Origin of the sequence: Rhodococcus sp. SG20037, from assembly GCF_031763325.1 — a bacterium.
Lineage (GTDB): Bacteria > Actinomycetota > Actinomycetes > Mycobacteriales > Mycobacteriaceae > Rhodococcus_F > Rhodococcus_F qingshengii.
In genome coordinates, this window is the sequence record NZ_CP134497.1 from 1,939,063 (window position 1) to 2,054,405 (window position 115,343).

Annotated in this window: 42 protein-coding genes (2 of these 42 only partly in view); 29 read left to right on the forward strand and 13 right to left on the reverse strand. The window is 60.8% G+C overall.

Annotated features, from left to right (window positions below; genetic code table 11):
- The 13 genes from RHP72_RS09210 to RHP72_RS09270 all read left to right on the forward strand — a co-directional run.
- Positions 1 to 1,161 carry the 3' portion of a helix-turn-helix domain-containing protein gene (locus RHP72_RS09210; protein WP_047268928.1) on the forward strand. It extends 153 nt beyond the left edge of the window, so the window shows 1,161 of its 1,314 coding nt (coding positions 154-1,314); its start codon lies beyond the left edge, outside the window; its stop codon occupies positions 1,159 to 1,161.
- Between the two features lie 143 nt (positions 1,162 to 1,304).
- Positions 1,305 to 2,828 (forward strand): aldehyde dehydrogenase, encoded by a 1,524-nt coding sequence (adh, locus tag RHP72_RS09215; protein WP_007730158.1) that lies wholly within the window; start codon positions 1,305 to 1,307, stop codon positions 2,826 to 2,828.
- 91 nt (positions 2,829 to 2,919) lie between these two features.
- Complete coding sequence (locus RHP72_RS09220) at positions 2,920 to 3,480, forward strand: DUF779 domain-containing protein (RefSeq protein ID WP_003942021.1); 561 nt, start codon at positions 2,920 to 2,922, stop codon at positions 3,478 to 3,480.
- 165 nt (positions 3,481 to 3,645) lie between these two features.
- A complete protein-coding gene (eat, locus tag RHP72_RS09225; protein WP_003941913.1) occupies positions 3,646 to 5,118 on the forward strand; it encodes an ethanolamine permease in 1,473 nt (490 codons plus the stop codon).
- A complete protein-coding gene (locus tag RHP72_RS09230; protein WP_019744243.1) occupies positions 5,115 to 6,539 on the forward strand; it encodes an ethanolamine ammonia-lyase subunit EutB in 1,425 nt (474 codons plus the stop codon). Before eat ends, RHP72_RS09230 begins: the two co-directional genes overlap by 4 nt.
- On the forward strand, positions 6,536 to 7,309 hold the full coding sequence (eutC, locus tag RHP72_RS09235; RefSeq protein WP_311094589.1) for an ethanolamine ammonia-lyase subunit EutC: 774 nt from the start codon (positions 6,536 to 6,538) through the stop codon (positions 7,307 to 7,309). Before RHP72_RS09230 ends, eutC begins: the two co-directional genes overlap by 4 nt.
- An 82-nt stretch (positions 7,310 to 7,391) precedes the next feature.
- The gene (locus RHP72_RS09240) at positions 7,392 to 8,690 is read left to right on the forward strand and encodes an HAD-IB family phosphatase (protein ID WP_311094590.1); all 1,299 of its coding nucleotides are present in this window, start codon (positions 7,392 to 7,394) and stop codon (positions 8,688 to 8,690) included.
- A 142-nt stretch (positions 8,691 to 8,832) separates the two neighbouring features.
- Complete coding sequence (locus RHP72_RS09245) at positions 8,833 to 9,372, forward strand: hypothetical protein (RefSeq protein WP_311094591.1); 540 nt, start codon at positions 8,833 to 8,835, stop codon at positions 9,370 to 9,372.
- 331 nt (positions 9,373 to 9,703) lie between these two features.
- Positions 9,704 to 10,981 (forward strand): MFS transporter, encoded by a 1,278-nt coding sequence (locus RHP72_RS09250; protein WP_085998903.1) that lies wholly within the window; start codon positions 9,704 to 9,706, stop codon positions 10,979 to 10,981.
- A 207-nt stretch (positions 10,982 to 11,188) separates the two neighbouring features.
- A complete protein-coding gene (locus tag RHP72_RS09255; protein WP_039973143.1) occupies positions 11,189 to 12,826 on the forward strand; it encodes an AMP-binding protein in 1,638 nt (545 codons plus the stop codon).
- 4 nt (positions 12,827 to 12,830) lie between these two features.
- Positions 12,831 to 14,498, forward strand: a complete 1,668-nt coding sequence (locus tag RHP72_RS09260; protein ID WP_003942072.1) for a sigma-54-dependent Fis family transcriptional regulator — start codon at positions 12,831 to 12,833, stop codon at positions 14,496 to 14,498.
- Between the two features lie 108 nt (positions 14,499 to 14,606).
- Positions 14,607 to 16,106 (forward strand): aldehyde dehydrogenase family protein, encoded by a 1,500-nt coding sequence (locus tag RHP72_RS09265; protein WP_019744236.1) that lies wholly within the window; start codon positions 14,607 to 14,609, stop codon positions 16,104 to 16,106.
- A gap of 47 nt (positions 16,107 to 16,153) precedes the next feature.
- Entirely contained in the window at positions 16,154 to 17,266 is a 1,113-nt protein-coding gene (locus tag RHP72_RS09270; protein WP_003942086.1) for an NDMA-dependent alcohol dehydrogenase, read from the forward strand.
- 56 nt (positions 17,267 to 17,322) lie between these two features.
- Here the strand turns inward: RHP72_RS09270 and RHP72_RS09275 are convergent, their stop codons facing one another.
- A complete protein-coding gene (locus RHP72_RS09275; protein ID WP_311094593.1) occupies positions 17,323 to 18,771 on the reverse strand; it encodes a hypothetical protein in 1,449 nt (482 codons plus the stop codon).
- A 224-nt stretch (positions 18,772 to 18,995) separates the two neighbouring features.
- Between RHP72_RS09275 and RHP72_RS09280 the strand changes: the two genes are divergently transcribed.
- The 4 genes from RHP72_RS09280 (at position 18,996) to RHP72_RS09295 (ending at position 24,225) form a co-directional block, all read left to right on the forward strand.
- Entirely contained in the window at positions 18,996 to 21,242 is a 2,247-nt protein-coding gene (locus RHP72_RS09280) for an MMPL family transporter (protein ID WP_042453303.1), read from the forward strand.
- Between the two features lie 183 nt (positions 21,243 to 21,425).
- Complete coding sequence (locus RHP72_RS09285) at positions 21,426 to 22,865, forward strand: hypothetical protein (RefSeq protein WP_042453304.1); 1,440 nt, start codon at positions 21,426 to 21,428, stop codon at positions 22,863 to 22,865.
- Positions 22,862 to 23,518 carry a hypothetical protein gene (locus RHP72_RS09290; RefSeq protein WP_311094594.1) on the forward strand — a complete coding sequence of 219 codons (657 nt, stop codon included), beginning with the start codon at positions 22,862 to 22,864 and terminating at the stop codon, positions 23,516 to 23,518. The genes RHP72_RS09285 and RHP72_RS09290 overlap by 4 nt, the downstream gene beginning before the upstream one ends.
- Positions 23,519 to 23,523: 5 nt before the next feature.
- The gene (locus RHP72_RS09295; protein ID WP_311094595.1) at positions 23,524 to 24,225 is read left to right on the forward strand and encodes a PQQ-binding-like beta-propeller repeat protein; all 702 of its coding nucleotides are present in this window, start codon (positions 23,524 to 23,526) and stop codon (positions 24,223 to 24,225) included.
- Between the two features lie 45 nt (positions 24,226 to 24,270).
- On the opposite strand, the gene RHP72_RS09300 is transcribed toward RHP72_RS09295, so the two are convergent.
- Both RHP72_RS09300 and dctA read right to left on the reverse strand, forming a co-directional pair.
- Positions 24,271 to 25,143, reverse strand: coding sequence for a glycosyltransferase family 2 protein (locus RHP72_RS09300; RefSeq protein WP_047268954.1), 873 nt, complete (start codon positions 25,141 to 25,143; stop codon positions 24,271 to 24,273).
- A gap of 532 nt (positions 25,144 to 25,675) precedes the next feature.
- Positions 25,676 to 27,073, reverse strand: coding sequence for a C4-dicarboxylate transporter DctA (dctA, locus tag RHP72_RS09305; RefSeq protein WP_037129867.1), 1,398 nt, complete (start codon positions 27,071 to 27,073; stop codon positions 25,676 to 25,678).
- Positions 27,074 to 27,261: 188 nt separating this feature from the next.
- Here dctA and RHP72_RS09310 point away from each other — a divergent pair, with 188 nt between their 5' ends.
- Complete coding sequence (locus RHP72_RS09310) at positions 27,262 to 27,522, forward strand: GlsB/YeaQ/YmgE family stress response membrane protein (RefSeq protein WP_003942027.1); 261 nt, start codon at positions 27,262 to 27,264, stop codon at positions 27,520 to 27,522.
- 154 nt (positions 27,523 to 27,676) lie between these two features.
- Here RHP72_RS09310 and RHP72_RS09315 read toward each other — a convergent pair whose 3' ends face one another.
- Together RHP72_RS09315 and RHP72_RS09320 are read right to left on the reverse strand one after the other, a co-directional pair.
- Positions 27,677 to 28,423 carry a GTP pyrophosphokinase family protein gene (locus RHP72_RS09315; protein ID WP_019744227.1) on the reverse strand — a complete coding sequence of 249 codons (747 nt, stop codon included), beginning with the start codon at positions 28,421 to 28,423 and terminating at the stop codon, positions 27,677 to 27,679.
- Positions 28,424 to 28,471: 48 nt separating this feature from the next.
- A complete protein-coding gene (locus RHP72_RS09320; protein ID WP_003941968.1) occupies positions 28,472 to 29,071 on the reverse strand; it encodes a TetR/AcrR family transcriptional regulator in 600 nt (199 codons plus the stop codon).
- A gap of 98 nt (positions 29,072 to 29,169) precedes the next feature.
- Between RHP72_RS09320 and RHP72_RS09325 the strand changes: the two genes are divergently transcribed.
- From RHP72_RS09325 to RHP72_RS09375, 11 genes are all read left to right on the forward strand, one after another.
- Positions 29,170 to 30,759, forward strand: coding sequence for a carboxyl transferase domain-containing protein (locus RHP72_RS09325; RefSeq protein WP_007730188.1), 1,590 nt, complete (start codon positions 29,170 to 29,172; stop codon positions 30,757 to 30,759).
- Positions 30,760 to 30,764: 5 nt separating this feature from the next.
- Positions 30,765 to 32,804, forward strand: coding sequence for an acetyl/propionyl/methylcrotonyl-CoA carboxylase subunit alpha (locus RHP72_RS09330; protein WP_311094596.1), 2,040 nt, complete (start codon positions 30,765 to 30,767; stop codon positions 32,802 to 32,804).
- The gene (locus RHP72_RS09335; RefSeq protein WP_311094597.1) at positions 32,804 to 33,967 is read left to right on the forward strand and encodes an acyl-CoA dehydrogenase family protein; all 1,164 of its coding nucleotides are present in this window, start codon (positions 32,804 to 32,806) and stop codon (positions 33,965 to 33,967) included. The genes RHP72_RS09330 and RHP72_RS09335 overlap by 1 nt, the downstream gene beginning before the upstream one ends.
- Positions 33,964 to 34,452 carry a MaoC family dehydratase gene (locus RHP72_RS09340; RefSeq protein ID WP_003942078.1) on the forward strand — a complete coding sequence of 163 codons (489 nt, stop codon included), beginning with the start codon at positions 33,964 to 33,966 and terminating at the stop codon, positions 34,450 to 34,452. The genes RHP72_RS09335 and RHP72_RS09340 overlap by 4 nt, the downstream gene beginning before the upstream one ends.
- On the forward strand, positions 34,449 to 35,276 hold the full coding sequence (locus RHP72_RS09345; protein WP_003942031.1) for a CoA ester lyase: 828 nt from the start codon (positions 34,449 to 34,451) through the stop codon (positions 35,274 to 35,276). The genes RHP72_RS09340 and RHP72_RS09345 overlap by 4 nt, the downstream gene beginning before the upstream one ends.
- Before the next feature lie 3 nt (positions 35,277 to 35,279).
- A complete protein-coding gene (locus tag RHP72_RS09350; protein WP_007730192.1) occupies positions 35,280 to 36,035 on the forward strand; it encodes a CoA transferase subunit A in 756 nt (251 codons plus the stop codon).
- A 41-nt stretch (positions 36,036 to 36,076) separates the two neighbouring features.
- On the forward strand, positions 36,077 to 36,682 hold the full coding sequence (locus RHP72_RS09355) for a 3-oxoacid CoA-transferase subunit B (RefSeq protein WP_039973146.1): 606 nt from the start codon (positions 36,077 to 36,079) through the stop codon (positions 36,680 to 36,682).
- A gap of 457 nt (positions 36,683 to 37,139) precedes the next feature.
- The gene (locus tag RHP72_RS09360; protein ID WP_311094598.1) at positions 37,140 to 65,882 is read left to right on the forward strand and encodes a non-ribosomal peptide synthase/polyketide synthase; all 28,743 of its coding nucleotides are present in this window, start codon (positions 37,140 to 37,142) and stop codon (positions 65,880 to 65,882) included.
- A 93-nt stretch (positions 65,883 to 65,975) separates the two neighbouring features.
- The gene (locus RHP72_RS09365) at positions 65,976 to 79,796 is read left to right on the forward strand and encodes a non-ribosomal peptide synthetase (protein ID WP_311094599.1); all 13,821 of its coding nucleotides are present in this window, start codon (positions 65,976 to 65,978) and stop codon (positions 79,794 to 79,796) included.
- Positions 79,797 to 80,057: 261 nt separating this feature from the next.
- A complete protein-coding gene (locus RHP72_RS09370) occupies positions 80,058 to 104,975 on the forward strand; it encodes a non-ribosomal peptide synthase/polyketide synthase (protein WP_311094600.1) in 24,918 nt (8,305 codons plus the stop codon).
- Positions 104,976 to 105,518: 543 nt separating this feature from the next.
- Positions 105,519 to 106,382: a glycosyltransferase family 2 protein gene (locus tag RHP72_RS09375; protein ID WP_269614495.1), complete on the forward strand. Its 864-nt coding sequence runs from the start codon at positions 105,519 to 105,521 to the stop codon at positions 106,380 to 106,382.
- A gap of 309 nt (positions 106,383 to 106,691) precedes the next feature.
- Here the strand turns inward: RHP72_RS09375 and RHP72_RS09380 are convergent, their stop codons facing one another.
- From RHP72_RS09380 to pabB, 8 genes are all read right to left on the reverse strand, one after another.
- Complete coding sequence (locus RHP72_RS09380; protein WP_269614497.1) at positions 106,692 to 107,612, reverse strand: triacylglycerol lipase; 921 nt, start codon at positions 107,610 to 107,612, stop codon at positions 106,692 to 106,694.
- A 96-nt stretch (positions 107,613 to 107,708) separates the two neighbouring features.
- Complete coding sequence (locus RHP72_RS09385) at positions 107,709 to 108,758, reverse strand: alpha/beta hydrolase family protein (RefSeq protein WP_269614499.1); 1,050 nt, start codon at positions 108,756 to 108,758, stop codon at positions 107,709 to 107,711.
- Positions 108,759 to 108,913: 155 nt separating this feature from the next.
- Positions 108,914 to 109,774 (reverse strand): ABC transporter permease, encoded by an 861-nt coding sequence (locus RHP72_RS09390; protein WP_047270224.1) that lies wholly within the window; start codon positions 109,772 to 109,774, stop codon positions 108,914 to 108,916.
- The gene (locus RHP72_RS09395; RefSeq protein WP_269614502.1) at positions 109,771 to 110,634 is read right to left on the reverse strand and encodes an ABC transporter permease; all 864 of its coding nucleotides are present in this window, start codon (positions 110,632 to 110,634) and stop codon (positions 109,771 to 109,773) included. Before RHP72_RS09395 ends, RHP72_RS09390 begins: the two co-directional genes overlap by 4 nt.
- Positions 110,631 to 111,602, reverse strand: coding sequence for an ATP-binding cassette domain-containing protein (locus RHP72_RS09400; protein ID WP_042449854.1), 972 nt, complete (start codon positions 111,600 to 111,602; stop codon positions 110,631 to 110,633). The genes RHP72_RS09395 and RHP72_RS09400 overlap by 4 nt, the downstream gene beginning before the upstream one ends.
- A gap of 702 nt (positions 111,603 to 112,304) precedes the next feature.
- Positions 112,305 to 113,255 carry a diiron oxygenase gene (locus tag RHP72_RS09405; protein ID WP_269614505.1) on the reverse strand — a complete coding sequence of 317 codons (951 nt, stop codon included), beginning with the start codon at positions 113,253 to 113,255 and terminating at the stop codon, positions 112,305 to 112,307.
- Positions 113,256 to 113,261: 6 nt separating this feature from the next.
- Positions 113,262 to 114,161, reverse strand: a complete 900-nt coding sequence (locus RHP72_RS09410) for a prephenate dehydrogenase dimerization domain-containing protein (RefSeq protein ID WP_311094602.1) — start codon at positions 114,159 to 114,161, stop codon at positions 113,262 to 113,264.
- 8 nt (positions 114,162 to 114,169) lie between these two features.
- Positions 114,170 to 115,343, reverse strand: the 3' portion of a protein-coding gene (gene pabB, locus RHP72_RS09415) for an aminodeoxychorismate synthase component I (protein WP_065455190.1). 911 nt of this gene lie beyond the right edge of the window; the window shows 1,174 of its 2,085 coding nt (coding positions 912-2,085); its start codon lies beyond the right edge, outside the window; it ends in the stop codon at positions 114,170 to 114,172.

Here is a 115,343-nt window from a genome sequence, read left to right on the forward strand (position 1 = left end):
GTCCGCTCGGTCGTACTCGAGTCCTGGATGCGTAGCCGCAACAAGGGGGTAAATCCCGATGTGGTCGGCAACCCTGAGATGCTCGAAGGGTTGGAGCTCGAAAAATATCGCTCCGCGCATCCCATGTCACTGATCCGTCCGGTGATTCGGAAACTCCTGGTGGAAGATGCTGCCGAGACCGGACTACTGATCGCGATCAGTGACGCACACGGTCGATTGCTCTGGGTGGAGGGTGACAACTCGGCCAAGGACAAGGCGTTGTCCATGAACTTCGTCGAAGGCGCCGATTGGAGCGAAGATCGTGTCGGCACCAATGCGCCGGGAACGGCGCTTGCTCTCGATCACTCCGTACAGATTTTCGGATCCGAGCATTTCAACCGAACCGTGCACGACTGGAGTTGTTCGGCCGCACCCGTCCACGATCCCACCACTGGGCAAATCCTTGGTGCCATCGACATCACCGGTGGTCCCAGGGTTGCGGTTCCCGAAGTGCTGTCACTGATCCGTGCAACTGTCGCGGCCGCCGAATCGGAATTGCGATTCCATCTCTTGAACTCGCCCATCCCACTCAGTGCCACGGCTCCGCGCCTCGAAACATTCGGTGCCGGCCGGCCGACGCTGGTTCGCGGCGGTGACCGCATCCCGATTTCGCAGCGTCACGCCGAGATTCTCCTTCTGCTTTCCGAACACCCGGAGGGTCTCAGCTCCGACCACCTTGCGGTCCTGCTCGACGAGGGCGAACTCGACGCAGTGACCATTCGCGCGGAAATGTCGCGGCTTCGTAAGGTTTTCGGTGCCGACCGGCTGGCTTCGCGCCCCTATCGGATCATCACGGAGTTCACGACAGATGTCGGCGAGGTGCGGGCAGCGTTGGATCGAGGCGACGCAGCGACGGCGATGAAACTGTATTCGGGCCCGGTGCTGGCGGGCTCGGCGTCTCCCGGCATCGAAGAGGTGCGGGAAGAACTACGCACCAGGGTCCAGGCAGCTCTGCTGCGTGGAGGTGACGCCAACCTTCTGGCCCGGTGGACCACGTCGGTACACGGCCGCGAAGACTCAGTCGTGTGGGAGGCCTACCTGTCCACGTTGGATCCTCAATCTCCGCTGTATTCGCAGGTCCAGGCTAGAATTGATCTCCTCGACCGCCAATTGGGCATCTGAGAATCATCTGCGTTTCTCGCACGCAACGTACTTGCAACGTTGCAACTCCTAGTGTTGTGAATCACACCCCACCGGGGGGTGGGATTGCAGTCACCGATTTGGTGGGTGCGCCCAGGAAGATCACGTTTACATAGGAGCTTGCAATGACCGTGTACGCCCGCCCAGGTACCGCCGACGCGATCATGTCCTTCCAGTCTCGATACGACAACTGGATCGGCAACGAATGGGTTGCTCCGGTCAAGGGTCAGTACTTCGAGAACCCGACACCGGTGACCGGACAGAATTTCTGTGATGTGGCTCGTTCCACCGCAGAAGACATCGAACTCGCTCTCGACGCAGCGCACGCAGCAGCTCCGGCCTGGGGCAAGACCTCGGTCGCCGAGCGCGCGATCATCTTGAACAAGATCGCTGATCGTATGGAGGAGAACCTCGAATCCATCGCACTCGCCGAGTCGTGGGACAACGGCAAGCCGATCCGCGAGACCCTCAACGCCGACATTCCGCTCGCCATCGATCACTTCCGATACTTCGCGGGAGCTATTCGCGCACAGGAAGGTTCGCTCTCGGAGATCAACTCCGACACCGTGGCGTACCACTTCCACGAGCCGCTCGGCGTAGTCGGCCAGATCATTCCGTGGAACTTCCCGATCCTCATGGCCGTGTGGAAGCTTGCCCCCGCCCTCGCTGCCGGCAATGCCATCGTGCTCAAGCCTGCCGAGCAGACGCCAGTCTCGATCCTGCACCTCATCGGCATCATCGGTGACCTGCTGCCTGCCGGTGTTCTCAACATCGTCAACGGCTTCGGCGTCGAGGCCGGAAAGCCGCTCGCGTCCAGCCCGCGTATCAAGAAGATCGCGTTCACCGGTGAGACCACCACCGGTCGCCTGATCATGCAGTACGCGTCGCAGAACCTTATCCCCGTCACCCTCGAACTCGGTGGCAAGAGCCCCAACATCTTCTTCTCCGACGTTCTCGCCTCAAACGACGACTACCAGGACAAGGCACTCGAGGGCTTCACGATGTTCGCCCTCAACCAGGGCGAGGTCTGCACCTGCCCGTCACGTTCGCTGATCCAGGAAGACATCTTCGACGAGTTCCTCGCGATGGCAGCCATCCGCACCAAGGCTGTGCGCCAAGGGGATCCGCTCGACACCGACACCATGATCGGTGCCCAGGCCAGCAACGATCAGCTCGAGAAGATCCTCTCGTACATCGAGATCGGCAAGGCCGAAGGCGCCAAGGTCATCACCGGTGGTGAGCGAGCCGAACTTGGCGGAGACCTGTCCGGCGGCTACTACGTCCAGCCGACGGTGTTCACCGGCAACAACAAGATGCGCATCTTCCAGGAAGAGATCTTCGGACCCGTCGTCTCGGTCACCTCGTTCAAGGACTACGACGAGGCCATCGAAATCGCCAACGACACGCTCTACGGTTTGGGCGCCGGTGTCTGGTCCCGCGACGGCGGAGTTGCTTACCGCGCAGGCCGCGACATCCAAGCCGGTCGCGTCTGGACCAACACGTACCACCAGTACCCGGCACACGCAGCTTTCGGTGGATACAAGCAGTCCGGCATCGGCCGCGAGAACCACCTGATGATGCTCTCGCACTACCAGCAGACCAAGAACCTCCTGGTCAGCTACGCCCAGAAGGCTCAGGGCTTCTTCTGATCTACCCACCGGCACCCGTGAGCCCCTCGCTGCGGGTGCCGGTGAGCAAGACTGCAACACGCGAAACCTGCACAAACACACGGAGGTTGGAATGAGCGCCACGGACACACCCGATACCGGCGCCGTTCCACCCCGGTTGGTGACCACCGCTGGGGCGGCTGACCTCCTGCGCCGCCTCAGCGGGACTCACGGCGAACTGATGATGCATCAATCCGGCGGATGCTGCGACGGCTCGGCCCCGATGTGTTATCCCTCAGGCGAATTCATCGTCGGGGACCGTGACGTACTACTCGGAATCGTCGATCTCCGACTTGCTGTCGGAGAGACTCCCGAAGACCTTCCCACCGGAACCGACGCTGTACAGGTCTGGATTTCCGGATCACAGTTCGAAGCCTGGAAGCACACCCAGTTGGTACTGGACGTCGTGCCCGGCCGCGGCAGTGGATTCAGCCTGGAGTCTCCTGAAGGATTCAGATTCCTCAGTCGAGCAAGGGCATTCACACCGGACGAAAACGAAGCACTCGGCGCGTCGAGCATTCTCGTGGGCGCTGATTGGGAAGCGGGCGTGCGTCCTTTGCCCCCGACGGTTCCCCAGGTGGTCGCCGAGGCCGTCGACGCCTGCCCGGTGCCGGGCGCGGCCGCCCGATCCTGAGAACGGCAGCCTGAAGAAGATCTGAACAGACTCGGGGCCGCTCACATGACAGCCAGTTAACAGCACGGTCATCTCCAGGCGACCTTCTCCGTACATCGCCCACATACCGTTCATTTCACGCGACGCATCCACCGTGCGTCGTCTCATTCTTGACCGATTCAGAGGATGGACATGTCTCTTTCCGACCACGCAACCGGCAAAAACGCCGGTGCCGCGGGTGCACACCACGACGGCGCAGACTTCCATGCGGAAGACAATTCGTATCTGGAGAAACGAACACTCCGAAAGGGAACAGCAGGGTGGGTGCTGCTTGCGGGGTTGGGTGTCAGCTATGTGATTTCCGGTGACTACGCCGGTTGGAACAACGGTCTGGCCGAAGGTGGTTTCGGTGGCCTTCTCATCGCGGCCGTCGTCATCGCGGGTATGTACCTGGCGATGGTGCTCGGTATGGCCGAGATGTCGTCGGCACTTCCTGCCGCTGGTGGTGGATACACGTTTGCCAGACGTGCCATGGGGCCCTGGGGCGGATTTGCCACCGGCACAGCAATTCTCATCGAGTACTCGATAGCACCCGCAGCGATCGCGACCTTCATCGGTGCGTACGTCGAGTCCCTGAACCTGTTCGGGATCACCGACGGCTGGTGGGTGTACCTCGCGGTGTACGCGATCTTCATCGGCATTCACCTCACCGGCGCCGGTGAGGCACTCAAGGCGATGTTCATCATCACCGCCATTGCACTCGTCGGCCTGGTCGTGTTCGCGGTTTCGGCTGTCGGCCTTTTCGATTCGTCCAACCTCACCGATATCGCCGTCGACACCAGCGCAGTCGGATCGTCGTCGTTCCTGCCATTCGGTCTGCTCGGAATCTGGGCCGCCGTGCCCTTCGCGATCTGGTTCTTCCTTGCGGTCGAAGGTGTACCGCTGGCCGCCGAGGAAGCACGTGAGCCGGAGAAGAACGTCCCCCGCGGCATCATCATCAGCATGTTGATCCTGATCGTCACAGGCGCAACGGTTCTCTTCCTCGCCACCGGTGCGCTCGGCGCAGACGCCCTGTCCACCTCCGGAAATCCGCTCGTCGAGGCTCTGGGGGACAGCGGAGCGGCAAAGGCCGTCAACTACATCGGACTTGCCGGTCTGGTCGCGAGCTTCTTCTCGATCATGTACGCCTACTCACGCCAGACGTTTGCGCTCTCCCGCGCCGGCTATCTGCCGAAGAACCTGTCGGTGACCAACAAGCGCAAGGCCCCCACTCTCGCGCTCGTCGTACCCGGAATCATCGGCTTCGCGCTCTCACTCACCGGTGAAGGTGCAATGTTGCTCAACATGGCGGTGTTCGGCGCGGCAGTAAGCTACGTCCTGATGATGGTGAGTCACATCGTTCTTCGTAAGCGTGAGCCGAACATGCCGCGCCCGTACCGCACGCCCGGCGGTATCGCCACCACCTCGTTTGCGCTCGTGATCGCGGCAGTGTCGGTGGTGGCCACCTTCCTGGTCGATCCCGTTGCGGCATTGCTGACGTTGGTTGCCTTCGGAGTTCTGATGGCGTACTTCGGTCTCTACAGTCGTCACCACCTTGTTGCCAACTCGCCGGACGAGGAGTTTGCTGTACTTGCACAGGCGGAAGAAGAATTGGGATGAGTCGCGGGATGGCCAAGTATCACCAGCAGGTATCCGGAACCAACTACTCGTTCGACGGTCTCGTCGATCTGATGGCAAAAGCGACACCACTGCGGTCGGGTGACGAACTAGCCGGTTGCGCGGCAAGCTCCGACGCCGAACGTGCTGCTGCTCAATGGGTTCTGGCTGATCTTCCGTTGACGGTGTTCCTCGAAGATCTGTTGGTTCCGTACGAGGACGACGAGGTAACCAGGCTCATCATCGACAGCCACGATCGCCTGGCCTTTGCGCCGGTGGCCCACCTGACTGTTGGCGGACTACGAGACTGGTTGCTCGAGACCGCGTCGGCGCCGGAAGCTTCCGCACGGTTGTCCGCCGTAAGTCCCGGGCTCACCCCCGAGATGGTTGCGGCGGTCAGCAAGATCATGCGCAATCAGGACCTGATCGCCGTCGCGAAGGCCATCACCGTGACCGCGGGGTTCCGTACGACCATCGGACTGCCCGGCCGGCTGAGCACGCGACTCCAACCAAACCACCCGACAGACGATCCACGCGGCATCGCGGCGGCCACATTGGACGGTCTCCTGATGGGATGTGGCGACGCCGTCATCGGTATCAACCCCGCGACGGACTCACCCCAGGCCACCTCGGATCTGCTCCACCTGCTCGACGACATCCGTCAGCGATTCGAGATCCCGACTCAGTCGTGCGTGCTCTCGCACGTGACCACCACGATCGGACTGATCGAATCGGGGGTGCCGGTCGATCTTGTCTTCCAATCGATTGCCGGTACCGAAGGCGCCAATTCCGGTTTCGGAGTGAACATTCCGCTCCTGCGTGAGGGCAACGAGGCCGGGCGCTCCTTGAACCGCGGAACGGTCGGCAACAACGTCATGTACCTGGAGACGGGGCAGGGGTCCGCCCTCAGCTCAGGTGCCCACTACGGCACCGGCGGAGCCCCGGTCGATCAGCAGACACTCGAGACCAGGGCATACGCAGTGGCACGTGATCTCGAACCGCTGCTGGTCAACACCGTGGTCGGCTTCATCGGTCCCGAGTATCTCTACGACGGCAAGCAGATCATTCGCGCGGGCTTGGAGGATCACTTCTGCGGAAAACTCCTCGGGCTGCCGATGGGAGTGGACGTTTGCTACACCAACCACGCCGAAGCCGATCAAGACGACATGGACAACCTGCTCACCTTGCTGGGCGTCGCCGGCGCGGCGTTCGTGATCGCGGTGCCCGGCGCCGACGACGTGATGCTCGGCTATCAAAGTCTGGCGTTCCACGACGCGCTGTATGTGCGTAAGGTTCTCGGTTTGCAGCCCGCCCCGGAGTTCGAGACCTGGCTCCACAACTTGGGGATGACCGACGCAAACGGTCGGGTTCTTCCGATCGATGCCGAAATGTCGCCGTTGCGGGCTTTGACGGTGAACTCATGACCGAAGATCAGGCACCGATCCTCGATTTCTGGGGTCCACTGCGCAAGACCACACAATCGCGTATCGGGCTGGGGCGTGCCGGAGATTCGTTGCCCACCAAGCGGGTTCTCGAATTCAAGGCAGCTCACGCCGCAGCCCGCGACGCGGTCCACGAGCCTCTCGACTCCGAGACGCTTGCCATTCGGGTCGAAGGGGTGGGCATCGGGGCGCCGGTGGTGGTCGCGAGCAGCGTCTCCACCCGCAGTGAGTATCTCCGGAGACCCGACCTGGGGCGCCAACCGGCTGACCTGGGTGCGATCGCGAGTTCCGACAAGGAAATCGGGTTCATCCTCGCCGACGGACTCTCGCCGCGAGCACTGATGGACCACGGCGAGCAATTACTGTCTGCGTTGGTCACGGTGTTGGGGGAGCGGTACTCGATCGCGCCGCCCGTGATCGCCACGAATGCCCGTGTGGCACTGGGTGATCACATCGCTGCCGCGATGGGAGTGCAGACGGCGATCGTCCTGATCGGCGAACGTCCAGGGCTCTCCGTTGCGGACAGTGTCGGGATCTATCTGACTCACCTTCCCCGCGTCGGTCGTACCGACGCGGATCGAAACTGCATTTCCAATGTCCACCCACCCGAGGGACTCGGATACGAGCAGGCTGCTCGTGTCGTCCTGGGATTGGTGACGGGAGCGCGCCAGTTGGGCCGCTCCGGCGTCGACCTCAAGGACACCTCTCGCGCCGACGCCGTTGCGTCGGGAGAAGTGCTGACGCTCGATTAATTGACAACTGCACGGCATACCCGGGTCGATCGACACTCGGGTATGCCGTCGTACCCGAATCACGACGAAAACGAGGGAATCGATGTTCCGTTCGCTGCATTCTCGCGCCCTGTGCGCGTTGGCGGTAGGTAGTGTCCTGTTGAGTGCAACTGCATGTAGTTCGGCCGAGAGCGCCCCGAAAGAAGATGTGGCGCAGAGTGGTTCATCCTGCGCGGTGTTGGATCCCAGTCTTGCGTGGTACGGCGACAACCGTGTGACGTTGGATGCCATGATGACGGAGTTCGGAACGTGTGGAGCTGCAGGTGATGTCGATGACGGAGCTCCGTTGGCGCTCTTCGACTGGGACAACACAGTTGTCAAGAACGACATCGGAAGCGCCACCGCATTCTGGATGATCAAGAACAACAAGGTGTTACAGCCTGCCGGAGTGGACTGGGCAACCACCAGCCGCTTCATGACGCCAGCCGGCGCTGCCGCACTTTCCGCCGCGTGCGGCTCCGAGACCGCGCCGGGGCAACCGTTGGCAACCAGCACCGACTCGGACTGCGCGGACGAGATCGTTGCGGTACTCGAAGAGAAGACTCGCGACGGGCAGGCCGCATTCGACGGTTACGATCACCGCCGGACAAAAGCCGCATACGCGTGGGCCGTGCAGTTGATGGCAGGGCACACCGAGGACGAGATCACCGAGTACGCCCGCGCAGCGCGTGCCGAGAATCTCGCTGCTGCAGAAGGTTCCGATCAGACCGTCGGTACGACGGAAGTCGACGGCTCGGTGCGGTACTACGCGCAAATCGAAGATTTGATGAAATCCCTCGGCGCTCATGGATTCGACGTGCGGATCATTTCCGCGTCGGCCGAACCGGTTGTTCGAGTCTGGGCGGAACAGCTGGGATTGGACGCCGATCATGTGATGGGAGTTCGGCCCATCGTCGAGGGCGGGGTTCTCACCGGGCGCCTGCGTGGGTGTGGTGGCGTTGCGGACGGCGACGACTCGGTCATTCCGTACATCGACGGCAAGCGGTGCCAGGTCAACGAGGTTGTCTACGGGGTTCAAGGGCCTACGGCGTTCGAGCAGTTGGCCGCCGATCGACGTCAGGTATTTGCTGCCGGTGATTCTGTCACCGACGTGACGTTCCTCGGAGATGCGACCGGTGCGCGCCTGGTGATCAACCGCAACAATCCCGAACTGATGTGCAATGCCTACGACAACAGTGACGGGAAATGGCTGGTCAACCCCATGTTCATCGAACCGAAAGCACAGGCGGATGCTCCCTATCGCTGCTCGACCGATGCTTACACCGACGCGGCCGGGGAGAAAGGCGCCGTGACTCGTGCGGACGGCAGCGTGATCCCCGATCAGGCCGATACCGTCGCGTGACGGTCGACTTGTCGCGGTGACTTCACAACGATCGATCGGGGTGTGATCTGATTCTGTCGAGCCCTTTGTCGGGCTGCGGAAACCCACGGGTGTCCGCTGTGATGCTGGAGCCGCAGAGGCGGCACGTGAGTAGGAGAAATCGATGGCCTTCGCTGGCAATGTGGACGAGTTGGCACTGCTCCAAGCAGTACGTCTCAAGGAGCGGGTCGGAGCGGTCGTCCTGGCCGAGCACCTGGGCGTCAGCTCGGCTTCCGGTCAAGCTGCGTACGACGCACTTGTCGCGCAGGGCAAAGCGGTCGAAGCGGAAAACGCCATCAGCCTGACCGAGAACGGTTTGGCAGAACTCGAAGATCAGTTGGACGCCGAGCGCGTCTCGATCGACGAGGACTCCATCGGTGAGGTGTACGAGGCGTTCCTTCCCTTGGACGAGGAGTTCGCCGCGCTCATCGACGACGCAGATGCGGATTCCCTTGCAGAGTTGGATCGCCGGGCTGCAAACCTGTTCGACGATCTGTCGGCATTCGTTCCGCGGTTGTCTCGTTACCAGGATCTCTTCTCGGATGCTCTCGCGAAAGTGCAAGCGGGGGAGTTCAAGTGGATTTCCGAACCGATCATCGACTCCTACGCCACGGTGTGGGGCGAGATCCGTCAGGAACTGTTCGGGGCTGCCGGTAAGGCTTGATCCGTAGCGTTGCACCGTGACGCCGTTTCTCGAGGGCCGTCCGATTCGTGAGAACGAATCGGACGGCCTGCGGCATGTCGAGGGTCGTGAAACTCGTTACCATTGCATACAAGTCGTGACCTAGATCACTCGTACCCCCTTTCGGGGGTAGTGCGGGGGTGAGCCACATCACTACCTTTCCTCCTATCGACGGTGATGCCCACAGGGCGACACCACGGGACCACGGAGGAATCGAGTGACCACAGTCTCTCCCACAGGCGGCACCAGTGCCGCCGGCGCCGGGGGTGCGAGTGCCGCAGGTGCGACGCAGCCCCCGCAGAACACCACCAGTGTGCGGCGCGTCGCAATCGCGAGTTGTATCGGCACGACTATCGAGTTCTACGACTTCTTCATCTACGGAACCGCTGCGGCACTTGTCTTTCCGACGGTGTTCTTCCCCGCGCTCGGTGCCACTGCGGGAACTGTCGCATCGTTTGCGACTTTCGCAGTCGCATTCATCGCCCGGCCCGTCGGCGCAATGTTGTTCGGACACTTCGGTGATCGCATCGGTCGCAAGAAGACGCTGATCTCGACGCTCCTGCTCATGGGTATCTCGACGCTCCTGATCGGCTTGCTGCCGGGTGCTGCAACCATCGGTGTCGCGGCCCCGATCATCTTGGTGCTCTTGCGATTCGGCCAAGGTTTCGCGGTCGGTGGTGAGTGGGCAGGCGCAACCTTGCTCACGGCGGAATACGCTCCACCGGGCAAACGTGGTCTGTATGCGATGTTCCCGCAGCTCGGCCCTGCAATCGCCTTCGTTCTCTCGAGCAGTACCTTCCTCATCACCGGCGCAGTTCTCGGCGACACCAACCAGGCTTTCCTCGATTACGGCTGGCGTATCCCGTTCCTGTTCTCCATCGTGTTGGTCGGCATCGGCCTCTACATGCGACTCGCTATCGAGGAGACTCCCGTCTTCAAGGCGGAGCAGGCAGAGCGCGTCGCGGAGCAGAAGAACGAAGCACCGCGCACCCTTCCGTTCCTGGATGCCTGGCGGTTCCAGACCAAGGAGATCCTGCTCTCGGCAGGCGCCCTGGCTTGCCTGTTCGCGTTTTTCTACATGGGCACGGCTTTCCTGACGAGCTACGGAACAAAGACCCTCGGCTTCTCCCGTCCGTTCGTCCTGTCGGTCGGTATCGCTTCCGCGGTTGTCTTCGGTGCGGCGATCGTCGTTTCCGCTCTGTACTCGGACCGCATCGGGCGCCGCAAGGTCATCATGATCTCGTGTGGTCTGGCCGTCGTCTGGGCGCTGGTGCTGTTCCCGCTCCTCGACACGGGATCGCCGATCGCGTTCATCATCGGAATGTTCGGCACGCTCATGATCTTCGGAATCGCCTACGGCCCCTGCGGTGCGCTGCTTCCGGAAATGTTCCAGACCCGCTACCGCTACACCGGTGCCGGCCTCGGCTACAACCTCGCCGGAGTGCTCGGTGGGGCAGTGCCGCCGCTGATCGCCGCACCGCTGGCCTCGGCCTACGGGAGTATGGCCATCGGAGTCATGCTGGCGATCCTGGGTGTGTTGAGCCTGATCTGCACCTGGGCACTCGTCGAGACCAAGGACCACGCGCTGTAGCCATTGTGCGCCTTTATTAACCGCCGGCGGTTAATAAAGGCGCACAGCAGGCGGGTGGGGTGTCCGGACTCTGAACAGTTACGGCCACCCCGCACCGGGAAGTATGTCGTGCATCACACCGAATCGAGTAAATTCGTAGATGAGAGGGTCCGCTGCGGCGGCCCCTCTCATAGGTGCCTGAACAGGTAACCGGAGAGGACAGAACACATGAGTACGCCGCTGCCCAGCTATACGTCCGGAGTATGGGACGGTCCGATGCTGGGCGACACCATCGGAGACAACCTCGATCGCACGGTTGCCGCACACGGCGACCGCGATGCGTTGATCGACCACGCCAGCGGTCGACGATGGACGTACCGGGAGTTCGCCGAGCAGGTGAACGGGCTCGCTGCCGGACTACTTTCCCGTGGTGTGGGGAAGGGCGATCGGGTAGGAATCTGGGCTCCCAACTGTCCGGAATGGACGTTCACGCAATACGCGACGGCAAAGGTCGGCGCGATCCTGGTCAACATCAATCCGGCGTACCGCTCGCACGAGTTGCAGTACGTGCTCGAGCAGGCCGGGATCTCGACGCTGGTGTCTGCGGCCAGCTTCAAGACCTCGGACTACGCGTCGATGATCGAGACGGTGCGGCCGCAGTGCCCGGATCTGACGTCGGTGCTCCTGCTCGGTTCACCCGAGTGGGACGCGGTGCTTGCAGACGGCTTGGCGGCGCAGGCAAGCGATCCGGCTCCGCTCGCCGCAGCCCAGGCCGCGTTGTCGGCTGACGACGCGATCAACATCCAATACACCTCGGGTACTACCGGTTTCCCGAAGGGCGCGACGCTCAGTCACCACAACATCCTCAACAACGGCTATTTCGTCGGCGAGTTGTGCCACTACAGCGAGGTCGATCGGGTGTGCATCCCGGTGCCGTTCTACCACTGCTTCGGCATGGTGATGGGCAACCTTGCGTGCACCAGTCATGGTGCTGCCATGGTCATTCCGGGTCCGGCTTTCGATCCGCGTGCTTCGCTCGAAGCCGTTCAGGCCGAAAAGTGCACGTCCCTCTACGGCGTTCCGACGATGTTCATCGCGGAGTTGGCGTTGCCGGACTTCGACAGCTTCGATCTGTCGTCCCTTCGCACCGGCATCATGGCGGGCTCGCCCTGCCCGGTCGAGGTGATGAAGCAGGTCATCGATCGCATGGGCATGTCGGAGGTGTCCATCTGCTACGGCATGACGGAGACCTCGCCGGTGTCGTTGCAGACCCGCTCGGACGATTCGATCGAGCAGCGCACCGAAACGGTCGGACGGGTAGGGCCGCATCTCGAGATCAAGATCGTCGATCCGGCAACCGGATTGACGGTGCCCCGTGGCGAGCCGGGTGAACTGTGCACGCGTGGTTACTCGGTCATGCTCGGATACTGGGAGAACCCGGAGAAGACCGCCGAGGCGATCGACGCTGCCCGGTGGATGCACACCGGAGACATCGGAGTCATGGACGAGGCCGGATACGTCGCCATCACGGGACGCATCAAGGACATGGTCATCCGCGGTGGCGAGAACGTCTATCCGCGTGAGATCGAGGAGTTTCTCTACACCCACCCCGACATTCTCGATGCGCAGGTCATCGGTGTACCCGACGCAAAGTACGGCGAGGAATTGATGGTGTGGGTCCAGATGCGCGAAGGTGCAGACGATCTCGACGCCGATTCGGTCCGCGCGTTCTGCACCGGCAAGCTCGCGCACTACAAGATTCCGCGGTACGTCCATGTCGTCGACGAGTTCCCGATGACAGTCACGGGCAAGGTCCGCAAGATCGCGATGCGAGAACAGGCGATCGAATTGATCGGTCAGGCCTGAGAGTATGTCCGCGAACCCAGGGGAGCGTGAGCCGGTACGCCCCGAGATCGCGCTCTCCTGGAAGCGTTCTCGACTCAGTGGCCTCGACCCGTCGTCGGCCATCGCCGTGGACACCGAGGAGCAGGACGGTGAGTCTCGTCTGCTCCGGGCCGCCGCACCCGTGCTCGACGAAGTTTCGCAACAGATCGCGGGCACCGGTTTCTGCGTGCTGCTTGCTGATCGCGAATGCCGCGTGGTCGCTTCGGTGTACTCCGACAGTCGCGTCGAGCGAACGATCGAGCGGTTGGGTGTCGTCAACGGTTCACGCTTCGGTGAAGAGCACGCCGGCACCAACGCGCTTGGTACGCCCCTCGAGGTCGGACGAAGCGTGGTGATCCACGGTGACGAGCATTTCCTCGACAGCCTCAAGGGTTTGAGCTGCTACGGACAGCCGATCCTGCATCCCGTCACACGTCGTGTCGAAGGCATTCTCGACATGACCGGCGTTGTCTCGCAGGCCAACCCACTGTTCGCGCCCTTCCTTGCGCGTGCTGCAGCGGACATCGAGAAACGGCTGCTCGAAGGCTCGAAAGCATCGGAGCAGCGGCTGGTCGACGCATTCCAGCGAGTTTCACATCAGCGCCACATTGCCGTCGCGGCCATCGGCGACGACATCCTGCTGAGCAACCGAACCGCTTTGGATCTGCTCGACACCGCAGACCATGTATCGCTCCGTTCCTTGATTGCCGACCTGAATCCAGACCAATCACGATTGGTGACAGTCGAATTGGCGTCCGGCGCGCTGGCGCGAGTTCAAGCCGACCGGATTTCCGGGGCTGACGGTGGTGCGCTCTTCCTGGTCGAACCACTCCAACGGGAACGGGCACCGATCCGCAGAACGCACGAGCGGGCACCGTCTCCGGGCGAACGACTGCGGCGCGACCTGATGCGGGCGCGGGCAACCTCTGCCGCCGTGGCGATCTCGGGTGAAGCGGGATCCGGCCGAACCTCGGCAGCATCGGACGTAGTCGGCAGTGTCGATGCGAGTTGGCTCGATGCCACGCGAATCGCGTTCGACGGCCGTGAGCAGTGGGTCACCGATCTCGTGCGAGCAGCCCGTAAGCGTTCGGGCGTGGTCGTGATCGAACAGGTACAACTCCTTCCTGACTCGGTGTTGCCGCTGGTCGCAGACCTGATCGACGCCAGCGCCGAGGGGCCGAAAATCGTACTGACCAGCGGAGCGGCAGTTGATCTTCCGCCGACCATCGCCGCGCTGCTCTCACGATGCGCCTCCCGGGTTGTCATCACCCCACTGCGCGAGCGACAGGCTGAGATCGCCGAGTTGGCACAAGTCATGTTGGAGGGGATCTCACCAGAACTGAGATTGACCGCCAGCGCTGCCGAAGCACTCGCGGCGGCCAACTGGCCGGGCAACCTGGCCGAATTGCGCGTCGTGTTGAATCGCGCCTCGGATGAACGCTCGAGCAATCGCATCGACGTCGCTGATCTGCCCGAGGACTATCGCACCACGACCAAGGTGTCGCGGTTGGCAGGGCGGGAGAAAGCCGAGCGCCAGGCGATCATCGGAGCGTTGAAAGACTGCGGCGGCAACAAGGTTCACGCGTCGGCGCAACTCGGAATCAGCCGAAGCACTCTCTACACACGGATGCGGGCGCTCGACATCACTGTGTAGTTTGCTGTCCGACTTCAGTTGTACAAAGTTCGGACAGTTAGCACCCCCGGAAGCGCGGAAGTATGGCGTGCATCACATTCGCACCTCACTACTTCAGGGGAGTTTCCGATGACGGCAGTAGCCGAACACACCATCAGTTCCGCGGTACAGGGTTTCCTGAACGGACCGAAGAAGCTCTACATCGGCGGCGAATTCGTCGACGCCGCTTCGGGTCAGACCTTCGCGACGTACAACCCGGCTGACGGACAGAAGCTCGCAGACGTGGCACACGGTCAGGCCGAAGACATCGACCGCGCGGTACGTGCCGCTCGAACGGCTTTCGAGGACGGCCCCTGGTCACGTATGAAGGCAAACGAGCGCGAGCGGATGATCTGGCGCGTCGGCGACATTCTCAGTGCTCGTGCCGAGGAATTCGGTCAGCTCGAAGCTCTCGACAACGGCAAGTCCGTTGCCATCGCCACCGCCGTCGACGTGGCTTGGGCCGCAGACGTTTTCCGCTACTACGCGGGTTGGGCCACCAAGATCGAAGGCAGCACCGTCAACGTGTCGATGCCCTTCTCTCCGGGCGGCGAGTTCCACGCCTACACCCTGCGTGAGGCGATCGGCGTCTGTGGACTGATCGTGCCGTGGAACTTCCCGCTGCTGATGTCGTCGTGGAAGCTCGCCCCCGCGCTCGCCGCCGGCAACACGGTGATCCTCAAGCCCGCTGAGCAGACCCCGCTCACCGCACTGCTTCTCGCGGAGGTCTTCGAAGAAGCAGGCTTCCCGCCCGGCGTCGTCAACATCGTTCCCGGCTTCGGCGATGCAGGTGCTGCTCTGTCCGGCCACGACGACGTGGACAAGGTTGCGTTCACCGGTTCCACCGAGGTGGGTAAGAAGATCGTCGACGCCGCCAAGGGCAATCTGAAGAAGGTTACGCTCGAGCTCGGTGGCAAGAGCCCCAATATCGTGTTCGCCGACGCCGATTTCGATTCCGCGGTGGAGGGTTCGCTCAACGCGTGGCTGTTCAACCACGGACAGTGCTGCGTTGCGGGTACTCGTCTGTACGTCGAGGACACCATCTTCGAGAAGTTCACCGAGGCCGTCGCGCACGCAGCGAGCCAGGTCAAGATCGGACCCGGCCTCGATCCCACCACCCAGCTCGGACCGCTGGTCTCGCAGGAGCAGTTCGACAAGGTGACCGGCTACCTGCGTGAGGGAATCGCCGACGGCGCACGTGCACTGACGGGCGGCAACCGCTGGGGCGATCAGGGCTACTTCGTCGAGCCGACCGTCTTCGTTGACGTCAAGCCCGAATTCTCCATCGTTCAGGAGGAGATCTTCGGACCCGTCGTGGCGGCGCTGCCGTTCAACGCGGACGACGGACCGATCACTGCCGCAAACGATTCCATCTACGGCTTGGCCGCCGGCATCTGGACCCGGGACATTTCCAAGGCTCACCGCACGGCGAAGCGCTTGAAGGCCGGTTCGGTGTGGATCAACCAGTACAACGGCTTCGACACTGCAATGCCCTTCGGTGGATACAAGCAGTCCGGCTGGGGCCGCGAGCTCGGCGCTTCGGCTATCGATCTCTACACCCAGACCAAGGCCGTCAACATCGCTCTCTGACCGACCCCATCGCTCATTCTCTCGTCCGACAATCAAGGAGATCACCAGTGAAGACCAAAGCTGCTGTACTGCTCGAGCCCGGAAAGCCTTTCGAGATCATGGAACTCGACCTCGACGGCCCGGGTGTGGGTGAGGTACTGATCAAGTACACCGCTGCCGGACTGTGCCATTCGGATCTGCACCTGACCGACGGTGATCTCCCGCCGCGTTACCCGATCGTCGGCGGACACGAAGGCTCGGGCATCATCGAAGAGGTCGGCCCAGGCGTCACGAAGGTCAAGCCGGGCGACCATGTCGTGTGTAGCTTCATCCCCAACTGCGGCACCTGTCGCTACTGCTCGACCGGTCGCCAGAACCTCTGCGACATGGGTGCCACCATCCTCGAAGGCTCGATGCCCGACGGTTCCTTCCGTTTCCACGGCAACGGAATGGATTTCGGCGGAATGTGCATGTTGGGAACGTTCTCCGAGCGCGCCACCATTTCTCAGCACTCGGTAGTCAAGATCGACGACTGGCTTCCCTTGGAGACAGCGGTGGTCGTCGGCTGCGGCGTGCCTTCGGGTTGGGGAACGGCAGTAAATGCCGGTAACCTTCGCGCCGGTGACACCGCTGTGATCTACGGCATCGGTGGTCTCGGCATCAACGCCGTCCAGGGCGCCGTTTCGGCCGGCTGCAAGTACGTCGTTGTGGTCGATCCGGTTGCTCTCAAGCGTGAGACCGCACTGAAGTTCGGTGCAACCCATGCCTTTGCAGACGCCGAGAGCGCTGCTGCCAAGGTCAACGAGCTGACGTGGGGACAGGGTGCCGACGCTGCGCTCATCCTTGTCGGCACCGTCGACGAGGACGTGGTCAGTGCAGCGACGGCAGTGATCGGCAAGGGTGGCACCGTGGTGATCACGGGACTCGCCGACCCCGCCAAGCTGACCGTTCACGTGTCGGGTACCGACCTGACGCTGAACCAGAAGACGATCAAGGGCACGCTGTTCGGGTCCATGAATCCGCAGTACGACATCGTGCGACTGCTGCGTCTCTACGATGCCGGTCAGCTCAAGCTCGACGAACTGATCACCAACACCTACAGCCTCGAAGACGTCAACAAGGGCTACCAGGATCTACGTGACGGCAAGAACATCCGTGGCGTGATCATTCACGACAAGTAACCCCAAGTGCTGTGGCGCCTTTATTAACCGCCCGCGGTTAATAAAGGCGCACAGCACTATTTCTTGGCTTTCGACAAAATCTGCATCAACTGAAGTAGCGCCGAGAACTTCGCGAACACCGAGCGCGAGACCACCGGACCGAAAGCCGCGGTGTCGGTTGCGTCGAAGGCGTCGAGCAGATCGCGGAAACTTTCGACCTGTTTGACCATCGCGTCCAGGTCGACGTGCGTGACGGCGTCGGCTTCGCGCAGAGCGAGCAGGTACTGCGGCGCCGTCACCAAGGCGACCGCCGGGATCTTCCGCTCGAACAGTGGTTCGCCCTCACCGAAATGAATGACCGGTCCTGGCGCCACGATTCGGCGATCGCCCGCTCCAATGTCGCGCCACAGCGGTGCAACGATGTCGTGCACTTCCCGACTCGTCGCGTAGAGCAGTTCCGGTTCCGGAGTGGTCTCCAAGGCATAGCCGCCGGTCGAGTTGTCCTCGGTATCACCCAGTGCGCCGAGGTGCTCGATGGCGATCCCCGCTACGGCGCGCGCCTGACCGGCTTTGCCCTTCCACATCTCGGGGTGCGCTTCGAGCCAGGTGGACGTTGCCTGTCCGTGCTTGGACACCGCTGGAATACGAAGGTGGCCAGTCGTCAGGACAAAAACGTACGACCGTCGATGCGGCTGCGCCACGGCGTGCCGCGCCAACGCCAACATTCCCAGATGGCCGTTCTCCTCGACACCGTTGGTTCCGTCGCTGTGAGTGATGAGCAGAATCGTCTCTTCGGGTGAGGTTCCGGGGGACACCGCCCACACCGTGTCGGTCCGGGTGTCCGGATGCAGAGTCGCATCCAGTACCAGAGTCGCCAGCTGACCGGAGCGAGCTGCAGCGACAACCTTCGCGCCCTCGTCGCCGGCCACCCAGACGGCGGGGATGTCGTGATATGGCTGCGTGAACGGAAGATATTGTCCCAGTGCGTTGTCCGGAGCGATGTCACGCCACACCGCGATCACGCCGAGGACACCGGCCTTGCGGGCCTTGTCGAGCTTCGGGCCCAGAAGTGTTGCGGAGAGAACCGGATTTCGAAGTGTCTCGTCGGTGGCGATCGGGCCCCACTCGCTGACCAGTAGCTTGCGGGGGAGATCGATGTGCGGGACCTCGATCACTGCGATCGCGCCCTTTGCCGCCGACCACTTGGGGCGTCGCGCGCTGACGTAGACCAGGGGAGCGGAGATTCCCTGTGGCCCGGTCAATCCGGAGTAGGGGAATGCGGACGAAACTCTGATCGGTCCCGTCGGCAATTCGATGCGAAGTCCGTCAGGTGTCGCCGGCAGATCCCAGCGTTCGAAAGTGTGTGAATCACGCCGGACGTCGAGGCCCAGTTCGGTCAGTTCGTTCGCGACTTCTTCCACCACCTCGTGGTGTGCAGGAGAGCCCGTCAATCGTGGGCCCAGCGCGTCGAGTCGCTGTTGGCCGGCAAGGAGGAGATCGCGATCGACGGCCTGGCCGTGATTCATGGGATTGCCTTTCGTACTACGCGACGTCTGCTCTGGTGAGGCGCCTGCCCGTGTCGTGTCCACGGTACCGAGCGGTCTGAAAAGGAGACGGAGAGCGCGCCGGATATGCCGTTTTCGCAGATATACCAGGTGCCAACGAGCCGGTCGGTCCGTACCGTATGACCTTGGCACCGAAAGACTCCGTGTTCTTCGGACAGACCAGTCCACGGCGAGAGAGGCCTACGTTGGCTACGTATCTTTACAGGTTGGGGAAGTTCGCTTTCCGCCACAAGTATCTTGTGGTGGCCGCGTGGATTATCGTGATCGCGGTGGTGGGGGGCGCTATCAGCGCCACAAATCCGACGTTCTCCAAAGAATTCAACCTTCCGGGCACCGATTCACAGCGTGCGACCGAGTTGATGAACGAGAACTTTGCAGCTGCAGCGGAGCAGCAAACTCAGGCGTCGACCAGTATTCTCATCGCGGCAGACGACGGGCTTGCCGCGCACAGCGATCAGATCGATCAGTTGATCGCGCAGGCGAAGACGTTGCCGGACATCGTCGATCCCGAGAAGATCGTCAATCCGGTCACTCTCGCGGAGGCCAATCCAGCGGTGGCGTCGGCCGTTCTCGGCGACAACGGCAAGGTCGGGCTGATCCAGCTCAATCAGTCGATTCGCATCGAGGATCAGACGCAGGCCAACAAGACCGCGTTCCTCGACTTGATGGCAAAGTTCCGCACCGGCGGCTTGCAAGTCGAAGGAACCGGCTCGATGATGCAGGTGCAGGCCGCGGGCGGTCTGTCGGAGATGCTCGGCTTCGCGGTGGCGTTCATCGTGATGATCGTGGCGTTCGGTGCACTCATCGCGGCGTTCATCCCGTTGTTCACTGCAATTCTGGGAATTGCGCTGGCCACTCTGACTGTCACCCTCGGCTCGGGCTTCTTCGACATCAACGAAGGCGTCACGGGAATCGTCACGATGATCGGCATCGCAGTCTCGATCGACTACGCGTTGTTCATCGTGTCGCGCTACCGCAGTGAGCTCAACCTGGGCGGAACCAGGGAAGCCGCCGCCGGACGCGCAGTAGGTACTGCCGGTTCGTCTGTCGTATTCGCAGGCCTGACAGTGGTGGTTGCGCTGGCGGCCCTGGCGGTGGTCGGGGTTCCGATGATCACGCAGATGGGAATCTCGGCAGCGGTTGCCGTCATCATCGCTGTGCTCGGCGCAATCACATTGATCCCAGCGGTTCTGGGTATCTTCGGCCGATTCGCGTTCTCGCCTCGTATCCCCGGGCTGCGCCACGGTGACGAGCCCGAGACGATGGAATCCAACGGACATCGCTGGGCCAAGATAGTCACCAAGTACCCGTGGCCGATCGCGGGTGCTGCGCTGGTGCTTCTGGTGATCGCGGCTATTCCGATGACGAAGCTCGAACTCGGACTCTCGTTCACTCAGGACGAAGAGCGGCCGGCACTTGCCCTGCTGCAACGTGGGTTCGGTGAAGGCGTCAATGGCGAATTGTTCGTCGTGCTCGACGCGCCTGACGGCACCGACATCACCGCGATTGCCGAAGGCGCTGTCGCGCACATCAAGGGCCTCGACAACGTCGCAACTCCGGATCAGTTGATGTGGGTCGGAAACGGACCGGACGCAGCAAACCCGATGGCGGGCGCCAACTCTGCGCTCATCGCGGTCACCCCGCAGATGTCACCGAGCGGCCCCGAAACCCACGAGCTGATGAATCAGATCCGGGATTACGGATCGACGGTGAAATCGGAAGGCGCAGAACTCGGTGTAGCGGGGCAAACCGCGATCGTTGCCGACATGTCGTCGAAGCTCAGTTCCGCGCTCATCCCGTATCTCATCGTGGTTGTGGGGCTGGCGTTCATCATCATGATGGTCGTCTTCCGCTCGATCCTGGTGCCGCTGACCGCAACTCTCGGATTCCTGTTTTCCGTCTGTGCGACCTTCGGCGCCACGGTGGCCATCTTCCAGGAGGGCGACTTCGGGCTGATCGAGCACACACAACCCATCATCTCGTTCCTGCCGATCTTCATGATCGGTGTGGTCTTCGGGTTGGCGATGGACTATCAAGTGTTCCTCGTGACGCGAATGCGCGAGGAATACGTGCACGGATTGTCGGCCAAGGACGCCATCATCTCCGGCTACACCCATGGTGCTCGCGTGGTCGCGTCGGCGGCCATCATCATGATCTCCGTGTTCGGCGCATTCATGCTGTCCTCGGAGACGACAAGCAAGATGATGGGCTTCGGCCTCGCGGCGGCAGTCTTCTTCGACGCCTTCATCATCCGCATGATCGTGATACCTGCGGTCATGTCGATTCTCGGTGATTCAGCGTGGAAGTTGCCGGCGTGGCTCGACAAGATCCTGCCGAACGTCGACATCGAGGGTGAAGCGATTCGACGGATTCCGATCGAGCAGGATCCGGATTCCGATCCAGACCCGAATCAGGTGCCTGTGAGGGTGTAAGCACTCGGGTCGTTAGAACGGGGTGCCGGTTGCACAGCAACTGGCACCCCGTTCTTCTGTGTTCATACGGAGCCCGCGCGATAGGAAACCATCCGGTTGGTAACAGAAATTGCTGTGATCGCGACAGGAATTCCAGAGGCGACGCGCATCGGGGGCGAGCCGTGACGGTGACTGCGAGGGTACGTGTCGAAGGAGCAAACCGATTCGAATCGGGTGGAGAAGTGGACCTTCGCGCTGACGGTCGTCTCCCTGATCGCCGGTGGGACAGTGGTTGCCGGGCTGGTGGATCGGTGGAGCAGTTCGCCGTCCGATGACATCTCGGTAGCTGCGTCATCTTCGATCACCATGACATCCACACCGGACGAGATTCCGGCGGAAGACGTGCCTGAATTCTCGTACGTCACGCCGAGCGCGGTGTACCCGACAACGATTCCGGGTTGTGAAAGCGTCGAAGCGCCGGAGGAGGATTCGTTCTTCTCCTATATTCTCGACGGATCTGATACGTACGACGATCCACGCTTTCCGTGGTTCTCGAGTGCCAAGGCCGCCGCGATGTCGGAAGCGGTCAAGCAGGCGCTCCCGAAAGATGTCGAGCTGAAGTTCGCCAGCCCGGGTAATTCGCTGCAGTTCGGGCCGATCTCTGCACCTTCGAACACAGATGGGCTGCCCGAGGGTTTCTCGCTCGAGGAGTTGGCGTCCACCACTGCGTCCGGGACGCTGATTCGGGACGGGAAGATCGGCGCGCTCAGCCTGATGCTGCACTCGAGTTCTGATCCGATCCCATCGTGTGTTGCGGGGTCGCTCGTCGAACGTCGGGTGCTGGCTGACCAGTCGGTAGTGGATCTGCAGGATACGTGGAGCGAAACCAATGGTGTACGCACCCTTGGTCGGTCGGCGATGTTGTACGGAGTCGACGGGACCCGTATTCAGGCGTATGTCAACGACACTAACAACGACGGAGGTCGGAACGCCGAGAGTTCCGGCGTGGTGCCACTGACTCTCGACGACCTTGTAACCCTTGTCGAAATGCCACAGCTGCGAATCACTACTCCAGTTCCCCCGGGTACGGCACCCCTTTCGCCCGGGTGCCACGGGATCCCTCGAGACTCTAGCGACGTGGCTGAACTCGATCGCGCGACGATCGAACGTCTCAACGCGGTACTCGAGATCAGATGGCGCGCTGTATCTCCGGGTTTTCCGATTCTTGATACCGGACCGGGCACTCTGACGGTGGCGGAGAATGACAAGTCCACTGCATGTCAGAGACTTCTCACCCGGACGGGAGACAGCGAGTCGACGCTCAACATGACAATTACCGGCGGACAACCACTCCCTACGGAGCCCAACAAATACGACCCTTCCTACGACGGGCACCCCTTGGAGTTCGTGACGCGACCGGATGGATCCGTGATCGAGCGAGACGAACGGGATTACTCGACCGTACCCATGACAAATGACGGCTCGAAAGCAGAATCGACGCAGGAAACGAGCAGGTCGGTGGTGGTCACCCGACCGAATGGGACCCAAGTCTCGGTTTCGTCGTCGGCTGCGATCCCGAACGTGCCGATGACGTTCGAGCAGTTGGAGTTTCTCGCGACGACCGAAGGCCTGGAGATTCGATGACCACCAGATTCTCCCCGAAATCGCGACTTCGGATCGCGGCCGCCGCAGCCGTAGTCACCGTCACTGCCGCCATCGCCACGGTGGTCACGTCGACGAGTTCCGAACCGACAGCGATCTCGTCGCCGCTATGGAGCGTCGAGGCCTCCGAGATTCTCGGGCGCGAGTTCGCGATCTTCCGGAGCCCACTTGTTGGCACCGAATTCAACATGGACATGGGCGGATTCATCGACGCCGGATCACTCGTGGTCACGATGATCGGTATGCCGGATCGTCAGGCGTATTCGTTGGACGACGCAGAATTGGTCGGATTGGACGCCGAAGATGGCACAGTTCGTTGGCGCACGTCGGCGGTCGACATCGGTGGTTGCTCCGAGACTCTGCTCGGCAGTTCGGTGCTGTGTTTCTCCGGGCCGTACGTATCCGGTGGTTCGTACTCGCTGTTCGACATCGAGACGGGAGAGCGGCGAGACATCAAGACACCGTGGGCACCGATCATCGCGGTTGTCTCGGGTGACACGGTCCTCGCGCTCGAGGGTGATATCGAGAGCAACGACGTTCGCGTGCACAGCGGAACCGTCGACGATCCGGAGCGAACTGGTCCAAAGCGTTCGACGTCGGTGGATCGTGGGAAGCCGGATACGTCGATCCGGTGATGTCGGTGCACGGCGATCTGGGTGTGATCGCTCTCGACGAGTCTCTGGGATTCGACCTGAAGACCGGCGAACAGCGGTGGGTACACGGTTACTCCACCTGTTCGACCGCGCATACATCGTCGGACGGCGTGACATTGGTGTCGGATGGCGGTTGCGAAGGCAATGGCCGTCCGACAAGTGAGTACGCGCTCGATCAGAACGGGCGCGAGTTCGCCAGGACGGACGAACTCCCCTCGGAGTCCTCGTATTTCGGCGGCCGATACAGCCGAGATGAACCTGCCGGCGGATCGACTCCGATCATTCTGGGAGACAGCGGTTTCGACCGGACTTCCGGCGAGAAATTGTGGTCCAACAGTGAACTCTTCGACACCGCACAGTCGTTGGCGGTGATCGGCAACGTGGTTGCCGTGACCCGTTCCGGTTCCGAGCCCGAGGTCCAGTTCGTGGACCTCTTCACCGGTGAGGTCTTGTGGCGATCAAACGCCGAGCGCGCCGGGGAGGTTGTCTGGCACGGCGATGTCGTTATCGACGAGGGAAACGTCTACGGAACGGATGTCCGTACGGGCCAACGTAGTTGGGAGGTTCGGGTGGATCAGGACGGGGACGACGAGTTCACCCCCTGGGCGATGCCGCGGGAGCTGTGGGCGGGGGAGAAGGTGCTGTTGCGTTCCAGTGAAGACCGCGTCACGGCGTTGAAACTGTCGTGAAATTCGGTGGCTGCGAACCTTCGGTGATTAGCGAAATTCGATGGGTTACTGGTGAACTGGCATGATTCGACCTTTCGACATGCCGAACAAGCGCCTGAACTCCAGGCGCTCCTGCTCGAAGTTGTAGATGCGGTAGACGGGCCACACGAGCGCGTGGAGCATCGAGTCGCCCCAGATGGTCAGTTTGAGGCGCCAATTCATGATGTTGTGAAGGTGCAGAACCGATTCGGATGCTTGGTTGTACTTCAAGTACTCCAACGGAGGGGTTTCGCCGCGTCGGCCGGACGTTTCCGCTCGCATGTCCGCGATCTGTCCGATCGTCATTCCACCCTCCCGAAGGCACAGTGAAAGGTCGATATCTTCGTGGATGTCCGGCCGGTCACTGACTTGCTCGCGGACCGACAACCATGCGCTTTTTCTGATCGCCATGTTCGCTCCGGCGACAGCGAGTACTTGACGTTCGCAATCGAACTTCCCCTGCTTCACCTGCCTGTCCAGTGCGTAGCGGTGGATTCGAGCAAACGGCGATTCGAAGAGGTAGGTGAGTCCGGCAACTGCTGAGTGAGCGGTGCTGCGTTGGAAGAAACCCTTGACCGCATCTGCCCATCCCGGTTGTACCCGTGTGTCCGCGTCGATACGACCGATGATGTTGCCGGTCGAGGCGTCGAAGCCCGCGTTCCGGGCGTGTACGACGCCTTGGCGGGCCTCGAAGACATATCTGACTTTGTCGTACTTCTCGGCGAACTCCTGGATGATCGATGCAGTACCGTCCGTCGAGTTGTTGTCGACAATCAGAATCTCATCGATTTCCGACTCGGTCAGTAGACGCTCGATGCAGCCGGAAACCGCGTTCTCTTCGTTGAATACCGGAACAACCACCGAAAGTCGATTAGTGGACAAGTGTTCAATATCCTGCATGGATGCGGTCACTGTATTCCTTTGCTGGGCAATTGGGTCCAGTCCTTCCCAAAGGTTACGATAGCAATAGGTGACCATTCGGACAATTTGAACCGAGGGCCATATGATCAATCCCGCAACAGCTTATTGCGGGAAACTATCAGCATAAGTGCAGCTGGCACGGCATAAATGTATGCAGAATAAGGCTTTCGGAACTGATTGATTTTTACCCACTCGAGTCTATTCGTCGGTCGAACACCGGACTTTAGTCCTTCTAATTCCGGCAAATATAATGCTGCCCGTTCGCTGAATTGTGAATCGCCACTGCGGCAACCGTCGGGCAATATCTAGATGTCGCAAGTTGCTTTTCAGTGAAGTGGAGTCGGTGCAGCGCAAGTGCCATATTTGTAGATTCAACGGACCCTTGACGGCAAGGTTGCCGCCATCTGCAAATATTTGCTTTTGTAGCTGTCGGTCTGGATTTTCCAGTGAAGTCTGCCCCCGCGACTTTTCAGCACCGATTTCCGATGTGCAAACAGCAGCCGGCACCTACCTATCGGGTCAGGATGCCTTCGGTTTCGGGTGCCGGAACGGTTTTCCCCGTGATCGGATCGACTTCCTCGAGCGGTGGAACGTCTTCTCCGTCGAGCACTCGGCGCATGCGCTCCTTGTCGAGCTGCCCCTCCCAATTGGCGACCACGAAGGTTGCGACACAGTTCCCGAGCAGGTTCACCGACACCCGCATCGAATCCATGATTCGATCGGCGCCCAGTAGGAGAGCGACTGCGGCAACTGGAATTGCGCCGTGACCGATTGCGGCCACGGTGGCCGACAGCGCCAGGAATGACGATCCCGGCACGCCGGCCATTCCCTTCGAGGTGAGCATCAGAACCAGGACGGCAGTGATCTGTTCACCGAGTGTCAGGTCCACGCCGAGTGCCTGCGCCAGAAACAGCATGCAGATCGACAGGTACAGCGTCGCGCCGTCGAGATTGAACGAGTAGCCGGTAGGCACCACCAATCCTGTTGTAGTGCGCGAGCATCCGGCGTTGGTGAGCTTGACCATGATTCGGGGCAGAACTACTTCGGTCGACGCCGTTCCCAAAGCGAGGAAGAGTTCGTCCTTGATGTACTTGACGAACTTCCACAGGTTCACGCCCGCGAAGTACCTGACTATCGCGGCCAGGATGAGGATGAACAGGACGGCGGCGAGATAGCATGCGGCGATCAGCTTTCCGTAACTTCCGAGCGAAGCGATCCCGTACTGACCGACGATGTACGCCATCGCGCCCAAAGCGCCCAACGGCGCCAGTCTCATGATCCAGCCGATGATCGTGAAGAACAGATGGCTCAGACGATCGACGAGTTCGAACACGATCGGTGGTCCACTCTCGCCCGCCTTGGCCAATGCGAGCCCGAACAGTACGGCGAAGAAGAGGACTTGGAGGAGTGCGTTCTCGGCGAAGGCCGAAACTATCGACACCGGAATGATATTGAGCAGGAATTCGACGGTGTGGGGAAGTTCGCCACTTCCGGTCTTGGCGGCCACGGCGTCCGCACCGTTCGCCAGCGTCTCCGGATCGATGTCGAATCCCGCACCCGGCTTCATCAGATTTCCGATGAGCAGCCCGAACAACAGGGCGAAGGTGGTCACGACCTCGAAGTAGATGAGTGCTTTGACGCCGATACGCCCTACGGCCTTCAGATCCCCGACGTGGGCGATCCCGATCACAACGGTGCAGAAGATGATCGGCGCGATCAGCATTTTGATCAGCTTGATGAACCCGTCGGCGAGGGGCTTGAGGTTCGCGCCGAATTCCGGCCACAACCAGCCGATGAGAACACCGATGACGATAGCGGCGATCAATTGCACGAACAGTGATCGGTACCAGGGCGGCTTGTTGGCGAGTCGCGCGAGCTCGCTGTTCGGCAGTTTTACGGAAGTTGGCATGGATGGGAACGGTAGGTCCGCTTGATTGCGAAAAAATAACTCGCGAATGTCGTGGATGTAACGCGTCGAGGTTGCATCTCGGACAACAATTCGGTCAACAAGCGACAGTTGTGTGTGACTGTGGTTATTGTTTCCCTGAGCGGTGATCTTCCGTCCGCGTGCATGCACGACGTGTGAGAGGGGCTGTCATGGGGCAAATTATCGGAACCATCATTTTCGGCGCAGTCATCGGAATCCTGGCTCGTCTCGTACTGCCAGGTAAGCAGCAGTACGGCATGATCGTGACCGTCGTGCTGGGTATCGCCGGAGCGCTTATCGGGTACTGGGTCTGGGGAGCGATCTCGGATAAGGGCGACACGGGCGGAATCGACTGGATCCGCTGGATCATCAGCATCGCCGCGGCGGCCGTGCTCTCGATCGGCTACAGCGCCGTCACTGGCAAGAAATAGCAAGCCAACGCAATTCGCGAAGTGCGCCCTCCCGAAGTTCGGGAGGGCGCACTTTTGGTTTGCCCTAGTTGTCCGACCCCAGTTGTGAGCGAACGGCACTCTCGTCGCCTCAGATGCGCCGAAAGGCGCGTTCGCTCAGGGCAGGGGACCGAATTCAGAGCGCCCGTCGCTGAAGATGCAGCGCCTCGAGGAACTGCGCCGGCAGATCCTGCTCGAGGATTTCGTCGTCAGGATGCGGTAGCGCTTTGATTTTGGCGAACTCGTCGTTGAGTCGTTCCATCTTGACATCGAGACGGTGTGCCGCGGCAGCAGCCTCGGTGAGTTCGTCGAGGAGTTCGACGGGAACCTCGCGGTTGTACTTGTAGTAGATCTTGTGCTCGAGGCTCGCCCAGAAATCCATTGCGATCGTGCGGATCTGAAGTTCGATCGGTACGTGCCTGACGCGGTCACTCATGAAAACCGGGACCTCGACGATCAAGTGCAAGCTCTTGTAGCCGTTGGGTTTCGGATCGGCGATGTAGTCCTCGCGCTCGATCACCCGAAGGTCCGTCTGGCTGGTGAGCATCTCGGCGATTCGGTACGTGTCGGAAATGAAGCTGCAGGTGATACGTACTCCAGCGATGTCGAAGATGTTCTTCGAGATGTCGTCGATCGTGAGCGGGATGTTCAGGCGTTGAGCCTTACGCAGGATGCTGTCCGGCGACTTGACCCGTGACGTCACGTGTTCGATGGGGCTGTACTGATTGATGTGAGTGAACTCGTCCTTGAGGATGTTCACCTTGGTCATCAGTTCGGAGATTCCGAATTGGTACAACATCATGAAGCGGGAGAACTCGGTCCGCAGTTCGGCAAAATCGGCCCTGCTGACCCCACTGCTGTCTTCCACGTTCGGCACCCTCATCTGTTAGCTGGTGTAACCAGTCTGCCACCGATTGTGCCGTGTCCGGTTTCAGTGGGTGCGCAGTGCGGCGAGCGTCATATCCCGCAGGACTCGACGCGCGCGTGCCGGCGAAGCGGGGTTGGCGCTGTGAGGGGTCGAGTTGATCAGACCGAAGGTGGCATGCGCTTTGATTCGTGCGTCCGCCTGATCGAGTTGGGGATCGAGTTGCTCGAGCACCCCGACCCACACCTCGACGTACTTGCGCTGCGTCTGGCGTACCTGTCGACGCGCGTCGGCCGGCAGGCTTTCGAGGTCGCGGTCCTGGATGCGGATCAGGTCCGGCTCGCCGAGCGCGAAGTCGAGGTGGAACTCCACCAGTGCGTCGAGAGCAGCGCTCGGTGAGTCCGCTGCCTCCGCTGCCGCAGAACCTCCTTCGTGCAGGCGCGTGCTGATGCCGACGAGAAGTTCCACGAGGACGGCGTCCTTGTTCGGAAAGTGCCGGTACACGGCCGGGCCGCTGATACCGACGGCCGCGCCGAGGTCTTCGAGTCGCACACTCACGAATCCGCGTTCGGCGATCAACCGTGCGGCGGCGTCCAAGAGCTGACGTCGACGGTCGGCCTTCATCTGATCGCGTCGCGTCGGAGCTGCTACCTGCTCAGAGGTCATTCTCTCGATCTTTCTTCGCTTGTGTTCTGGACAACTCAGTTAATCATAGTTAATCTAGTTTCAGTTATCGAGCATTAACTCATGGCGAAGGCGGCGGGATGACTCCCAGTGGAATCACGCAAGGATCGGGCTACCGGTCCGATCACACCGTTCTGGTGGACGAACTGAAGAAGAAACTGGCGCAAGCAGCGCTGGGTGGCAACCAGCGCTCTCGCGAGCGTCACGTGAGCAGAGGGAAGTTGCTGCCGCGAGATCGCGTGGACTCGCTGCTCGACCAGGGCAGCCCGTTCCTCGAGCTGTCCCCACTGGCGGCCAACGGCCTGTACGACGACGAGTGCCCGGGCGCCGGCGTCATCACCGGTATCGGTCGTGTGTCGGGTCGCGAGTGCGTCATCGTTGCCAACGACGCGACGGTCAAGGGCGGCACCTACTACCCGATGACGGTGAAGAAACACCTGCGCGCGCAGGAAGTTGCGCTGCAGAACAACCTTCCCTGCATCTACCTCGTCGACTCCGGCGGCGCCTTCCTGCCGCGCCAGGACGAGGTCTTCCCGGACCGTGAGCACTTCGGCCGGATCTTCTACAACCAGGCGACCATGAGCGCCAAGGGGATTCCCCAGATCGCCGCGGTTCTCGGTTCGTGCACCGCGGGCGGCGCCTACGTGCCCGCGATGAGCGACGAAGCAGTGATCGTCCGCAACCAGGGCACCATCTTCCTCGGCGGCCCGCCGCTGGTGAAGGCAGCCACCGGCGAGATCGTGACGGCGGAAGAGCTCGGCGGCGGCGACCTGCACTCCAAGGTTTCCGGCGTCACCGACCACCTGGCCGAGGACGACCGCGACGCACTTCGGATCGTGCGCAACATCATTGCCACGCTCGGCCCCCGCTCCGAGCGCCCGTGGGACGTCATCTCCACGGTTCCGCCCGTCGCCGATCAGAGCGAGCTGTACGACGTCGTTCCGACTGATCCCCGTACTCCGTACGACGTGCACGAGGTCATCACCAAGCTCGTCGACGGTGGCGCGTTCCAGGAGTTCAAGGCTGAATACGGCAAGACGCTCGTCACCGGTTTCGCGCACATCGAGGGCCACCCGGTCGGCATCATCGCCAACAACGGCGTGCTCTTCGGCGAATCCGCCATGAAGGGAGCACATTTCATCGAACTGTGTGACAAGCGCAGTGTGCCGCTGCTGTTCCTGCAGAACATCGCGGGCTTCATGGTGGGACGCGACTACGAGGCCGGCGGCATCGCCAAGCACGGCGCCAAGATGGTCACGGCAGTCGCGTGTGCGCGGGTCCCCAAGCTGACAGTTGTCATCGGCGGCTCGTACGGCGCCGGCAACTACTCCATGTGTGGACGCGCGTATTCACCTCGCTTCCTGTGGATGTGGCCGAACGCGCGCATCTCGGTCATGGGCGGCGAGCAGGCAGCTTCGGTGCTCTCGACGGTTCGTAGCGAGCAGCTCGACAGCGCGGGTAATCCGTGGTCGGCCGAGGACGAAGAATCCTTCAAGGCGCCGATCCGCGAGCAGTACGAGGCTCAGGGCAATCCGTACTACTCCACTGCGCGGCTGTGGGATGACGGTGTCATCGATCCCGCAGATACCAGAACTGTTCTCGGCCTGGCCCTTTCGGTGTGCGCGAACGCGCCGATCGAGCCGGTCTCCTACGGCGTCTTCCGGATGTGAGCGAAATGACTGAGTTGCGCACTATCGATACTGTTCTCGTGGCCAACCGCGGTGAGATCGCGGTTCGCGTGATCCGCACGTTGCGTGAGTTGGGAATTCGCAGCGTCGCCGTCTACAGCGACGCCGACGCGAATGCTCGCCACGTCCGCGAGGCCGACACTGCCGTCAACATCGGACCGGCCGCGGCGCGTGAAAGCTACCTCGTCATCGACAAGGTCATCGACGCTGCCAAGTCCACCGGTGCTCAGGGTATTCACCCCGGTTACGGCTTCCTGTCGGAGAACTCGGCGTTCTCGGCTGCCTGTGCGGCTGCCGGAATCGCCTTCCTCGGTCCCTCTGAGCACGCCATCGAGGTGATGGGTGACAAGATCACCGCGAAGAACGCCGTTGCCGCGTTCGACGTACCGGTGGTCCCGGGTATCGCTCGCCCCAATCTGACCGACGAAGAACTGATCGCAGCGGCCGAGGACATCGGCTACCCGGTGTTGGTCAAGCCTTCGGCCGGCGGAGGCGGCAAGGGAATGCGTCTGGTCGAGGATCCGGCCAATCTGGCCGAGGCTCTTCGCAGTGCCCGCCGTGAGGCCGCGTCGTCGTTCGGCGACGACACCCTGTTCCTCGAGCGATTCGTCCTGCGGCCCCGGCACATCGAGGTCCAGGTTCTCGCCGACCAGCACGGCAACGTCATTCACCTCGGTGAGCGCGAATGCAGCCTGCAGCGGCGTCATCAGAAGGTCATCGAAGAGGCTCCCTCGCCGCTGCTCGATCAGGTGACCCGTGACCGGATCGGCGCGGCAGCGTGCAACACCGCTCGAAGCGTCGATTACACCGGCGCCGGCACCGTGGAGTTCATCGTCTCCGCCGACAAGCCGGACGAGTTCTTCTTCATGGAGATGAACACCCGCCTCCAGGTCGAGCATCCCGTCACCGAAATGGTGACCGGACTGGATCTGGTCGAATGGCAGGTCCGTGTGGCAGCAGGGGAGAAGTTGGCCTTCTCCCAGAGTGACATCACGCTGACCGGGCACGCCATCGAAGCTCGTGTGTACGCGGAGGATCCGGGCCGTGGATTCCTGCCGACCGGCGGCAGCGTCGTCGATCTGGTCGAGCCGTCAGGTTCCGGCGTGCGCGTCGATTCCGGACTGCTCGCGGGCACCGTCGTCGGCAGTGACTACGACCCGATGCTCAGCAAGGTCATCGCCCACGCTCCCGACCGCGCGGGCGCACTGCGCAAGCTCGATCGCGCACTCGGTGACACCGCAGTGCTCGGAGTCGTGACCAACATCGAATTCGCACGGTTCCTCCTCGCTGATCCGGATGTGATCGCGGGCAACCTCGACACCGGTCTGCTCGATCGTCGCGTCGAAGACTTTGTCGCAGCCGACGCCTCCGACGAGGTGCTCATTGCTGCCGCGGCGTATCGCTGGCTCTCGCGGTGGACAACTTCGGAATCCGTTGATCCCTGGGACGTCCCGAGTGGGTGGCGCGTCGGAACTCCCGCTCCGACCAGCATCAGGCTCTCCGCCGGCACCCGAACGGCGCACGTTGCGATCGTCGGCGTTCCCGCGGATGCAAAGGTCGAGGTCGAAGGTTCACAGCCTCGCGCATTCAGCGCGACCCTGACGGGATCCGAACTGGCGGTGGTGATCGACGGACGTCGACGCACGTTTGTCGTCGCCCAGACCGATGGCGGTCTGTGGCTGGCAGGCGGCGGAACCTGGCACGTGCGCGAGGTAGCCGAAGTCAGCGTTCGCGGTGAGGACAAGCATGCCGGTGACGCCGAAATCGCCAGCCCCATGCCCGGTGCCGTCATCGCAGTCAACGTCGAGAACGGCGCGGCAGTGAGCGCGGGACAACCACTCGTCGTGGTCGAGGCCATGAAGATGGAGCACTCCTTGACGTCCCCGATCGACGGGATCGTGGAAGTGCTTGTCCGTCAGGGCGATCAGGTGATGGTGGATCAGGTTCTGGCCCGCGTGGTACCTGTCGCGGACGAAGAGACTGCAGAAGTAAAGACCGAGAACACGACGCAGAAGGAAGACGCCTGATGTCCGATTACCTTGCCACCGGAGCGCTTCCGGACGAATACCAGCAGCTCGCCAAGACGGTTGCGGATTTCGCGAAGACCGTAGTGGCGCCGGTTGCTGCCGAGCACGACGCCAACCACACCTTCCCGTACGAGGTAGTGGCCGGGATGGCCGACATGGGACTGTTCGGCCTGCCGTTTCCCGAGGAGTACGGCGGAATGGGCGGCGACTACTTCGCACTCTGCCTGGCGCTCGAAGAGCTGGGCAAGGTCGACCAGAGCGTCGCGATCACTCTCGAAGCTGGTGTGTCCCTTGGTGCCATGCCGATCTACCGTTTCGGTAACGAGGCACAGAAGCAGGAGTGGCTTCCGCAGCTCACCAGCGGCAAGTCGTTGGCTGCCTTCGGCCTGACCGAACCCGGTGCGGGTAGCGACGCCGGCGGAACCAAGACCACCGCGAAGTTCGACAGCGGTGAGTGGATCATCAACGGCAACAAGCAGTTCATCACCAACTCGGGCACCGACATCACCAAGCTCGTGACGGTCACCGCGGTCACGGGTGTCAAGGACGGCGGCAAGAAGGAGATCTCGACGATCCTCGTGCCGACCACGACGCCCGGCTTCACGGCCGAACCGGCGTACAACAAAGTCGGTTGGAACGCATCCGACACCCATCCGCTCACGTTCGCCGATGTTCGTGTCCCCGAAGAGAATCTGCTCGGTGAGCGCGGCCGCGGCTACGCGAACTTCCTGCGCATCCTCGACGAAGGCCGCATCGCTATTTCCGCGTTGAGCGTCGGTGCCGCCCAGGGCTGCGTCGACGAGTCGATCAAGTACGTCAAGGAACGCGAGGCGTTCGGTCGCCCCATCGGACACAACCAGGCCATCGCGTTCAAGATCGCGCGTATGGAGGCTCGTGCCCACGTCGCACGTACCGCGTACTACGACGCGGCCGCACTCATGTTGTCGGGCAAGCCGTTCAAGAAGCAGGCGTCTATCGCCAAGCTGATTTCCTCCGAAGCTGCCATGGACAACGCCCGTGACGCCACGCAGATCCACGGCGGATACGGCTTCATGAACGAGTACGCCGTCGCGCGCCACTACCGTGACAGCAAGATCCTCGAAATTGGTGAGGGAACGACCGAGGTGCAGTTGATGCTCATCGCTCGTGAGGCAGGGCTGTGACGAACCCCAAGAAGATCACTCAGCGCGGGCTCTGGTTCGAGGAGTTCGAGGTCGGCGCGATCTACGAGCATCGCCCAGGCCGGACGGTGACCGAGGCTGACAACGTCCTGTTCACGACTTTGACCATGAACACGCAGGCGTTGCATCTCGATGCCGCGTACAGCGAGGACACTCAATTCGGTGTGCGGCTGGTCAATTCGATGTTCACCCTGTCGACCATCGTCGGCCTGTCCGTCGCGCAGTTGACGCAGGGCACCATCGTGGCGAACCTCGGTTTCTCCGAGATCAGCTTCCCGAAGCCGCTCTTTCACGGCGACACCTTGTATGCCGAGACGCTCATCGCGGACAAGCGCGAGTCGAAGAGCCGTCCAGGTGAAGGCATCGTGACGCTCGTGCACACCGGGCGTAACCAGCACGGTGACGTCGTCGCACTGGCCACGCGCAAGACACTGGTGCAACTGCGTCCGGCAGAGGTGTCCTCATGACGTGGACACCGCCGGGGCCGGCGTGGTTGTTCTGCCCGGCGGATCGTCCCGAGCGCTATGCGAAGGCCGCGGCTGTTGCCGACGTCGTGATCCTCGATCTCGAAGACGGTGTGGCTCCGGCCGACAAGGAAGCCGCACGTGCAGCCCTGATCGACACGCCTCTCGATCCGGAGCGGACGGTCGTGCGCGTCAATCCGGTCGGTACGCCTGATCACGAACTCGATCTGATCGCGCTGGACGGCACACACTATTCGCGTCTCATGCTGTCCAAGTGCGAATCGGCCGAGGACGTCCTCTCGCTCGCACCGGCGGACGTGGTTGCGCTCGTCGAGTCCCCGCGAGGAGCCCTCGCCGTGGCCGACATCGCGCTTGCTGCGAACGCCATCGGTGTCATGTGGGGAGCCGAGGATCTTGTTGCCGGTCTCGGCGGCAACTCGAGCAGGCACCCGAACGGTTCGTACCGCGACGTTGCCAAGCACGTCCGATCGACGTCTCTCCTGGCCGCGAAGAGCTACGGCCGGTTGGCTGTCGATTCCGTGTACCTCGACATCAAGGACCTCGTCGGCCTGGGCGTCGAGTCCGCTGATGCCGTCGCAGTCGGCTTCGACGTGAAGGTTGCGATCCATCCGAGTCAGGTCGAGGTCATCCGCGGGGCCTTCGCACCTTCGGAAAAAGAGATCGACTGGGCCACACGAGTGCTTGCCGCGGTGTCTACTGAACGTGGTGTGTTCGCGTTCGAGGGCAAGATGGTCGACGCTCCCGTTCTCCGTCACGCCGAGAAGCTTCTTCACCGAGCCGGAATCTTTCAGCAGAAGGAGAACTAACGGATGAGCAAAGTCGTGAATACGGCAGCTGAGGCAGTTGCCGACATCGCGAGCGGATCCAGGCTCGCAGTGGGCGGCTTCGGGCTGTGCGGTATTCCCGACGCACTGATCGCGGCGATCGCCGACGGCGACGCCACCGATCTCGAGGTGTTCTCCAACAACTGCGGTGTCGACGACTACGGTCTCGGCATTCTGCTCGGCGCGCACCGGATCGCCAGGGTGACGGCGTCGTACGTGGGGGAGAACAAGGAGTTCGCGCGCCAGTATCTCGCCGGTGAGCTCGAAGTGGAGTTGACGCCGCAGGGGACGCTGGCCGAGCGGCTGCGAGCAGGCGGTACCGGCATCCCGGCGTTCTACACTCCGGCCGGCGTCGGCACCCCGATCGCCGAGGGCGGCTTGCCGTGGCGATACAACCCGGACGGTTCGATCGCCGTGGCGTCGCCACCGAAGGCGACGGCAGTGTTCGGTGGCCGCACGTATGTATTGGAAGAGGCGATCACCGCTGACTTCGCGCTCGTGCACGCGGACTACGGCGACACCGAAGGAAATCTCGTCTTCAACAAGACGGCGATGAACTTCAACCCGCTTGCTGCCATGGCCGGCCGGATCACCATCGCGCAGGTGGAGAACCTCGTCGAGCCGGGCGACATCGACCCCGCGCACGTGCACCTACCTGGAGTGTTCGTCGCGCGCGTCGTACACACAGGCCCACAGGAGAAGCGGATCGAGAAGCGGACCGTCTCAGGAGGCACCAAGTGACCAGTGCAGAGGAAACCCGTATCGGTTGGACTCGCCACGAGATGGCCGCTCGCGCTGCCGCCGAGATGCGGCCGGGGGAGTACGTCAACCTCGGCATCGGCCTGCCGACGCTGATCCCCAGTTACCTGCCCGAGGGCGTCAAGGTGGTCCTCCACAGCGAGAACGGCATCCTCGGTACCGGACCGTATCCGACCGATGATCAGGTCGATGCTGACCTCATCAATGCCGGTAAAGAAACCGTCACCGTCAATTCAGGCGCCGCGTTCTTCGACTCGGCTCTCTCCTTCGGCATGATCCGCGGTGGTCACATCGACACCGCGGTGCTCGGCGGGATGCAGGTATCGAAGACCGGTGACCTTGCCAACTGGATGGTGCCGGGCAAGATGGTCAAGGGCATGGGCGGGGCGATGGACCTGGTCCACGGTGCCCGCCGCGTCATCGTCGTGATGGAGCACACCGACCGCGACGGCAATCCCAAGATCGTCGAGGCCTGCACGCTGCCGCTTACCGGTCAGAGCGTCGTCAACCGGATCATCACCGACCTGGCAGTGCTGGACGTCACCGCGGACGGGCTGCAGCTTGTGGAGCTGGCTCCAGGGGTCAGCAGCGAGCACCTGAAGAGTGTGACTGGTGTGGGCTTTTCCTGAAGCTTCGTACCGTAAATCGAAGAACGCGCCGACCGCTGGTCGGCGCGTTCTTTCGTCGGTCTGTCGGCGAGTACCGATAGTCTCGATCAGCGACTGTCGAATCTTGTTCGAGCTCAGACACCCAGTACCTGGCGGCCCTGTAAATTGTCCGAGGTGACTGATGTGGATTGGGGTGTAGATCGTCGGTTGCAATTGATTGTCCCAGGGGGAGAGGTGTCGCGCGCCGCGTCTGAACGGTGCGTTTCGGCAATGCGATCGGGGGGTAGATGAGCTGGGCGATTTGTAACGAATTGCAACAAAACCGTCGATACACCGGGGTATGGATTTCTCTTGTCACCTATGTATCGGAGACAATGGGTGGTTCTGGCTCGTCGAGGTTGGATGAGGTCGGTAGCTGCTGCGAATCGGACGTTCGGCTCGCACGGGTGCGCAATGGTGTGGAAGAGAGGCTGTGGGCGTGAATTCGCTGAATAACGGAGAACTGGGGAGCGGCAAGCCGGAGGTCGGCAGCTCGCCGGAGGACGTTCAGCGATCAGGCGCATTCCCACTCTCTGCGGCGCAACTCGGCATGTGGTTCGCTCAGCACCTCGACCCCTCTGTTCCGGTGAACATCGCCCAGTACGTAGAACTCCGTGGAGTGCTGGCGCTCGACGTGCTTCGTCAGGCGTGTGCCGACGCCGGCCGCGAAATCGGGTCGGCCTTCGTTCGGATCTTCGAGATCGACGCCCAGCCGTACCAGATCATCGACGCCACGCTCGATGATTCGGTTGGCTATGTGGACCTTCGGAGTGAGGACGATTCGCACGATGCGGCGATGCAGTGGATGCGTGCAGATCGCAGTCGGCCGATCGACATGCTTACGGACCGACTGATCTCTGCCACCATTCTGCGACTCGGCGAGAATCGCTACTACTGGTACACGCGGGTCCACCACACAATTCTCGACGGTTTCGGTGCCTCGACGTTCGTCACGCGCGTGGCGGAGTTGTACTCGGCACGCGTGGAGGGCCGGGATCCGGAGCCCAGCGAGGCGTCCGATCTCCGGAACGTCTACGAGGTAGACAACAAGTACCGCCAGTCGAGTCGTTTCGAAACCGACCGCAAGTACTGGGCCGACAAGATCGACAATCTTGACGAGATCTCGAGCCTCGCGGGTCGAAGTGCTGCGCCTGCTCCAGTCAGTCGGATCGACAGTGCTGCGCTGTCCAACCACGTCGAGGCTCTGCTCGGACGGTTCCTCGAGCGCGTGGAGAAGACCACGGTTGCTGGAACAGTCGTCGCGGCGTTTGCGGCGTACCTCGCTCAGATGACCGGGCGAGAGGACGTGTCGCTGAGTCTGCCCGTTTCCGGCCGAACGACAGCCGTGCTGCGTCGATCCGGCGGCATGGTCTCCAACGTCGTTCCGCTGCGACTGACCGTCACTGCCGATACCACCGTTCAGGAGCTTCTGGACGACGTCAGGAACGAAATGTCCGGCGCGCTGCGCCACCAGCGGTACCGACACGAGGACATGGTCCGCGGCGGGGACGGGCCGGGCCGGGGCGGATTCTTCGGCCCCTGGATCAACATCATGATGTTTTCCACCGAGTTGGCGTTCGGGCCCCTCGTCGGCGAACTTCACATCTTGTCCACGGGTTTGATCGAAGACCTCGGTGTCAACCTGTACCAGAGCGTCGGCGATACCCGCACACACATCGACTTCGAGTCGAATCCCAATCTGTACGCGCCCGCGGACGCCCAGCGAAATCACTCGCGGTTCGTAGAGTTTCTCGAGAAGTTCGTCTCGGCCGAAACGAGCCGCAAGGTCTGGGATCTTCCTGTCGCAACCGACGAGGAGCGAAACAAGGTTGCCTTGTGGAACCGCACCGGCTTCCACGTTGCCTCGCAGACCATCACCGAAGCATTCGAGCGTCAGGTCGAGAGAACTCCCGATGCCACCGCTGTCGTTTTCGAAGGCGCCAGCCTCACGTACGCCGAATTCGACTCTCGCGCAAATGGTTTGGCTCGTCAACTCATCGCCATGGGTGTTGGGCCCGAATCGCTTGTAGGACTGTCGATCCGCAGGTCTTTGGACTTGATGGTCGGTCTGTACGCGATTGCCAAGGCCGGCGGAGCCTGGGTACCGGTGGATCCCGACCACCCAGCCGACCGCACCGCCTACATTCTCGAGTCGGCGCAGCCCACGTGTGTTGTGACCACTGCGCGGGACGACGTGGATCTGCCCTCGGGCACACGGGTCATCGAGATCGACACACTGGACTATGGGCAGCTCGACAGCAGGCCGATCGTCAACGCGGATCGCCTGTCTCCCTTGCATTTCTCGAACACTGCGTACGTGATCTACACCTCGGGTTCGACCGGTCGACCCAAGGGTGTCGCGGTCACTCACGCGGCGATCAACAATCAGCTTCAGTGGATGAACGCCGAGTACGGGCTTTCAGCGTCGGACATCTACCTGCAGAAGACCGCTACGACATTCGACGTGTCGCTGTGGGGATTTTTCATGCCGTTGCAGGTCGGCGCCACGCTCGTCGTCGCGACTCCGGACGGTCATCGAGACCCGATCTACGTGGCGAACAAGATCGCGGAGCTCGGCGTCACGATCACCGACTTCGTGCCATCCATGCTCACGCTGTTCACTGCGAATGCACCTGCCGGATCTTGTGATTCGTTGCGCCACGTGTTTGTCATCGGCGAGGCGCTCCCGCCCGAGACGTCTTCCGCCTTCCGCGAACTCTGTGGAGCCGGACTGCACAACCTGTACGGTCCGACCGAAGCTGCGGTATCGGTCACGTACTACGAGGCCGTGGCCACGGATACTACTTCCGTGCCGATCGGTATGCCGCAGTGGAACACTCAGGCGCACGTACTGGACGGGCAACTTCGCCCGACCCCCATCGGGCAGCCGGGTGAGCTCTATCTCGCCGGCGTTCAACTCGCGCGCGGATACGTTGGTCGACCGGACCTGAGCTCGGATCGGTTCGTAGCCAATCCGTACGGCACGGCCGGTGAGCGTATGTACCGGACCGGCGACCTCGTTCGTCGCCGTGAGGACGGAAATCTCGACTACATTGGGCGTACAGACTTCCAGGTGAAGTTCCGCGGGCAGCGCATCGAACTCGGCGAGATCGAGACCGTCCTTCTGGCGCACCCCGACGTTTCGCAGGCTGTCGTTTTGGTGACCGTCACCCCGACCGGTGATCAATTGGTCGGCTACGTCGTGCCGGGTCCAGGCCGAAACATCGATGCTGCGGTGCTCAGTGAGTTCGCCGGCCGAAGCCTCCCGTCGTACATGGTTCCGGCCGCGTTGATGGTGCTCGATGCGTTGCCGCTCAACACGAGTGGCAAATTGGATCGTGCCGGGTTGCCCGAGCCGGTGTTCGCGAGTGCGAAGCAGTACCGCGAGCCCCGCACCGAAATCGAACGCATCGTGGCGGACGTGTTTGCCGACGTTCTCGGTGTCGAGCGCGTCGGTATCGATGACGACTTCTTCGAGCTCGGTGGAAACTCTCTGGTTGCAACACAATTAGTGACGCGAGTGGGTTCGGCATTGGGAGTGCAACTCGGCGTTCGAGAGCTCTTCGAATCCACCACGGTCGCCACCCTGGCGGCCCGCGCCGAGTCGGTGGCGGGCAACGCCAGGCAGCTCACCCCGCTGATCGCCAAGCCTCGTCCCGAGGTCGTCCCGCTCTCGCTTGCGCAGCAGCGCATGTGGTTCATCAACCGTCTCGATCCGTCGACGCCCGCCTACAATCTTCCGTTCACGGTCCGGCTCACCGGTTCGGTGGACCCGTCCGCCCTGCATGCCGCGGTGATGGATCTTCTCGAGCGACACGAGTCCTTGCGGACGATCTACCCTGATGTCGACGGAACCGCGCAACAGCTGGTTCTGCCGGTCGACCGGGCCGCGGTGGAGTTGAATCCGGTCAAGATTCGGAATTCGCATCTCGACGCGGCGCTGTTCGACGTGGCGTCTCGCGGCTTCGACGTGACGCTCGAAATCCCGGTACGGGTTGCCCTCTTCGAGGTGTCTCCGACGGACTACGTCCTGGTGATGGTTCTCCATCACATCGCTGCAGACGGACTGTCGTTCCGTCCGCTCGCACGTGACCTTCTCGTCGCCTACTCGGCGCGAAGTGAGAAGTCTGCGCCGGCGTGGACGCCGCTGCCAATTCAGTACGCCGACTACGCCCTGTGGCAGCGCGAAGCACTGGGATCCGACGAAGACCCGCGCTCGGAGTCGTCTCGCCAGATAAACTTCTGGCGCCGGGCACTTGCCGATCTGCCGGATCAGTTGGATCTGCCGACCGACCGACCTCGTCCTGCCATCGCGTCCAATCACGGCGCCAAGCACCATTTTCAGATCAGCGAACGCACGACGCGCAAGTTGAACGAGTTGGCGCGCTCGAGGAGCGTCTCTCTGTTCATGGTGTTGCAGGCGGCGTATGCAACGCTGTTGAGCCGGCTCAGTGGTACCTCCGACATCGCGATCGGTGCCCCGATCGGTGGGCGAGGCGATCAAGCGCTCAACGACGTGATCGGCATGTTCGTGAACACCCTGGTGCTTCGCACCGAGGTCGATCCTGATGAGCCATTCGCCAATCTGATTCAGCGAGTTCGTGATTCGGGCTTGTCTGCGTACGCACATGCGGATGTCCCATTCGAGCGTCTGGTAGAGGCTCTCAATCCGCCGCGCTCACGGGCTCGTCACCCTCTGTTCCAGGTTGCGTTGACCGCGGAGATCAGTGGACGGCGCGAGCTCGAGTTCTCTGGAGTGAAGGCCGTGGCGGCGGAACTCGAGGTGCCGATCGCGAAGTTCGACATCGAGCTGATGGTGTCCGAGGGGCAAGAGGGCGCAACGGACTTCGAAGGCCTGGAGGCGACGCTTACCTACGCGACCGATCTCTTCGATGCTTCGACAATGGTGGAGTTCGCCGAGCGTTTCATCCGCGTCCTGAATGCCGTCGTCGACGATCAAAACACGAAGGTCGGCGATATCGCCGTGTTCGGGAAAGACGAGTCGGCAAGAGTGCTCGACTGGTCGGCGGGAACGCGCTGTAGTGCTCCGGAGTTGTCGATCTTGTCGGCCTTCTACCGTGCTGCAGACGCTCAGCCGAACGCCGTCGCGGTGGCGGACGACGATCGAACACTGACCTACGAGGAATTGGACACACGGTCCAGTCTCCTCGCACTGGAACTGGCCGCGACCGGTGTATGTGCGGGCGACGTTGTGGCGTTGACCGTTGCCAGGTCGTGGCAATGGGTAGTGGCGATGCTGGCTGCATGGAAGGTAGGAGCCGCGTACGCACCCATCGACCCGAGCTTCCCGCATGAGCGCATCCAGTCGATTCTGGAAGATACCGATGCAGTGTGTGTCGTGACTGTCGACGTCATCGAACTCGACATCCCGATACTCGTTGTGAAGTCTGATCTTCCACCGGCGACCGCCGTTCAGCGCCAGGACGACCCCTGGCTTTCTGTCGGTGCGAAAGATCATCTCGGATATGTGATTTCGACGTCCGGCTCGACCGGGCGTCCCAAGCCGACGATGGTACCGATGCGAGGCATCGAGAACACCGTGGCGTGGTACCGCTCGGAACTGCCCGAAGCCGGGCCGATCCTTGTTGCGTCCTCACCGAGTTTCGACCTCACGCAGAAGAACATATGGGCAGCGCTCGGTAGTGGAGTGCCGCTTCATTTGAGCGGAGATGGTTTCGACCCGCATGCCATTCTCGGGATCGTCGAATCAGCTGGCATTCGTGTTGCGAACATGTCGCCGAGCGCCTTCGTCGCTCTTTCCGATGCAGATGCGGAGGGAGTGCTCACACAACTGGATGTAGTCTTCCTCGGCGGTGAGCCGATCCAACTCCCCAGGCTCTCGCACCTGATGCGGGCTGGAGTGCGAATCGTCAACAGCTATGGTCCCACTGAGGCTTCGGATGTTGTTTCGGCACTGTCCGCGACATCCGAGCACAGCGCCGGAGTGCCTATCGGTACGCCGATTCCGAACATCGACTTGTTTGTGCTCGATTCTCGTCTGCATCCGGTCCCAGCCGGCCTGATCGGCGAGCTGTACGTTGCGGGCGTTGGTGTCGGGCGAGGTTACGGTGCTCGGTTCGACGTGACGGCAGAACGGTTCGTCGCAAATCCGTTCGGCGACGGTGGTTCCAGGATGTACCGGACAGGCGATCTTGTCCGGTGGAACGATCTGGGACAGTTGGAGTATGTCGGCCGCAGCGACTTCCAGGTGAAACTGCGTGGGCTGCGGATCGAATTGGGCGAGATCGAAGCCGCGCTCGTGTCGCTCGAGTCAGTCGTGCAAGCCGTCGTCTTGATGCACAACGACGAACGGATCGGCGATCAACTTGTCGCGTACGTCGTCGCGGACGGTGACACGTCCCTCGAAACTGAGATGCTCACGACTGCCGTCGCGGAGAAGCTTCCCGAGTACATGATTCCTTCCGCGTTCATGATCGTGGAGGAAATCCCCCTGACGTCGAACGGCAAGTTGGATCGTCGCGCATTGCCAGTCCCCACGTTCGAGGTCCGCGAATTCCGTGCACCCACCACGCCGGTGGAAGAGATTGTCGCGCAGGTGATTGCGGATGTTCTCGGAGTGGAACGAGTCGGCCTCGACGACGACTTCTTTGAACTCGGTGGCAACTCCCTGGTGGCCACTCAGGTCACCTCCCGATTGGGGCGGGCGCTCGACACTACGGTGCCGGTGCGAACGCTGTTCGACGTTTCCACCGTCGAGGCGCTCGCCGCACACATCGAGTCGCACGTAGGTAGCGGCGGGCAGAAGGCGCTCGTCGCACAGGTGCGTCCCGCGGAAATTCCGTTGTCGCTGGCGCAGCAGCGCATGTGGTTCCTGAACCGCTTCGACACCGACTCAGCTGCTTACAACATCACTTTTGCTCTGCACCTGACTGGTCATCTCGATACTGCCGCGATGGAAATGGCGCTGGAGGACGTACTGGCCCGGCATGAGGTGCTCCGAACGGTATATCCGGACGGGGCTTCCGGACCGAAGCAGTCGATTCTGTCGCTCTCGGAGGCGTTCGGCGGGCTGACCGTGGAGTCGGTTTCGGATCAGGACGAGCTCGAAAGTCGAGTCGCTGCAATCGGATCCTCAGCGATCGACGTCACCGTCGACGTGCCGATCCGTGTCCGCCTGTTGACGGTCAGCGACACCGAGCACACCCTTGCGATCGTGGTTCATCACATCGCCGCTGACGGTTGGTCGATGGCGCCCCTGGCTCGCGATGTCATGATTGCCTACTCGGCACGCAAGGACGGGATCGCGCCGGCGTGGCAGCCGTTGACTGTGCAGTACGCCGACTATTCGTTGTGGCAGCGTGAGGTTCTGGGGTCGGAAGACGACTCGGAATCACTGATCTCGCAGCAGATCTCGTACTGGACCGAGACTCTGGCAGACCTACCGGATGTGATCGAGCTTCCGTCGGACCGGTCTCGGCCTGATGTGGCGTCGATGCGCGGCGAGCGATTCGCGTTCGAGATCTCCGGGGATGTGCACCGTCGATTGGACGCGCTGGCACGGGAGAACAACGCGACGCTCTTCATGGCGTTGCACTCGGCGCTTGCCGTTCTGATGGCCCGACTGAGCGGAACCTCGGACATCGCCGTGGGCACTCCCGTTGCCGGTCGTGGCGACGAGGCGCTCGACGATCTCGTCGGCATGTTCGTCAACACGCTTGTTCTGCGGACCGAGGTCGACCCGGCCCAGGCATTCACGGATCTGCTGGCTGCGGCGAGTGATTCTGCGCTCGGAGCGTTCGCTCACTCGGACGTGCCCTTCGAGCGGTTGGTGGACGTCTTGGCTCCCGCCCGGTCGCAGGCCAGACATCCGCTGTTCCAGGTCGTGCTGTCCTTGCAGAATCTCGCGCAAACGGCATTGGAACTGCCGGGACTGGCGATCAAGGCCGCCGAAATCGACACGACCACTGCCAAGTTCGACCTCGAACTCGCAGTGACAGAGTCGATCGGCGAAGACGGGATCCAGCAAGGGCTCTCGGCCGAATTCACGTTTGCTGCAGATCTGTTCGACGTTTCGACGGTCGAGGGGTTTGCTCGGCGTCTGGTTCGTATCCTCGAGACTGTCGTGTCGGTTCCTTCGATTGTCGTCGGTGACATCGATATTCTCGATGCGGCCGAGCGGGGTGTGCTGGCCGATGTTCATGGAGGTCAGTCGGTCTCGGGAACCCTGGTCGAGATCCTCACAGCGGCGGCCGCTTTGGATCCGTCGGCGGATGCGATTCGCTTCGACGGTCAGTCGATCAGCTACCGCGAACTCGACGAGCGGTCGTCGCGACTCGCTCGTGTTCTGATTGAGAAGGGCGTCGGGCCGGAGGATCGGGTCGCGATCGCGATTCCGCGTTCGGCCGATTCGGTTCTCGCTCTGTGGGCAGTGGTGAAAACGGGTGCTGCATTCGTGCCCGTCGACCCGACGTATCCGGTTGACCGTATCGCCCACATGATCTCCGATTCCGGTGCGGTGCTGGGTCTTGCGCTCAGTGACGTCGAGGCAGGATTGCCGTCGGCGTTGACGTGGGTTGTTCTCGACGACGAGAAGACAGTGGCGGCGTGCGCGGCAGAATCTTGCGCGCCGGTGAGTGATTCGGATCGACGCAGTGCGATCGACGAGCGGCAGCCTGCTTACGTCATCTACACCTCTGGCACCACGGGTCTGCCCAAGGGCGTTGTGGTCACCAATGCGGGTGTGGCGAACTTCTGCGCCGAGCAGGTCGAGCGCTATGCGCTGACCGCGGATGCTCGGACGCTGCATTTCGCCTCGCCGAGTTTCGATGCTTCTGTTCTCGAGTTGCTGATGGCATTCGGAGCAGCATCGACGATGGTGATTGCGCCGACGACGGTGTACGGCGGCGCGGAATTGGCCGAGATCTTGCGCTCGGAGGGCGTGACGCATGCGTTCGTGACGCCCGCTGCGCTGGCATCAGTGGATCCGAGCGGGCTCGACGCGTTGCGGGTGGTTGTCGTCGGTGGCGAAGCCAGTTCGCGGTCTCTCGTTGCCAAGTGGGCGGTGCCGCTTCCGGATGGCGGTGTGCGTGGATTCTTCAATGCGTACGGTCCGACGGAGTCGACAGTCGCCTCGAACATCAGCGATACGCTGACCGCGTTTGATCGTATGAACATCGGCGGCCCGATTCGGGGAATGGCCGCGCGGATCTTGGACGGCCGCTTGCAGCCCGTTCCGGTTGGTGTCGCAGGTGAGTTGTACGTGTCGGGTGTTCAGGTCGCTCGTGGATACCTGGGACAGCCGGCATTGACAGCGGGTCGTTTTGTCGCAGACCCGTTCGGGGCGCCGGGAGAGCGGTTGTACCGCACGGGTGACGTGGTCCGGTGGATCGACGGTGGCGCAGTGGAGTACGTGGGCCGCAGTGACTTCCAGGTCAAGATCCGTGGGTTCCGTATCGAACTCGGCGAGATCGAGGCCGCGCTGACCCGTTGCGCGGGCGTTGCGCAAGCTGTTGCTCTCGTTCGTTCCGACGATCACTTCGGAGATCGTCTCGTTGCATACGTCGTGCCGCAGGCCGGCGCCGAGGTGGATCCCGCACAGGTCATCGAGTCGGTGTCGACGTTCCTGACCGGCTACATGGTCCCCGACTCGGTACTGGTACTCGATTCGGTTCCGTTGACCACCGCGGGCAAGACGGACATCAAGGCTCTGCCCTCGCCCGTGTTCGAGTCCAAGGTGTACCAGGCGCCGATCACGACCGTCGAAGAGACTGTCGCGCAGGTGTTCTCCGAAGTTCTCGGAGTCGCACAGGTTGGCCGCGACGACGATTTCTTCGAACTCGGCGGCAACTCGTTGATCGCGACCCGTGTCGCCGCTCGGCTGGGAGAGGCGCTCGACACAAGCGTTCCGGTTCGTGCGCTCTTCGAAGCGTCGACCGTGCAGTCACTCGCCGTCCGGCTCGAGCTGCACGCCGGTTCGGGCGCCACCGCCCCACTGGTGCAGCAGCCCCGGCCAGCTCGGATCCCACTTTCGTTGGCGCAGCAGCGAATGTGGTTCCTGAACAGGTTCGAACCCGCGTCGGCAGTGAACAACGTCCCGGCGGCGATCAGGATTTCGGGCGCCCTCGATGTGGCAGCTCTTGACGCCGCCGTGATCGATGTCGTGGGCCGACACGAATCACTGCGAACTGTGTATCCAGACGTCGACGGCGTCGGCTATCAGGACGTCCTCGACGTCCAAGACGTTGTCGTCGACCTCAGCCCCGTGTCGATCACCGAAGATCGCCTGGCTGCGGGCGTCGCCGAGCTGGCGACAGTCGGCTTCGACGTGACGTCCGAAGTCCCGTTGCGCGCCAAGCTCTTCAAAGTCGGCGACAGCGAATACGTTCTGGTGTTCGTCGTGCATCACATCTCGACCGACGGTTTCTCGATGGGTCCGTTGACCCGTGACGTGATGGTTGCCTACGAAGCACGTACACGAGCGTCGGTGCCGGCTTGGACGCCGTTGCCGGTGCAGTACGCCGATTACTCGTTGTGGCAGCGTGAGGTTCTCGGGTCCGAGGACGATCCGCGGTCCGTGATCGCGAAGCAGATTGCGTTCTGGTCGGATGCGTTGGCTGATCTTCCGGAGCAGTTGGATCTGCCTGCCGATCGTCCTCGTCCCGAGGTCGCTTCAGGGCGCGGAGCCGAGGTCGAGTTCGATATCGACGCCACCCTGCACGAAGCTGTCAATTCGATTGCGCACAGCAGTAACTCGACACCATTCATGGTTGTTCACGCAGCGCTCGCCGTCGTACTTTCTCGTTTGTCCGCAACGACCGACATCGCGATCGGTACACCGATCGCGGGTCGCGGTGAGGCGCAGCTCGACGATCTGATCGGTATGTTCGTCAACACTTTGGTGTTGCGTACCGAGGTTGATCCGTCGATGTCGTTCACGGATCTGTTGGCGTCGGCGCGTGAAGTGGATCTACAGGCGTTCGCGCATGCGGATGTTCCGTTCGAGCGTGTGGTGGAGGTTCTCGATCCGGTTCGTTCGCAGGCTCGTCATCCGCTGTTCCAGGTGGCATTGACGTTCCAGAACCACGAACAGGCAACGCTCGAACTGGGCGACCTCGAAGTGTCGATCGAAAGTGCCGATCTTGCGCTGGCGAAATTCGACCTCCAGTTGACCCTGACCGAACGAACCGACGAGGCCGGCGCACCCGCCGGAATGTCCGCCTCTTTGACGTATGCGACGGATCTGTTCGACGAGTCGACCGTTGTGGAATTCGGTGATCGGCTGGTAAGGACCTTCCGTGCGGTGACTGCTGATCCCACCGTAGCGGTGGGTGACGTTGACATCTTGGTCGATGGAGAACGAAACCTGCTGTCCCGCTTCAGTGCCGGCCAGATCGATCGTGGTGTGGATTCGACGTTGTCGGCGTGGTTCGATGATGCTGCTGCGCGGTTTGGTGATCGGGTTGCGGTGCGGTTCGGTGGCGAGTCGTTGTCGTATGGTGAGTTGTCGGTGCGGGCTAATCGTTTGGCGCGCAGGTTGATTGCTCAGGGTTGTGGTCCGGAGTCGTTGGTGGCGGTGGCGTTGCCGCGGTCGGCGGATCTTGTGGTGGCGTTGTTGGCGGTGGTGAAGTCCGGTGCGGGGTATTTGCCGGTGGATCCGTCGTATCCGGCTGATCGTGTCGAGTTCATGTTGGCTGATGCTGCTCCGGTGGCTGCGATTTCGTGGTCCGGGCGTGAGTTGGTGTTGCCCGCTGGTTTGCCTGTGGTTGATATCGACGCGGTGGATGTGTCGGAGTTCGATGGTTCGGTGGTTTCGGATGCGGATCGTGTTGCGCCGTTGCGGTCGTCGAATGTTGCGTATGTGATTTACACGTCGGGTTCGACGGGTCGCCCGAAGGGTGTGCAGGTTCCGCACACGACGGTGGCGAAGTTGTTTGCGAATACCGAGGGTGTGTACGGGTTCGACGAATCCGATGTGTGGACGATGTTCCACAGTTATGCGTTCGACTTCTCGGTGTGGGAGTTGTGGGGTCCGCTGTTGTACGGCGGCACGTTGGTGGTTGTGGATTATGTGACGTCGCGGTCGCCGGAGCAGTTCTTGGAGTTGCTTGCTGCTGAGCGGGTGACGGTGCTCAATCAGACGCCGTCGGCGTTCTATCAGTTGGCCGAGGCTGATCGGTTGGCGTCGGAATCCGGTCGGGCCGCTGAGTTGTCGTTGCGGTGGGTTGTTTTCGGCGGCGAGGCGCTCGAGCTGCGTCGCTTGTCGGATTGGTACGGCCGCCGCGGTGACTTCGCGCCGACGTTGGTGAACATGTACGGCATCACGGAGACGACGGTGCATGTGAGCCATCGTGTGTTGGATGCTGCGTTGGCGGCGGATGCGTCGGCGAGTGTTGTGGGTCAGGCTATTTCGGGTCTGCAGGTGTTCGTGCTCGATACGCGTTTGGCTCCGGTGCCTGTTGGTGTCGCGGGTGAGATGTATGTCTCTGGTGTTCAGTTGGCTCGGGGTTATCTGGGTCAGGCGGGGTTGACGTCGACGCGGTTTGTGGCGAATCCGTTCAATGCCGGCGAGGTGTTGTACCGCACGGGTGACGTCGCGTCGTGGAACAGTGCTGGTGATTTGGAGTATCTGGGTCGCGCGGATGATCAGGTGAAGATCCGTGGTTTCCGGATCGAGATCGGTGAGATCGAGTCTGCGGTGTTGGCGGATGTGTCGGTGGCGCAGACGGCGGTGGTTGTTCGTGAGGATTCTCCGGGTGATCAGCGGTTGGTGGCGTATGTGGTTCCGGCTGCGGGTGTGAGCGTTTCGGTCGACGATCTTCGGGTGTCGGTGGGTTCGTTGTTGCCGGAGTACATGGTGCCGTCGGCGTTTGTGGTGTTGGATTCGATTCCGTTGACGGTGAACGGGAAGTTGGATCGTCGGGCGTTGCCGGTTCCGTCGTTGCAGGTTGCGGTGTTCCGTGCTCCGACGTCGGTGGTGGAAGAGGTTGTTGCGCAGACGTTTGCGGATGTTCTGGGCGTCGAGCGTGTTGGTTTGGATGATGATTTCTTCGCGCTCGGTGGTAATTCGCTGATTGCGACGCAGGTGACGTCTCGGTTGGGTCAGGCGTTGGATGCTTCGGTGTCGGTGCGGGAGTTGTTCGAGGCGTCGACGGTGGAGGCGTTGGCTGCTCGTTTGGGTTCTCATGTCGGTGGCGGTTCACGTGCGGCGTTGACTGCGCAGGTGCGTCCGGTTCGGGTTCCGTTGTCGTTGGCGCAGCAGCGCATGTGGTTCCTCAACCGATTCGACACCGATTCTGCTGTCAACAATGTCCCTGTTGCCGTTCGGCTCACGGGTGCGCTCGATCTGGCGGCCCTGAATTCGGCAGTTCACGACGTTATCGGCCGTCACGAGGTTCTGCGCACGGTCTACCCCGAGGTCGACGGCGTCGGCTACCAGAAGATCTGCTCGGTAGAAGATGTCTCGATCGATCTCGGCGCAGAACGCGTCACAGACGACCGAATCCAGGCGGAGCTGTATTCGTTCTTCGCCCAGGGCTTCGATGTCACTGTCGAGGTTCCGTTGCGCGCCAAGCTTTTTCAGGTCGCCGATGACGACTTCGTGTTGTCGTTCGTGATGCATCACATCTCGACCGACGGCTTCTCGATGGGCCCGTTGACCCGCGACGTCATGACCGCCTACTACGCCCGAACCAACGGCCAGGCTCCGACCTGGACGCCGTTGCCGGTGCAGTACGCCGACTATTCGTTGTGGCAGCGTGAGGTTCTCGGGTCCGAGGACGATCCGCAGTCCATGATCGCGAAGCAGATTGCGTTCTGGTCGGATGCGTTGGCTGATCTTCCGGAGCAGTTGGATCTGCCTGGTGATCGTCCGCGTCCCGAGATTGCTTCAGGGCGCGGCGCCAATCACAGTTTCACCATCGAACCGCAGCTGTGGTCTGAGCTGGACGAACTGGCCAAGGCAACGTACGCAACTCCGTTCATGGTTGTTCACTCGGCTCTGGCGGTGCTGTTGGCACGACTGTCCGCGACGACCGACATTGCGATCGGTGCCCCGATCGCGGGTCGTGGTGAAGCCGAGCTCGACGATCTGATCGGTATGTTCGTCAATACCTTGGTGCTGCGTACCGAGGTTGATCCGTCGATGTCGTTTGCCGAGTTGTTGGCGTCGGCGCGTGAGGTGGATTTGCAGGCGTTCGCGCATGCGGATGTTCCGTTCGAGCGTGTGGTGGAGGTTCTCGATCCGGTTCGTTCGCAGGCTCGTCATCCGTTGTTCCAGGTGGCGTTGACGTTCCAGAACCTTGGACAGAGTGCTCTCGAACTGCCCGGACTCACCGCCGCTGCTGTGGAATTCGACGCAGCACTGGCCAAGTTCGATCTGCAATTCACACTTGAAGACGCCGCTGACGCCGGTATGTCCGGCACCCTGACCTACGCGACGGATCTGTTCGACGCGTCGACAGCGGCCGAGTTCGCTGATCGGTTCGTGTCCGTCCTCCGTGGCGTTGTCGCGAATCCGGCCGCTGCCGTTGGCGACGCGGATGTTATGAGCGCCTGTGAGTTGGATCGCGTTCTGTCATGGAGCGACACGGGTGTCGACAGTGGTGTGGATTCGACGTTGTCGGCGTGGTTCGATGATGCTGCTGCGCGGTTTGGTGATCGGGTTGCGGTGCGGTTCGGTGGCGAGTCGTTGTCGTATGGTGAGTTGTCGGTGCGGGCTAATCGTTTGGCGCGCAGGTTGATTGCTCAGGGTTGTGGTCCGGAGTCGTTGGTGGCGGTGGCGTTGCCGCGGTCGGCGGATCTTGTGGTGGCGTTGTTGGCGGTGGTGAAGTCCGGTGCGGGGTATTTGCCGGTGGATCCGTCGTATCCGGCTGATCGTGTCGAGTTCATGTTGGCTGATGCTGCTCCGGTGGCTGCGATTTCGTGGTCCGGGCGTGAGTTGGTGTTGCCCGCTGGTTTGCCTGTGGTTGATATCGACGCGGTGGATGTGTCGGAGTTCGATGGTTCGGTGGTTTCGGATGCGGATCGTGTTGCGCCGTTGCGGTCGTCGAATGTTGCGTATGTGATTTACACGTCGGGTTCGACGGGTCGCCCGAAGGGTGTGCAGGTTCCGCACACGACGGTGGCGAAGTTGTTTGCGAATACCGAGGGTGTGTACGGGTTCGACGAATCCGATGTGTGGACGATGTTCCACAGTTATGCGTTCGACTTCTCGGTGTGGGAGTTGTGGGGTCCGCTGTTGTACGGCGGCACGTTGGTGGTTGTGGATTATGTGACGTCGCGGTCGCCGGAGCAGTTCTTGGAGTTGCTTGCTGCTGAGCGGGTGACGGTGCTCAATCAGACGCCGTCGGCGTTCTATCAGTTGGCCGAGGCTGATCGGTTGGCGTCGGAATCCGGTCGGGCCGCTGAGTTGTCGTTGCGGTGGGTTGTTTTCGGCGGCGAGGCGCTCGAGCTGCGTCGCTTGTCGGATTGGTACGGCCGCCGCGGTGACTTCGCGCCGACGTTGGTGAACATGTACGGCATCACGGAGACGACGGTGCATGTGAGCCATCGTGTGTTGGATGCTGCGTTGGCGGCGGATGCGTCGGCGAGTGTTGTGGGTCAGGCTATTTCGGGTCTGCAGGTGTTCGTGCTCGATACGCGTTTGGCTCCGGTGCCTGTTGGTGTCGCGGGTGAGATGTATGTCTCTGGTGTTCAGTTGGCTCGGGGTTATCTGGGTCAGGCGGGGTTGACGTCGACGCGGTTTGTGGCGAATCCGTTCAATGCCGGCGAGGTGTTGTACCGCACGGGTGACGTCGCGTCGTGGAACAGTGCTGGTGATTTGGAGTATCTGGGTCGCGCGGATGATCAGGTGAAGATCCGTGGTTTCCGGATCGAGATCGGTGAGATCGAGTCTGCGGTGTTGGCGGATGTGTCGGTGGCGCAGACGGCGGTGGTTGTTCGTGAGGATTCTCCGGGTGATCAGCGGTTGGTGGCGTATGTGGTTCCGGCTGCGGGTGTGAGCGTTTCGGTCGACGATCTTCGGGTGTCGGTGGGTTCGTTGTTGCCGGAGTACATGGTGCCGTCGGCGTTTGTGGTGTTGGATTCGATTCCGTTGACGGTGAACGGGAAGTTGGATCGTCGGGCGTTGCCGGTTCCGTCGTTGCAGGTTGCGGTGTTCCGTGCTCCGACGTCGGTGGTGGAAGAGGTTGTTGCGCAGACGTTTGCGGATGTTCTGGGCGTCGAGCGTGTTGGTTTGGATGATGATTTCTTCGCGCTCGGTGGTAATTCGCTGATTGCGACGCAGGTGACGTCTCGGTTGGGTCAGGCGTTGGATGCTTCGGTGTCGGTGCGGGAGTTGTTCGAGGCGTCGACGGTGGAGGCGTTGGCTGCTCGTTTGGGTTCTCATGTCGGTGGCGGTTCACGTGCGGCGTTGACTGCGCAGGTGCGTCCGGTTCGGGTTCCGTTGTCGTTGGCGCAGCAGCGCATGTGGTTCCTCAACCAGTTGGATACGAGCTCGGCAGGGAACAACGTCCCGGTTGCGATAACTCTCACCGGAGAACTGGACGTCTCGGGGCTGGAGCAAGCGGTCGCCGACGTTATCGGCCGTCACGAGGTTCTGCGCACGGTCTACCCCGAGGTCGACGGCGTCGGCTACCAGAAGATCGTTGCACCGGCTGATGTCGACGTGAACCTCGCTGCAACCTCGGTCTCGGATTCGGAGATCGTTTGCGAGGTAACGAACTTCGTAGCGGCAGGCTTCGACGTGACGGCCGAGGTGCCGTTGCGCGCCAAGCTTTTCCAGATCAAGGCCGACGAGCACGTTCTGGTATTCGTGGTGCATCACATCTCGACCGACGGTTTCTCGATGGGCCCGTTGACCCGCGACGTCATGACCGCCTACTACGCCCGAACCAACGGCCAGGCTCCGACCTGGACGCCGTTGCCGGTGCAGTATGCCGATTACTCGTTGTGGCAGCGTGAGGTTCTCGGGTCCGAGGACGATCCGCAGTCCGTCATCGCGCAACAGATCACTTACTGGGCGCAAGCACTGGACGGCGTGCCCGAACAGTTGAATCTTCCGGGGGATCGGGTTCGGCCGGCGGTATTCTCCGGTCAGGGAGCGACATTCGAATTCTCGATCGGTCAGGAATTGCATGAGCGGCTGATCAGCGTGGGCCGGGAACACAATGCGTCGATGTTCATGGTGGTCCATGCGGCTCTGGCGTCGCTTCTCGCTCGTCTGTCGGGAACAACGGACATCAACATCGGTGCACCGATGGCCGGGCGAGGTGAATCCGAACTCGACGATTTGATCGGAATGTTCGTCAACACCCTGGTTTTGCGTACCGAGGTTGATCCTTCGGCGGCGTTCACAACACTTCTGGCCTCGGCTCGGGAAACCGACCTTCAGGCGTTCGCGCACTCGGACCTTCCGTTCGAGCGGCTCGTGGAAGTGCTGGATCCCGTTCGGTCGAGGGCACATCACCCGCTGTTCCAGGTGGCATTGGCATTTCAGAACCTGGGGCAGAACTCGTTGGCTCTGCCCGGTCTGACGGCGGCCGAGTTCGAAATCGACGAGACCGTGGCCAAGTTCGACCTGCAGCTCACGATCAGTGAGGTATCAGAAGGGCTGTCGGCGACGTTCACGTACGCGACGGATCTGTTCGACGAATCGACCGTCCGCGGATTCGCCGCACGATTGATGCGCATTCTGAACGGAATTGCGACGGACCCCGCAACTTCAGTGGGTGACATCGAAATCCTCGACGCGTCCGAGCGTGAGGTTCTGACGAGTCAAAGGGCTTCGTCAGGAGTAGCGCAGGCGCCGTTGGCCGAGATTCTTGCCGACGCTGCTGCGCGCTACCCGGACAACGTCGCTTTGCGCTACCCCGGCACGGCGCAGGCCGCGGCCGGTAGGTCCATGACGTATCGAGAGGTCGACGAGTGGTCGTCGAAGCTGGCCCGCGTTTTGATCAACCGTGGTCTCGGGGCTGAAGATCTTGTGGCGGTGTCAATTCCGAGATCCGTCGAATCGGTACTCGCGGTCTGGGCAGTGTCGAAGACCGGGGCAGCGGTCGTTCCGATCGATCCGCACTATCCGGCAGACCGTATCGCGCACATGCTCAGCGACTCGGGTGCGAAGGTTGGCCTGACCCTCGACGTCGAACGTCCGAATCTCGCCGACGACGTCGAGTGGTTGGTCGTGGACGGACCGCTCGGCGAACAGATGATCGCCGGAGTGTCCGGAGCGCCAATAGATGCCGAGGAACGTGTCCGTCCACTGACGACTGCTCATCCGGCTTGGGTCATCTACACCTCCGGCACGACAGGACTGCCGAAGGGCGTTGTCGCGACCAACGCGGGACTGGCGAGCTTCAGTGTCACGCAGGCCGCGCACTACCTCGTGAAGCCCACCTCGCGGACATTGCACTTCGCGTCACCGAGTTTCGACGCGTCGATGCTCGAGTTGTTCCTCGCGGTGGCCACCGGCGCGACGATGGTCATCGTCCCGCCTGGCGTGTACGGCGGCGACGAACTGGCTGAGGTGTTCCGTAGCGAACGAGTCACGCATGCGTTCATCACACCCGCTGCCCTGGCGTCGATGGACCCGAGCGGCCTGGACGACCTGACGGTGGTAGGCGTGGGTGGCGAAGCGTATTCGCCGGAACTGATCAGCAAGTGGACGACAGGGGACGGATCGGCCGCGTCGGCTTCGGCTCCCAGGACATTCCTGAATGTCTACGGCCCGACCGAGACGACGATCGTGACGAACGTCAGCGTTCCGCTTCTGCCCGGTGACCGAATGGACATCGGCGCCACGATCGGTGACATGGCTGCATTCGTCCTGGACACACGACTCAATCCAGTTCCACTGGGAGTCTCGGGCGAGCTGTATCTGTCCGGTCCTCAGGTGACCCGCGGCTATCATCGTCGTCCAGGCTTGAGTGCCGATCGATTCGTGGCAAACCCGCACGGTAATCCGGGCGAGCGAATGTACCGAACCGGTGACGTGGTGCGCTGGGTCGCTGGAACGGCACCCTCCACCTACGCCGTGGAATACGTGGGCCGCAACGATTTCCAGGTCAAGATTCGCGGTTTCCGTATCGAACTGGGCGAAATCGATGCATCGCTGACGGCACACCCCGAGGTCGAGTTCGCTGCGACGATGGGTACGACCCTGCCGTCGGGTGCCCCGGCGCTGGTGTCGTACGTGTTCACCGGAAAGCACGCTTCGGTCACTTCGGCGGAATTGATCGAATTCGTCTCCAGAACCCTTCCGGCCCATATGGTTCCGGCTTCGGTTATGGTCTCCTCGGACATGCCGCTCAGTCCGGCAGGCAAGCTGGACCGAAAAGCGCTCCCAGCACCGGTTTTCGAGACCAAGGAATTCCGCGCCCCGGTCACCGAGATGGAACAAATCCTGAGCGAGATCTTCGCGGACGTTCTCGGCCTGGATCGCATCGGCACCGACGACTCGTTCTTCGCTCAGGGCGGCGACTCGATCATGTCCATCCAACTCGTCTCTCGTGCGAAGGCACGTGGGGTCGTATTCGCACCCAGTGACGTCTTCGAGAGCAAGACTGTCGCGGCGTTGGCCGAAGTGGCGAAGTATGCCGCCGACGTCGAGGCCGCGGTGGTGCTCGAGGAGTTGCCGGGCGGTGGAGTCGGCTGGATGCCGTTGACGCCGATCGAACGATTCATGGTCGAGCGCGGTGGCAGCTACAACCGATTCACGCAGACGATGACTCTCGAGCTTCCACTCGGAGTGCATCGAACCGACATCGTGCGAACACTCGCCGCAGTCGTCGACCACCACGACATGTTCCGCTCGCGGCTGATCTCCGACGGTCGCGGATGGGGGATGTCGGTCTCCGAGCCCGGAACCGTGGACGTCGAGGATCTGCTCAGCCGCGTCGATGTCGACGCGGCTGCGGACGAGTCGACAATTGTTCTCACGGCTTCCAAGGGCCTCGACGAGGCTCTCGGCCGGTTGAATCCGGCGGACGGCGTAATGGTTCAGTTCGTGTGGGTCGACTTCGGTCCCACTCGCACCGGGCGCTTGATCATCGCTGCACATCACCTGATCGTCGACGGGGTCTCCTGGCGAATCATCGTTCCGGATCTGGTGTCGGCTGCGGCTCAGATGGCCGGGGCGAGCGGAGCGACGGGGGATGTAGCCGGAACGACGGGGGATGTTGCTCTCGAGCCGACCGGTACGTCGATGCGACGCTGGGCTCATGCTTTGTCCGAAGAGGCCCATCGGGATTCGCGTGTGGCCGAGCTGGATACGTGGCGGAAGGTGTTGCAGACACCGGACCCGGTGCTGGGTAAGAGGGCGTACGACTCTGCCGTCGACGTTGCGGCAACGGTTCAGCGGATAAGCGTGACGGTCCCCACTCAGGTGACGGAGACTCTGTTGACCACGCTGCCGGAGGTTTTCAACGGCGGCGCCAACGACGGCCTGCTCGCTGGACTGGCACTCGCGCTGATCGAGTGGCGTCGCCGAGCCGGAATCGACTCGACGTCTGCCTTGCTGCAACTCGAGGGCCACGGTCGCGAAGAAGCCGTGATTCCTGGCGCGGATCTGTCAAGGACCGTTGGTTGGTTCACCGCTGCCTTCCCGATCAGTCTCGATCTTTCCGAGGTAGATCTGGGTGACGCTTTCGCCGGAGGTGATTCGGCGGGACGCGCGATCAAAGCAGTGAAGGAACAGCTTCTGGCGATCCCGGACAAGGGCGTCGGGTACGGACTGCTGCGCTACCTGAACGAAGACACGCGTGCAGTGCTTTCTCGCTTCGCCGGGGGACAGGTCAGCTTCAACTACCTGGGACGAGTTGTCGCCGAGGATCTTCCGGCAGGCGTCGAGGGACTCGGGTGGCTGCCGGCCGGCGATTTCGCCAACGTGTCGGCACCCGAAGACGTCGACATGCCCGCAAACAAGGTCGTCGACATCAATGCGATCGTCAACGACGGCGCAGACGGTGCTGTTCTGGAGGCCTCTTTCGCATACCCCGTCGGTGCCATCGACGGCGAGAGTGTCGAGACATTTGCACAGATTTGGGTCGAAGCACTGACTGCCCTGGCGGAGCATTCTCGCTCCGTCGGAGCCGGTGGACTCACACCGTCCGACGTGCCGCTTGTCTCCGTGAGCCAACGAGATATCGACGGCTTCGAGAATCGATTCGGTACGGTGACCGACATCTGGCCCCTGGCACCGCTGCAGTCCGGTTTGCTCTTCCACGCGATGTTGGCAGAATCCAGCGTCGACCTCTACTCGGTGCAGATGATTCTCACTCTGTCCGGGAAGGTGGATGCCGACCGCTTGCGCACTGCAGCACAGGGAATCATCGACCGTTATGCGAACCTGCGAACGGCATTCACGGCCGACGACGACGGAACGCCGGTCCAGATAGTCCTCGAAGACGTTCCAGTCCCGTGGCGGAACATCGATCTCAGCGATATTGCGGCCGTCGACCGTGAGGCAGCTCTGAACGAAGTTTTGACGGCTGACCAGGCGACACACTTCGACATGGCGTCACCGCCGTTGATTCGGTTCACCTTCGTCACCATGGCGGAGGGGGACTATCGCTTGGTGGTGGCGAATCACCACATTATTCTCGACGGTTGGTCGGTGCCACTGCTCTTGCAGAACCTGTTGGCGCTGTACGCGACGCGTGGTGACGACTCGGTTCTTCCGCGTGTGCGTAGCTATCGCAATTACCTGGCGTGGCTTGTCGATCAGGATCGTGATCGATCACTCACAGCCTGGGCGGATGTGCTTTCCGGCGTCGAAGAGCCGACGCTGCTTGCTCAGGTCACAGGCGGACAGGAATTCACCGCGCTGTCACAGAAGCTGAACGTGTCGATGTCGTCGGAGACAACCGCGGCGCTCACCGCTCTGGCCGCACGACTCGGGGTCACCGCCAACACGATCGTGCAGAGCGCGTGGGCGGTCCTGCTCGGTGCGTTGACCGGAACCGACGACGTTGTCTTCGGTGCAACAGTGTCCGGCCGGCCACCGGCGCTCACCGGCGTCGAATCGATGGTCGGGTTGTTCATCAACACCCTCCCCGTGCGGGTGCGCCTCGACGCCGCGGAGTCCGTCGAAGAATTGGTTGCCAGGGTCCAGATCGAGCAGGCGAGAATGCTTGATCATCACTATCTCGGTTTGACCGATGTCCAGAAAGCAGCGGACGTCGGAACACTGTTCGACACGTTGGTTGTATTCGAGTCGTACCCGGTCGACCGTGAGGGCCTCGCCGCACAGGCGGATGTTCTCGACGGAATGATGATCGACGACATTGCCTCGGACGATTCCACGAACTACCCGTTGACCCTGCTGATCGCACTCGACGAGCAGTTGCACTTGACGCTGCGGTACCTACCGGACTTCTTCGATGCCGACTACGCAACTGCGTTGCTGGACAGAGTTCTTCGACTGCTCTCCTCCGTAGCCACCGATCCTTCGGTGCGTGTTGGTGACGTTGATATTTTGGATTCTGTTGAGCGTTCGTTGGTGCTCGAGGGGTGGAATGACACGGCTCGTGAGGTTGCGGGTGTGTCGGTGTTGGACGGGTTCGATGCGCAGGTGGCGGCGTCTCCGGATGCGGTAGCGCTCTCGTTCGAGGGTGTGTCGTTGTCGTATGCGGAGTTCGATGCTCGGGTGAATCGTTTTGCCAGGTATTTGGTTTCGGTGGGTGTGGGGCCGGAGTCGTTGGTGGGTGTTGCGGTTCGTCGGTCGGTTGATTTGTTGGTTGCGGTTTACGGTGTGCTCAGGGCTGGTGGTGGGTATGTTCCGGTGGATCCGGATCAGCCTGCGGAGCGTAATGGGTATGTGTTGGCGGCGGCGTCGCCGGTGTGTGTGGTCAGTACTTCTGATGTTGGTTTCGATGCTGGTGTGGTGCCGGTGGTCGAGGTTGATGTTGTTGATGTGTCTGGTTTTTCGGATGCTCCTGTCTCGGATGTGGATCGGGTTGCGCCGTTGCGGTCGGGGAATACGGCGTATGTGATTTTCACGTCGGGGTCGACGGGTCGGCCGAAGGGGGTGGCGGTCAGTCATCGCAGTGTGGTCAATCAGGTGTCGTGGTTGGCGGAGCGTTATGCGGTGTCGGGTTCTGATGTGGTGTTGTTCAAGACTCCGGTGACGTTCGATGTGTCGGTGTGGGAGTTGTTTGTTCCGTTGGCGGTGGGTGCTCGGTTGGTGGTGGCTACTCATGACGGTCATCGGGATCCGGGGTATTTGGCGTCGGTGGTGGCGGCGGAGTCGGTGTCGATGGTCTCGTTTGTGCCGTCGATGTTGGAGGTGTTCGTCGATCAATTGGTCGACACGTCGGAGGCGACGATTTCGCGTCTCGGTGGTGGTGGGTTGGGTTCGTTGCGGGTGATTTTCGCGGCGGGTGAGGCGTTGCCGGCGTCGGTGGTGGGTCGGGTGTTGTCGGTGTTGCCGTCGGTTGAGGTTCATAATTTGTATGGTCCGACGGAGTTCACGGTGCATGCGACGGCGGCGGGTCCGCTCGATGGTGTGGGTGTGGTGGTGCCGATGGGTGCTCCGGTGTGGAATTCGTCGGTGTTGGTGTTGGATTCGCGGTTGCGTCCGGTGCCGGTGGGTGTTGCGGGTGAGTTGTATTTGTCGGGTGTGCAGGTCGCTCGTGGGTATTTCGGGCGGGTGGATTTGTCGGCGGAGCGGTTTGTGGCGAATCCGTTCGGTGGGGTGGGTTCGCGGATGTATCGCACGGGGGATGTGGTGCGGTGGATCGGTGTGTCGGGTGAGCTCGAGTATGTCGGGCGTAGTGATTTTCAGGTGAAGTTGCGTGGTCAGCGGATCGAGTTGGGGGAGATCGAGGCTGCGGTTCGGGATCAGGTGGGTGTGGGTTCTGTGGTGGTGGTGGTGTGGCGTGATCAGTTGGTTGCGTATGTCACTGCTGCGGTGGGGTCTTCGGTTGATGTTGATGTTGTGAAGGTGGGTGTGGGGGAGCGGTTGGCGTCGTATATGGTGCCGTCGCAGTTTGTGGTGTTGGATGCGTTGCCGTTGAATGCTTCGGGGAAGTTGGATCGGAAGTTGTTGCCGGAGCCGGTGTTCGAGGTTGCGGTGTTTAGGGCTCCGGTGACGGCGGTGGAGGAGATCGTTGCGTCGGTGTTTGCCGAGGTGTTGGGTGTTGATCGTGTGGGTCTCGATGACGATTTCTTCGAGCTCGGCGGCAACTCTCTCAACGCCACTCGCACGATCAAACGAATCGCCGATGCTCTCGACACCGAACTTTCGGTTCGAGTTCTGTTCGAAGCATCCACGGTGCAGGATCTCGCAGCGCACGCCGAAAGCCGGACCGGGTCGGGTGGGCGAGTCGCGCTGACCGCGGTCGAGCGGCCAGAGCGGATTCCGCTTTCGTTGGCGCAGCAGCGTATGTGGTTCCTCAACCGATTCGACGGGAGTGCAGCGGCATACAACATCCCGATGGCGCTGCGCCTTCAGGGCGATCTTGACGTCTCGGCGCTGAGCGCGGCGATTTCTGATGTGATCGGGCGGCACGAATCACTTCGAACCGTCTACCCGGAAATCGGAGACGGTCCGGTGCAGGTCGTCAAGCCCGTGTCGAGTTGGTCGGACGAAATCGTCGCAGAACCGACTGGCGTGGACGAACTCGAAGGTGAGTTGGTCGCGCTGGCGTCGACGCGCTTCGACGTCACACGCGAGATTCCGATTCGTATCCGGTTGTTCCAGTTGGCTTCCGACGAATACGTACTCGGTGTCGCGATTCATCATATTTCCGCCGACGGTTCCTCGATGGCACCGTTCGCTCGGGATGTCGTGACCGCATACGCCTCGCGGGTTGCCGGGTACACACCGTCCTGGGCTCCTCTCGACGTTCAGTACGCCGACTACAGCCTGTGGCAGCGAGAGGTGCTGGGCAGTGAGGAAGACGCGGGATCTATTGCTTCGCAGCAGATTGCGTACTGGAGCAATGCTCTTGCCGGGCTGCCTGATCAGCTTGCACTTCCCGCCGACCGGCCGCGCCCCGCGACGCAGTCCTTCCGCGGCGGTTACCTGCACTTCGATATCGATGCAGAGTTGCATGCTCGGTTGAGCGGTCTTGCCAGGGCAAATAATTCGACGCTGTTCATGCTCACGCACACTGCGTTCGCGATGTTGTTGGCTCGACTGTCCGGAACCGAGGACATCGCGGTGGGTACACCCATTGCAGGACGTGGTGAGCGGGCACTCGACGATCTCATCGGCATGTTCGTGAACACCTTGGTGTTCCGTACGCAGATCGACAGCGGCGCGCCGTTCCTCGACCTGCTCGGACGTGTCAGGGAGACCGACCTTCAAGCATTTGCACATTCGGACGTTCCTTTCGAGCGACTCGTGGAGGTGCTCAACCCACCGCGTTCGACCGCTCGTCATCCGCTCTATCAGGTCGGCTTCCTCTTCCAGAACATGGAAACCGGAGGGCTCGAGCTTCCGGGGCTCACCGTCAAGGGCGTCGATATCGACAACGGGGTCGCGCAGTTCGATCTTCAGTTGATCGTCAGTGATCGGTACGACGCGAACGGATCTGCAGCCGGCATCACGTCGATGTTCAGCTACGCGCATGATCTGTTCGACGAGTCGACCGTGCAGGACTTCGCCGATCGATTCGTGCGATTGCTCGCGGAGATCGCGTCCGATCCGTCGTTGACCGTCGGCGACTTCGCGCTGCTGGATTCGTCCGAGAGCGACCGGATCCTGAACCGCTGGAACGAGACCGATCACTCCGTCCCGGGAGTCACTCTGGTCGAACTGTTCGACGAGCAGGTCGGTTCGAACCCGGGTGCGGTGGCAGTGATCGCAGGGAACACGTCGCTGACCTACGCCGAGTTCGATGCACGTGTGAACCGTCTCGCACGCCATCTGATTGCAACCGGTGTCGGTCCGGAGTCGTTGGTCGCGTTGGCAATCGAGCGATCGGTCGAACTGCTGGTCGCCATGTACGCGGTGGTGAAGGCAGGTGGTGGATACGTACCGATCGATCCGAACCACCCGGCGGACCGCATCGAGTACGTGTTGACCATGGCAGATCCGGTCTGCGTCCTCACTGCCTCGACCACTGCGAAGAATCCGGCGTTCGGTGATTCCGTGATCGAGGTGGACACGATCGATCTCGCGTCCTACGCGGAAGCGACGGTTACCGATGCGGATCGGATTGCTCCACTGCGAGTGGGCAACACCGCCTACGTGATCTTCACGTCGGGATCGACGGGGCGACCGAAGGGCGTCGCGATCTCGCATCAGGCGGTGGTCAACCAGATTCTCTGGAAGCGCGATCAGTACAGCCTGGACCGATCCGATGCGATGGTGCTCAAGACCGCGGCAACGTTCGACCTCTCGGTCTGGGAGTTCTGGTCGGCACTGACTTCCGGTGCACGACTGGTGATTGCCGAACCCGAAGGTCACAAGGACCCGAGCTACCTGCTCGACCTGATGACCCGGGAGAAGATCACGACGCTCCACGTGGTGCCGTCGATGCTCGCGATGTTGCAGTCGGCATCGGAAAATGGCCTTCCGGAATCACTTCGTCAGGTGCTTGCGATCGGTGAAGCGTTGCCGGCCGCGACCGCGACCGAGTTCGCAGAACTCAGCGACGCGCAGTTGGTGAATCTGTACGGTCCGACCGAGGCCGCCGTCTCGGTGACAGCGCACGTCGTCGGTTCGGACGATACGACCTCGGTGCCGATCGGTGCCCCCGAATGGAACACGCAGGTGTTCGTGCTCGACACGCGTTTGCATCCGGTCCCCGTCGGAGTCACCGGGGAGCTTTACCTCGCCGGTGCCCAGCTTGCTCGCGGCTATCACGGTCGCGCGGATCTGACGTCGGAACGATTTGTGGCCAACGTCTTCGGTGACGCGGGTTCGCGGTTGTACCGCACGGGCGACCTCGTCCGGTGGACGGAGAACGGCGAACTCGACTACGTGGAGCGCGCCGACTTCCAGGTCAAGATCCGTGGCTACCGCATCGAACTCGGTGAGATCGAAGCGCTTCTTCGCAAGCAGGCCAGCGTGGACTCCGCTGTGGTGGTGGCCAAGTCGGATGCGCGTATCGGTGATCGACTTGTCGGCTACGTCGTTCCTCAAAGCGGGGAAAGCATCGATGTCGAAACCTTGAAGCGGACTCTTGTGGCTGAGTTGCCGAGTTACATGGTGCCGGCGGCATTGATGGTCTTGGACGAACTACCGCTCAACATCAACGGCAAGGTCGATCGCAAAGCCCTGCCCGACCCCGAATTCGAGGCGACCGAATTCCGTGCGCCGACCAACCCCGTCGAAGAGATCGTGGCGGGTGTGTTCGCTGACGTACTCGGTGTGGCGAGGGTCGGACTCGACGACGACTTCTTCGAGCTCGGCGGAAACTCTCTCGTCGCGACGCAGGTCGTGTCGAGGCTGGGTGAGGCGTTGGACGCGCAGATTCCGGTCCGCGTGATCTTCGAGGCGTCGACTGTCGGGGCATTGGCGTCGAGGGTTCTCGAACACGCGGGATCTGGTGGCCGCCCACCGTTGGTGGCTCAGGTGCGTCCGCACGAGATTCCGCTGTCGTTGGCGCAGCAACGTATGTGGGTGCTCAATCAGTTCGACAAGACCTCGGGTGCGTACAACATCCCCGTCGCGATCCGGCTGTCCGGCGCACTCGATGTCGACGCACTTCACTCAGCGGTGTCGGATCTGATCGAGCGTCACGAAGTGCTCCGGACGGTATACCCGGACCGGGGCAACGGACCGGTTCAGATGATCCTGCCTCGCTCCGCAGCGGCGGTGGGACTGGAAGTGATCGCAACCGACGAAGCGTCGGTCGCCGAGCAGGTGGCTGACACAGTTCGCGAGGGCTTCGATGTCACGACAGCCGTTCCGTTGCGAATCCGTCTCTTCGAGGTCGACGAATCCGAGCGGGTCCTCGTCGTTGTCATTCACCACATCAGCGGTGACGGCTTCTCGATGGCTCCGTTGATCAGAGACACCATGGTTGCGTACACCGCACGTACCGGCGGGGAGACCCCGGAGTGGGCTCCGCTCGAGGTGCAGTACGCCGACTACACGCTGTGGCAGCGTGATGTCCTCGGATCGCCGGAGGACGCGGACAGTCAGCTGGGCCGTCAACTCGCGTACTGGGTGAACGAGCTCAAGGGCACTCCGGAGCTTCTGGAACTGCCGACCGACCGGCCGCGGCCGGCGCGGGCCAGCATGCGCGGTGCGGAATTCGAGTTTGCCGTCGATTCCGAGACCACGGACCGGCTCGCGACGATCGCACGGGAGCAGAACTCGACAGTCTTCATGGTGGTTCACACTGCCCTGGCCGTGCTGTTGGCGAAGATGAGTGGATCGAACGACATCGCAATCGGTACGCCGATCGCGGGTCGAGGTGAGCGGGCGCTCGACGATCTTGTCGGGATGTTCGTCAACACGTTGGTCTTGCGAACGGAGATCGCGCCTGCTTCGACGTTCGTCGACGTTCTGGCACACGTGAAGGACAAGGACTTGTCGGCATTCGCCAATGCCGACGTACCGTTCGAGCGGTTGGTCGACGAACTGGGGCGAGAGCGCTCTCACGCATACTCGCCGCTCTTCCAGGTCATGCTCACCTTCCAGAACATGGCTCTCGGTACGTTCCAGCTCCCGGGCCTCGAGCTCTCTGCGGTCGACAACGGTTTCGACCAGGCGATGTTCGATCTGCAGCTCACCGGTATCGAGCAATTCGACGATGCCGGGGTGCTGTCCGGGCTGAGGATGCGTTTCACCTATGCGACCGACCTGTTCGACGAATCGACCATCGCGCTTTTTGCGGCGCGATTCGGGCGGGTGCTCGAAGAACTGGTGACCGATCCCGGGGTCGTGATTCGCACGATCGACATCGCGACCGAGCAGGAACGCGAGGAAGCGAGCGCTGCCGAGCCGAAGTCCGCGGCGGACCTACCCGAACTGGCAGCCGCAGCGGCGGCCGCCGATCCTGAGGCAATTGCGTTCACCCACGGTGATCAGGCTGTCACCTTCGGTGAGTTGTCGACCAAGCTCGTTGCCATGCGTACCGCCATGGGGGCTGCTCTCGCCCCCGATGCTCTGGTTTCTGTGTCGCTCGCCGGACTTGTTCCGGGCATCCTGCCGGCACTTGGCGTCGACGGTCTCGCCACACTTGTGAGCTCGGTGATAGCTGACGCACAGTCGGTGTCAGCGGGCCGTGGGGGTACGGCCGGGTAACATTCAGTATTTGCCCAGTGAACGCCTCCGGCCGAGCAGAACGCTGTGCTCGACCGGGGCGCACTTCACGAAAGTCAGTTGGAGGAAGTGTAGATGTCCGTCGGTATTCCGGGACCGCAGTCGCTGACGATCGAAGATCTGCCGAAGTTGGTGGCTGCAGTTGCGGCGGTAGATCCTGATCGTGTGGCTCTGAGCCACGGTGGAACCGAAATCAGCTACGGACGACTCAATGACGAGTTGGTCACTCTCGACACCGCGATGGGTGGGGCATTGGGGGCGGATGCCCTGGTTCCTGTTGTCGTTTCCACGGTGCTGCCAGAGCTGATCGGCAGCGAGGCCGACGGTCTCGGCGCGGTGGTCGACCGTCTCATCACCGACGGCACTTCGATCGTGGAGGTCGCGTCGGAGTCCGATGCACACGTGACCCTCGCAGGACTCTTCGACGAGCAGGTCGAGCGGACGCCGGATGCGCTCGCGCTGGATTACGCCGGAACGCAGCTCACTTACGCGCAGTTCGACGCGCGGGCGAACCGCCTGGCCCGTGAACTCGTCGCGGCAGGTGTCGGACCGGACAGCCTCGTCGGTCTCGCGATGCGTCGATCGATCGATCTCCTCGTCTCGATGTACGCGATCGTCAAGGCCGGCGGCGCGTACGTTCCACTCGACCCGGATCATCCTGCCGACCGTCTCGCTTACGTACTCGAGATCGCGAAGCCCACGGCTGTGCTCACACGAACGTCCGATGCCGTGGTGCTGCCGCACGGTACGCCCACGCTCGACGTCGACACCCTCGACTTGTCGGGTCGTGCCGAGACAACTGTCACCGACGCCGACCGGTTGGCGCCGCTGCGCGCGGACAACACTGCGTATGTCATCTTCACGTCCGGATCGACCGGACGCCCCAAAGGCGTTGCAGTCTCTCACCGTGCCATCGTCGCGAACCTGCAATGGCGTCAGACCGAGTACGGATTCACTGCCGACGACGTGATCTTGCAGAAGACACCCTTCACTTTCGATGTGTCCGTGTGGGAGTTCTTCTGGCCACTGCAGGTCGGTGCATCGCTGGTGATCGCGGAACCCGACGGACATCGTGATCCGGTGTACGTGGCTCGCACGATGATCGAGCGCGGAGTGACGGCGGTGCACTTCGTGCCGTCGATGCTCGCCGTGTTCGTCGCGGAACCCCTTGTTGCGCAGGTCAAAACCCTTCGCTACGTGTTCGCTTCCGGTGAGGCGTTGCCGGCTCGAACGGCGGCACGTCTGCGCGAGGTCAGCAGCGCTGGACTCCACAACCTGTACGGCCCGACCGAAGCCGCCGTCGACGTGACTTATTACGAAACCGGCGAGCAGGATCAGGTGTCGGTGCCGATCGGTGCAGCAGTTGCGGACACCGAGCTCCTGGTGCTCGACGATGCGCTGCGGCCCTCGCCGTCGGGTGTAGCAGGAGAGCTCTATCTTGCCGGGATTCAGCTGGCCAGGGGATACGTGTCGCGTCCCGATCTCACGGCAGACCGCTTCGTGGCGCGGCCCGGCGCTACTGACGGATCCCGGATGTACCGAACCGGAGACCTGGTGCGCTGGCGCGGTGCCGGAGCGAACCGTCAGCTCGAATACATCGGTCGCACCGACTTTCAGGTCAAGCTCCGCGGTCTGCGCATCGAGCTCGGTGAGATCGAGGCGGCACTGCTCGATTGCGAAGGTGTTTCCCAAGCCGTGGTGATCGTCCATTCGGACGAAACGATCGGTGACAACTTGGTGGCCTACATCGTCGCCGAGGGTATCGATTCTGAGAATCTGACGTCGTCGCTTGGCGAACGGCTACCCGACTACATGATCCCTGCCATGTTCGTCGAACTGGACGAGTTTCCGCTCAACGCCAGCGGCAAACTGGATCGAAAGGCTTTGCCCACACCCGAATTCGCGTCGAAGACGGTTGAGTATCGCGAGCCCGCGACACCCACCGAAGCCGGTGTGGTCGCGATCTTTGCCGATCTACTCGGGCAGGATCGGGTAGGGGCAGATGACGGCTTCTTCGAACTGGGCGGCAACTCGTTGCTCGCCACTCGCGTGGTTGCGCGGATCAATGCCGAACACGGCATCGCCATCGACATGCGCAACTTCTTCGACGCACCCACCGCCGCAGAACTTGCCGTCTTCATCGACGAAGCGAAAATCTCAGAAGACCGCAAGGCTCACGTTCCCCTGATCCCTCGCGAGCGCCCCGAGTTGGTTCCGCTGTCTTTGGCACAGCAGCGCATGTGGTTCCTCAATCGATTCGAACCAGAATCGGCAGTCGACCATATTCCGGTCGCGCTGCGGCTCAGCGGAGCGCTCGATGTCGATGCGTTGCAAGGCGCACTCGAGGATTTGATCGAGCGGCACGAGATCCTTCGGACTGTGTACCCGGAGGTCGACGGCGTCGGATATCAGCGCCTGGTCGACATTGCAGCCGTGGTACCGAACCTGACTCCCATACGGGTGGACGAGTCGGCGATCGTCGAGCGCGTGACCGACTTCGTGACTCCGGGATTCGACGTGACCACCGAGGTTCCGATTCGGGCGGCACTCTTCCAATTCGCCGCCGACGAATTCGTCCTCGTGTTCGTCGTCCATCACATCAGCGGTGACGGGTTCTCCATGGGACCGTTGACCAAGGACATCGTTTCGTCTTATGTGTCTCGGACACAGGGAATTTCGCACGATCTTGCTCCGCTGCCCGTACAGTTCGCCGACTTTGCACTGTGGCAGCGCGAGGTTCTCGGCAGTGAGGACGACCCGGATTCTCTGATCACTCGCCAGGTCGACTACTGGCGCCACGCATTGGCCGGTATTCCCGATCAGCTCGATCTTCCGTCGGACCGCCCGCGCCCGCGCGTCGCGTCGAACCGGGGAGCCGGGCACACATTCACGATCGAGCCTGACCTTCACCAGGCTCTCAATCGAATTGCACTGGACAACAATGCATCACTGTTCATGGTGTTGCACAGTGCCGTGGCGATTCTGCTGGCGCGGTTGTCGGGGACTTCGGACATCGTGATCGGCACTCCGGTCGCCGGTCGAGGCGATCAAGCTCTCGACGACCTGATCGGAATGTTCGTCAACACACTCGTCCTCCGCACGGAGGTTGATCTCGAAGCTTCGGCACGGGACATGATTTCGCGGGCGCGCGAATCCGACCTCAGCGGCTTCGGGCACGCCGATGTGCCATTCGAACGACTGGTGGAGGTACTCAACCCCGCCCGGTCTCAGGCACGGAACCCGTTGTTCCAGGTGATGCTCTCGCTGCAGAACTTGGGACAGAGCATGCAGCAAAGTCTGGAGGTTCCGGGACTGCGCATTTCCGGACTGGACGTAGAGTCGTCGGCCGCGAAGTTCGACCTCCAATTCACTGTGTGGGAATCTGATACCGCGGACAAGGTCGGTGGTTTGACCGTCGCACTGGTCTATGCGACCGACCTGTTCGACGAGTCGTCTGCCAAATCAATCGGAAAGCGGTTGATTTCAGTTCTCGAAGCAATGGTTGCCGATCCCTCGGTTCGGGTTGGTGATGTGGATATGTTCGATTCGGGTGAGCGATCTTTGGTGCTCGAGTCGTGGAATGGCACTGCGCATGAGGTTGCGGATGTGTCGTTGGTGGACGTGTTCGATGCGCAGGTGGCGGCGTCTCCGGATGCGGTAGCGCTCTCGTTCGAGGGTGTTTCGCTGTCATATGCGGAGTTCGATGCTCGGGTGAATCGTCTTGCCCGGTACCTGATTTCGGTGGGTGTGGGACCGGAGTCGTTGGTGGGTGTTGCGGTACGTCGGTCGGTTGATTTGTTGGTTGCGGTTTACGGCGTGCTCAAGGCTGGTGGTGGGTATGTTCCGGTAGATCCGGATCAGCCTGCGGAGCGTAATGCGTACGTGTTGGAGTCGGCGTCGCCGGTATGCGTGATCAGTACCTCTGACGTTGGATTCGATGCCGGTGTGGTACCGGTGGTCGAGGTTGATGTTGTTGATGTGTCTGGTTTTTCGGATAACCCTGTTTCGGATATCGATCGGGTCTCGCCTTTGCGGTCGGGGAATGCGGCGTATGTGATTTTCACGTCGGGGTCGACGGGGCGTCCGAAGGGTGTGTCGGTTTCGCATGCGGCGATTGTGAATCGGTTGGCGTGGATGCAGGACGAGTACGGGTTGGATTCGTCGGATGTGGTGTTGCAGAAGACGCCGTTCACGTTCGATGTGTCGGTGTGGGAGCTTTTCTGGCCGTTGCAGGTTGGTGCTCGGTTGGTGGTGGCTGTGCCGGATGGGCATCGTGACCCGCGGTATTTGACGTCGGTCATTGTGGGGGAGGGCGTGACGACGGTGCATTTCGTGCCGTCGATGCTCGAGGTTTTCGTGACGGATTCGTCTGTGGCTGCGTGTGTTTCGCTGACTCGGGTGTTCGCGTCAGGTGAGGCGTTGCCGGCGAGTGTTGTTGCCGATGTGTGGGCTGTGTTGCCGGGTGTCGGGGTGCACAATTTGTATGGTCCGACCGAGGCGGCGGTGGATGTGACGTTCCACGAGGTGGTGCCGGCGGATGTTCTGGGGGTGCCGATCGGTGCTCCGGTATGGAATACGCAGGTGTTTGTTCTGGACTCTCGATTGAGTCCGGTGCCGGTAGGTGTTGCGGGTGAGCTGTATCTGGCGGGTGTTCAGCTGGCTCGTGGGTATGTGGGTCGGCCGGATTTGTCGTCGGATCGATTTGTGGCGAATCCGTTCTCGGGTGATGGTGGGCGGATGTATCGCTCCGGTGATGTGGTGCGGTGGACTGCGTCGGGCGAGTTGGAGTACATCGGGCGTAGTGACTTTCAGGTGAAGTTGCACGGTTTGCGGATCGAGCTCGGTGAGATCGAGTCGGTGATTCGTGAGCACGAGTCGGTGTCGTCGGTAGTTGTGGTTGTGCGTGAGGATGTGTTGGTTGCGTACGTTACGGCCGCTGGTGGTGTGGTGGACGTTGACGAGTTGAAGAGAGTTGTTGCGGGTCGTCTGCCGGGTTACATGGTGCCGGCGGTGGTGATGGTGCTGGAAGAGTTGCCGTTGGGTGTGTCGGGGAAGTTGGATCGGAAGCTTCTTCCGGATCCGGTGTTCGTGGCGCGCGAGTTTCGGGCACCGTCAAGTGTCGCCGAAATCGCTGTGGCCGGCGTCTTCGGAGATGTTCTCCGGTTGGAACAGATCGGTCTGGATGACGACTTCTTCGAGCTCGGCGGAAACTCTTTGGTCGCAACGCAGTTGGTGGCTCGCGTAGGTCAAGCGCTCGACACTCAGGTTCCGGTGAGGGTGTTGTTCGATGCTTCGACTGTCGAAGGTTTGGCAGCGCAGGTTGAGTTGATCGCAGGGGCAGGAGGGAGGACCGCGCTCGTGGCCCGCCCACGGCCGGCGTTGATCCCACTCTCACTAGCTCAGCAGCGAATGTGGTTCCTCAGCCGCTTCGATCCTGATTCTGCCGTCAACAACATTCCAATCGCATTGAATATCAAAGGCGTCCTGAATGTTTCGGCGCTGAGACATGCGATTTCTGATGTAATCGAACGCCACGAGTCGCTCCGGACCGTCTATCCGGAGCAAGGTGGACAAGGACACCAGGTAGTCCTCCCGTCGTCCGAGGTGCCGGTTGAACTGACACCGAAGGTCATCGACGCCTCGCATATTCACAACGAACTTCTGAGTTTCGCGCTCCAGGGTTTCGACGTGACGTCAACCGTTCCGGTTCGAGTCGGGTTGTTCGAACTTGCAGGGGATTCGTACGTTCTGGCCTTCGTTGTGCACCACATCGCAGCGGACGGCTTCTCGATGCGCCCGTTGACTCGGGATGTCATGGTTGCCTACACCGCTCGGGTTTCGAACGGCGTTCCGAATTGGACTCCGCTCGAGGTGCAGTACGCCGATTATGCACTCTGGCAGCGGGAGGTCCTCGGCGACGAGGACGACCCGGATTCGTTGATCTCGGCTCAGCTGGACCACTGGCGCTCCGTCCTCCGTGATTCTCCGGAAGTGCTTGCGTTACCGGCTGACCGATCCCGCCCGGTCGTCGCCTCGAATCGTGGCGCTACGTATCGCTTCTCCGTCAGCGAAGAGATTCGGTCGAGCTTGGACTCACTCGCACGCGAGCGGAACGCATCGCTGTTCATGGTGGTGCATTCGGCCCTCGCCGTGCTTCTCGCAAGGTTGTCCGGTACCAGTGACATCGTGATCGGTACTCCGGTTGCAGGGCGAGGCGAAAAGGCGCTCGACGATGTGATCGGTATGTTCGTGAATACACTGGTCCTGCGGACTCCTGTTGACCTCGCCAGTTCGTTCAGTGCGCTCGTCTCGGCAACGCGGAGGACAGACCTTCAGGCGCTCGGCAACGGCGATGTTCCGTTCGAGCGGCTGGTCGAGGTGCTCGATCCCACCCGATCGCAGGCACATCACCCGCTGTTCCAGGTCGCGTTGTTCTTCCAGAACATGTCGCAGGATGCTTTGGAGCTTTCGGGATTGGAGGTCTCAGGCGTCGAGTTCGATGCCGGTATCGCGAAATTCGATCTTCAACTTACTCTCGCTCCCCGCGTCGAAGATGCGCTCGAAGACGGCATGTTCGCCGAGTTCGCATACGCCACAGATCTGTTCGACGAGTCGACGATTCGTGGATTCGCCGATCGGTTCACCAGGATCCTCGAACAGGTGGTCGTGGATCCGTCGATCACCGTGGGTGACATCGAGCTGTTGGACGAGGCCGAGCGCGAGTCGCTGTTGATTGCGCGCAACTCCACCGCACATGACGTCGGGAACAGTGAGACATTGGCTTCGCTGTTCGACACTCGCGTTGCGTTGGCACCCGATGCTGTTGCCGTGGTGTTCGACGGCCAGTCGCTGACCTATGGCGAGTTGTCGGAACGTGTGAACAAATTGGCACGCAAGCTGATCGAAGATGGTGTCGGGCCCGAATCGTTGGTGGCCTTGGCGATGCGTCGATCGCTCGATCTCGTAGTGGGTATGTACGCGGTGATCGCCGCGGGCGGAGCCTACGTGCCCTTGGATCCCGATCACCCCGCCGAGCGAATCGGGCACATCCTCACGACGGCCGATCCAGTCTGTGTGCTGTCGACGACGAGGGACGCTTTCGTAGCGCCGAACGGCGCCGACGTGCTGTTGATCGACGCTGCTGATTTCTCGAGCTATTCGCCTTCGGTCGTTTCCGATGCTGATCGTCGAGGTCGTCTGCATGATGTGAACGCCGCCTACGTGATCTTCACCTCGGGTTCCACGGGCAAGCCCAAAGGCGTTGCGGTGTCGCATCACGCCATCGTGAACCAGGTCCTGTGGATGCAGGATCAGTACTCCATCGGCACAGAAGACGTCTATCTGCAAAAGACTGCAACGACGTTCGACGTCTCGTTGTGGGGATACCTCACCGCGCTTCTGTCCGGTACGAGTGTGGTGCTGGCATCTCACGACGGACATCGAGATCCCGCGTATCTGGCTGGTCTGATCGAAGATCATCGGGTGACGCTGACGGACTTCGTTCCGTCGATGTTGACCGTCTTCGCGGCTTCTGTTCCAGAGCGCGCATTGGTGTCGCTGAGGGACGTCTTCGTGATCGGTGAGGCGTTGCCGGTCGAGACGGTACGTGCATTCGCTCAGGTGTCGTCTGCAAGCTTGCACAATGTGTACGGCCCAACCGAGGCTGCGGTCTCGATCACCTACTACGAGGTCGATGGATCGGAGTCGACAGGGATTCCGATCGGGGTGCCCGAGTGGAACTCGCAGGTCTACGTGTTGGACAGTCGGTTGCAGCCGGTGCCGGTAGGCGTTGCAGGTGAGCTGTATCTGGCCGGTGATCAACTGGCGCGCGGTTACGTCGCGCGACCCGATCTCACCAGTGATCGTTTTATCGCGAACCCATTTGCGAAGGTGAGCGACACGAACGGTGAAATCAATCCCGGTGGCAGTCGGATGTATCGCACCGGGGACCTTGTGTGGTGGAACACCGCAGGCGAACTCGAGTATGTCGGGCGTACCGATTTTCAGGTCAAATTCCGTGGTCAGAGGATCGAACTCGGTGAGATCGAGTCAGCTCTGTTGGCGCACCCTACGGTGGCTCAGTGCGTGGTCGCAGTGGTGCACACGGACACCGGCGACCAGCTCGCTGCGTACGTCGTCGCATCACCGAGTTCGGTCATCGACGTGGCCGTTTTGCGGGCATCGCTTCCGAAAGTTCTGCCGGCGTACATGATTCCGACGGCAATCGTTGTGCTGGAAGAATTGCCGCTCAACTCTTCGGGAAAGCTCGACCGGAAGTTGTTGCCTGAGCCGAAGTTCGAGGTCGCGGTGTTCCGAGCTCCGGCGACCCCTGTGCAGGAGATCGTGGCGTCGGTATTCGGCGAGGTCTTAGGTGTTCCGAGGGTGGGCCTCGATGATGATTTCTTTGCCCTGGGTGGGAATTCTCTGATCGCCACGCAGGTAGCGGCGCGGTTGGGTGAGGCTCTGGATTCGAGGGTGGCGGTTCGGCTGTTGTTCGAGGCGTCGTCGGTCGAGTCGTTGGCAGCGCGGGTGGAGTCAGAAGTCGGCTCAGGTGACCGGGTGGCTTTGGTTGCTCAGGTCCGGCCGGAGCGAGTTCCGTTGTCGTTGGCGCAACAGCGAATGTGGTTCCTGAACCGTTTCGAACCTGGATCTGCAGTGAACAACCTCCCCCTGGCCATTCGATTGACGGGCAGCTTGAATGTTGCTGCCCTGCAAGTTGCTGTCGCTGATCTTGTTGCACGGCACGAAATTCTGCGGACCGTGTATCCGGAATTCGATGGCGAGGGATACCAGCAAGTTCTTTCTGCAACCGAGTCTGTGTCGCTTGCGGTTCCAGTTGAAATCGCCACGGACGACGTCGTGAAGGTTGTGACCGAGTTCGTATCGGTGGGTTTCGATGTCACCAGTGAGGTGCCCGTCCGCGCACGACTGTTTCGCGTAGATGATCACGAGCACGTACTTGTTTTCGTGATTCATCATATTGCGGGCGACGGATTCTCCTTCGGGCCGCTGTCGCGCGACGTGATGGCCGCGTACGCAGCGAGGCTGTCGGACGACGCCCCGAATTGGGAACCCTTGGCAGTGCAGTATGCCGACTACTCTCTGTGGCAGCGACAGGTATTGGGTGCAGCGGACGACCCCTCCAGCGTCCTGTCACGGCAGTTGCACTACTGGACGCAGACGTTGGCCGGCGCTCCTGATGTTCTCGATCTGCCTGCAGACCGAGTTCGGCCGAAGGTTGCATCGAATCGGGGAGCCGACTTCGCATTCCGGATCGACCGACGGATCAACGAAGCCATGAATGTGATTGCCCGGGAACATCGGGCGTCGTTGTTCATGGTGGCGCACGCGGCACTGGCAGTTCTCTGCGCGAGACTATCGGGGACATCGGACATTGCGATTGGTACACCCGTTGCGGGGCGTGGTGATCGAGCACTTGACGACATGATCGGAATGTTCGTCAATACCCTGGTGCTTCGCGCAGATGTTCCTTCGGACGACTCGTTTGAAGCGCTACTGGATCGAGTCCGCACGGCAGATCTGGGCGCATTTGCGCACAGTGACATACCGTTCGAGCAGCTGGTAGACGTACTCGACCCGGAGCGTTCGCAGGCGCGACATCCACTTGTGCAGGTTGTTCTGACGTTCCAGAACATGGCCCCGAGGGTCTTCGAGTTGCCTGGGCTGTCAGTTTCGGGCGTGGACCCGGACACGGAGTTCGCGAAGTTCGACTTGCAGTTGACGTTGGCTGAGCAGTTCGACGAATCCGGAGCCGCTGCTGGATTGGCAGCGAAGTTCACTTATGCGACAGATCTTTTCGACGAATCGACCGTGGCGTCTATGGCATCGCGCCTCGTTCGAGTGCTCGAGGCCGTGGCTGACAATTCGGGTGTTGTGGTTGGCGACATCGAATTGCTGGCGCCCTCCGAGCGTGCGGATGTGTTGGGCGAGTGGGCCGTTCCAGGTGTCAACGTGAACGCGGATGCGACTCTCGCGGCGATGTTCGAATCGCAGGTTCGCGATACGCCAGATGCGATTGCCGTGGTTTTCGAGGGTCGGCGCCTCACATACAGTGAGCTGGATTCCTTGGCGAACCGGCTGGCGCGCAAGCTCGTTGAGTTTGGCGTTGGTCCGGAATCGCTGGTGGCCGTCTTGTTGCCGCGTTCGGTCGAGTTGGTGGTTGCACTCCTGGCAGTGGTCAAAGCTGGAGGCGGATACCTACCGGTGGATCCGTCGTATCCGGCGGAGCGTATTGCGTACACGCTCGCTGATGCGCGGCCTTTGGTTGTGCTCGGATCGGCAGATGTCGCGATCGATATCGAGGTGCCGGTTTTGGACGTCACCAGCGAAGATCTGTCCAGCTACGACGCGGCCGCTCTCACCGACGCAGACCGTTGCGGACGACTGCGCGCCGATGACGTTGCATACGTGATTTACACATCCGGTTCGACCGGTCGTCCGAAGGGCGTCGCGGTTACCCACCGAAATGTCGTGGAGTTGTTCGCGAACTCTCAACCGAATTTCGAATTCGACTCGTCAGATGTGTGGACGCTGTTCCACAGCTACGCATTCGACTTCTCTGTGTGGGAGTTGTGGGGCCCGTTGTTGTACGGCGGTACCGTTGTGGTCGTCGACTATTTGACCTCGCGATCTCCGGAGCAGTTCCGCGAGTTGGTTGTTCGCGAGAAGGTAACCGTGCTCAACCAGACTCCGTCTGCGTTCTATCAATTTGCCGAAGCTGATCGTGCCGTCGGTGATTCTGCGGGCTCACTGTCCTTGAAGCATGTGATTTTCGGTGGCGAAGCGCTGGATCTGTCTCAACTGACGCGCTGGTACGACCGGCACGGCGATTCGTCGCCCCGATTGGTGAACATGTACGGCATCACCGAGACGACGGTTCACGTCTCCTTCCTGGGCTTGGATGCGGAGATGGTCCGTGGAGCGTCAGCCTCCGTGATCGGCCGTGGGTTGGGTGGGTTCTCGGTGTTCGTGCTCGACGACAGATTGCGCCCTGTCCCTGTCGGAGTGCGCGGTGAGATGTACGTTGCCGGGGCGCAACTCTCACGTGGTTACGTGGGGCAGCCCGGATTGACGGCAGGACGTTTCGTGGCCAATCCTTTTGCCCGTAACGGTTCTGGTGGGCTTATGTACCGGACTGGAGATGTCGCGCGTTGGAACGTGGACGGAATGCTCGAATATGCCGGACGCAGCGACTCACAGGTCCAACTGCGTGGTTTCCGTATCGAGATCGGTGAGATCGAGGCGGCCCTTCTTCGTGTAGAAGGTGTTGCCCACGCCGTGGCGATGGTCCGTGCGGACGATGCGCTCGGTGAGCGGTTGGTGGGATACGTTGTGCCCGCGGCCGGCTCGGAGCTCGAGGTGTCCGATGTTCTGGCTTCCGTGTCGCAGTTCCTGACCGGATACATGGTTCCGGATTCGCTGGTTGTGCTCGACGAACTTCCATTGACCGTGAACGGGAAGCTGGACCGAAAGGCGCTGCCTGATCCGATCGTTCAATTGCGTGGGTTCCGGGCGCCGGCTACCCCAGTCGAAACTGTCGTAGCGGCAGTGTTCGCGGATGTGCTAGGTGTGGAACGAGTCGGCCTCGATGACGATTTCTTTGCCCTCGGGGGCAATTCGCTGGTAGCCACCAGATTGGCTGCCAGGTTGGGGCAAGCGCTGAATACGCAGGTGGCCGTGCGGATCTTGTTCGAGAACTCGACTGTCGCGAGTCTGGCGCGATCGGTTTCGGCGCTGGCCGGATCCGGAGCGCGGAAGGTGTTGGAGGCCCGCGACCGTCCGGAGCGCATCCCGCTGTCGCTGGCTCAACAGCGTATGTGGTTGGTCAACCAGATGGATTCGGCATCGCCGGCGTACAACATCCCGTTGGCGCTGCGATTGAGTGGTGAGTTGGATGTGGAGGCGCTCCGGGCGTCGCTTCGAGATGTTCTGGTGCGGCACGAATCTCTTCGCACCAAGTACCCGAGTGATGTGGATGGTCCGACACAGGTGATCGTCACTGTCGACGACATCGCGCCGGCTCTCGAAGTCGTCCAGCTCGAAGATGGCGGAGCAGCGTATGAACGAGTGGCGCAGTTCGTGTCGCGCGGTTTCGACGTCGCTCGGGAGATCCCAGTCCGAGCTGAGTTGCTGCAGCTCGCGCCCGGTGATTTCGTCTTCGTGCTCGTCGCGCATCACATCGCTGCAGATGGCGAATCCATGGCACCGCTTGCGAGAGACATGATGGTTGCGTACGAGTCGCGTTCACGAGGTGCCGCTCCGACGTGGGCCCCCTTGCCTGTGCAGTACGCGGACTTCGCTTTGTGGCAGCGTGAGGTGGTCGGTTCGATCGACCAGGTTGGCTCTCCGGCCGCGAAGCAACTGGGGTTCTGGCACCGAAACTTGAGTGGACTCAACGTGATCGGCGGACTACGGGCTGACAGACAGCGCCCGGAGCACATGTCGACCAAGGCGGGCGTTGCGGAGTTCACCGTCGATGCTGCGACTTCGGCCCGTCTCAACGAGATCGCTCGCGAACACAACGCGACGCTGTTCATGGTGGCGCACGCAGCCCTCGGTGTCCTGATCACGAGGATGGGTGGCAGTCGAGATTTTGCGATCGGCACCGTTGTGGCAGGTCGGGGCGAAAAGCATCTCGACGACGTCGTCGGCATGTTCGTCAACACTCTGACTCTTCGAACCGCGCCCGATCTCGATGCAGGCTTCGGTGAGCTTGTTTCGTTGGTGCGCGACACTGATCTCGAAGCGTTCGCGAACGGAGACGTGCCGTTCGAGGAGGTCACCGGTGCGCTGGGTGTTTCAGCGAACGACCTGTTCCAGATTGCACTGTCGGTCGAACCGATGGCCGGAGCCGAATTCAGCCTGGGCGGGTTGACGATCACTGCCGTCGAGGGCGTCGAAGCAACAGCGAAATTCGACCTGCAACTGACACTCACAACGGATCCTCAAACACAGGGGATGGTCGGGCACTTGGTCTACGCTGCGGATTTGTTCGATCAGCACACGGTCGACGGGTATGCCCAGCGCTTTGTCCGCGTCATCGAGCAGGTGGTCGCAGATCCGTCGCGCCCTATCGGCGACGTTGAACTGCTCAGTGGCGCTGAGCGTGCCGAGCTACTGGTCTCGGTCAGTGCATCTGATTCCACGGCATTGCGCGGATCGAATCAATTGGTCCCACAGCGTCTGGCAGCTGCAGTCGAGGACGATCCGGAGGCCGTCGCCGTTGTGGTCGACGGAGTGGACTTCACGTATCAAGACGTCGATGCCCGCTCGTCCCGTCTGGCTCGCCATTTGATCAATTGTGGACTTGGACCTGGTGACCGGGTCAGCATCAGCGGGCTCACGGGTTTGGATCTGGTCGTGGCGGTATGGGCTGTATTCAAATCGGGTGCTGGAGTCGCGACGGGAGCAAGGGATGACAACCCAGTCGACCTGCGAAACACAGAGGTAGCCGCGGAAGTTGCCTCGCAGTCAGCGCGACCCGTTGGGTACTCGGATCGAGTTCGTCTCTTGACACCCGAATCACCCGCACTCGTTGTAGATGACACGAGTCGGAGTGACGTGAATCATGGAGAGTTCGCTGACAGCCTGCGTGCGATGGCGAACGAGCATGACGTCGACTACGACGCAAGACTGATGTACATAGGTCCTGACGATGACGAAACCTCTATTCGGACGATATTGCTTGCGGGGTCAGTTGGGGCGGCAGTTGTCATGACCAGTGAAGAGGTCCGGGTGCCGAATCTGCATGGCGTCTTGGAGGAGGACTGGATTACCCATGTCATCGCTCCGCCGGAGCTTGCCGCGGAAGTCGACGCAGAAGCTCTTCCGGACCTGAAGCTGACGTGCAGCCCGGGAAAATGGTCCTTGAACTGAGCGCGAACCCATTTTGAACCGGACCGGTTGGGATTTACCTACGGTCCGATGTGGTTCCTACCCCTATAGCTGTAACAATGGTTCGGTGTGTCCGATCAACTACAGGGACGTCCGGAGCGGGTAATCCCTGGTCACGGCCGGAGCCTTGGACAGATCAGCCGCTTGAACAGCGATCGAAACTGCAGTACCAAAACGAAGGTGAATTGTCTTGACGCAGCACGAGCTCTTCCAACATGCCGTTCGATCGCAGGTCGTGGCCGGATGAGCACCGACGGAGTGACGCCCGAGACATCAGCGGCTCGCAGGCCCCGCCGCCAACGCCCAGCACGAGGCCGCAGGGACCGAACCCCGTTGCTGCCTCAGTTGCTTGCGGCAGCCGTGGAGATGAACCCTTCGCAGGAGGCTCTGCGGTTCGAGGGCAGGTCTTTGTCTTACTCCGAGTTGGACGAGTGGTCGTCTCGTTTGGCTCGGGTGTTGATTGCGGACGGTGTGGGGCCGGAAGATCGGGTTGCCGTCTCGGTTCCGCGGTCCATCGAGTCCGTGTTGGCGTTGTGGGCGGTGGCGAAGTCGGGTGCGGCTTTTGTTCCGGTGGATCCGAATTATCCGGCTGATCGTGTGGCGTACATGATCGAGGATTCTGGTGTTTCGGTGGGGTTGACCGTAGAAGAGGTCGTTTCCGACCTTCCTTCGTCGGTCGATTGGAAATCGATTGATTCGCCGAAGGTCAAACAATCGCTGTCCGAGGTGTCGCGGGATCCGGTGGCCTATTCGGATCGTGTTTCGACGCTACGGGTGGAGCATCCGGCATATGTGATCTATACCTCGGGCTCGACGGGTCGACCCAAGGGTGTAGTAGTCACGCACGGTGGGCTCGGCAATTTGCTCAGTGAGCAGGTCGACAAACTCGGCGCTAAGGCACAGTCGAGGGTTCTGCACTTCGCAACACCCAGCTTCGATACGTCGCTGTTCGAATTGTTGCTCACCATCGGGTCCGGCTCGACAATGGTCATCGTCCCGCCGAGCATTTACGGTGGCGAGGAACTGGCGGAGCTGCTCGAAGCGGAGCGGGTGACCCACGTGGTGGGTACGCCCTCGATGCTGGCTTCCGTCGATCCGACGAACCTGAATTCTGTCGAGGCGGCAATCGTCGGTGGTGAGGTCTGCCCGCCCGAACTGGTCGCAAAATGGGGTCGGGGCAGAGCCTTCTTCAACGCGTACGGACCTACCGAAACCACGATCATCACGAACATAAGCCCGAATTTGGCACCCGGTGATCGGGTGAGCATCGGTGGGCCGATCCAGGGCGTTTCATCATTGGTTCTGGACTCACGCCTCCTGCCAGTACCTGTCGGGTCGACGGGAGAGTTGTATCTCGCGGGGCCGCAGGTGGCGCGTGGATACCACAACCTCAGAGGTATGACGGCCGATCGCTTCGTTGCGAATCCTTTTGGAGCTCAAGGCGATCGAATGTATCGCACGGGTGACCTGGTGCGGTGGGTAGCTGACGCCGGTGCGCGTGACCTCGAATACGTGGGGCGCTCGGATTCGCAGCTGAAGATCCGCGGCTTCCGCGTCGAACTCGGCGAGATCGACGCAGTGTTGGCAAAGCACCCATCGGTGGAGTTCGTCGCGACAATCGGCCGAAAGCTCGACAACGGTGAGCACGCATTGGTGGCGTATGTACTTCCACTGACGGGTTCCGAGTTCGACGTATCGGAGCTGATCGACAACTGCAGGCGTGAACTTCCGCGTCACATGGTTCCAGCGTCGGTGATGGCAATTGACGAGATTCCGTTGACGCCCGTAGGTAAGTTGGATGTGGCGGCGTTGCCGGATCCGGTTTTCGAGTCGCGTGCGTTCCGTGAGCCTTCATCTGAGTCTGAGATGTTGGTTGCGGGTGTGTTCGGTGAGTTGTTGGGTCTCGAGCAGGTGGGGGCTGATGATGACTTCTTCGAGCTGGGTGGTAATTCCCTGATTGCAGCGAAGTTGGCGGGTCGTTTGAGTGCGGCTTTCGATGTGCGGGTTCAGGTCAAGACATTGTTCGAGTCTTCGACGGTGGCGTCGTTGGCTTCTGTGCTGGGGTCTTCGGCGGGGCGTGTGCGGGTGCCGTTGTCGGCGCAGACGCGTCCGGAGCGGGTGCCGTTGTCGTTGGCGCAGCAGCGGATGTGGTTCTTGTCGCGGTTCGATGCTGTGTCAGGTGTCAACAATATTCCGATCGTGCTGCGTTTGTCTGGCACGGTGGATATTGCAGCGTTGGGTGCTGCGGTGTCGGATGTTGTTGCGCGGCACGAAGTTTTGCGGACGGTGTATCCAGAATTCGAGGGTGTGGGGTTCCAGCGGGTTCTTTCGGCGGATGAGTTCGAGGTGGAAGTATCGCCGGAGCTTGTCAGTGAGGCCGATTTGTTGAAGGTGTTGGCGCCGGTAGTGACTGAGGGTTTCGATGTCACTTCCGAGGTGCCGTTGCGGGTTCGTTTGTTCCAGACGGGACCGTCGGAGTTCGTGTTGGCGTTGGTGATTCACCACATTGCCGCTGACGGCGTTTCCTTGGGTCCGTTGGTGCGTGATGTGTCGGTGGCGTATGTGGCGCGTGCGGGTGGGCAGGTTCCGCAGTGGGCGCCGTTGGCGGTGCAGTATGCGGACTTCGCGTTGTGGCAGCGTGAGGTGTTGGGGTCCGAGGGTGACCCGTCGTCGTTGATGTCCGAGCAGTTGGGGTATTGGACGTCGGTGCTGGCGGGGTTGCCGGAGCGGATCGACTTGCCGGCGGATCGCCAGCGGCCGTTGGTGGCATCCAATCATGGTGCGAGTTACCAGTTTTCGGTAGACGAGCGGTTGCATCGGGCGCTCGAGCAGTTGGCGCTTGATCGCAGTGTGTCGTTGTTCATGGTGGTGCATGCGGCGTTGGTGGTGTTGCTGGCGCGACTGAGTGGTAGTGATGATGTTGTCGTGGGCTCGCCGATCGCTGGACGGGGTGAGCAGAAGCTCGATGATCTGATCGGGATGTTCGTCAACACGTTGGTGTTGCGGACGGAGGTGGATTCCTCGGAGTCGTTCTCGGAGTTGTTGGGTCGGGTTCGTGACGTCGATCTGGGGGCGTTCGGCAACGAGGATGTTCCGTTCGAGCGGTTGGTGGAGGTGCTTGATCCGGCGCGGTCGCAGGCTCATCATCCGTTGTTCCAGGTTGCGTTGTTCTTCCAGAACATGGCGCAGGGTGTCGTGGAATTGCCGGGGCTGTCGATTGCCGGTTTCGACGCCGGTGTGGAAATCGCGAAGTTCGATCTGCAGTTGACGGTGACGCCGGTGGAGGAGGACGGCGTCGGTGTGGGGATGCCGATGTCGTTGACGTATGCGACGGATTTGTTCGACGAGTCGACGGTTGTTTCGTTTGCGGAGCGGTTGGTTCGGGTTCTGGAAGCGATGGTGGCGGAGCCTGATTCGGTTGTCGGGGATGTGGAGTTGCTCGGTGAGGACGAGCGTTCGCAGGTGTTGGTGGCGGTCAATGACACTGTTCACGAGTTGACTGCTGGTGCTTTGTTGCTCGACGGGTTTGTTGCGCAGGTGGCGGCGACGCCGGGTGCGGTGGCGTTGGTGTTCGAGGGGCAGTCTCTGACGTATGTGGAGTTTGCGTCTCGGGTGAATCGCCTTGCGCGGTATTTGATTTCGGTGGGTGTGGGGCCGGAGTCGTTGGTGGCGTTGGCGATGCGCCGGTCGGTTGACCTTGTGGTGGGTATGTATGCGGTGGTTGCTGCGGGTGGGGCGTATGTGCCGTTGGATCCGGATCATCCGGTCGAGCGCAATGGTCATATTCTCGGGACTGCGTCACCGGTGTGTGTGTTGTCCACTGCTGATGACGGTGTGGTGTTGCCGGGTGAGTTCGATGTGGTGTTGATCGACGAGTTGGATGTGTCCGGGTTTTCGGATGTGTCTGTTTCCGATGCAGATCGTGTTGCGCCGCTGCGTGGTTCGAATGCTGCGTATGTGATCTTCACGTCGGGGTCGACGGGGAAGCCGAAGGGTGTGGCGGTTTCGCATGCGGCGATCGTCAATCAGATGGCGTGGATGCAGGGTCGATATGTTCTGACCGGGGCGGATGTGTATCTGCAGAAGACTGCGACGACGTTCGACGTGTCGTTGTGGGGCTTCTTCTTGCCGTTGGCGGTGGGTGCGCGGTTGGTGGTGGCCACGCATGATGGTCATCGGGATCCGGGGTATTTGGCGTCGGTGATCGCTGATCAGGGTGTGACGGTGACGGACTTCGTGCCGACGATGTTGTCGGTGTTCGCGGGGGAAGTTTCGGCGGGCCAGTTGGTTTCGTTGCGTGATGTGTTCGTCATCGGTGAGGCGTTGCCGGCGCAGACGGTGCGTGATTTCGGTGTGGTGTCGGGTGCGCGGGTTCACAACTTGTATGGTCCGACCGAGGCCGCGGTGTCGATCACGTTCGCGGATGTGACGTGCGCCGTCGATGGTGGTGTGGTGTCTATTGGTGTGCCGCAGTGGAATTCGCAGGTTTTCGTGTTGGATTCTCGTTTGCGTCCGGTGCCGGTGGGTGTTGCGGGTGAGTTGTATCTTGCGGGTGATCAGTTGGCTCGTGGGTATGTTTCTCGTCCGGATTTGTCGGCGGATCGGTTCGTTGCCAATCCGTATGGCGGCGTGGGTTCGCGGATGTATCGCACTGGGGACTTGGTGCGGTGGGGCGTTTCGGGGGAGCTCGAGTACATCGGTCGTACCGATTTTCAGGTGAAGTTCCGTGGTCAGCGGATCGAGTTGGGGGAGATCGAGTCGGCGTTGGTGGCCGATATGTCGGTGTCTGTGTCGTCGGTGGCTGTGGTGTCGACCAAGACCGGTGATCAGTTGGTGGGGTATGTGGTGCCCGCGTCGGGTGCGGTAGTTGATATTGCGGCACTGGTGGATTCGTTGGGTGCGGTGTTGCCGTCGTATATGGTGCCGTCGCAGATCATGGTGTTGGATGCGTTCCCGTTGAATGCTTCGGGGAAGTTGGATCGGAAGTTGTTGCCGGAGCCGGTGTTCGAGAAGGCGGTGTTTAGGGCTCCGGTGACGGCGGTGGAGGAGATCGTCGCGTCGGTGTTTGCGGATCTGCTGGGTGTTGATCGTGTGGGTCTCGATGATGATTTCTTTGCTTTGGGTGGTAATTCGCTGATTGCGACGCGGGTGGCGGCTCGGTTGGGGCAGGCGTTGGATGCGCAGGTTCCGGTGCGGGTGTTGTTCGAGGCGTCGTCGGTGGAGTTGTTGGCTGCGCGGGTGGAGTCGGAGGTCGGTTCGGGTGCGCGGGCGGCGTTGACGGCGATGGTGCGTCCGGAGCGGATTCCGTTGTCGTTGGCGCAGCAGCGTATGTGGTTCTTGAACCGCTTCGAGCCTGAATCAACGGCATACAACTTGCCCGTGGCGATTCGGTTGTCGGGGTTGTTGGATGTGGCGGCTTTGCAGGCTGCTGTGTCGGATGTTGTTGCGCGGCATGAGGTGTTGCGGACGGTGTATCCGGAGGTCGACGGCGTCGGATACCAGCAAATCGTCTCGGTCGATCGGGTAGAGCTGGACCTGACACCGGTTCCGGTCTCGGAAGCCGACGTGATGTCGGCGGTGGTCGGATTCATGTCGAGTGGTTTCGATGTCACGGTGCAGGTCCCCGTACGCGCGCGTGTGTTTGTGGTGGCACCTGACGAGTACGTGCTGGTGTTCGTTGTTCATCACATCAGTGCGGATGGGTCGTCGATGGGCCCGATGACGCGAGATCTGATGGTTGCCTACATGGCTCGATCCGCGGATGCTATGCCGTCGTGGGCGCCGTTGGCGGTGCAGTATGCGGATTACGCGTTGTGGCAGCGTGAGGTGTTGGGTTCGGAAGGTGATGCGGCGTCGTTGGTTTCGCGTCAGGTCGAGTTCTGGTCTCGGGCGTTGGCGGGGTTGCCGGATCAGTTGGTGTTGCCCTGGGATCGTCCGAGGCCTGCGGTCCAGGCATTCGACGGCGGGCAGGTTCCTGTGGTGATCGGTGCGGACCTGCATCGCCGTCTCGTGGATGTCGCGCAGCAGAACAATTCGACGCTGTTCATGGTGGTGCATGCCGCCCTGGCGGTGGTGTTGGCTCGATTGTCGGGTACAGAAGACATCACAGTCGGCACACCGATTGCCGGTCGAGGCGAGAGAGCGTTGGACGATCTGGTCGGGATGTTCGTCAACACGTTGGTGTTGCGGACATCCGTTGATGCCGGCGTTTCGTTTACTGATCTTCTTTCTCGTTCGCGTGAGGCGGATTTGGCGGCGTTTGCGCATGCGGATGTGCCGTTCGAGCGTTTGGTGGAGGTGCTCAATCCGGTTCGGTCGACGGCGTATCATCCGTTGTTCCAGGTGGGGTTGTCGTTCCAGAACTTGGAGCAGTCGACTTTCGAATTGAGTGGTCTGACGCTTTCCGGTGTCGAATTTGACAGTGGAACTTCGCAGTTCGACCTTCACTTGATCGTGACCGACCACTATGACGGTGGGGCGGCTAGTGGTATTTCCGGCACTATGACGTTTGCGTCGGCGTTGTTCGACGAATCGACGGTGGCCGGGTTTGTGAATCAGTTCGTGCGCGTTCTGACTGCGATTGCAAACGACGTCGAAACTGTGATCGGTGATATCGATCTGCTCACCGATACAGATAGAAGCCTGATCGAGCGAGCAGGGCACGGTGTGCGTCGTGCTGGTGTTTCGGGGACGTTGGTGGATTTGTTCGACGGGCAGGTGGTTCGTGGTGCGGATCGTGTTGCGTTGGTGTGTGGTGGTGTCGAGCTGTCGTATGGTGAGTTCGATGCGCGGGTGAATCGTTTTGCGCGGTATTTGATTTCGGTGGGTGTGGGGCCGGAGTCGTTGGTGGCGTTGGCGATGCGCCGGTCGGTTGACCTTGTGGTGGGTATGTATGCGGTCGCCAAGGCTGGTGGTGGGTATGTTCCGGTGGATCCGGATCAGCCGGCGGATCGTACGGCGTTCATTCTCGAGGCCGCTGCTCCGGTGTGTGTGGTCAGTACTTCGGATGTTGGTTTCGATGCTGGTGTGGTGCCGGTGGTCGAGGTTGATGTTGTCGATGTGTCTGGTTTTTCGGATGCGCCTGTCTCTGATGCGGATCGGGTTTCGCCGTTGCGGCCGGAGAATACGGCGTATGTGATTTTCACGTCGGGTTCGACGGGTCGGCCGAAGGGTGTGGCGGTTTCGCATGCGGCTGTGGTGAATCAGTTGCTGTGGAAGCGTGAGGCTTTCGGTCTTGATCAGGATGATGCGGTGTTGCTCAAGACTGCGTCGACGTTCGATTTGTCGGTGTGGGAGTTTTGGTCTGCGTTGGTTTCGGGTGCGCGGTTGGTGATCGCGAAGGTCGGCGGTCAGCAGGATCCGCAGTATCTGCTCGATGTGATGGTTGTGTCGGGTGTGTCGACGTTGCATGTGGTTCCGTCGATGTTGGAGGCGTTGGCGGCCACTGGTGGTGGTGTTCTTCCGTCGGGGCTTCGTCAGGTGTTGGCGATCGGTGAGGCGTTGCCTGCTGATCTGGCGCGGCGTGTGCGTGTGGCGAATCCTGATGTGCGGTTGTTCAATTTGTATGGTCCGACGGAGGCGGCGGTGTCGGTGACCTCGCATGAGGTGACCGATGGTGATGTGTCGTCGGTGTCGATCGGGTCGGCGGAGTGGAATACGCAACTGTTGGTGTTGGATTCGCGGTTGCATCCGGTTCCGGTCGGTGTTGCGGGTGAGTTGTATCTTGCGGGTGCGCAGTTGGCTCGGGGGTATCACGGTCGGGTGGATTTGTCGGCGGAGCGTTTCGTTGCCAATCCGTATGGCGGCGCGGGTTCGCGGATGTATCGCACGGGCGATGTGGTGTCGTGGAATCGTTCGGGCGAGCTGGAGTATGTGGGGCGCAGCGATTTCCAGGTGAAGTTGCGTGGATTCCGGATCGAGCTCGGTGAGATCGAGGCGGCGTTGGTTGCTGTCGATTCGGTGGGTCAGGCGGTGGCCGTCGTGCACGAGGACGCGCACGCCGGTGAGATGTTGGTTGCGTATGTCACTGCTTCGTCCGGGTCCGATGTCGATGTCGACGTTGTTCGTGAGGTGTTGTCGGAGGGTCTGCCCTCGTACATGGTGCCGTCGCAGATTCTGGTGCTCGAGGAGTTCCCTCTCAATATCAATGGCAAGTTGGATCGGAAGTTGTTGCCGGAGCCGGTGTTCGAGAAGGCGGTGTTTAGGGCTCCGGTGACGGCGGTGGAGGAGATCGTCGCGTCGGTGTTTGCGGATCTGCTGGGTGTGGATCGGGTGGGTCTCGATGATGATTTCTTTGCTTTGGGTGGTAATTCGCTGATTGCGACGCGGGTGGCGGCTCGGTTGGGGCAGGCGTTGGATGCGCAGGTTCCGGTGCGGGTGTTGTTCGAGGTGTCGTCGGTGGAGTTGTTGGCTGCGCGGGTGGAGTCGGAGGTCGGTTCGGGTGCTCGGGCGGCGTTGACGGCGATGGTGCGTCCGGAGCGGATTCCGTTGTCGTTGGCTCAGCAGCGGATGTGGTTCTTGAACCGGTTCGAGTCTGAGTCGACTGCGTACAATATTCCGGTGGCGATTCGGTTGTCGGGGTCGTTGGATGTGGCGGCTTTGCAGGCTGCTGTGTCGGATGTTGTTGCGCGGCATGAGGTGTTGCGGACGGTGTATCCGGAGGTCGACGGTGTCGGGTTCCAGGAGATTTTGTCGGCGGATCGGGTAGTGCTGGATTTGTCTCCGGTTGTGGTGTCGGAGTCCGGTGTTGTTGCTGCGGTGTCGGAGTTCTTGTCTGCTGGTTTCGATGTGGCGGTGGAGGTTCCGGTTCGGGCGCGGTTGTTCGCGGTGTCGGAGTCGGAGTTCGTGTTGGCGATGGTGGTTCATCACATCAGTGGTGACGGGTTCTCGATGGGGCCGCTCACGCGTGATGTGATGGTTGCGTACGAGGCTCGTTCTCGGGGTGAGGTTCCGGGGTGGGCGCCGTTGGCGGTGCAGTATGCGGATTACGCGTTGTGGCAGCGTGAGGTGTTGGGTTCGGAAGATGATGCGGCGTCGTTGATTTCGCGTCAGGTCGAGTTCTGGTCTCGGGCGTTGGCGGGGTTGCCGGATCAGTTGGATCTGCCGGCGGATCGTCCGCGGCCTGCGGTGGCGTCCAATCGTGGTGCGGATCATTCGTTCGTGGTGGGTGCGGATGTTCATGCTGGTTTGAATGATGTTGCGCGTGAGTCGAATTCGTCGTTGTTCATGGTGGTTCATGCGGCGTTGGCGGTGTTGTTGGCCCGGTTGTCGGGTACCTCCGATATTGCGATCGGTACTCCGGTGGCGGGTCGTGGTGAGCAGGTTCTCGATGATGTGATCGGGATGTTCGTCAATACGTTGGTGTTGCGGACCGAGGTGGAGGGTGCTGCTCGGTTCGTCGATCTGCTGGCAAGTGTGCGGGAGGCTGATCTTCAGGCGTTCGGACATGCGGATGTTCCGTTCGAGCGGTTGGTGGAGGTGCTCAATCCGGAGCGGTCGCAGGCACGGAATCCGTTGTTCCAGGTGATGTTGGTGTTCCAGAACATGGAGCAGTCGGTCCTCGAGCTTGGTGATCTGACGGTTGCTGGTGTCGATGCGGGGTCGGTGTCGGCGAAGTTCGACCTGTCGGTGACGGTGGTGGAGTCGTTCGACGATGCGGGTGCTGCGGCGGGGATGGCGGTGTCGTTGACGTATGCGACGGATCTGTTCGACGAGTCGACGGTTGCCTCATTTGCTGAACGATTCGGACGAATCCTCACCGCAGCAGCGGCGGATTCGTCGGTGTGTGTCGGTGATGTGGAGTTGTTGGATTCGGTCGAGCGTTCGCTGGTGCTGGATGGCTGGAACGATCAGGTTCGGGTGAAGCCCGAAGTGGATACGACGTTGGTCTCGATGTTCGATGCGCAAGTGCTGGCTCGGGGCATGTCTACTGCGGTGGTGTTCGAAGATCGTAGAGTGTCGTATGTCGACTTGGACGCTGCAGCGAATCGTTTGGCTCGCAAATTGATTGAGTCAGGTGTGGGTCCGGAGTCGTTGGTGGCTGTCCTCCTGCCTCGATCGGTTGACTTGGTCGTGTCGTTGTTGGCGGTGCTGAAGGCAGGTGGTGCCTATCTGCCGATCGATCCGAGCTATCCCGCTGAGCGGATTGCGTTCACGCTCGACGCGGCGCGGCCGGTGTGTGTTTTGGGTGGGGCCGAACTCGATCTCGACATTCCTGTGTTCGACGTCGTGTCCATGGATGTGTCGAAGTACGAAGGATCTTCAATCACCGATCATGATCGCGTTGCTCCGCTACGTGATTCGAATAGTGCGTATGTGATCTACACCTCGGGATCGACTGGCCGACCGAAGGGTGTTGCGGTCTCGCATCGCAACGTCGTCGAATTGTTTGCCAACAGTCAGAGCCGGTTCGAGTTTGACGACTCCGACGTATGGACGTTGTTCCACAGCTACGCATTCGATTTCTCGGTGTGGGAATTGTGGGGGGCGTTGTCATTTGGTGGCACGGTTGTGGTGGTCGATTTCCTCACGTCGCGTTCGCCCGAACAGTTCCGGGAGTTGGTTGCTCGCGAGCGAGTGACGGTACTCAATCAGACTCCGTCCGCGTTCTATCAATTTGCTGAGGCCGACCGAGTAGCGGGTCAAGCGGCGACACCGCTGTCGTTGCGGTACGTGATATTCGGTGGCGAGGCACTGGACTTCGCGCAGTTGGAACGGTGGTTCGAGCGCCACAACGATCGGTCTCCGCGGTTGGTCAACATGTACGGCATCACGGAGACGACTGTTCACGTGTCGTTCCTCGAGGTGGATGCGGTGTGGGCGCGTGAGGCGACAGCGTCTGTGATCGGACGCGGGTTGGGCGGACTCTCGGTGTTCGTGCTCGATGATCGATTGCGTCCGGCTCCGGTGGGAGTTCGCGGCGAAATGTATATCGCGGGAGAGCAGCTTTCGCGCGGTTACGTCGGACAGCCAGGTCTGACGGCCGGCCGCTTTGTGGCGAATCCTTTTGCGCACACGAGTTCCGGTGCGGTGATGTATCGCACCGGTGACGTTGGGCGGTGGAGTGACGACGGGCAACTCGAGTATGCAGGCCGCAGCGATTTCCAGGTCCAATTGCGTGGATTCCGGATCGAGCTCGGCGAGATCGAAGCTGCGCTGTTGCGTGTTGAAGGTGTGGCGCGTGCAGTCGTGATCGTGCGTTCGGATGCTTCCCTTGGGGACCGGCTCGTGGGGTACGTGGTGCCGGAGTCCGGTGTCGACCTGGTGGTTGCTGATGTCTTGTCATCGGTGGCGCAGTTCCTGACCGGGTACATGGTGCCGGATTCTGTGATGGTGCTCGAAGAATTGCCGCTGACAGTCAATGGGAAGTTGGATCGGAAGTTGTTGCCGGCGCCGGTGTTCGAGGCTGCGGTGTTTAGGGCTCCGGTGACGGCGGTGGAGGAGATCGTGGCGTCGGTGTTTGCCGAGGCGTTGGGTGTGGATCGGGTGGGTCTCGATGACGATTTCTTTGCTTTGGGTGGTAATTCGCTGATTGCGACGCGGGTGGCGGCTCGATTGGGGCAGGCGTTGGATGCGCAGGTTCCGGTGCGGGTGTTGTTCGAGGTGTCGTCGGTGGAGTTGTTGGCTGCGCGGGTGGAGTCGGAGATCGGTTCGGGTGCTCGGGCGGCGTTGACGGCGATGGTGCGTCCGGAGCGGATTCCGTTGTCGTTGGCTCAGCAGCGGATGTGGTTCTTGAACCGGTTCGAGTCTGAGTCGACTGCGTACAATATTCCGGTGGCGATTCGGTTGTCGGGGTCGTTGGATGTGGCGGCTTTGCAGGCTGCTGTGTCGGATGTTGTTGCGCGGCATGAGGTGTTGCGGACGGTGTATCCGGAGGTCGACGGTGTCGGGTTCCAGGAGATTTTGTCGGCGGATCGGGTAGAGCTGGATTTGTCTCCGGTTGCGGTGTCGGAGTCCGATGTTGTTGCTGCGGTGTCGGAGTTCTTGTCTGCCGGTTTCGATGTGGCGGTGGAGGTTCCGGTTCGGGCGCGGTTGTTCGCGGTGTCGGAGTCGGAGTTCGTGTTGGCGATGGCGGTTCATCACATCAGTGGTGACGGGTTCTCGATGGGGCCGCTCACGCGTGATGTGATGGTTGCGTACGAGGCTCGTTCTCGGGGTGAGGTTCCGGGGTGGGCGCCGTTGGCGGTGCAGTATGCGGATTACGCGTTGTGGCAGCGTGAGGTGTTGGGTTCGGAAGATGATGCGGCGTCGTTGATTTCGCGTCAGGTCGAGTTCTGGTCTCGGGCGTTGGCGGGGTTGCCGGATCAGTTGGTGTTGCCCTGGGATCGGCCGAGGCCTGCGGTGCAGTCGTTCGCCGGCGGCACAGTTGGTGTGTCGGTGACTCCGGAGGTTCATCGGGCGTTGATGGAGTTGGTTCAGCGTACGAACACGACCATGTTCATGGTGGTGCATGCGGCGTTGGCGGTGACGTTGGCTCGTTTGTCCGGTAGCGATGACATTGTGATCGGTTCCCCGATTGCGGGACGTGGGGACGAGATCCTTGATGATCTGGTCGGGATGTTCGTCAACACGTTGGCATTCCGCACCAGAGTCGATCCAGGGGAATCGTTCAGCGCTTTGCTTGCTCGTTCGCGTGAGGCGGATTTGGCGGCGTTTGCGCATGCGGATGTGCCGTTCGAGCGTTTGGTGGAGGTGCTCAATCCGGTTCGGTCGACGGCGTATCATCCGTTGTTCCAGGTGGGGTTGTCGTTCCAGAACTTGGCGCAGTCGACTTTCGAATTGAGTGGTTTGACGCTTTCCGGTGTCGAGTACGAGAGTGGGAACTCTCAGTTCGACCTTCACTTGATCGTGACCGATCATCACGATGAGGTGGGCGCCGCGGCTGGGATAACCGGCATGATCACCTATGCGTCGGCATTGTTCGACGAATCGACGGTGGCCGGTTTTGTGGATCAGTTCGTGCGCGTTCTCGAAACCATTTCAGCGGAACCGAGTGTCGCTGTGGGCGATATCATCTTGTTGGGTGAGGTCGACCGCGCGCTCGTCTTGGAGTCCGGTTGCGGGGTGTGTCGTGCTGGTGTTTCGGGGACGTTGGTGGATTTGTTCGACGGGCAGGTGGTTCGTGGTGCGGATCGTGTTGCGTTGGTGTGTGGTGGTGTCGAGCTGTCGTATGGTGAGTTCGATGCGCGGGTGAATCGTTTTGCGCGGTATTTGATTTCGGTGGGTGTGGGGCCGGAGTCGTTGGTGGCGTTGGCGATGCGCCGGTCGGTTGACCTTGTGGTGGGTATGTATGCGGTCGCCAAGGCTGGTGGTGGGTATGTTCCGGTGGATCCGGATCAGCCGGCGGATCGTACGGCGTTCATTCTCGAGGCCGCTGCTCCGGTGTGTGTGGTCAGTACTTCGGATGTTGGTTTCGATGCTGGTGTGGTGCCGGTGGTCGAGGTTGATGTTGTCGATGTGTCTGGTTTTTCGGATGCGCCTGTCTCTGATGCGGATCGGGTTTCGCCGTTGCGGCCGGAGAATACGGCGTATGTGATTTTCACGTCGGGTTCGACGGGTCGGCCGAAGGGTGTGGCGGTTTCGCATGCGGCTGTGGTGAATCAGTTGCTGTGGAAGCGTGAGGCTTTCGGTCTTGATCAGGATGATGCGGTGTTGCTCAAGACTGCGTCGACGTTCGATTTGTCGGTGTGGGAGTTTTGGTCTGCGTTGGTTTCGGGTGCGCGGTTGGTGATCGCGAAGGTCGGCGGTCAGCAGGATCCGCAGTATCTGCTCGATGTGATGGTTGTGTCGGGTGTGTCGACGTTGCATGTGGTTCCGTCGATGTTGGAGGCGTTGGCGGCCACTGGTGGTGGTGTTCTTCCGTCGGGGCTTCGTCAGGTGTTGGCGATCGGTGAGGCGTTGCCTGCTGATCTGGCGCGGCGTGTGCGTGTGGCGAATCCTGATGTGCGGTTGTTCAATTTGTATGGTCCGACGGAGGCGGCGGTGTCGGTGACCTCGCATGAGGTGACCGATGGTGATGTGTCGTCGGTGTCGATCGGGTCGGCGGAGTGGAATACGCAACTGTTGGTGTTGGATTCGCGGTTGCATCCGGTTCCGGTCGGTGTTGCGGGTGAGTTGTATCTTGCGGGTGCGCAGTTGGCTCGGGGGTATCACGGTCGGGTGGATTTGTCGGCGGAGCGTTTCGTTGCCAATCCGTATGGCGGCGCGGGTTCGCGGATGTATCGCACGGGCGATGTGGTGTCGTGGAATCGTTCGGGCGAGCTGGAGTATGTGGGGCGCAGCGATTTCCAGGTGAAGTTGCGTGGATTCCGGATCGAGCTCGGTGAGATCGAGGCGGCGTTGGTTGCTGTCGATTCGGTGGGTCAGGCGGTGGCCGTCGTGCACGAGGACGCGCACGCCGGTGAGATGTTGGTTGCGTATGTCACTGCTTCGTCCGGGTCCGATGTCGATGTCGACGTTGTTCGTGAGGTGTTGTCGGAGGGTCTGCCCTCGTACATGGTGCCGTCGCAGATTCTGGTGCTCGAGGAGTTCCCTCTCAATATCAATGGCAAGTTGGATCGGAAGTTGTTGCCGGAGCCGGTGTTCGAGAAGGCGGTGTTTAGGGCTCCGGTGACGGCGGTGGAGGAGATCGTCGCGTCGGTGTTTGCGGATCTGCTGGGTGTGGATCGGGTGGGTCTCGATGATGATTTCTTTGCTTTGGGTGGTAATTCGCTGATTGCGACGCGGGTGGCGGCTCGTTTGGGTCAGGCGCTTGATGCGCAGGTTCCGGTGCGGGTGTTGTTCGAGGCGTCGTCGGTGGAGTTGTTGGCTGCGCGGGTGGAGTCGGAGGTCGGTTCGGGTGCTCGGGCGGCGTTGACGGCGATGGTGCGTCCGGAGCGGATTCCGTTGTCGTTGGCGCAGCAGCGGATGTGGTTCTTGAACCGGTTCGAGCCGGGGTCTGCGGTGAACAATATTCCGGTGGCGATTCGGTTGTCGGGGTCGTTGGATGTGGCGGCTTTGCAGGCTGCTGTGTCGGATGTTGTTGCGCGGCATGAGGTGTTGCGGACGGTGTATCCGGAGGTCGACGGTGTCGGGTTCCAGGAGATTTTGTCGGCGGATCGGGTAGTGCTGGATTTGTCTCCGGTTGTGGTGTCGGAGTCCGGTGTTGTTGCTGCGGTGTCGGAGTTCTTGTCTGCTGGTTTCGATGTGGCGGTGGAGGTTCCGGTTCGGGCGCGGTTGTTCGCGGTGTCGGAGTCGGAGTTCGTGTTGGCGATGGTGGTTCATCACATCAGTGGTGACGGGTTCTCGATGGGGCCGCTCACGCGTGATGTGATGGTTGCGTACGAGGCTCGTTCTCGGGGTGAGGTTCCGGGGTGGGCGCCGTTGGCGGTGCAGTATGCGGATTACGCGTTGTGGCAGCGTGAGGTGTTGGGTTCGGAAGATGATGCGGCGTCGTTGATTTCGCGTCAGGTCGAGTTCTGGTCTCGGGCGTTGGCGGGGTTGCCGGATCAGTTGGATCTGCCGGCGGATCGTCCGCGGCCTGCGGTGGCGTCCAATCGTGGTGCGGATCATTCGTTCGTGGTGGGTGCGGATGTTCATGCTGGTTTGAATGATGTTGCGCGTGAGTCGAATTCGTCGTTGTTCATGGTGGTTCATGCGGCGTTGGCGGTGTTGTTGGCCCGGTTGTCGGGTACCTCCGATATTGCGATCGGTACTCCGGTGGCGGGTCGTGGTGAGCAGGTTCTCGATGATGTGATCGGGATGTTCGTCAATACGTTGGTGTTGCGGACCGAGGTGGAGGGTGCTGCTCGGTTCGTCGATCTGCTGGCAAGTGTGCGGGAGGCTGATCTTCAGGCGTTCGGACATGCGGATGTTCCGTTCGAGCGGTTGGTGGAGGTGCTCAATCCGGAGCGGTCGCAGGCACGGAATCCGTTGTTCCAGGTGATGTTGGTGTTCCAGAACATGGAGCAGTCGGTCCTCGAGCTTGGTGATCTGACGGTTGCTGGTGTCGATGCGGGGTCGGTGTCGGCGAAGTTCGACCTGTCGGTGACGGTGGTGGAGTCGTTCGACGATGCGGGTGCTGCGGCGGGGATGGCGGTGTCGTTGACGTATGCGACGGATCTGTTCGACGAGTCGACGGTTGCCTCATTTGCTGAACGATTCGGACGAATCCTCACCGCAGCAGCGGCGGATTCGGCTGTTCGCGTTGGCAGTATCGACGTACTTGCTGCTTCTGAGCGCAGCAAACTATTCGAGTGGTCCACTGGCCCCAGTGATGTGTCTGCAACCAAATCCTTGGTGGCGATGTTCGGTGATCAGGTTGAGCGGATTCCCGATTCGGTTGCTGTGGCATCTGAGAGCGAATGTCTGACGTTTGCGCAACTTGACGCTCGCTCGAGTTCAGTCGCGGAACGGTTGATCGAAATCGGCGTAGGTCGGGACGATGTAGTCGCGTTGGTCGTACCGAGATCCATCGAATGGATAGTCGGGATGTTGGCGGTGTGGAAGTCCGGTGCGGCATACGGGCCGATAGATCCGTCGTATCCGCAGGATCGAATCGACGCGATTATTGCAGATACAGGCGCCCGATGCGCGCTAAGCGCGCAGCCCTTGGATCTGGCGGTCGACGTCCTGGTGTTCGATGACGTCCAGTTCGGCGCGGACGCTGACAGCGTGCGAGTGGATCACTGGCGGAACGCTGGTGCGGGGGACCGGTTGGGGTATGTCATTTCGACGTCAGGTTCGACGGGTCGTCCGAAGCCGACGTTGGTCCCGATGGCGGGTATTGAGAACACGGTGTCCTGGTATCGCAGCGAATTACCTCAGACCGGTGGCCTTTTGATCGCGTCGTCACCTAGTTTCGACTTGACGCAGAAGAATGTCTGGGCCGCACTGAGCAGTGGACGGACTGCGGTCCTTGCAGGTGAGGGGTTCGACCCTGACGCCATCGTTAGTCGCGTCGCGCAGGGTGACGTCACAGTGGTGAACATGTCGCCTAGCGCTTTCGAAGCGGTCGTGTCTTGTGACGACCAGTCTGCGCTGACCGCCCTGGACGTCGTGTTCCTCGGCGGCGAGTCGATCCGGCTTAATCGTCTGGGCGGCTTGTTGTCGAGCGGCGTGCGTGTGGTGAACAGTTACGGGCCAACGGAGGCGTCGGACGTAGTTTCATTCCACACGGTAACGGCACATGACACGGTCAGTGTTCCGATCGGCACGTCGGTGCCGAATGTAGATCTGTTCATCCTTGATCAGTCGTTGGGCCTCGTACCTCCGGGTGTAGTTGGCGAGTTGTACGTGGGCGGTGTCGGTGTCGGACGCGGATACGGAAAGCGCTCGGCGTTGACCGCCGAAAGATTTGTCGCCAGTCCCTTTGCTGTTCGGGGCTCGGGTGATGTGGGCTCAGGCAGTAGGTTGTACCGGACGGGTGACCTGGTCAAGTGGAACGCTCAGGGCGAATTGGAGTACATCGGTCGTTCGGATTTCCAGGTGAAGTTGCGTGGGCAACGTATCGAACTGGGCGAGATCGAGTCCGCATTGATCGCTCACGACTCAATTGCAGACGCGGTTGTTACCTTGCATACCGATGCCGTCTTCGGTGACAGCCTGATTGCATACGTCATCGGAACTGCGGTGGATTCTTCGGCAGTTCTGAACTCGGCACGAGAAGCCCTTCCGTCGTACATGGTGCCGTCGCAGATCATGGTGCTGGATGCGTTTCCGCTGAATGCTTCGGGGAAGTTGGATCGGAAGTTGTTGCCGGCGCCGGTGTTCGAGGCTGCGGTGTTTAGGGCTCCGGTGACGGCGGTGGAGGAGATCGTGGCGTCGGTGTTTGCCGAGGCGTTGGGTGTGGATCGGGTGGGTCTCGATGACGATTTCTTTGCTTTGGGTGGTAATTCGCTGATTGCGACGCGGGTGGCGGCTCGATTGGGGCAGGCGTTGGATGCGCAGGTTCCGGTGCGGGTGTTGTTCGAGGTGTCGTCGGTGGAGTTGTTGGCTGCGCGGGTGGAGTCGGAGATCGGTTCGGGTGCTCGGGCGGCGTTGACGGCGATGGTGCGTCCGGAGCGGATTCCGTTGTCGTTGGCTCAGCAGCGGATGTGGTTCTTGAACCGGTTCGAGTCTGAGTCGACTGCGTACAATATTCCGGTGGCGATTCGGTTGTCGGGGTCGTTGGATGTGGCGGCTTTGCAGGCTGCTGTGTCGGATGTTGTTGCGCGGCATGAGGTGTTGCGGACGGTGTATCCGGAGGTCGACGGTGTCGGGTTCCAGGAGATTTTGTCGGCGGATCGGGTAGAGCTGGATTTGTCTCCGGTTGCGGTGTCGGAGTCCGATGTTGTTGCTGCGGTGTCGGAGTTCTTGTCTGCCGGTTTCGATGTGGCGGTGGAGGTTCCGGTTCGGGCGCGGTTGTTCGCGGTGTCGGAGTCGGAGTTCGTGTTGGCGATGGCGGTTCATCACATCAGTGGTGACGGGTTCTCGATGGGGCCGCTCACGCGTGATGTGATGGTTGCGTACGAGGCTCGTTCTCGGGGTGAGGTTCCGGGGTGGGCGCCGTTGGCGGTGCAGTATGCGGATTACGCGTTGTGGCAGCGTGAGGTGTTGGGTTCGGAAGATGATGCGGCGTCGTTGATTTCGCGTCAGGTCGAGTTCTGGTCTCGGGCGTTGGCGGGGTTGCCGGATCAGTTGGTGTTGCCCTGGGATCGGCCGAGGCCTGCGGTGCAGTCGTTCGCCGGCGGCACAGTTGGTGTGTCGGTGACTCCGGAGGTTCATCGGGCGTTGATGGAGTTGGTTCAGCGTACGAACACGACCATGTTCATGGTGGTGCATGCGGCGTTGGCGGTGACGTTGGCTCGTTTGTCCGGTAGCGATGACATTGTGATCGGTTCCCCGATTGCGGGACGTGGGGACGAGATCCTTGATGATCTGGTCGGGATGTTCGTCAACACGTTGGCATTCCGCACCAGAGTCGATCCAGGGGAATCGTTCAGCGCTTTGCTTGCTCGTTCGCGTGAGGCGGATTTGGCGGCGTTTGCGCATGCGGATGTGCCGTTCGAGCGTTTGGTGGAGGTGCTCAATCCGGTTCGGTCGACGGCGTATCATCCGTTGTTCCAGGTGGGGTTGTCGTTCCAGAACTTGGCGCAGTCGACTTTCGAATTGAGTGGTTTGACGCTTTCCGGTGTCGAGTACGAGAGTGGGAACTCTCAGTTCGACCTTCACTTGATCGTGACCGATCATCACGATGAGGTGGGCGCCGCGGCTGGGATAACCGGCATGATCACCTATGCGTCGGCATTGTTCGACGAATCGACGGTGGCCGGTTTTGTGGATCAGTTCGTGCGCGTTCTCGAAACCATTTCAGCGGAACCGAGTGTCGCTGTGGGCGATATCATCTTGTTGGGTGAGGTCGACCGCGCGCTCGTCTTGGAGTCCGGTTGCGGGGTGTGTCGTGCTGGTGTTTCGGGGACGTTGGTGGATTTGTTCGACGGGCAGGTGGTTCGTGGTGCGGATCGTGTTGCGTTGGTGTGTGGTGGTGTCGAGCTGTCGTATGGTGAGTTCGATGCGCGGGTGAATCGTTTTGCGCGGTATTTGATTTCGGTGGGTGTGGGGCCGGAGTCGTTGGTGGCGTTGGCGATGCGCCGGTCGGTTGACCTTGTGGTGGGTATGTATGCGGTCGCCAAGGCTGGTGGTGGGTATGTTCCGGTGGATCCGGATCAGCCGGCGGATCGTACGGCGTTCATTCTCGAGGCCGCTGCTCCGGTGTGTGTGGTCAGTACTTCGGATGTTGGTTTCGATGCTGGTGTGGTGCCGGTGGTCGAGGTTGATGTTGTCGATGTGTCTGGTTTTTCGGATGCGCCTGTCTCTGATGCGGATCGGGTTTCGCCGTTGCGGCCGGAGAATACGGCGTATGTGATTTTCACGTCGGGTTCGACGGGTCGGCCGAAGGGTGTGGCGGTTTCGCATGCGGCTGTGGTGAATCAGTTGCTGTGGAAGCGTGAGGCTTTCGGTCTTGATCAGGATGATGCGGTGTTGCTCAAGACTGCGTCGACGTTCGATTTGTCGGTGTGGGAGTTTTGGTCTGCGTTGGTTTCGGGTGCGCGGTTGGTGATCGCGAAGGTCGGCGGTCAGCAGGATCCGCAGTATCTGCTCGATGTGATGGTTGTGTCGGGTGTGTCGACGTTGCATGTGGTTCCGTCGATGTTGGAGGCGTTGGCGGCCACTGGTGGTGGTGTTCTTCCGTCGGGGCTTCGTCAGGTGTTGGCGATCGGTGAGGCGTTGCCTGCTGATCTGGCGCGGCGTGTGCGTGTGGCGAATCCTGATGTGCGGTTGTTCAATTTGTATGGTCCGACGGAGGCGGCGGTGTCGGTGACCTCGCATGAGGTGACCGATGGTGATGTGTCGTCGGTGTCGATCGGGTCGGCGGAGTGGAATACGCAACTGTTGGTGTTGGATTCGCGGTTGCATCCGGTTCCGGTCGGTGTTGCGGGTGAGTTGTATCTTGCGGGTGCGCAGTTGGCTCGGGGGTATCACGGTCGGGTGGATTTGTCGGCGGAGCGTTTCGTTGCCAATCCGTATGGCGGCGCGGGTTCGCGGATGTATCGCACGGGCGATGTGGTGTCGTGGAATCGTTCGGGCGAGCTGGAGTATGTGGGGCGCAGCGATTTCCAGGTGAAGTTGCGTGGATTCCGGATCGAGCTCGGTGAGATCGAGGCGGCGTTGGTTGCTGTCGATTCGGTGGGTCAGGCGGTGGCCGTCGTGCACGAGGACGCGCACGCCGGTGAGATGTTGGTTGCGTATGTCACTGCTTCGTCCGGGTCCGATGTCGATGTCGACGTTGTTCGTGAGGTGTTGTCGGAGGGTCTGCCCTCGTACATGGTGCCGTCGCAGATTCTGGTGCTCGAGGAGTTCCCTCTCAATATCAATGGCAAGTTGGATCGGAAGTTGTTGCCGGAGCCGGTGTTCGAGAAGGCGGTGTTTAGGGCTCCGGTGACGGCGGTGGAGGAGATCGTCGCGTCGGTGTTTGCGGATCTGCTGGGTGTGGATCGGGTGGGTCTCGATGATGATTTCTTTGCTTTGGGTGGTAATTCGCTGATTGCGACGCGGGTGGCGGCTCGTTTGGGTCAGGCGCTTGATGCGCAGGTTCCGGTGCGGGTGTTGTTCGAGGCGTCGTCGGTGGAGTTGTTGGCTGCGCGGGTGGAGTCGGAGGTCGGTTCGGGTGCTCGGGCGGCGTTGACGGCGATGGTGCGTCCGGAGCGGATTCCGTTGTCGTTGGCGCAGCAGCGGATGTGGTTCTTGAACCGGTTCGAGCCGGGGTCTGCGGTGAACAATATTCCGGTGGCGATTCGGTTGTCGGGGTCGTTGGATGTGGCGGCTTTGCAGGCTGCTGTGTCGGATGTTGTTGCGCGGCATGAGGTGTTGCGGACGGTGTATCCGGAGGTCGACGGTGTCGGGTTCCAGGAGATTTTGTCGGCGGATCGGGTAGTGCTGGATTTGTCTCCGGTTGTGGTGTCGGAGTCCGGTGTTGTTGCTGCGGTGTCGGAGTTCTTGTCTGCTGGTTTCGATGTGGCGGTGGAGGTTCCGGTTCGGGCGCGGTTGTTCGCGGTGTCGGAGTCGGAGTTCGTGTTGGCGATGGTGGTTCATCACATCAGTGGTGACGGGTTCTCGATGGGGCCGCTCACGCGTGATGTGATGGTTGCGTACGAGGCTCGTTCTCGGGGTGAGGTTCCGGGGTGGGCGCCGTTGGCGGTGCAGTATGCGGATTACGCGTTGTGGCAGCGTGAGGTGTTGGGTTCGGAAGATGATGCGGCGTCGTTGATTTCGCGTCAGGTCGAGTTCTGGTCTCGGGCGTTGGCGGGGTTGCCGGATCAGTTGGATCTGCCGGCGGATCGTCCGCGGCCTGCGGTGGCGTCCAATCGTGGTGCGGATCATTCGTTCGTGGTGGGTGCGGATGTTCATGCTGGTTTGAATGATGTTGCGCGTGAGTCGAATTCGTCGTTGTTCATGGTGGTTCATGCGGCGTTGGCGGTGTTGTTGGCCCGGTTGTCGGGTACCTCCGATATTGCGATCGGTACTCCGGTGGCGGGTCGTGGTGAGCAGGTTCTCGATGATGTGATCGGGATGTTCGTCAATACGTTGGTGTTGCGGACCGAGGTGGAGGGTGCTGCTCGGTTCGTCGATCTGCTGGCAAGTGTGCGGGAGGCTGATCTTCAGGCGTTCGGACATGCGGATGTTCCGTTCGAGCGGTTGGTGGAGGTGCTCAATCCGGAGCGGTCGCAGGCACGGAATCCGTTGTTCCAGGTGATGTTGGTGTTCCAGAACATGGAGCAGTCGGTCCTCGAGCTTGGTGATCTGACGGTTGCTGGTGTCGATGCGGGGTCGGTGTCGGCGAAGTTCGACCTGTCGGTGACGGTGGTGGAGTCGTTCGACGATGCGGGTGCTGCGGCGGGGATGGCGGTGTCGTTGACGTATGCGACGGATCTGTTCGACGAGTCGACGGTTGCCTCATTTGCTGAACGATTCGAGCGGATCATCGGTGCGGTCGTTGCTGATCAGTCGATTGTCTTGGGTGACATAGATATCCTGGATGTCGACGAACGCAGGATGTTGACGAACGTCGACGGCGCGACAGAAATGCCTCAAAGTCGGCTGGTCGATATACTTACTGCCGCTTGCGAGGTCGATCCCACTGCGATTGCAGTCCGAGCTGGTAGTCGATCGGTTACTTACGGGGAACTCGATGAGATGTCATCCAGACTTGCCAGGGTTCTCATCGGACGTGGATTTGGTCCCGAATCGATAGTGCCGCTGGTTTTTTCTAGGTCGTATGAGATGGTGCTCGCGGTATGGGCGGTTGCAAAGTCGGGGGCGGCCTACCTGCCGATCGATCCCAAACATCCGTCAGATCGAATTGAGCACATGCTCTCGGATTCGGGTGCATCCTTTGGGCTGACAACCTCCGCTATCTCGGAAACGTTGCCGGAAACTGCTCAATGGCTGATGATCGATGATGCACTGACAATAGAGATGTGCTCGGCTGAGGAAGCGTCGCCTATCCGCGAAACTGATCGAGTCTCAGTTCTGCGCCCCGAACATCCGGCCTACCTGATCTACACGTCGGGTTCTACGGGCAAACCCAAGGGCGTGGCCGTAACTCATTCGGGGCTTCTCGGATTGCTGAATATCGCGAGCGAGTTGTACTCCGTTTCTAGTGAGTCTCGTATTCTCCACAATTGCGCGCCGAGTTTCGATCCTTCGGTTCTCGAATGGATGTTGGCGTTCAACGTGGGTGCGACGCTGGTCGTCGTTCCTCCATCTGTGCTGGGTGGTCCTGAGTTGGCAGATCTGATCCGTTCCGAACGTGTCAGCCACGCGATCATCACTCCCGCGGTGCTTGGAACGATGGATCCCGATACCTTGCCTGATCTAGAGGTGGTTTCGGTCGGCGGCGACGTTACGTCTCCGGATCTCTTGGCCAGGTGGGCGCCGGGAAGGTCGTACTTCAATGCGTATGGACCAACAGAGACGACGATCATCTCGACGTATGCCTCATTGATTGCGGAAAGCCCAGTGAGAATCGGCTCGCCGATCTCAGGCGTCACGGCGCTAGTGCTGGACGCGCAGCTGAATCCAGTTCCCGTTGGAACTCGCGGTGAGTTGTATTTGTCGGGTGACGTTCTAGCCCGTGGCTACCACGAACGGCGGGGGTTGACTGCTGATCGGTTTGTGGCAAACCCGTATGCGAACGGGGGTGCGCGAATGTATCGCACCGGCGATCTAGTGCGTTGGACCGCTGGAGACGCGATGACGACAGACCTTCAGCTCGAGTACGTCGGCCGAAGCGATTTTCAGGTCAAAGTCCGTGGGTTCCGAATCGAACTCGGCGAAATCGATGCGGCACTGGCGGAATACCCTGGCGTCGAGCATAGTGTGACAATCGGCGCGGAATTGACCTCGGGCGCAACCGCGTTGGTGTCGTACATCGTGCCGACTGATGGTGGCGTAGTCGAAACCTCGGATGTAACGAGTTTCTTGTCGAAGAAACTGCCGTCGTACATGGTGCCGTCATCAGTTGTCGTCATGGATGCCTTGCCGCTGAATACCAGTGGAAAGTTGGATCGTAAGTTGTTGCCGACCCCGGTATTCGAGACACGGGCGTTCCGTGCACCCGTCACGGACATGGAACGTCTCGTAGCCGAGGTATTCGGCGAACTCCTCGGGGTCGACGGAGTCGGGTTGGACGATGACTTCTTCGAGCTCGGCGGTAACTCACTGATCGCGATGCGCGCGGTATCCAGGCTTGGTAATGCGATATCGACGGACGTTCCGGTGCGCGTTCTGTTCACCAACTCGGGAGTCGGCACATTGGCAGACAGCCTCGGAGTTGGAATGCGTGTCGGCTTTGAAACTGACCGAGATAACGCGATTCAGGTGATGATGCCAATTCGTGTGACAGGAACTGAGCGCCCACTATTCTGTATCCACCCTTTGATGGGGCTAGCGTGGCCCTATGCGCCGCTGTCTGCTCACGTCGACAGAAATGTTCCGATATATGGATTGCAGACTCCGGCCTTGACGGAGGAGGGATTCGACGCACAGACGTTGTCCGATTACGTGTACCGCTATGCAGACGAGATCATGAAAGTGCAGACGGAGGGTCCATACCGAATTCTCGGGTGGTCGCTTGGCTGTGTTCTCGCGCAGGGTGTTGCTGCGCGGATCGAGGAACTGGGCGGAAAGGTCAGCGCGCTGATACTCCTCGACGGTACGGTCGCCAAGGTAGATGAAGCAGAATTCGCGGACGGTTTGCGTTCCGAGATCGGGAATATCGGTATCGCCCTCCACGCAGACGAGAAACTTGAGGAGTTCTCACTAGAGCGTGCTAGGGCATTGATGTCGCTGGTGGAAGGTGAGAAGGTCGGCCTGACGGCTGAACGAATTCAGCGCCTCTTCGTCAGTATCGCGCGGATGCATCGGTTGATGAACGAGTACACCCCGCCGATCTTCGACGGTGAGATTGTGTTCGTCAGCTCGAGCGATGAAGGCTCGGCAGTGATCCGCGCAGATATTTGGCGTCAGTTTGTCCGAGGCGCTGTTAGTGAGACGCCCCTCGATATTGCACACGTCGATATGATGTCGCCTGAAGGCTTGGCCTTGATCGGCCCGATTGTCAACACGGCATTAAGGCAGACGTGATCGCTCAGAACATGGACGCCCGACGGCGGTTCGCCTGATCGGTAGAAGTCGACGTGGGCTTACCCTGCCCACGTCGGCTTCTCCTATTATTGGTGTAGATTTGGTGAATTCCATTCGGGAAGGCATTTGGGCCGGGTTCGACGGTCGACGTGTCCTAGGAGTATTCGTTGAGGTCGTTGGACGAGAAATCCTAGCACTAAAATTCCTCATGCTAAGGATGACTGTCGTGTGAGTTTTGGACTTCGGGGTTATTTGCGGCAGAGGATTAGGCGTGCAGAGGGGCGAAGCCCGATTTGACCTGATCCTCCCGGCGCGTGATTACACGTCACGAGGGTGCACACTCTTTTTGGCCCAAATAAGCGACGTCGAAATCACATGCTTGAAATTACCGCGATGATCACGCGGTTTGCACGGCCGAATAAGGAGCGGGGTTATCGCCGATCCAGCGAAGGTGGAACGGGCGATCCGGTCTCTTGTCAATGTAAAGTTCGGCCAAGGGTCGACATCCCGGTGCAACTGGTCTCGATGGGGTAGTCTACCGGAATGCCAGAGCAAACTCTCTCAGTGGTTATACCCGTTTACAATGAAGAAAAATATCTCAAGCGGTGTATCGACGCCCTGCTGAAGCAAATCGATTTTATAACGGAGATTGTTGTTGTGGATAACAATTCAAATGACTCTTCTGTGTCGATCTTGAAAGAATATTCTGAAAGGTTCGACAAAGTGAAATTTATTTCGGAGAGCGTTCCTGGGGTGGTGCACGCACGCAATGCCGGTTTTGATTCAACAAAGTCTTCATTAATTGGTCGGATTGATGCCGATACCGTCGTTTCTGACGGTTGGGCCAAGTGTGTAATAGATTTCTTTACGTACCGCGATGATATCTCGGGTGCGACAGGACTTTCTTATCTGTACGAAACGCCAATTTCAAACTATCGAACTCGGTCGCTTGATCGACAGGTGGAGCGCGGAAAAATTAGGGATGCCCGGCCCCTTCCCATGTTGCAGGGAAATAATATGGCGATTCGTAGAGACGCTTGGGATTCAGTGAGGGACGTTGTCAGTGTGTCGGATACAATTCACGAAGACATTGATCTTACTATGTGTTTCATTGAAAAGAATTTAGCGATAGTGCAATTATTGGGAATGCGGGCGGAAATATCGGGCCGCCGAGGATGGACATCACCGTTAGAATATGCTCGCTATATTGGTGCTTCGCGTAGGACTTATGCTCGACATGGTATCAAGAATCCACTGTTGACTGCCCTGCTGGGAATTAACATATTGATGCATATTGTCCTGTGGCCTTTTCATTTGGCGTACGATCCAATTAGGGAGCATATGTCCGTAAGGAATCTCTTACAGTCTAGGAGTACGCGAGCTTTGCCTTTTTCCTCAGACAGATGACTCAAATAAGTACTGTGACGTGATAGGTCGCTATGGTCAGCGGGGATAGTGCGACTTGCTGGCCGAATTATTGGTTCTTGTGAGCGAAGTCTCGAAGGCGATTTCGGGTTGCGGACCTGCAAAAGTTGACTGCATCTGGGTTTAGTATGGGCATGCCGCTCTGTTTTCGGAGCGGCAGCCTTGATGAGTGCAGTCGGGAGCCACCTCGAAAACGGTGTTCATCAGACGTTGTTAGCGCGTTCCCATATCTCGGTTGCTAGTCTGTGCTGTTCTGACAATCATGGAGAAGGGGTCTAACACCGATCGTCACTAATTGCATTGGTTGATTACAAACTGTCGATCCAGCGCAAACTTGACCAGATCGAGCGTGTGGTTGTCTCGAACGAGGTCTCCGTGGCTGGTTGTGTTCCCAGGGCAATTGTCTTGAACCCAAACATTATCGACTAACGATCCGGGTCCTTGCGTCAGAAAGGTGGCTTCCGGGGGGGTCGAAATCTCGTCGTACGCGGATGCGATGACAGTGTATCTGACACTCGGCTGAGTCTCAGATCCGGAGTTGAGACTGGTCAAGAATTGTGCGCCATTCAGTTGCTGAACTCCGGCCGGCCCCCAGATGGCCTGGACTAACAGGTCGCCTGGAAGGCCCATCGCAGACAAGGATCGCGCATTCGCCTGGAGTCCTCCGAACGTGGTCCCGTGATTTGTCGCGCCGAGAGTGACAACGGTGTGAACAATGTTTGCAGATGGGTCTGACGCATCTGCCCCACCATCAAACTTCAAATATTGACGGGCCACCACTCCGCCTTGTGAATGACCGACGAGGTCAACTTGACTGGCGCCGGTATGTGATTGCACGGATGCAACAAATGACGCCAATTCACGACTTGAATTGGAAATATCTCGGATCCCCCAGTGCACGACATTCGGATTGAGAATCTCTTGAGCACCACCGTAATTCAGAGCAAAAACACAGTAGCCAAGGTCCGCGAGCTGAGGGGACAAGACATTCCAGGTGTCGGTCATGCTCATGCCAGTTCCATGGACAAGGACCACCGGGCGGGGATGTTCTGGCGTCGGCTTGCAACTCCAGTCGTTCGCACCAGCGGGCGACGCTCCCATCTCGGCGAACCCGGGCGACGGCTCCGGTTCGGCGATCACATGCGATGGTAGGCAAACCAGCAGTACGGCCGCGACGAGTGAGGGAACTAGGACGCGGCGCAGTTGTTTCATCTGTTTTCTCGATGTCTTCTCGGTGCACGATTACGCGTTAACGAATGGATCCGCCGGCGCGGTGGCCGCGTTTTGATACGCGACCACCGCTCGTTATTAAATGCCCAGCGACTGCGCGATGAACGGCCAGGACTTGTGCAGATCATCCTGCCAATAGCCCCACGAGTGCGTACCGACTGGGCGGAAGTCGACCACTGCGGGGATCTTCAAGTCGAAGAGTCGCTTTGCCATGTTCGAGGTGCAGAGATTCGTTGCCAGCTCGATCGGACTTCCGACGACGATCTGATCGAACATTGCAGCGCGGCCGTCCTGAATACGTGGATTCGCTGGTGTGTCGTTGGGGAAGCCTGGCAGCCCGCTCCCGGTGCTCATGTAAATCTGAGTCCCCCGAAGCTTCTCTGCATTAACCAGTGGGTCATGTTCTCGCCAGCCGTCGCTGTCGAACGGACCCCACATGTTCTGGATGTCATCAACCCCGCCGATCCACTCAGTGGTAGTCCTGACGAACTGCTGTCCGAGGGGATCGCTGGTTTGCGCACAGCCGCTGTACGCCGCAACCGACTTGTAGAAACCCGGGTACTCGATGGCCAAATTGAGAACTGAGGTACCTGACATCGAGATCGCTGCCAAAGATTGGTCCCCGTTGCTGCCGAGTTGTTTGTTGAGCAGCGGTGGGAGTTCCTTGCCAAGGAAGGTACTCCACATGTTCTTGCCGAGTTTGGGGTCTTCTTTCTCCCAATCGGTGTAGTACGACAACCGGCCGCCAACAGGCGTTGCAACATTGACATTCTTGTCCTGGAAGAAGTCGACGACGTCAGTCTGGTACTCCCACGTTGCCGAGTCTTCGCCGCCGCCCGCGCCGTTGAGGAGATACAAGATAGGGCGTGGCACGGAGTTGTCCGCAGGCGTGATGACCTGAATCGGAACCGTGCGATCCATGGACGCTGCGTATACGTTGACGATCTGCTGGCGTTCGTTGATTTTTTCGACCGATTCGATATACGAACCGTCCGCGCTTGTCTCAGACGAGTCGCCATCCTGCTGGTGAGCAGGAGTCCCTGCGCTCGCAATTCCGACTGGAATCAGCGCACAGGCCATGGTGAGGGCGGCAACTTCAGTTACACGCCGCCACACGGATTGATTCATTCGCGTCAAGTTATTTCCCTCTCGTTGCATGGTCGCATTCGGCGCAATTGCGGCCAGCGTTTGACGTGGTTCTCAGACTGCTAAGTCGGTTCTTCGAACGCCATCGTTACGATCGGCAGTTCCGCCAAACCTGGTCGCCGCTGAATTCCAGGTCCTCACGCGGTTTCTGCTGCTCGTCGGAATCCCCTAATCGCCGGGAGAATGAACACTGCCACCATCCCCAGTGACCAGATCAGTGTCTTGATCATAGGCTCGGCCACCGGTCCTCCTAACGACAAACCCTTCATCGCGTCGATCGCCACAGACATGGGTTGTTCAGCGACAATGGGCTGTAGCCACTTCGGATAGGCGATGACGGGTACGAATCCCGAATTGAAAAACATCAACAGAGTGCATGAAATTGAAACAATCTCGACAAGTGGCAGATTCGCGGAGACTGTTGCGAGTGCAGTCACCATCATTGCGAAACCAACACCAAACACAATGGGTAGAGCCAGGAGTGCCACAGCCGCGAGAGGGCCTTGGTTAAATCTGAAGCCAAGGGCGTATCCGACGGCGAGGATGACGATTGATGTGACGAGGACGCGGACAGCTTCAGCAATCATGCGTCCGACAAGACCTGAGGCGCGGTGTGCGGGTAGCGTCCAGAACCGGCTGAGCAGTCCGGATGCCTGTTCGCCTTTAAGTCCCACAGCGCTAGCGATCGATCCGAACATCGCGCCGACGAGAATGATCAGCGGCACGGTTCCGAATATGCTTGATTGCCCGGTTGCTGCGGAAATCGAATTGCCCAACACCACCCGGAACATCAAGAGCATGAACGCCGGATACACGAGGGCCTGAATGGTTGTCGAAGGGTCACGCATCCACGTGATCAGCAGTCGTTTGGCCTGAATCCAACTGTGCACGACAAGCGCATTGAGTGAATTCTCCGGCAACGCTTTATCTGGGTATGGGAAGTTGAACCCCTCAGCAGGGCGGACAACTGCCATGAAACGATCAGTCGGCTCGCTCATGATCGCCTCAAACTTGCCCAGAAGGCGAGCGGTGCAAATACCGCAATCAACCCGATTGTCCACGCCACCACTGGGAACAGCACGTTCCAACTTACACCGCCTTGCGCGAGATCACGCATGGCGAATGAGAACTGGGATACTGGTTGATTTCGAACGAATGGGCGGATCCATTCGGGAAAGCCAGTTTCGGGCGCAAATCCGCATGACAGCATCCCGAGGATAAGTTGCGGCAACGTGAGCGCCTGGCTTGTCGCTTGAGGGCTCTTCGACAGCGAGCCGATTGCGTCGCCAGCGAAGGATAGACATGTACTGAAGGCAAGGGCAATCGCGCAGAACAGAGCAGCCTGAGCCAATCCGGCCGAGAATCGGAATCCAATTAAGTGCCCGAAGGTCAACGCCGCGGCAAGGGCAACCGTGGATCGCACAAACCCACTGGATTGGCGGGACAGTAAAGGAACCGGCCCGAACACAGGCATGGTCTTCATTCGGTTGCTGAAACCTGTGATTGTTTCAGTCGAAGCCATTTGGGCAGCGGAGATCGACGTGAAAGCCATGGCTTGCAGCACGATGATGGGCATCAGAAACTGGGCGTAGTTGATGCCCTGAAGTTGCATGACGAACTTCAGTGGGAGGTAGAAGCCGATCGTGAAAATAAGCGGCGCGATGACCGCTATCAACAATTCGTAGCGCTTGAGCATCGATTTGACGGTTCGGGCCGTCAGGACCCACCACTGATTGATCGCCGACGGGTGGGGACGGCGATGCTTTCCGACGCTCAAGGCTTCGGGAACCGCAATCTTACTGAGGGATCCCGCTCGAACAGCGACCTGATCGACCCCGTACTTGGTTGTCGTGGTCACTTTGTCTCACTTACGTGTTGCTCACCTGTAAGTGAGAGGAAGACATCGTCGAGTGACGGGCGGCGAAGCGCGATGTCAGCAAGCGGTATTCGTGCGTGGTCCAAACGGCGTAATGCTTCTGAGAGCGTTCCGGCTCCAACAGGGGCAGGTATGGCGATTCGGCCACTCTCCTGCGCCAGGTCGAATCTGAAGTCGGGGGGGACGAGATTTCCGAGAGCGTGGACCGCATGAGCCAATTGCTGGAGGTCCGAAGGGACGATCTCACAGAAGCTAGCTCCAGTTCGAGCCTTCAGTTCATCGGCCGTTCCCTCGGCGATGACCGCACCTTTGTCGATGACAATGATGTTGTCGCTGAGTAGATCCGCTTCCTCGAGGTACTGAGTTGTCAGGAGCACCGTGATGCCCTGTTCCTTCAGAGATTGGACCAACGACCAGACACTCTGTCGGCTTCGCGGATCCAGACCAGTTGTCGGTTCGTCGAGGAAGACAACCTCGGGACGTACGACTAGACCGCATGCGATGTCGATTCGTCGCCGCATGCCACCCGAATAGTTTCGTACGACGCGCGATCCGGCCTCGACGAGATCGAACTGCGAGAGAAGATCGGCGGCACGGACCTTCGCCGACATCCTGTCGAGCCCCATCAAGCGACCGAACAGTTCGATGTTCTCGCGCCCTGTCAGCGAATCGTCGAGAGCTGCAAACTGCCCCGTCATCATGATGGAGCGTCGAACTTCGGGTGCGTTTCGCACTACGTCGTAGCCTGCAACGGTCGCGCGCCCGCTGGTTGGGCGGATGAGTGTTGAAAGCACCTTCACCGTGGTGGTTTTGCCTGCGCCGTTCGGGCCCAGGATACCGAGCACAGTGCCTCGCGGGGCGACGAAGTTGATCCCCCGCAGCGCGTGCACGTTCTTGAAAGACTTATGTACGTCCTCCACTAGTACTGCTGCGTCCGTGGAAAAGGGCATCAACACTCCGCTGTCTGCATGGGTCGGAACGGGCACGCGCTCCCGACGGGCGCACAGATGCCTTCTGTCTCATATCTGCGTTCTCCGGTCAGATGTTACCGGAGGGGTTCGCCGGAACTTCGGTCGTCGGGCTCAGTCGCATGTGGGAAACGTGTCTGCCAGCGACTCTGCAGGCGTCGCCCACCCTGAAATTCACCTTGTGTCAAAAGTCACATACGCGTGATCCGGCTGACTTCTAACATCTTCGATCACGTTGCCAGGCGATAGGGTTGGTATTAGCTCAGGTAGTTCTTCTCGACTGTGAATGGGTGGCTTTGCCCGGTTTGCGGGTTAACCCTCTTCATTTCCGCTTTTCCAGCGGGCCAGGGGTTCGAGAAATCGCGGTTGGCAATCCACGATTTCATCGACAGATGGTGAACTCGACACGGTCGGTTGTAGCTCTTGCACATAACGTGCGAGCACTGTGCGATTTGCATTGAAACATTGTTAGCGTAGGGGACGCCGTCGGTGAAATTATAGTCGTGGACATTAATTTCCGGCGTCGGTCATTCCAGAATGTGATGCTTCAATGCGGCACGTAGGCAATTATCGGTTGAATCCACGCGGGCATAATGGTGAGGCTCGGGTGGGCTGAGGGTGCACTGGTTCTTTCGTCGTCACGAAGATTTCTTCGGAATACTGCATGACCTAGGTTGTGAAATTCTAAGTGAGCCCCGATCGAGGTGCAATCTTTCCGTACAGGGCTTGAATCCCACTGTAATCCTGTAGGAATAGTGAATTTTCTGTCGCAGATTCGACGTCGTCGAGCATCTTCTGTCCGCCGGGTATGGCTTCGATCTCCATGATTGCTCGCCACGCGCCGAAGTCGGTCCCGCTGAAAGCGCGCATGGCGCCCTCGAAGCCTTCCAACAGATAGCTGCGATCTCCACGATCCAGGGAATCCCAGACCAGCACCGCCAGTTCCCCGGCAATCGAGGCATGGCAGTACTCGTCGCGAGCGTGCAACCGGATTGTCGCGCGGTTGATCGACTGAACGCCCGGATCGTCCGAGATCAGGTCGAGGTATGCGGTGATCGACACCTCGGCGACGGTCATGAACGCCAACTGTGTCAGGGCAATCTTGCGAGGCCCCTCGGCTGCGTCGAGAGCTTGCGCCCGCGTGCGGACCGTCAGGACGTCTGGCAGTGCCTTCGCCGGCAGCCCCCAGCCCCTGCCTCGACGGGTCGCTGAACTGGCATTGAAGTGCATGAGCGTGTGATATTGCTCGTCGACCATCGCCTGATTGACCGCCACTGCAGCCCAATCTCCGAGACCGACGCCGAGTCGGTCTTCGGCGAGAACGTCGAAGCCGGGATTGACGACGTACTTCTCGATGTCCATGACGTTCTTGTTGAACGCGATCCATGCCCAGGCTTGCAGGCGTTGCTTCTGCTCGGGGCTCAATGCCAGGTAGGTCGGATGCTCCGCGAACGGGAGAAGTGCTTCGGGGTAGTCGGACAGCGACGAATCGAAGAGATCGTCCAGTTCCGGTTCCGCCTTCTTCACGGTTGCCCGGCGCGCCCAATTGCTCGCAAGGCGGCGGACGATTGCACTCTCGACCGGATCGGAGGCGTCGTACTCCGGGAGGCTGGGCGGACTCACTCCAGGTCTCATCGTGCCCTACTCTCTGTGCCCTTCGGCGATCTCTCCGTGCCCTTCGGAAATGCGATCGAACAAGCTCTGGCACTCCGCGTTCAATTCGCCTGAGCGATTGTCGAGCGCTGCGTCGGCGGTTTTCATCAGCGTCGTGAAGTCGCCGAGGGTCTCGGCCGCCCTGTCCACCTGTGCGGTGGCATCGAACAGTGCTTTTCGTGTCGCACCTGCGTACGGATTGCCCGCTTGTACGTCCCAGTACACCTCCGGTTCGCCGCCGGCTACACGCGCCAGGAGCGCGAGCAAGGCCCGATGCGGGGGAGGGGCGACCGCGAGGAGTTCGTCCGCGGAAACTCCGAGTTCGGCCAGGGCAACGCCGAAAGCCAGCACCGACGCGTGTGTCAGAACCTGGGTGGCCGCAGCCAACCGGTCGTGACGATCGGCGTCCATCACCGCGACCGACGCGCCCCACGAGCGCACGACGTCGAGGAATCTGTCGGACTGCGGACCGCCGACGTACGGCACTGCGATGACGGCCCGACCGCGCGGCCCGAGCGACGGACGGAACATGGGGTTGAGTCCGAGGAACTCCCCTTCTCGGCCGGCGTCGGCGATTGCTGCGTCCATCCGCGATTTGACCGACAGCGTGTCCACAACGAGAGCGCCGGATGTCCGAAGGCTCGGTAGTGCGGCTAGAGCGACCTGTTCGGGAACCGCGAGCACGATGATGCGCGAGGACTCCACGTGCGCGAGGACTTGCTCACTGGGTTTCGTGATGTCTCCGACGACTACATCTCCGTCGGGATCGCTGCCTGCTGGGTCGACGACGGTGACGGTCGACCCCCCGGCGCGAAGCAGTTCGACGAACATGGATCCGACGGCACCCAGCCCGCCGACAACCGTCGCTGTGCCTGATGCCGCCGTCATGGCTGGATCTACCCGCCGTACTCGAGGACCCGCGAGGACACCGCATCGAGCGCACGGAGCAGCGTGGACGCCTTGACCGTGGTCTCGTCGAATTCTTCTTCCGGATCGGACAACGCTGTGATGGCACCGCCGATTCCGAAGGTCACGCCGCTCTCGGTGCAGACCAGCGACCGGATCACGATCGAGAGGTCCGCGGCGCCACCGAGCGCGAAGTACCCGATCGATCCCGAGTAGACCCCACGTGGGCCGGATTCGAGACGGTCGATGATCTCCATCGTCCGTACCTTCGGGGCGCCGGTCATCGATCCACCGGGGAACGCGGCACGCACACAGTCCACCGCCGACGACCCCGGACTCAGGTGTCCGCGCACCGTCGACACCATTTGGTGAACGGACGAGTACGACTCGATCGCGAACAGCCTCGGAACGTGGACACTTCCCGGAACGCAGACCTTGGTGAGGTCGTTGCGGGTGAGGTCCACGATCATCAGGTTCTCGGCGCGGTCCTTCTCGCTGTCGAGCAGGTCCTGCCGTAGGGCAGCATCACGCGCTCGGGTGACGCCGCGCGGGCGGGTCCCTTTGATCGGCTTGGACTCGACGTTGCCGGCCGAGTCGACACGAAGGAACCGCTCAGGCGAGGCCGAGACCACCGAGATGCCGGTGAAGTCGAGAAGTGCGCTGTACGGCGTCGGATTGATCGAGCGCAGATACTCGAACGCCTGCTGTGCATCGATCGTCTCGTCGACGCTCGCCATGTTGGTCAGACACACCTCGTAGGACTCACCCGCCCGGATCTCCGAGAGGGCCGTTCCGATCAACGACAGGTACTGATCGCGATCATGCCGAAGCCGAGCCTGCGTCCAGACGGTGTCGCTGATCAGCGGAACGGGGGTGCGTTCCGGAAGGTCCGCGCCGATCCGCGCCAAGGTGTCGACGGTCGATTCGAGCCAATCGTCATAGCCGGCGTCCCGGACTTTCTCGCGCAATCTCAAAACGTGAGTGCGGCCCGCGGTGTGATCGATGACGACGGCGCGATCGGCAAACACCAGAGCGGCATCAGGAGTGGGTGCCGGATGGACTGCCCTTCCTCCGGTCTGTGCTTTCAGTTCGTAGCCGAGGTAGCCCACGTAGCCGAGGTTGAAGTCGAGTTCCGGATGTGAGGGCACGAAGCGTGTCGCGAGT

What these genes read in the sequence shown, in the direction of transcription:
- adh (WP_007730158.1), top strand. Translation starts at nt 1,305, where the DNA reads ATGACCGTGTACGCCCGCCCAGGTACCGCCGACGCGATCATGTCCTTC.
- RHP72_RS09220 (WP_003942021.1), top strand. Translation starts at nt 2,920, where the DNA reads ATGAGCGCCACGGACACACCCGATACCGGCGCCGTTCCACCCCGGTTG.
- eat (WP_003941913.1), top strand. Translation starts at nt 3,646, where the DNA reads ATGGACATGTCTCTTTCCGACCACGCAACCGGCAAAAACGCCGGTGCC.
- RHP72_RS09230 (WP_019744243.1), top strand. Translation starts at nt 5,115, where the DNA reads ATGAGTCGCGGGATGGCCAAGTATCACCAGCAGGTATCCGGAACCAAC.
- eutC (WP_311094589.1), top strand. Translation starts at nt 6,536, where the DNA reads ATGACCGAAGATCAGGCACCGATCCTCGATTTCTGGGGTCCACTGCGC.
- RHP72_RS09240 (WP_311094590.1), top strand. Translation starts at nt 7,392, where the DNA reads ATGTTCCGTTCGCTGCATTCTCGCGCCCTGTGCGCGTTGGCGGTAGGT.
- RHP72_RS09245 (WP_311094591.1), top strand. Translation starts at nt 8,833, where the DNA reads ATGGCCTTCGCTGGCAATGTGGACGAGTTGGCACTGCTCCAAGCAGTA.
- RHP72_RS09255 (WP_039973143.1), top strand. Translation starts at nt 11,189, where the DNA reads ATGAGTACGCCGCTGCCCAGCTATACGTCCGGAGTATGGGACGGTCCG.
- RHP72_RS09260 (WP_003942072.1), top strand. Translation starts at nt 12,831, where the DNA reads ATGTCCGCGAACCCAGGGGAGCGTGAGCCGGTACGCCCCGAGATCGCG.
- RHP72_RS09265 (WP_019744236.1), top strand. Translation starts at nt 14,607, where the DNA reads ATGACGGCAGTAGCCGAACACACCATCAGTTCCGCGGTACAGGGTTTC.
- RHP72_RS09275 (WP_311094593.1), bottom strand. Translation starts at nt 18,771, where the DNA reads ATGAATCACGGCCAGGCCGTCGATCGCGATCTCCTCCTTGCCGGCCAA.
- RHP72_RS09290 (WP_311094594.1), top strand. Translation starts at nt 22,862, where the DNA reads ATGACCACCAGATTCTCCCCGAAATCGCGACTTCGGATCGCGGCCGCC.
- RHP72_RS09300 (WP_047268954.1), bottom strand. Translation starts at nt 25,143, where the DNA reads ATGCAGGATATTGAACACTTGTCCACTAATCGACTTTCGGTGGTTGTT.
- dctA (WP_037129867.1), bottom strand. Translation starts at nt 27,073, where the DNA reads ATGCCAACTTCCGTAAAACTGCCGAACAGCGAGCTCGCGCGACTCGCC.
- RHP72_RS09310 (WP_003942027.1), top strand. Translation starts at nt 27,262, where the DNA reads ATGGGGCAAATTATCGGAACCATCATTTTCGGCGCAGTCATCGGAATC.
- RHP72_RS09315 (WP_019744227.1), bottom strand. Translation starts at nt 28,423, where the DNA reads ATGAGGGTGCCGAACGTGGAAGACAGCAGTGGGGTCAGCAGGGCCGAT.
- RHP72_RS09320 (WP_003941968.1), bottom strand. Translation starts at nt 29,071, where the DNA reads ATGACCTCTGAGCAGGTAGCAGCTCCGACGCGACGCGATCAGATGAAG.
- RHP72_RS09325 (WP_007730188.1), top strand. Translation starts at nt 29,170, where the DNA reads ATGACTCCCAGTGGAATCACGCAAGGATCGGGCTACCGGTCCGATCAC.
- RHP72_RS09330 (WP_311094596.1), top strand. Translation starts at nt 30,765, where the DNA reads ATGACTGAGTTGCGCACTATCGATACTGTTCTCGTGGCCAACCGCGGT.
- RHP72_RS09335 (WP_311094597.1), top strand. Translation starts at nt 32,804, where the DNA reads ATGTCCGATTACCTTGCCACCGGAGCGCTTCCGGACGAATACCAGCAG.
- RHP72_RS09345 (WP_003942031.1), top strand. Translation starts at nt 34,449, where the DNA reads ATGACGTGGACACCGCCGGGGCCGGCGTGGTTGTTCTGCCCGGCGGAT.
- RHP72_RS09350 (WP_007730192.1), top strand. Translation starts at nt 35,280, where the DNA reads ATGAGCAAAGTCGTGAATACGGCAGCTGAGGCAGTTGCCGACATCGCG.
- RHP72_RS09355 (WP_039973146.1), top strand. Translation starts at nt 36,077, where the DNA reads ATGGCCGCTCGCGCTGCCGCCGAGATGCGGCCGGGGGAGTACGTCAAC.
- RHP72_RS09365 (WP_311094599.1), top strand. Translation starts at nt 65,976, where the DNA reads ATGTCCGTCGGTATTCCGGGACCGCAGTCGCTGACGATCGAAGATCTG.
- RHP72_RS09370 (WP_311094600.1), top strand. Translation starts at nt 80,058, where the DNA reads ATGAGCACCGACGGAGTGACGCCCGAGACATCAGCGGCTCGCAGGCCC.
- RHP72_RS09375 (WP_269614495.1), top strand. Translation starts at nt 105,519, where the DNA reads ATGCCAGAGCAAACTCTCTCAGTGGTTATACCCGTTTACAATGAAGAA.
- RHP72_RS09380 (WP_269614497.1), bottom strand. Translation starts at nt 107,612, where the DNA reads ATGAAACAACTGCGCCGCGTCCTAGTTCCCTCACTCGTCGCGGCCGTA.
- RHP72_RS09385 (WP_269614499.1), bottom strand. Translation starts at nt 108,758, where the DNA reads ATGAATCAATCCGTGTGGCGGCGTGTAACTGAAGTTGCCGCCCTCACC.
- RHP72_RS09390 (WP_047270224.1), bottom strand. Translation starts at nt 109,774, where the DNA reads ATGAGCGAGCCGACTGATCGTTTCATGGCAGTTGTCCGCCCTGCTGAG.
- RHP72_RS09400 (WP_042449854.1), bottom strand. Translation starts at nt 111,602, where the DNA reads ATGCCCTTTTCCACGGACGCAGCAGTACTAGTGGAGGACGTACATAAG.
- RHP72_RS09405 (WP_269614505.1), bottom strand. Translation starts at nt 113,255, where the DNA reads ATGAGACCTGGAGTGAGTCCGCCCAGCCTCCCGGAGTACGACGCCTCC.
- RHP72_RS09410 (WP_311094602.1), bottom strand. Translation starts at nt 114,161, where the DNA reads ATGACGGCGGCATCAGGCACAGCGACGGTTGTCGGCGGGCTGGGTGCC.